Genomic DNA, 110,183 nt, shown 5'->3' on the forward strand with positions numbered 1-110,183 from the left:
CCTTGAGGGCCTGCTTGATGCCGTCGGACACGCCCACGCCTTCGGGCAGCGTCTTCAGTGCGGACAGCGATTCCTTCTCGGAGTAGCCCAGCGCAAGCAGGGCGTTCAGGATGTCGGACTGGTTGTCATGGACCACGTGCGCCGACGCGCCAATGTCGGCGCCCAGCTTGCCGCGCATTTCCAGCAGCAGCCGTTCCGCCGTTTTCTTGCCGATGCCCGGAACCCGGGTCAGGCGACCCGATTCCTGCAGGGTGATGGCCTGGGCCAGGTCCGCGACCGACAGCCCGGACAGCACGGACAGGGCCGTGCGCGCGCCGATGCCGCTGACCTTGATCAGCTCGCGGAACGCGCTGCGCTCGTTGGCCGAGGCGAAGCCATACAGGATATGGGCGTCTTCGCGCACGGTCAGGTGCGTGTAGAGCGTGACGCGGGCGCCGGTTTCCGGCAGCGCGTACAGCGTGCTCATGGGCACGTCGATGTCATAACCCAGTCCGCCGACATCCACGCAGATCGTGGGGGGCAGTTTCTCGATCAGGGTTCCGGTGATTCGTCCGATCATGGTGCAGGCCTGGCAATGGTGGGGCCGCTTAATGCGCGGCGAATGCCGGGATTCTATACGCGCGGGGGCGCATGCGGGCCGTGCCGGGGTGCGGCGGGGCCACGCGGGGCAAAAAGAAAGGGGAAGGTCAGCCGATCAGCCGGCCGTTGCGGATGCGGGTCTTGCTGCCCATGCGCAAGGCGCTGCCCAGGCGTTCCAGCTTGTCTTGCAGCGGCCCCACGTGCGCGTGGCAGATCGCGCAGGCCAGCGCGTCGGCCGAGTCGGGAGCGGGCATGCCATCCAGCGCCAGCAGGTGCTGCACCATCATCTGCACCTGTTCCTTGGCGGCGCGTCCGGTGCCCACGACGGCCTTCTTGATCTGCAGCGCGGTGTATTCGTGCACCGCGAGCGAGCTGTCGGCCAGCGCGCACAGCGCCGCGCCGCGCGCCTGACCCAGCAGCAGGGTGGACGCGGGATTGGTGTTCAGGAAGACGATTTCAAGCGCGGCCACATCGGGTTGCGTGTCGCGGGCCACCTGGCGCAGATTGTCCAGGATGACCTTCAGGCGTTCGGACAGCGTCAGCGCCGGCGGGACCACGATGGTCCCGCTGGCGACGTAGCGCAGCCGCGGGCCTTCGGCATCAATCACACCGAAGCCGGTGCGGCGCAGGCCGGGATCGATGCCGAGGACGCGCATCAGTGACGGAAGTGGCGGGTGCCGGTCAGCACCATGGCGATGCCGTGTTCGTCGGCCGCGGCGATCACTTCGTCGTCGCGCACGCTGCCGCCGGGCTGGATCACGCAGGTCGCGCCCGCCGCCACCACCACGTCCAGGCCGTCGCGGAACGGGAAGAACGCGTCCGACGCCACCGCCGAGCCCTTCAGGGTCAGGCCGGCGTTTTCCGCCTTGATGGAGGCGATGCGGGCCGAGTCGATGCGGCTCATCTGGCCGGCGCCCACGCCCAGCGTCATGCCGCCGCCGACGAACACGATGGCGTTGGACTTGACGTACTTGGCGACCTTCCAGGCGAACGACAGGTCGTTCATTTCCTGTTCGGTGGGCTGACGCTTGGTGACCACCTTCAGGGCGTCGCGCGGCACGTTGTAGGCGTCCGGGGTCTGCACCAGCCAGCCGCCGCCCACGCGCTTGATGTCGAAGGCGTTCTGGCCCGTGCCCATGGGCACTTCCAGCACGCGCACGTTCTTCTTCGCGGCCAGGATGGCCAGGGCGGCGCCGTCATAGGCGGGCGCCAGCAGCACTTCCAGGAATTGCGCGCTCACGGCTTCGGCCGTGGCGGCGTCCACCGGACGGTTGAAGGCGATGATGCCGCCGAAGGCCGACGTGGGGTCGGTCTTGAAGGCCTGCTGATACGCGCCCAGGGTGTCGGCCGCGACCGCCACGCCGCAAGGATTGGCGTGCTTGACGATGATGCAGGCGGGCGCCTCGAAGCTGCGCGCGCATTCCCAGGCGGCATCCGCGTCGGCGATATTGTTGTAGGACAGTTCCTTGCCCTGCAACTGGCGGTAGTTGCCCAGCAGGCCGGCCGGACGCTGCGCGTCCACGTAGAAGGCGGCGCTCTGGTGGGGGTTTTCGCCGTAGCGCAGAGCCTGTTCCTGCTTGACCTGCAGCGTCAGCGTGCCCGGCCATTCGTTGCGGGCCGGCGTGGCGTCCTGCGCGGGCTCGGCGTCGGCCAGGCTGGTCAGGTAGGCGGCGATGGCGCCGTCGTAGGCGGCCGTGTGGGCATAGACCTTGGAGGCCAGCGCCAGGCGCAGGCCGTACGAGGTGCTGCCGCCCTTGTCCATTTCAGCCAGGACGCGCGAGTAATCGACCGGGTCGATCACAACCGTCACGCCGCCGGCTTCGGTGCCGTGGTTCTTGGCGGCGGCGCGCAGCATGGCCGGGCCGCCGATGTCGATGTTCTCGACCGCGTCGGCGAACGTGCAGTCCGGCTTGGCGACGGTTTCACGGAACGGATACAGGTTGACCACCAGCATGTCGATGCGATCAATGCCCGCCGCCTTGATGGTGTCCATGTGCTCGGCGCTGTCGCGGCGGGCCAGCAGGCCGCCGTGGATCTTCGGGTGCAGCGTCTTGACGCGGCCGTCCAGGATCTCGGGCGAACCGGTGTGGGCGGCCACTTCGGTCACGGTCAGGCCGGAGTCGGCGAGCAGCTTGGCGGTGCCGCCGGTCGACAGCAGGCGCACGCCGCGCGCGGCCAGGGCGCGGGCAAATTCAACGATGCCGGTCTTGTCGGACACCGAAAGCAGGGCGGTTTCGATTTTCATGATGAGGGACGGGAGTGGGGCGGGGACGCCTTTCTCGTTCTGGTCGGATGGGAAATCTGGGGGAGGAGCGGCGCGATGCATGCGCCGCCCGCAGGGGAAATCTATACCTGGATATTGTGCGCCAGCAACTTCTTGCGCAGGGTGTTGCGGGTGATGCCCAGCATCTCGGACGCCCGGGACTGGTTGCCGCCCGACCGCTCCAGCGCTACTTCAAGCACCGGGCGCTCCACGCAGCGCATGACCATGTCCCACATGTCGTGGGGCTCGGATTCGCCCAAGTCTTCGAAATAGCGCTCCAGGCTGGCGCGCACGCATTCTTCCAGGACATCTTTCTTGCTCATTTGAGTACAGATATTTTTATGTTGGTGTTGAGGCGGTTATGCCGCCAGCAGGGCTTCTGCGACCGGCGCCGGGTTGTTGCTGCCGTCGCGCGAGATGATGTCGAACCAGTCCGCCACCGCCCGCCACTGGTCGCGGGTGTTGTCGATCTGGTTCATGCGGGCGCAGAACGAATCCGCACCCGGCAGGCCGTCCACATACCATCCTATGTGCTTGCGCGCCGTGCGTACGCCGGTGTGCTCGCCGTAGAACCGGTAATGGTCGTCGAGGTGTTCGAGCAGCAGCTCGCGCATTTCCCCATAGGAGGGAGGGGCCAGTGTTTCGCCCGTGCGCAGGTAGTGGTCGATTTCGCGGAAGATCCAGGGACGGCCCTGAGCCGCCCGGCCGATCATGACCGCATCGGCGCCAGTGTAATCCAGGACGTGCCTGGCTTTGGCGGGCGAGTCGATATCTCCGTTCGCGATCACGGGGATGGTCAGCTCGGCCTTGACGGCGCGGATAGTGTCATATTCCGCCTCTCCCGTATAGAGGTCAGCCCGCGTACGGCCATGCAGGGTGAGGGCGGCGATGCCGGCGTTCTGCGCCAGTTTCGCCACCCGCAGGGCATTGCGGCTGTCGCGGTCCCAGCCGGTGCGTGTTTTCAGGGTGACGGGCACGCCCAGGGGCGCGCAGGCGGCCACCACGGCGTCCAGGATCCGCGCGATCAGGTCTTCGTGGCGCAGCAACGCCGACCCGGAGGCCACGTTGCAGACCTTCTTGACCGGGCATCCCATGTTGATGTCGATGATCCGGGCGCCCTTGTTGGCGTTGAAGGCCGCGGCCTCGGCCATCATGGCGGGATCCGCCCCGGCGATCTGGACGGAAATGGGGGCGATCTCGCCGTCGTGGTTCAGGCGGCGCGAGGTCTTCACGCTGTCCCAGAGCTTGGGGTTGCTGGCGGCCATTTCGGACACGGCGTAGCCAGCCCCCAGCTTCTTGCAGAGCTGGCGGAAAGGACGGTCCGTCACGCCCGCCATGGGCGCGACCAGAACATTGTTGGGGAGGGTCCACTGACCTATGCGCATGCTCACATTTTAACCGGCTCGAACGAACCCCATTTTTATCGCGCAAGCGACCGGGGGCGAATGGGGGGCGAAAAGGCGCGGATCCGGTCCGATTTCAGGGCCGGATCCGGCGGGATTCAGGCGCGGAAACCCTGCAGCAGGTGCTGGGCCAGCGGCGCGCGCAGGGGGGAGGCCAGGTCCATTCCCAACAACGCAAGACCGCAGGCATGCTCGACCGGCGCGAGGCCCGTCGCGAAGGCGCGCGGCATCAGGTCGGTGAGGCCGGCAGTGATGAAGCGGTCAATGTGGCGCGCCTGGGCGAATTCAGCCAGGGCGGCGCCCGGATTGCCCGCCGGATGGGCAAGCCAGGGGGTCAGCGTTTGGGCCAGGCGGGCGGCGTCGCGCAGCCCCAGGTTCAGGCCCTGTCCCGCTACGGGGTGCAGCGTCTGCGCGGCGTTGCCGATGGCCGCCACGCGGCCATGCACCTGCGCCCGGCGGGCCGACAGCGCCAGCGGAAAGACGTGACGCGGGGCGTGGCTGGACAGACGGCCCAGCCGATCGCCGAAGGCCTGCGACAGCGCCTGCGAAAACGCGGCATTGTCCAGGGCGGCCAATTCGGCGGCGCGGTCCGGCGCGGCGCACCACACCACGGAATAGGCGTCCGGCGTCTGCGGATGCGGCAGGAGGGCCAGCGGCCCTTCGGAAGTAAAGCGCTCCCAGGCCCAGCCGCGGCGGGGCAGGGTGGCATGCGCGGTGGTCAGCACCGCGTGCTGGTCGTAGTCGCGCCGCACGTCGGTGGCGCCGGCGCCGTCCGACTGCACGGCCACCTGGCACAGCAGTTCGGCGTCGCCCTGCTGGATGCGCACGCCGTCGGCGTCCTGCCGGCCGATCTGGGCGGGAGGCCCGGACAGCACCGTGACGCCGGAGGCGGCCACGCATTCGTCCAGTCTGGCGTACAGCCCCGAGTAGGCGACCACGCTGCCCAGCTGAGGCACGCCGAAATCGGTGTTCTGGATCAGCGTGCGGCCCAGCCTTCCGCGCTGCGACACGTGGATGTTGCGGATGTCTGCCGATCGCTCGGGCCAGGCATGCAGCGACTCCAGCAGCACGCGGCTGCCGTGGTTCATGGCCAGCACGCGCGGATCCGCCGCCGGCACCGCTGCCGCCGGCGTGACCGGGGCGGGCGCGGCGCCCGCGAGCAGCGCGATGCGAGCCGGATCCGGCGCCACGCGCGCCAGCATCAGGGCCAATACGCGGCCCACCGGGCCGGCGCCAAGAATCGCAATGTCGAAGGCGGATGAAGTCATGCCCGGATTTTAACCGTCCACTACAATCCGGGCAGCCGGCGCGGCTTGGCGCCATGGCCCCTTAACCGGTTGAACGACATGACGCAGGCTCAGGCTTCTTCTCCGCTTTCCGCCGTATCCGCCCGCCGCCCGCGCGACAAGGTGGCCGTGGGGCTGCTGGCCTGCCTGCTCGGGGTGGTGGGGGCGCACTGGTGGTATCTGGGCCGCCGCCACGCCTGGCTGGTGACCGCATTCGCCGCGGTCAGCCTGTTCTGCGCGGTCCGCTTCTATCCGGTCTGGTACGACAACCCGGCCTTCTTTCTGCTGTTCATCCCAATGATCGACGGGTTCATCGAAAGCGCGGTGTACTCGCTGATGTCCGACGAGAAATTCGACCGGATCTGCAACCCGGGCCAGGGCAAGGTGTCCGCCACCGGCTGGGGGCCGGTGCTCGTCGCCATCCTGGCCTGCCTGGTCGGGGCCATCGTGTCCATGTTCGCCATCGCCATGGTGGTGGTCTACGTCTGGGTGGCCATGGGCTGGCTGGACGGCTACGTCCTGTAGGGGCAGCGCCGGGCCGCGCGCCCCGGGCTGCGCGCCCCGGGCTACGCGCCCCGGGCTACGCGCCCCGAACTATTCACGCATCAGCGCTTCGATCTCGCTGGCCTGCACGGGCACGCCGCGCGTGATGAGCTCGCAGCCTTCGTCGGTGACGAGCGCATCGTCCTCGGTGCGGATGCCGATATTCCAGTAGGCCTCGGGGACGTCGTCGGCGGGACGCACGTAGATCCCCGGCTCGATGGTCAGCATCATTCCGGTTTCCAGCTTGCGCCAGGCCCTTTCGGCGCCCAGGGCGGGGCCGGGCTGGCGGTAATCGCCCACGTCATGCACGTCCAGTCCCAGCCAGTGTCCGGTCCGGTGCATATAGAAGCGGCTGTAGTCGCCGGATTCCAGCACGCCGTCCAGTGAGCCCTTCAGCAGTTTCAGGTCCAGCATGCCTTGCGCCAGGACGCGCAGCGCGGCCTCGTGACCGTCATTGAAGGTCCGGCCGGGCGCGGTGGCCTGCGCCGCGGCCTCCTGGGCCGCCACGGTCAGGTCATAAAGCGCGCGCTGGGGGCCGCTGTAGCGGCCGTTCACGGGAAAGGTGCGCGTGATGTCGCTGGCGTAGCTGTCCACTTCACAGCCCGCGTCGACCAGCACCAGGTCGCCGTCGCGCAGCAGCGCTTCGCCGGCGGGGTAATGCAGCACGCAGGCGTTTGCGCCAGCGGCGACGATGCTGTTGTAGGCCACCGATTGCGCGCCGTGGCGACGGAATTCGTAGAGCAGTTCGGCCTCGATCTCGTACTCGCGCATCCCGGCCCGGGCCACGCGCATCACGCGGGTGTGCGCGCCGGCGGATATCTTCGCCGCGCGTCGCATCGCCGCGATTTCCGTGGCGTCCTTGACCAGCCGCATGTCCGCCAGCAGCGGACGGATGTCCTGCTGGCGCGCGGGCGGGGCGTGGCCGCCGCGGCTGGCTTCCCGCGCCGCGGCCAGCCAGCGGTGCAGGCGGCCGTCCGTGCGCTTGTCGCCGGCCAGCGGCGCGTACAGCGTGGGATGGTCCAGCATGAGGGCGGGCACCAGTTCGTCCAGCGCGTCGACGGGATGGGCGTCGTCAAACCCGAAGTGGGCGGCTGCAGCCTCGGGGCCGAAGCGCTTGCCTTCCCACATTTCGTGTTCCACATGGCGCGGCCGGCAGAACAGCACCGCCCGGTCGGACGCGCCGGCGATCAGCACCAGCCAGGCGCCGGGTTCGGTGAAGCCGGTCAGGTAGAAAAAATCGCTGTCGTGCCGGTAGGGATACTCGGCGTCGCGGTTGCGGACGGCTTCCGGCGCCGTCGCCAGGATGGCGATGCCGCCGCCATCCGCGCGCATGCGCTCCATCAGGCGCTGGCGCCGCGCGGCGAAAGGGGCGATATCGTCGGGAGGCAGGCTCATGGCGGGCCGGGGCGGCAAGCCCCGCAAGGGCGGAAGATGGGCTTTACTTTACCCGCCATCCCACGAATGCAACACCCCGCGCGCGATTCCGCGTCGCCGCCGCGGGATTCACTGGACGTTCAGTTTTCCGCTGCTACAATCGCCGCTCTGTCATTGGGGAGTAGCCATCCTTTGTCCCCAAAGGAGTTAGCGTCAACAGACTTGGTGGTTCAGCGCTGCGGAGCAGCGGCTAGTACCCCATGGCGCTAACGGTTTCCATGCAGGCGGCAAGCCCGCCGCGTGGATCAGCCAGGCGAGACCTTTGGCCGCGTTGCGTTCACCCTGGCCGGGCGAGCCGCAGCGTCGCGCCAATGGTTTCTGCTCGTCCGGCTGCGTTCATATGTTGCTCACCCTGTTTCTGTTCTTCCTGTCCGCGGCAGTGATCTACGTCGCGTGCGAATTTTTCGTCAACGGCGTCGAATGGGTCGGCCATCGCTTCCAGCTTGGTGCCACCGCCACCGGCACCGTGCTGGCGGCCTTCGGCACGGCGCTGCCGGAGAGCGCGGTCACCTTCATGGCCGTGGTGTTTGGCGATACCCCCGAGCAGAAGGACATCGGCGTCGGCGCCGCGATGGGCGGCCCGCTCGTGCTGGCCACGCTGGCCTATGCCGTCGTTGGCCTGGCCTTGTGGCGCGCCCGCCGCGGGCAGCCGTCCCAAGCCAACTGTATCAACGCGGACCAGCGCAGGCTGGCCCGCGACCAGGCCTGGTTCATGGGCATCTTCATTTTCAAAGTAGGGCTGGGTCTGCTGGCGTTCGCCTGGAAGCCCTGGCTGGGCTTCGTTTTCCTGGCCACCTACGGCCTCTACATCAAGCGCGAACTCAGCAACGACGAGGAATGCCTGGACGGCGAGGACCTGGAGCCGCTCAAGCTGCGTCCGCGGGACGAAAGCCCCACCATGTTCTGGGCCGCCACGCAGACGATCATGGCGCTGGTGGTGATCGCCGGCGCCTCGCACGTGTTCGTGAACCAGATCGAACTGCTGGGTGTGGCGATGGGCGCGTCGCCGCACGTGGCCGCATTGCTGCTGGCCCCGGTGGCGACCGAACTGCCCGAGATCATGAATGCGCTGATCTGGGTGCGGCAGGGCAAGGAACGCCTGGCGCTGGCAAACATCTCCGGCGCGATGATGATTCAGGCCACGATCCCCAGCGCGCTCGGCATCTTCATGACGCCGTGGCTGCTCGACGCGCCCCTGCTTGCCGCAGGCCTGTTCACGATGCTGTCCATCGGCCTGCTGTGGCTGCGCTTCCGCCGCTCGGCCATGAGCGTGCCGGCCCTGTCGGCGGTGGGCGGCCTGTACGCCATTTTTGCGGGCTATCTGGGCTGGCATTTCTACGCCTTTTGACGGGGGGCGGGCAGGCGTTGCTGCGTTTGCACGACGCCCGCCCGAGGCAGGCGACTGAAATGTGCATAACCCTTGTCCATCAGTGGAAACCCGCGTAAACTCCCGCTGTTATCCATCCCAGGAGCAGTCTTCGTGAATACCGATTCCGGCGAAAGTTGTCGATCTTGCATCGACGTCGCTGTCTGACAGGAACCACGCAGATCTCCGTCTGCCGCATCCTGTCATTCAGGTTGCGGCGTATCCCAAGCTTCAGGCACGCGCCTGGGCAATAGCGCAGGCCTCTTGCCTGCCGGGACCCTCCCCAACATAAACCGCCAGAACCGCCGCTAGTCGCAGCGCCAGCGTTCGTGCACGTTTGCCGTGCCCGCCGCCCAGGCGCCGTGCGGCTGCGCATGTGTTCGCGATCACGCTCCCCATTTTTGCAATGGAGGTCGTTATGCGTTTCTTCGACTTGTTCCTACGCCGCGCAGGCGTGGACCGCGCCACCGCCCTGGCCCGCCGCCGCGGCACCTCGCGGCTCACGGTTGTCTGTCCGCGCGGCGAACTGGGCGCATTGCGCAAGCAGATCTGCCTGGACTTCAGCGCCGCCGGCCTGGACGTCTCGCAGGTGCAGATCGACCAAGGCAAGGATCCGGATCTCGCGACCGCTTGCATCACCGTCAATTGCCCGCCGGAACTGCGGGCCGAACTGATGTCGCAAGCGCGCCGCCTGAGCGCCCACCCCGCCGTGCGCCACGTGCATTTCGGCGCGCAAGCCGCGATGGCCTGAGGCCATCCCCACGAATTCCACGGAGAAGCTCATGCCCAGCGCCTTAGACCCCGAGCCTCGATTGCGCCCAGTGCGCGGCTCCGGCATGCCTGTCTGACCTGTCTCCTCACTGCGAGCCGACCGGCCGGATAGTCATCCCGGTCCGTACGGAGTCCGCAGCCTGGAATCCCCGGCCTGGCCCGCGCCTTGCGCGCCACATTGCCCGGTTCCGATTCCCCCGCTAGCTCCCTTCCGTTTTTCGCACCCGGCGCGCCATCGACGCGATCCGGACACCGGCAACATTGCTCCGGCGACTTCGCACGCCCGTACGCGGCGGCCTGACGGCTTTCCCTGTGAAACGCCGCGGCCCGCCGCGGCCGGCGCGCGTCCGCGCCGGGCGGGTCGTCCGTGTCTCCAACAACAACACCAAAAAACGGAGCACTCCCATGTTTACGTTCCTGAAGTCCTTTTTTTCCTCCGCCGCGCGCCTGCGGCGGACCGGCAGCCATTTCCGCCGCGCACCCATTCTTGAGCAGGGCGGCGACGGGGCCGTGGCGTCGTCCGAGGCCGCGCGCCGCGCCAGCCAACGCATGGTGGAGATATCCCGCATGAGTTTCGATTCCCTGTTCGCGCTGTTCGGCAGCGGCTGGGGCGGTCTGTCCGACAGCCAGGCGCAGGCGGCGCGCGAGCGCCATGGAGCCAATGAGGTCGACCACGAAAAGCCGCTGTCGTGGCCGGTCCATCTGTGGCTGTCGTACCGCAATCCGTTCAACCTGCTGCTTACTGCGCTGGCTGTGTTGTCGTGGCTGACCGACGTGCGCATGGCGGCGTCGGAGGAGCAGTCCTGGACGGCGGTCGTGATCATCGGTTCGATGGTGGCAATCTCGACCGTGCTGCGCTTCGTGCAAGAGCGGCGTTCGAGCCGGGCCGCCGAAGCTCTCAAGGCCATGGTGCAGAACACGGCCACCGTGCTGCGCAGCGACGCCGGCATCCCAGCCGAGAGTAGCGGCAGGCGCGTGTTCGGGGCCACGCTGCACGCCACCGGTTCGCATCAGCGGGAAGTGCCGCTGGCGGAGCTGGCGCCCGGCGATGTCGTGCTGCTGTCCGCAGGCGACATGGTTCCTGCGGACTGCCGCGTCCTGAACGCCAAGGATCTGTTCGTCGCGCAGGCCGCGCTGACCGGCGAATCGCTGCCCGTGGAAAAACACATGGCGCCGCGCGTCCAGACCGGCAGCGCGCTGGAACTGGAGAACATGGCGTACATGGGCACCAACGTGGTCAGCGGCTCGGGCAGCGCGCTCGTCGTCGCCACGGGCGCGGACACGCACTTCGGCCAGCTGGCCGGCCGTGTCACGGAGACCTCGCGCGCGCCCACGCAGTTCCAGCAAGGCATCAACCGGGTAAGCTGGGTTCTGATCCGGTTCATGCTCGTCATGGCGCCCGTGGTCCTGCTGATCAACGGTTTCACCAAGGGCGACTGGCTGGAAGCCCTGTTGTTTGCGCTGGCGATCGCGGTGGGCCTGACCCCCGAGATGCTGCCCATGATCGTCACGGCCACGCTGGCCAAGGGCGCTGTGCGTATGTCCCGCCGCAAGGTCGTGGTCAAGCGCCTGGATGCGATCCAGAACCTGGGCGCGATGAATGTGCTGTGCACGGATAAGACCGGCACGCTGACACAGGACCGCATCGTGCTGGAGCGCCACACCGACGTGTACGGCGCGAGCAGCGACGACGTGCTGGCCTATGCCTACCTGAACAGTTATTACCAGACCGGCCTGAAGAACCTGCTGGACGTGGCGGTGCTGGAGCACGCCGAAGTGGAGCGCCGGCTGGACCTGGCGGGCCGCTACCGCAAGGTTGACGAGATTCCTTTCGATTTCTCGCGGCGGCGCATGTCCGTCGTGGTCAATGAAACGGAGAACGGCCGCGACCACCACGAACTGATCTGCAAGGGCGCGCTGGAGGAGATGTTGCTGGCCTGCACGCGCTTGCGGGTGGGGAACGAGGAGCATCCGCTGACCGACGCGCGCCGCGCCGACATCCGCCGTGTGACCGCCGGGCTGAACCGCGACGGGCTGCGCGTCATCGCCGTGGGTGTGAAGGAAATGCCGCCCAGCAAGCAGGCATACGGCGTGGGAGACGAATCCGACCTGGTGCTCGTGGGGTACATCGCCTTCCTGGATCCGCCCAAGGAGTCCACCGCTCCCGCGCTGTCGGCGCTGAAGGCGTCGGGCATCGAGGTCAAGGTGCTGACCGGCGATGTCGAGCTGGTGACCCGCAAGGTCTGCCGCGAAGTGGGATTCGATGTGCGGAACGTGTGCCTGGGCGCCGAGATCGACGCCATGGATGACGATCAGCTGGCGGCCGCCGTGCGCGAGGCCAACGTATTCGCCCGCCTGACGCCCGCCCACAAGGAGCGCATCGTGCGCAGCCTGCGGGCGCAGGGCGACACGGTGGGGTTCATGGGCGACGGTATCAATGACGCGCCGGCCCTGCGGGCCGCCGACGTGGGCATTTCGGTGGATTCGGCGGTGGATATCTCGAAGGAGGCGGCCGACATCATTCTTCTGGAAAAGAGCCTGATGGTGCTGGAGGATGGCGTGATCGAAGGCCGCAAGACCTTCTGCAACATGCTCAAGTACCTGAAGATGACCGCCAGCTCGAACTTCGGCAACGTCTTCTCCGTGCTGGTGGCCAGCGCCTTCCTGCCCTTCCTGCCGATGCTGCCCATCCACCTGCTGTTGCAGAATCTGATGTACGACGTCTCGCAGACCGCGATTCCGTTCGACAACGTCGACGAGGAATTGCTGAAGCAGCCCCAGCAATGGGATCCGGACGGGCTGGGCCGGTTCATGGTGTTCTTCGGCCCGATCAGTTCTCTCTTCGACATCGCCACGTATGCCCTGATGTGGTACGTGTTCCAGGCCAACTCCCCAGAGCATCAGACGCTGTTCCAGTCGGGGTGGTTCGTCGAAGGGCTGTTGTCGCAGACGCTGATCGTGCACATGATCCGCACGCGCCGGATTCCCTTCCTGCAAAGCCGCGCCTCCTGGCCCTTGATGGGAATGACGCTGATGGTCGTGATGGCGGGGCTGATGCTGCCGTTTTCGCCACTGGCCGAGTACTTCCAGCTGCAGGCGCTGCCCTGGAGCTACTTCCCCTGGCTGGCGGGCATTTTGCTCGGCTATTGCGTCCTGACACAGACGCTCAAGGGCATCTGGGTCCGCCGCTACGGCTGGCAGTAGGTTGAATCACGCGGCGGCGGGCGCTGTCCGCCGCCCTTGCGGGAGAGCATCATGAGAATTGCATTTTGCGCCGCCTTGATGGCGGGCAGCCTGGTCCACCCGCCGGTCGCAAGGGCCGCCGAAGACGGTGCCGGCCTGCGGCTTTATGGCGTGGCGGACGGAGGCCTGGCGGTAACGAAAGTGTCGGGTCAGGGCAGCCGCAGTGGCATGCTTGACGGCGGCTTGACGGATTCCCTGTGGGGGCTGCAAGGCGCCGAAGACCTGGGCAGGGGCTGGCGCGCCCGCTTCCAGCTTGAAAGCGGCTTCGATCCGTCCACCGGCAACGCGGCGGACGACGGCAGCCTGTTCAACTACGGCGCCTGGGTGGGCCTGGCGCATGCCCGCTATGGCGACCTGCGGCTGGGCCGCCAGTACACCGTCGGCCAGACCTACGGCAACACGCTGGAGATCGCGTCCTGGAAGGACCTGGGCATGGGAGCCACGTTCAAGGCATCCGACAATTACCAGTTCAGCAATATGGTGAACTACTACTCGCCCGTATGGCGCGGATTCCAGGCGGGTGCCGGATATTCGTTCGATGCCGACGCCCAGGACCGGTTTCGCACGAACCAGAACAACCGCGCACTGAGCCTGGGCCTGAAGTACGAAGATGGCCCGCTGCTGGCAGTGGCCACATGGGATCAGATGCGCCTGGCCGAGCCGCCGGCGGGCAGCAAGGGGCGTCCCCAAGCCGTGCAGGTGGGCATGTCCTACGATTTCGAGGTGATCAAGCTGTCGCTGGCCTGGTCGCGTCAGCGCAACGGCTATGCAGGGCTGGACGGCGCAGACCCCGATGGCCTGGGCCTGGGCCTGGGTCTCGGGCCGGCGGCGTTCGTGCAGGGCGGCACGGTGCATGCCTGGCTGGCGGGGATCAGCGTGCCTGTCGGGGCGGGCTCCATCCTGGCGCAATGGTCGCTGGCCAGACCGGATTGGCATTGGGCCAATGGCATGACGGCGCGCAATGCGCAGGTCGCGACCCTGGGCTATACCTACGACCTGTCCCCGCGCACGACGCTTTACGCCTTTGCCGGCTACGCGTCGAACTACACGCTGGACAACCAGTTCGACCCCGCGCACTCCCATACCACGCGCGTGGGAACGGGCGTTTCGCACCACTTCTGAACGCGCGGGCAGCCGCGGCGCGCGGGAGCGCGGAACGCCGGGGTCCACTACAATCGGCGCAGAGCGGCGCAAGGCGCCCGTCCCCGTATTTCCCGTCGTGCATCGGATGGCCCGCATGGATAGTCTTGAATGGCTCATACCCTGGGAGTTCTCTCCCACGCTGGTGGCTTCCTTCCTGGTGGCCATGGTGCTGTTCGTGCGCGGCCAGCGGGTCCACCATGTAACGCGTGCGCGCCAGGTTCTGTTCTGGACGGGGTTGGCGCTGTTGTACCTGTCGATGCATACCCGGCTGGATTACTACGCAGAGCGCATGTTCTTCATCCACCGCATCCAGCACCTGGTGTTGCACCACCTGGGGCCGCTGCTGGTCATGGCGGCCTTTCCCGGGCAGGTCATGCGTGCGGGACTGCCGATGGCCTGGCGCATCCGGCTGCGCGACTTCCTGCGAACGGGGCCCGGCCGCGCGACTGTCGCGGTGCTTACCAACAAAATTTTCGTCCCGGCGCTGTTCGTCTTCCTGGTGCTGGTCTGGCTGATCCCGTCGGTGCAGTTCTATTCCATGCTGGACTGGCGCCTGTACCGGCTCATGAACTGGTCAGTAGTGATCAGCGGCTTCATGTATTGGAACCTGATCCTGGACCGCCGCCCGGCGCCCCCCGCGGCCATGTCGCCCGGCGGCCGGGTGATTTCCCCCGTGGCGACCATGTTGCCGCAGATGGTGGCGGGCGCCGTCATCGCCTTCACGGAAAGCGATATCTACCCGCTGTTTGAATTGTGCGGCCGGGCCATCGCCATGTCCGCCCAGACCGACCAGACGATCGGCGGCCTGACCATGTGGATACCGGCCGCGCTGGTGGAAGTGATCGGGCTGATGGTGGCCCTGGGGACGCTGATGCGCCTGTCCGCCAAGGGTCGCCTGCGCAAGGCCGACCGCGATGCGCGCGCGCGCGCCAAGGCCCGCGCGGCGCTGTCGGCCTGATTTTCCTGGAACGCGCGCCGGCAATCCGGCGCGCACGGAAGCGTTATTCCGGCACCAGCCCGTGGTACTTCTTGCCCAGCGCCACGGTCGCCTGGAACATGCCCGCCTTGTTGCCGCAGTCGTAGCGCACGCCCTCGAAGCGGTGCGCAAACACGGCGCGTTCGCGCATCAGCGAGGCAATGCCGTCCGTCAACTGGATCTCGTTGCCGGCACCCATCTTGGTCGAGCGCAGGTGGTCGAAAATCGCGGCTTCCAGCACGTAGCGGCCTACGACCGCCAGGGTGGAGGGCGCAACGTCCGGTTCCGGCTTTTCGACGATGTGGGTGACGCGTTCCGTGCGCCCGTCAGCGTGGGCCTCGCCCGGGCGCGTGGCCACGATGCCGTACTTGCGGGTGTCCGCGCGGGGAACGTCCTGGACGCCCAGCACGCTGGCGTTGCTGGACACGGCAATGTCCACCAGTTGCTTCATGGCCGGCGTGTCGGCGTCGATCAGGTCGTCTGCAAGCAGCACCGCGAAGGGCTCGTCGCCCACCGCCGGTGCGGCGGACAGCACGGCGTGACCCAGCCCCAGCGGGGCGGACTGCCGGATATAGAGGCAATTCACATGCGCGGGTAGAATGCCCCGCACCATGGCCAGGAGCTCGTGCTTGCCCTTGATTTCCAGGTCCGATTCCAGCTCGGGCGCGGAGTCGAAATGGTCTTCGATGGCGCGCTTGTTGCGGCCAGTGACAAAAATCAGGTCGGTGATCCCGGCGGCGACGGCTTCTTCCACCGCGTATTGAATCAGGGGTTTGTCGACTACGGGCAGCATTTCCTTTGGCATCGCCTTGGTGGCGGGCAGGAAGCGCGTGCCCATGCCGGCGACTGGGAAAACGGCTTTACGGACGGGACGCATTGATACCTCGTTGAAGATTCGATGAAACATTTTAAGCTCATCGCTATCATAGGCTTATGAACCGCAGGAAAATGCCATCCATTTGCTCGATTGCGAAACACGGCGCGATTGCCAGTCTGTGCGCAGTCCTTGCCGTCCCTACTATTCCGGGCGTGGCCTGGGCTCAGCCCGTGGGGCTGCCGTCGATGGGCGCGGTGTCGTCGGCCGAACTTTCCCCCATGCTGGAACGCAGCCTGGGCGAAGCCATCATGTCGCAGGGCCGGCGCGATCCGACCTATGTCGATGATCCCGAACTCAGCCAGTACCTCACCACGATGGGGCGCAAGCTGGCCGGATTTGCCCCGGGCGCCGTGCCTGAGGTGGAAATGTTCGGCGTGCGCGACCCCGAGATCAACGCTTTTGCCATGCCTGGCGGCTTCATTGGCGTCAATACCGGGCTGATCGTCTCGTCGGCCAGCGAGTCCGAGCTTGCGGCGGTGCTGGCTCACGAAATCGGCCACGTCGTGCAGCGCCACATCGCGCGGGGCATGACGCAGCAGAACCAGAACAGCATGGTGATGCTGGCCAGCCTGGCGGGCGCGCTGCTGGCGGCGCTGGCGGGCGGCGGCGGCAACCTCGCCATGGGCGTGGCTGCCTTCGGGCAGGCCGCGGCCATCAACCGCCAATTGGGTTTTTCCCGCGATGCCGAACGCGAGGCCGACCGCGCGGGGCTCCAGATGCTGACCAAGGCCGGTTACGACGCTGACGGCATGGCCCAGATGTTCGCCCGCCTGATGAACGCGTCGCGGCTGAACGAAGGGGCTGGCGGCGGCTCCTGGGCAAGCACTCACCCGCTGTCGATCGAACGTATGTCCGACGTGCAGAACCGGGCGCGCTCCATGCCCGCGACTCGCCACGTGGACAGCGACGACTTCTGGTACATCCGGGCCAAGATGCGCGTGGTGCAGGGCAGGGATGCGGTCAGCCTGCGATCGGCCGGCCAGCAACTGCAGGACGAGGCTCAGGCGCTGTCGGGCGTGCGGCAATCCGCCGCCTATTACGGCCTTGCCCTGCAGGCGTACCAGCGCAACAACCTGCCCGAGGCGGAGCGTTACTGGAACCTGGCTTCGGCCGACGGCCGCAGTTCGCCTCAATTGGCCAAGCTCAGCGTCGACATCGCCATGGCGCGCAAGGACTATCCGCGCGCGCTGACCCTGGCGCAGGCGGGCATCAAGCGCTGGCCCGACTACCGCGCGCTGGCGATCGTCTACGCCCAGGCGCTGCAAGGCAACGGCCGCCACGCCGACGCCCAGGACTTCCTGCGCGCCCGGATCAAACAATGGGGCAGCGACGAACCCAGCCTGTACCAGATGCTGGCGCAAAGCGAAGAGCGCAACGGCAAGCCGGTGCAGGCGCGCCGGGATCTCGCGCGCTACTACGTCCTGACGGGCGCCTACGCGGCCGCGGAATCGCAGCTGCAGCAGGCGCGCGGCCTGTCCAGCGACTTTTACGAGCAGTCGCAGATCGACGTGCAGATCAAGGAAGTGAAGGACAAGTTGGCTGAAGAGCGCCAACTGCTGGAACGATTCAAGTCGGGCTGACGCGCCGGCCCCATCGGTTCGGAAGCCGGGCGTCCCGCGCAAGCGGGGCGCCCGCGTTTCGTCCGGCGTCTCTACAGGCCGGTTTCGAAGAAGCGTCCCAGCCGCTGGGGCAGCCAGTTCAGGTGTCCGGGAAAGCCGCCGGTGGGAAAGCCCGCGTGGCCGCCATCGGTGGGCTGGTGCAGCAGGATGCCCGGCGCGCATTCGTCGGGCTTGGGCAGCGATGCCGCGGGAATGAACGGATCGTTGCGCGCATTGAGCACCAGCGTCGGCACCGAAATCTTGGGCAGCCAGGGCTTGCTGGACGCCCGCGTCCAGTAATCCAGGGCATTGCGAAATCCGTGCATCGGCGCGGTGTAGGTGTCGTCGAATTCGCGCAGGTCATGCGCGTGCGCGATCCGCATCACGTCGATGGAGCCGGGGAAGCGATGCGCCTTCTCCAGTACCTTGTGCTTGAGCGTCTTCAGGAAATGCGCCGTGTACACGCGCCGGTTGAAGACGCCCGTCGCCAGCGTCTTGCCGCAGGCCACCAGGTCCAGCGGCACGGAAACGCCTGCGCAGGCAGTCAGCCAGGTGGTGTCTTCCTGGTGTTCGCCCAGGTACTTCAGCAGCGCGTTGCCGCCGAGCGATACGCCCACGGCATGCCAGCGCGCATGGGGTATGCGCTTGCGCACGGTGTCCAGCAGGAAGCCGACTTCGGCGGAATCGCCGGAATAGTACGCCCGCGCCAGGCGGTTGGGAACGCCCGAACAACCGCGGAAATGCGCGATCACGACGATCCAGCCGCGCGCCCGGAAGTGGTGCGCGATGGACTGCGCATAGCGGCTGTTGCTGCCGCCTTCCAGGCCGTGGAAGAGGATCAGGGCCGGCGTGTCGGGCGTCTGGGGCAGGGATTTCCAGTCCGCGTCCGTCATCCACCTGGCCGCGGCAGTCTTGCCGTTGGCGACGGGGCGTTGTCCGCTGACCGGCGCGCCGTCGGCGGCCTTGTGCGGGAACAGGCCCGGGCCCGTCCAGTCGAAATCGACGAAATCGGTATCGGGCGTGTCCACGCGGTCGCGCACGAACGCGATGCGGTGGTACTGCGCGAACAGGGCGGCGTACACCGTCTGGCTGTCGCCCCCTGGGAGCCAGGGAGGGACGGGGCAGGGCGTTGTATCAAGACGAGCAGCGGCCAACTAGGAATCCACCCGGTTCAATGAAGCATGTCGGGCACGTCGTGCAAGTCGAGCACCCCGGCTTCCGTGGGCGCCGACGAGGCATGGTGCATCACCATGCGCCAGCCGGTGGGCCCCTTGTGGTAGATGTTGGTTGCATAGCAGTTGGCGAACTGCGTGCCTTCGCGGGTGCGCACCGCCACCTGCTCGACCAGTACATGCACCGCGCACATCATGCTCAGCATGACGAGCGGGCGCAGGGGACGGACATGCAACGGTCCGTTGGACAGCACCTGTTGCCACGATTCGTGCACCGCCGAGTGGCCGACGATGCGCAGCCCCCCCGGGTGGATGCAGACGACTTCCTCGTCGTCGGCCCACACCTGCATCAGGCGGACGCAATCCGCCTGTTCCAGGGCTTCGTAGAACGCGTGCTCTGCTTCTTCGGGCGTGGCGAACATGGCTGCTGAAACGGTTAAGCGTGTTGTAGGGCGTAAGACTCAGTGCCCGTGGCCGTGCAGCACCGTGCCGGCCTTCAGGCGGTATTCGGCGCCACAGTAGGCGCATTTTGCGGAGCCGGTGCGGGCCACGTCCAGGAAGACGCGGGGGTGCATGCTCCAGAGCGGCGCCTTGGGGCCGGGACAGAACACGGGGAGGTCTTCGGCGCCAATCTCGATGACTTCGTGGGCGTGGGGGACGGCGGCCGGAGCAGCAGCGGTCATGGATATTCCTGAAAAAAAACCGATTTACGGCAGGTTGCAACAATGATGCGGCCCAGCATCGCAAGGCCGCGCGAATCAGACTTTACTTAGCCAGTGATGGTACTTCGGGTTGCGGCCATTCACCACGTCAAAAAACGCCTTCTGCAACATCTCGGTGATCGGGCCGCGCTGACCCGAGCCGATCTGGCGGTTGTCGACCTCGCGGATCGGGGTGACTTCCGCGGCGGTTCCCGTGAAAAAGGCCTCGTCGGCGATGTAGACGTCGTCGCGGGTCAGCCGCCTGGTCGCCACGCGCAGGCCGCAGTCGGCCGCCAGCGCATGGATGGTGGACCGCGTGATGCCGGTGAGCGCGGAGGCGATCTCGGGTTCGCAGAGGACGCCGTCCTTGACGAGGAACAGGTTTTCGCCGGAGCCCTCGGCCACGAAGCCGTCGGTGTCCAGCAGCAGCGCCTCGTCGTAGCCGTCCTGCAGTGCTTCGGTGTTGGCCAGGATGGAGTTGGCGTAGGTGGTGGCGACCTTGGCGCGCGGCATCGTCACGTTCACGTGCTGGCGGGCGAATGACGACACCTTGACCCGGATGCCCTGCGACAGCGCCTCTTCGCCGAGGTAGGCGCCCCAGGGCCAGGCGGCAATGGCGACGTGCACCTTGGCGCCCTTGGGCGAGACCCCCATTTTTTCGGGGCCGTAGAACACGAGCGGGCGCAGGTAGCCGGATTCAAGACCGTTTTCACGCACGACCAGCCGCTGGGCTTCGTTGATCGTCGCACGATCGAACGGCATGGGGATCTGGTAGATATGCGCTGAATTGAAGAGGCGGTTGGTGTGGTCTTCCAGGCGGAAGATCGCGGTGCCGATTTCAGAGCGGTAGGCGCGCACGCCCTCGAAGACGGACAGTCCGTAGTGCAGCGAATGCGTCAGGACATGCGTCGTCGCGTCTCGCCATGGAACGAGCTTGCCGTCATACCAGATGAAACCGTCGCGGTCAGCCATCGACATGGTCTTCTCCACACATTGCGCGCCAGACCTGCCGCAGCGCGCCAGGCCCCCAAGGGGTCAAGAATCTTGAGCCCGTTATTGTATCAAGCGGCGAGGTTACAATAGGCGCCTATTCGCGCACCGGCGTGGGGCATCCAACCCCGCGCATCGTGATTCCGGCGGGCGAACGGGCTGTCGCGTGTTTTCTTCCCATAGAGTTTCCATGTCGTCCTGTCTGAATCGCCAGGGGTCAGCCGTTGTCCTCTGAATCCGCGCTTCCTGAATCCGAAGACCCGGACCTGGTCCGCCAGGAACGCCTGACCGCCTTCCGCGCCGGCGTACACGCCATCGTGCCTGCCCTGATCGCCACCGCGACCTGGGGCCTGGTGACCGGCGTCGCCATGGTCAAGGCCGGACTGACCGAATCCATGGCGCTGGCCATGACCCTGCTGCTGTACGCGGGCTCGGCCCAATTGACGTCGTTGCCGCTGATCGCCGCGGGTGCGCCCTTGTGGCTGATCTTCGCGGCCGGATGCGTCGTCAATCTGCGCTTCATCATCTTCGGCGCGGCGCTTCAGCCGTATTTCCGCCACCTGTCCTGGCCCAAGCGGCTGGGCCTGGGCTATTTCACGACCGACATGGGATTCGTGCTGTTCATGCCGCGCTTCGGCGATTCGGTCGAGCGCGGCACCCGCGAACAGCTGTGGTTCTTCCTGGGCACCGTCGCGCCGGGCTGGCTGGTCTGGCAGTCGTCCTCGATCATCGGCATCTACCTGGGCGCCATGGTGCCCACCGGCTGGTCGCTGGATTTCGCCGCAGTGCTGGCCCTGCTGGCCATCACCGTGCCCCTGGCCAGTTCCAAGCCCATGCTGGTGTCCATGCTGGCTGCGGGCGTGGTGGCCTGGGTCGGGCAGGCGCTGCCGCTGCGCCTGGGCCTGGCGGCGGCGGTCATCGCCGGCGTGATCGGCGGCATGTGGGCCGAACGCTTTTTCAAGGCGCGCGCATGACGCTCTGGTCCACCGAAATCTACGTCTACAGCGCCATCCTGCTGCTCGCCCTGTGCAGCGTGCTCACGCGCGCCGGGTTCATGCTGTTTGGCGATTACATCCCCCTGTCCGACAACGTGCGCCGCGCCTTGCGCTATGCGCCCGCCGCAGCGCTGACGGCCATCGTCGTCCCTGATCTGTTGCCCTGGAAGGCGGGGTTGGGCCCGGTGTTCGACTACAAACTCGTGGCCGGACTGGTCGCGATCCTGGTTTTCTTGCGCACGCGCAGCGCCGTGCTGGTGATCATCGTCGGCATGCTGGTGCTTTGGGGATTGCGCTGGCTGGCGGGCTGATAGCTCGATTTTGGTCTAGAAGTGTCCATCTGGTGGACGCCTTGGCCGGGCTTTCCCCCCTTTCGCACCGGCCTTTCGGGGCCGCCGTCCTGGCCGACGGACGGCGGTTTGACCGTGTGGTAATGCGCCTGCGCTAAAATTCGGTTATCCACAGCAATCCGGGCCTGGTACTGCCCTCATAGGTATCGAATCCAGAATGCGCCGACTGGCCTGCAAGGCAGGGTGCCGATTGTCCGCGTAGCCACTGGCGAATCGCGGCGATTTACGCGCAAAGTCGCAATGCGATCTCGCGTATTCGGGTTGCCCCGATGCATATGTAGAGCGGTGCATGTAGCACTCTCGTTTTGTTCTTTTTCACTGGTCCCGGTATCTGCCAAACCCTGATGACTGAATCCACTCAATCCGTAGCACCCACCGCTGAGGCGCCCGCGCCGACGTTCGCCGATTTCGGGTTGCATCCCCTGCTGTTGCAGTCCATCGCCGAAACCGGCTACACCACCCCCACGCCCATCCAGGCGCAAGCCATTCCCGTCGTTGTGGAAGGGCGCGATGTCATGGGCGCCGCCCAGACCGGCACGGGCAAGACGGCGGCCTTCACGCTGCCCATCCTGCACCGGCTCATGCCGCTGGCCAACACCAGCGCGTCGCCCGCCCGCCATCCGGTGCGCGCGCTTATCCTGACGCCGACGCGTGAACTGGCGGACCAGGTCTACGAAAGCGTGAAGCGCTACAGCAAGCAGACGCCGTTGCGTTCCGCCGTGGTGTTCGGGGGCGTGGATATCGGCCCGCAAAAAGAAGCGCTGCGCCGCGGATGCGAAGTGCTCGTCGCCACGCCGGGCCGCCTGCTGGATCACGTCGAACAAAAGAACGTGAACCTGAGCCAGGTCGGCATCCTGGTGCTGGACGAAGCAGACCGCATGCTGGACATGGGCTTCCTGCCGGACCTGGAACGCATCATCCGTCTGCTGCCTGCGCAGCGCCAGGGCCTGCTGTTCTCGGCCACGTTCAGCAATGAAATCCGCAAGCTGGGCCGTTCGTACCTGAACCACCCGGTTGAAATCGAAGTCGCGGCGCGCAACGCCACCGCCACGACGATCACGCAGATCGCCTACAAGATGACCAGCGACGCCAAGCGCGCTGCGGTCGTCCATTTGGTGAAATCGCGCGGGCTCAAGCAGGTCATCGTTTTTTCCAACACCAAGATTGGCACGGCGCGTCTTGCGCGCGACCTGGAACGCGATGGCGTGAAGGCCGAATCTATCCACGGCGACAAGACCCAGGCGGACCGCATGAAGGCGCTCGAAGCCTTCAAGGCCGGTGAACTTGAAGTGCTGGTCGCGACCGACGTGGCCGCGCGCGGCCTGGACGTCGCCGGCGTGCCTTGCGTCATCAACTACGACCTGCCTTACAACTCCGAAGACTACGTCCACCGCATCGGCCGCACCGGCCGCGCGGGCGCATCGGGCGAGGCCATTGCGCTGTTCACCGCCGACGAAGAGCGCTACCTGCTCGACATCGAAAAACTGATCAAGCGCGAAGTGCCGCGCGGCACGCTGGACGTGCCGTCCGACCTGATCGCGCGCAGCCACCGCCGCAGCGACGGCGGTTCGCACTCGCGCGAAGGCCGCGATGGCGGCCGCGAGAGCCGCGGCGAACGCGGCCGGTCTTCGGATCGCCGTTCCAGCTATCAATCCGGCGGCTCGCGCCAGCCGGTCGACGACTTCTTCCTGAAGCCGTATGAACCCTCGGCCCCGTCGACGCCCGCCGATGACCAGCCGGCCAGGAACGCCGCGCCGACCACGGCGCCCAAGCGCCAGGTCGCGGTTCTGCTGGGTGGCAGCCGCAAGCCCTGAGCCGTTCGCCGGCCCAGCCGACAAAAAACCCGCAACGCCTTCCGGCCTTGCGGGTTTTTTGTTGAATGCGCGAAGCGCGCGGCGTCAGGCGGCAAGCATCCTGGGCAGGTCGGGCAGGGCCGTGGCGACCGGCGCGCTGTTTTCGTCCAGGCTTTCCAGCAGGCGTTCGAGGTGACCGATGTGCGGCAGCATGGGGCCGTAGAACACGACGCGCGAACCGATCTGCACCAGCAGCGTGGGAAAGTTCTCGACGTCTTCATCGCCCAGCAGTTCGGCGTGGTCTTCGATGTCGATCCAGGCGAACACGTGCTGGGGCAGGGCCTTGGCCAGGGCGAGCAGCTTGGGTTTGTATTCTTCGCAGGTATCGCACCAGGCCGCGCAGAAACAGGCGACCAGCCAGGTGTCGGGCGATGATCCCAGCCGCGCGCGCAGGGCGGCCAGATCGGTACCGGGTATAAGCAGGGACATGTGAGCAGATCAGGGCGTGTTTGACTATCATACCCGGGATGTCCACCCATTTTTCTGCAGAGCCATGACCGTCTTGCGCACCGATTCCGCCCCGCCCGAGAACGGCCGTCTTTCCGGCGCGGGCGCCGCAAGCGTCGGGCAGGCCTTCAAGCGCGCGCTGGTGTCCCAGTGCCACCCGACCATGCTGTTCGCGGTGTTGCTGCCTTTCCTGATCGCGCTGATCGGCGCCTTCCTGCTCTTGTGGCTGTTCTGGACCCCGCTGACCGATTGGCTGCGCGCCGAGGTTTCGCACTGGGACTTCGTCAACCGCGTCGACGAATGGCTGGTCGCGGTGGGACTGTTTTCGCTCAAGATCTACCTCATCCCGGTCATCGCCGCGGCTATCCTGCTGCCGGTGTCCGGGATACTCGGGCTGGCGATCGCCGCGGTGTTCGTCATGCCGCTGGTGCTGCGGCACGTCGGCCAGCGCGAATACGCCACGGTGGGCCGCCGCGGTAAATTCTCCACCGCGGTCAGCGTGTGGAATGCCGTCTGGGTCTCGGCCGCCTTCGCCGTGGGCTGGGTGCTGACCCTGCCGTTGTGGCTGGTGCCGCCAATGGCCGTCGTGCTGTCGATATTCTGGTGGGCGTTCGCGTTCTCGCGCATGATGCGCGTGGACGCCATCGTCGAACACGCCAGCCCGTCCGAACGCAAGCTGATCCTGGAACGCAACAACGGCGGCTTCTGGACCATCGGGCTGATCTGCTCGCTGCTCAACCTGCTGCCGCCCGCGTGGGTCATCCTGCCGGTGTTTTCGGCGCTGGTCTACGCGCACTACGGCCTGGAGGCGCTGAAGCGTCTGCGCCAGGACCGCGTCATCGACGTCTGAAACCCCTTCATCCTCTCACTCCCATGGAACCGGAAATGGCCGCAGAATCCGCCGCCCGCCGCATTGGCCTCATCATCGTCGGAGACGAAATCCTCTCCGGACGCCGCCAGGACAAGCACTTTTCCAAGATTGTCGAACTCCTGAGCGCGCGGGGCATGCACCTGAGCTGGGCCGAATTCCTGCCGGACGAGCGCGACGCGCTGGTCGCCGCCTACCGGCGCAGCTTCGCCACCGGCGACGTGGTGCTTTCGTGCGGCGGGATCGGCGGCACGCCGGACGACCATACCCGCCAGGCCGCCGCGGCCGCCCTGGGTCTGCCGCTGGCGCTGCACCCCGAGGCCGAGCAGGCGATCGCGCTGCGCACCCAGGAGATGGCCGCCAAGGGGCAGGGCACGGCCGACATGAGCGCGCCCGAGAACCAGCAGCGCCTGCAGATGGGTATGTTCCCGCAAGGCTGCGAGATCGTGCCCAACCCCTACAACCGGATTCCGGGTTTCTTCATCCACGATCACACTTTCGTGCCAGGCTTTCCGGTCATGGCCTGGCCCATGCTGGAATGGACGCTGGACACGCGCTATCGTGCGCTGCAGCATGTGCGGTCCCATATCGAGCATTCCTTCCTGGTGTTCAGCATGCCCGAATCCCGCATTACGCCGGCGATGGTCACCGTGGAAACCCGCTGGCCCGGGGTGCGGGCCTTCAGCCTGCCCAGCGTCGGCGAAGCCGGCGGAACGCCCCACATCGAACTCGGCGTCAAGGGCGATCCCGAGGCTGCGGCCGAGGCGCTGGACTTTCTCAGGGCGGAGGTGCTGCGCCTGGGCGGCAAGCTGGCGCCGCCCGCCGCAGCCTGAATTACAGGACCCTGAATAGGGCGGCCGAGCCGGCGGATTGATCAAAATCTGATTGCCAAACCGGCTCATAAATTTCACAATACGGGAAAGAACTTTTTGCTGCAATGCCGCAACGCGCTTTTCGGGCGGCGCGGCGCTAGCCCAATTTCTTCTATGCCCCGTCTTCCGACTCCCCGCAATCCCCTGGACGCCGAAACCGAAGGCGCCTCCGCCCATCCCATCGCCATCCAGGTCATCGAGCGCGCCATGCGGCTGCTGGATGCCCTGGCCGCGCAACCGGATCCGGTGACGCTTAAGGAACTTTCCGCCACTACCGGCCTGCACGCGTCCACCGCGCACCGCATCCTGAACGACCTGGTTGTCGGCCGTTATGTCGAGCGCGTGGACAACGGTCTGTACCAGCTTGGCATGCGCCTGCTGGAACTGGGTTCGCTGGTCAAGGGACGGCTGAACGTGCGCGAGGCGGCCATCCCGGCGATGCGCTCGCTGCACAAGCTGACCGGGCAGACCATCAACCTGTCCGTCCAGCAGGGCGACGAAATCGTCTACATCGACCGCGCCTGGAGCGAACGCTCAGGCATGCAGGTGGTGCGGGCCATCGGCGGCCGTGCGCCCCTGCACCTCACGTCCACGGGCAAGCTGTTCCTGTCCACCGGCGACACCCGCCAGGTCCGCGCGTACGCGCTGCGCACCGGGCTGGCCGGCCATACGCGCAACAGCCTGACCGATCTGGACAAGCTCGAGCGCGAATTGGCGCTGGTGCGCCGCCACGGCTACGCGCGCGACAACGAAGAACTGGAACTCGGCGTGCGCTGCATTGCGGCCGGCATTTTCGACGATACGGGCAAGCTCGTGGCCGGCCTGTCCATCTCGGCGCCCGCGGAACGCCTGCAGGACGACTGGATCAAGGCGCTTGTCGACACGGCGGCCAGCATCTCCGAGGCGCTGGGCTACGAGCCGTCGGTATCATCCGGCTTCAACGGCCTGGGCATGGCGGCGGAGACGCTGCGGTCCTAGGGATCAGTACCCGCGAAAAGCCCAAGAAAAAACGCCCCGCAAGGGGCTTTTTTCTTGGCAGTCCGGCCGCCAGGCGAAGATCCGCCCGGCGCCGCTGGTGCTGCGCTTATTGCTTGTCGATGCCGGCCTTCTTGAACAGTTCGGCCCACTGCGGAACCTGCTGCTTGACCTTGGCTTGGAGCGCGGCGGGGTTGGCTTCGGACGTCAGGACGGTGGCGCCCAGCTGCTTCATGCGTTCCTGGAACTTCGGGTCGGCCAAGCCGGCCTGCAGGCTCTTGACGAGCTTGTCCACGACGGGCTTGGGCGTACCCTTCGGCACCCACATGCCATGCCAGATACCCACTTCAAAGCCCTTGAAGCCGGACTCGTCCATGGTGGGCAGCTTGGGCAGCGTGGGAACGCGCTGCAGGCTGGTCACGGCGTACGCCTTCACCTTGCCGCCCTCGATCTGTTGGGTGGTGTTGGTGGTCTGGTCGCACATCAGGTCCACCTGCTTGCCCAGCAGGTCGTTCATGGCGGGGGCGGTGCCCTTGTAGGGAATCGTCAGCAACTGCACGCCAAGGGCTTCGACCAGCATGGTGCCGCACAGGTGGCTGGCGGCGCCGATGCCGGCGTTGGCCAGGGACACCTTGTCCTTGTTCTTTTTGACGTAGTCGGCCAGTTCCGCAATGGTGTTGGGCGGGAAATCCGAGCGCGCGACGATGGTCATCGGCACGTCGACCACCAGGCCGATGGGCTCGAAGCTGGTGAAGGGGTCATACCCCGGATTCTTGTAGAGCGAGGGCGCGGTCGAGAAGCCCGCATGCATCAGCAGGATCGAATAGCCGTCCGGCTGCGCGCGCGCAACCTGGGTGGTGCCGATGGTGCCGCCGGCGCCGCCCTTGTTTTCAACCACGACCGTCTGGCCCAGGCTGGGCCGCATGGCCTCCGCCAGCGAGCGGGCGACGTTGTCGGTCGGGCCGCCTGCTGCGAACGGCACCACCATGTTGATGGGGCGTTCCGGATATTCCGCTTGCGCGGCGCCGGCCGCGAACAGGGCGCCGGCCGCGAGCAGGGCCGAAAGCGTGCGGGGGATGAGGGTCATGAGGTCTCCGATTGCAGGGTTTTGCTTGCTGCGATTTAGTTATGAACCGCTGATATTTGGTTTGTATTTGTCTGTCATCAGCGTGAAAGCAGTGTAGAAAAGAATTGATACCGCGTCATGTCCGGTATTTCCCGAATCATGGGAAATGGTTGAGCAGGATCAATCCCGAAAGACGAGTGCACCGGAAAAGTGCAAACACTTGTTGCGCCGCACAAAAACTGCTTGACAAGTTTTTCGCCCAGTCTAGAATGTGAATTGTGCAGTGCATCAAACGGGCCGGCGGTAGCTTGTAGTACCAGTTTCCGCGCACGTTTCTATAGTTCGTCGCAGACAACCATCCTTACTTGCCGGACAGCCTCCGGCTACCCTGAGAGGAGCATCCTATGAGCGCAATCCCGCAACAAGTCCTGGACCGTCAAAAGGCCAGCATCAACACCATCGTGGCTGCCCAGACCGCCGTTTTCGCCGGCTTTGAAAAGCTGGTCGAACTGAACCTGAAGGTCGTGAAGGCCACGCTGGACGAAGTCGCCCAGAAATCGCAGCAAGCCGCTGAAGTGAAGGACCCGCAGGAAGCCGCGGCGTTCGCCTCGGGCCTGCTGCAACCGGGCGCCGAAAAGGCCCTGGCCTACACCAAGCACGTGTATGACATCGTCGCCGGCGTGCAAGGCAGCCTGGTCAAGCTGACCGAAGAACAGATCGCCGAAGGCCAGCAACAGCTGACCGAAGCCGTCGAACAGTTCTCCAAGAACGCCCCGACCGGCTCCGAAAGCGCCGTTGCCCTGATCAAGTCCTCGCTGGCCACCGCGACCAGCGCCTACGATTCGATGACCAAGGCTGCCAAGCAGGCCGCTGAAGTCGCTGAGTCGAACCTGAATGCCGCCGCCAACGCGACCTTCAAGGCTGCCACGGATGCCGCCGATGCCGCCACCAAGGTCGCCAGCCGTAGCCGTCGCAGCGCCTAAGTTTTTGGCACGCGATGCTGCGCAAATTGCAGTTATGTAGTACTGTTGAGTGACAGAGCAGAGCTGGAATTAGGGCCACCCACAGGGTGGCCCCTTTTTTTTGCCCCTGCGCCAGGCCCCCAGCGGGCCTTCGGGCAGGCGGCAGGCGCTGCGTTCAGCGGCGCGCCACGGCGCGCACGCATTCGCCCACCAGGGCCGGGCCGCGGTAGATCAGGCCCGTATACAGCTGCACCGCGTCGGCGCCGGCATCCATCTTTTCGCGGGCCTCTTGGCCCGACATCACCCCGCCCACCCCAATGATCGCCAGACTATTGCCCAGGCGTTCTTTCAGGCGGCGGATGACGGCCAGCGACAACTGGTGCACGGGCGCGCCGGACAGGCCGCCGGCCTCGTCGGCGTGCGCCTGGCCCGCCACGGCGTCGCGCGACAGCGTGGTGTTGGTGGCGATGACGCCGTCGATGCCATGGCGCGGCAGGATGTCGGCGATGGCGTCGATCTGCTCCTGGGTCAGGTCGGGCGCAATCTTCACGGCCATCGGCACGCGGCGCTGGTGCTGGTCCTCAAGCGCGCGGCGCTTGTCGGCCAGTTGCCCCAGCAGCGCGGACAGTTCATCCCCGCTTTGCAGTGCGCGCAGGTTCTTCGTGTTGGGTGACGAGATGTTCACCGTCACGTAGTCGGCATGGGGATACACGCCCTGCAGGCCGATAAGGTAGTCGTCGGCGGCGCGCTCGATGGGCGTGTCCGCGTTCTTGCCGATGTTCAGCCCCAGGATCCCGCCCTGCTTGCGCCATTCGCTGCGCTGCACGTTGGCCAGGAATGCGTCCAGCCCCTGATTATTGAAGCCCAGCCGGTTGATCAGCGCATTGGCGCGCGGCAGCCGGAACATACGCGGCTTGGGATTGCCGGGTTGGGCGCGGGGGGTGACCGTGCCTACCTCAATGAAGCCGAAGCCCAGGTTGCCCAGCGCGTCGATATAGGCGCCGTTCTTGTCCAGGCCCGCCGCCAGCCCGATCGGGTTGGCCAGCTGCATCCCCATCAGCGTGCAGGGCGCCTTGGGCTGCGCATGCATGAGCTTGCGCGTGGCGCCGCATTCATAAGCGCGCTGCAGGCCCGACAAAGTGACTTCGTGGGCGGTTTCCGCGTCCATGGCGAACAACGCCGGGCGGGCCAGGGGATAGGCGTGGAAGAGGATCGACATGGGGCGCAATTGTAGAGCGAATCGGGTCAGCCTTGCGGCGGGGCAGCAGGCAAGCCGGGCGGGCTGGGGAAGTCAGGCAGTGGGCGTGCGCGCTGCGGGTGTCGCCGCGGCGGGCGCCTCCGGCGTGTCCCGCCATTGGCCATCCACCAGGAACTGAGCGGGCCGGAAGGCCGACTTATAGGACATCTTGCGGCTGTCGGCGATCCAGTAGCCCAGATACAGCCAGGGCAGATTCAGCGCGCGGCACTGCTCCACCTGCCAGAGGATGCTGTAGGTGCCCAATCCGTCGGCAATATCGGGGTCGTAGAAGGTGTAGACGGACGACAGGCCGTCGTCCAGCACGTCGATGATGGACACCATCAACAGCACGCCTTCGGGGTTCCGGAACTCCACCAGCCGGGTGTTCACGCGGCTGGTGAGCAGGAACTGCGCATACTGGGTGCGGCTGTCTTCGTCCATGCCGCCGCCCGGGTGGCGGCCCTGTTGGTAGCGGGTGTACAGGCGGTAGTGCTCGGGCGACCAGGCCAGCTCGGCGACGAATGACTGCAGATGTTGGTGGTCCCGCCACGCGCGGCGCTGGCTGCGGTTGGGCGTGAAGCCTGCCGTGTCCACGCGCACGGGCACGCAGGCGTGGCAGTTGTCGCAATGGGGACGGTAGGTGAACAGCCCGCTGCGGCGAAAACCCTGTTCCACAAGCTGGGAATACGTGCCCGCGTTGATCAGGTGGCCGGGCGCGGCGACCTGCGACCGGGCCTGGCGACCCGGCAGGTAGCTGCAAGGGTAAGGGGCGGTCGCGTAGAACTGCAGCGTGGAGAAGGGGAGTTCTTTAAGCTGGCTCATTGGTTATCCCGAAAGACGGCGGCAAGCCCGTGACGGGAGTGGCTACATATTAACGCTTAACCCGCGTCGGGACTGGCCGGCGCGGGGTCGTCGGGATGCAGCCGTCCGCTGCTGTCGAGCGTGCCGGGGGCCCAGGCGATGCGGGGCAGCGCGGTGGTCTTGCGCACGTGTTCGAGAAACCGCGCCCGGGGCAGGGGGCGGGCGCCCATGCTGGCCAGGTGGCGCGTCTGCTGCTGGCAATCGACCCATTCCACCCCTTGCGCAGCCAGGTAGCGCACCAAGTACGCCAGCGCGATCTTGGAGGCATTGGGCGCGCGCGTGAACATGGATTCGCCGAAGAACATGCGTCCCAGGTTGATGCCATAAAGCCCGCCGGCAAGTTCGCCGTCGATCCAGGTTTCAATGCTGTGGACGTAGCCGGCCTCGTGCCATGCCCGGTAGGCCTCTTGCATGGCGGCGGTGATCCAGGTGCCTGGTTGCCCGTCGCGCGGCGCCGCGCATGCGGCCATGACCTGCGGGAAAGCTGTGTCGACGCGGATCCGCACGCGCGGGACGGCGTCGTGTTCCTGGCTTGCCACTTGCCTGAGCAGCTTGCGCAGCGAATGCGACGGCGCGAAATCCTTGATCGCCAGCACCATGCGCGGGTCCGGGCTCCACCACAGGACGGGTTCGCCTTCCGAATACCAGGGGAAGATGCCGTTTGAATAGGCCTGGATGAGCCTGTCGGGGGACAGGTCCGCCCCGGCGGCCAGCAGGCCATCAGGATCCGTCAGCGCGAATTCCGCAGGGGGAAACGGAGTGTCGGCGGCAAGCCAGGGCAGTTTCAACGGTGCGATTCTAGGGTGTAGTGGTGAGGGCCGAACGTGCCGCGCTTGCGGTCCTCGAAGAACAGCCGCAGCGTGCTGGCCACCGTGCGGAAGGCCAGGTCGTCCCAGGGAATCTCGGATTCGTCGTAGTAGCGGGCCTCGAGGCTCTCTGGACCCGGATCCAGTTCGGGGTCCAACGCCCGGGCCAGGTAGAACACGTGCACCTGCTCGATCTGCGGCACGTCGATGATGGTGTAGATGTCGCCAAGCTGAATCCGGGCGCCGGATTCTTCCAGCGTTTCGCGCGCGGCCCCTTGAGCGGTGCTTTCGCCCAATTCCATGAAGCCGGCGGGCAGCGTCCAGGTGTTGTAGCGCGGTTCGATGGCGCGGCGGCAGAGCAGCACCCGGTTTTCCCAGACGGGGACGGTGCCGACCACCAGCCGGGGATTCTGGTAATGGATTGCGCCACAGTGATCGCAGATGTCTCGCTCGCGGTTGTCGCCCTCGGGCACCCGGCGGTTGACCGGCGAGCCGCACTGGCTGCAGAAATGGGAACGGCGCGGAGCGGGGAAGTATTCGATGGGCGGTTTGGCGGTCATGGGTACGATTCTAACGGCTGCGGCGGGTCGTGGCGCGTCGGGCCGGCGCCCCGGGGGCGGGGCTGCCGAAGCGTTCTTCCAGGTGCTCGACGAAGGACCTGACCTTGGGCGACAGGAAGCGCCGGTGCGGGTAGACGGCGACCATGGATATGGGGGTGTGGGCGTAGTTGGTCAGCAGCGCGGTGAGGCGCCCCGCGCGGATGTCGTCGCCCACCAGGAACTCCGGCTGCAGGATGATGCCGTGGCCGGCCAGTGCGGCCGTGCGCAGCACGTCCCCGTTATTGGCGCGCAGCGCCGCGTTTACGCGCACCACATGCGTCACGCCGTCTTTCTCGAAATGCCATTCGTTGCCGGTGCTGGCGTAGGCGTAGTGCAGGCAGCGGTGCTGCTTGAGGTCGTCAGGCACGGCCGGCGCGCGGTGGCGCTTCAGGTAGGAGGGGGCGGCGCAGACCAGCAGCTGCTGGGGCGCCAGCGGCCGGGCCACCAGCGATGAATCCAGCAGCGGTCCAATGCGCACGGCGACGTCGTAGCCGTCTTCCACCAGGTCCACCACGCGGTCATTCAGGTCCAGGTCTATCACCACGTCCGGATAGCGCTGCAGATATTCGGCGATGGCCGGACCCAGATGCAGGATGCCGAACGACACGGGAGCGCTGACGCGCAACCGCCCGCTGGGCCGCTGGCCTTCGGCCTGCAGCGACAGTTCCAGGTCTGCGACCTCGGCCAGGATCGGCCGCACGCGCTCGTAGAACGCGCGGCCGGCGTCAGTCATGCTGAGCTTGCGGGTGGTGCGGTTGAGCAGGCGCACGCCGTACTTCTGTTCCAGGTGGGCGATCTGCCGCGTGACCACGGAACGCGCCTGGCCCATCTTGTCGGCGGCCGCCGCGAATGAGCCCAGCTCCACGACCTTGGCGTAGGTCTGCATGGCGGTATGGGTATCCAAGATTGTTTCCTATCGGGGAACAATAATTTGCAATTCTGCATGTTTATCTTTGTTTTTGGAATCGCAAGAATACGGCCCAAGAAGAATCCACCCGTTCGGGTCGATTCGTGTTCCGCTCAAGGATGAAGCAATGATTGACACCCGTACCGCACCCTATGCCGCGTTGCTCTTGCGCGTGGCGCTTGGCGTGATGTTCCTGGCCCATGGCATGACCAAGCTCCTCGTGTTCACGCTGCCCGGCACCGCGCAGTTTTTCGCCAAGATCGGCTTCGCCGGCTGGCTGGCGTACCCCGTCACGTTTTTCGAGGTGGGCGCGGGCGTCCTGCTGATCCTGGGCATCGTGCCGCGCTGGGTCGCCGCCATAGCGGTCGTGCAGCTCTTTGTCGCGTCGACCGTGCACTTCGGCAATGGCTGGGGCTTTGGCAATGCCGGCGGCGGCTGGGAATACCCGATCTTCCTGACGGTGGTGGCGGCTGCGCTCGCGCTGTTGGGCGACGGCAAATTCGCGCTGGTCAAGAGCGGCCGCGGCTGAGCGCTGCGCGCATCTCATCCTGCCCGCGCACGCGGTGTGCGGGCAGTCAGGCCGGATCGGCCTGCGGGCAGGGAATAAAGCCCAGGCGTTTCGGGACATCGCGCGCGGCAATGGAATGCAGCGGTACGGCGGCGTAGGCCCCGGGGAAGGCCGCGGCGATTGCCTGGCTAGGCGTCAGCGCGTCCAGCGCATCCAGCAAGGGGGCGCCGCCGTCCGCCGTCATTTTTTCCAGCAGCGGCGGCAGATCGCGGTCCAGCACGATGCCGCCGCCCAGCGGCGTCATCGCGTAGAGCTGCCCATCGTCATCCAGCCACCAACTGTCAACGGACGCCACCTGCGCATTGGTGTGCGTGACCAGTGCGCGGCTGTCGTCGGCAAGCCGCAGTACATAAGGCGCGGCGTCCAGGCGCACGAACACGCGTTGCGGACCGTTCTGGAAGAACCAGCGGCCCGCATCGTCGTGGCCGTAGTTGCGTCCGATGAATTCCAGGATCTGCGTATTGGTGATCGGCTCGCCCGGTCCGCCATCGGCCGCCTGGCCTTGCGGATGCAGGCGCCAGCGGCCGCGCGCGTCCAGCGACAGCCAGCCGTGTACCGCCGGCACATTCGGCCAGCGGGCCAGGGCGTCTTTCACCGATTGGTCCATGGTCAGGGGCGGATGATGATCGTGGGCGGCGTGATGACGATGCCAGGTTGCACCGGCATCACGGGAACCGCCACGGGCTGGGGCGCGTAGCCATACGCATAATCGTCGCGGCATTTGCGCTTTTCGCTGTAGTCGCCGTTGCGCTTCCATTTGCGCTCGACCTTACAGGCGCCGTCCCAGTACTTCTCTTTGTACTCGCCGCCCTTGTGGCGATGATGGTGGTGCTTGTCGCCGGCTTCGGCGGCGATGGGCGCCAGCGAAATCAGCGCGGCGGCCGACAGCGTCAGAAAAGAAGAGCGGCGGCTTGCGCGCACATGCGAACCCGGAATCTTATGCATGGAATCGTCGTTCAAATGAAAACGGCGTCACCATAGCAATCATCCGGCTGACCGGGCGTAGGGATGGGTAACGAGATGCTGGCAGGCACTGCCAAGGAAAAGATGCTGGAGGCGCAAGCCGGAATCGAACCGACGTACACGGATTTGCAATCCGCTGCATAACCACTCTGCCATTGCGCCAGCACTTGCAAGAAAAAAGGAAGCGCGGTGTGGGCCGTTGCTTCCTCTTTGTATTTGGAGCGGGAGACGAGTCTCGAACTCGCGACCTCAACCTTGGCAAGGTTGCGCTCTACCAACTGAGCTACTCCCGCTTGGGGTACTTCTTACTGCTGTTTTTGGTGCGCTTGCCTGCGATTTTCATCACGGGGGCTGTTCACCAAAGACAGCGATTGTACATGTTTTTTAGGGTCTCTGCACAGCAGACCGGAAACTTGGAGCGGGAGACGAGTCTCGAACTCGCGACCTCAACCTTGGCAAGGTTGCGCTCTACCAACTGAGCTACTCCCGCTTTTTTCTTGCCGTTTTTTTGCAAGAGGCGAGAGTATAACGACTTTTTAAAAAATTGCACGCGGCGTGATGCCGTTGTGAAGTTTTCGGATGCTGCCAATCGTTGCCGAGCCCACGCATTCATTGCTGCAGGTGTCGGTTGTGCGAGTGGTTTTGCGCAGAAATTCACGCAGAAATGAAAAAGGCCCCGTGAGGGGCCTTTTCATGATTCGCAGTGCGTGCACTGCGAATGCCAAATTTGGAGCGGGAGACGAGTCTCGAACTCGCGACCTCAACCTTGGCAAGGTTGCGCTCTACCAACTGAGCTACTCCCGCATTGGTTCCGTAAACTGCTCAGAACCCGTTTTCTTATTCACTCTGATCAACTTGGTTATCGACCAGAAGGCGCGCATTCTAGCATGATTTTTTTGACTTGTCCTGAGGCGGGCTTTTCAGTTTTGCCAGCCTTGGGCGGGCGCTTCTGAATGCTGCCTTGGAATTCAGGCCAAAACTCAATCAAGTAAACTGAGCGAAGACAGAAACTATAGCACACGTCGTAGCACCCATGTCAAATTCCTTCGCAGGCAGCACGCCCGACTCCTTGTCTCCGGTTGCCCAAGACCTTACCCGGTTCAATACGCTGGGGCTGGTTTCCCGGGCCGATGCGTTCGTCACTTTGGACGTTCCCGCGCAGTTGCCGGCGCTCTCGGCGCTGGCGAGGCAGGCGCCGTCGCTGCTCGTGCTGGGCGGAGGCAGCAACCTCGTGCTGCCCGAGCGCGTGCCGGGCCTGGTGGCTCGTGTGGCTTTCAAGGGCGTGCGCTTGCTCGAGGCCGGGCCGCAAGCCTGGCTCGTCGAGGCGGCGGGCGGCGAAAACTGGCATGGCTTTGTGTCGGAATGCGTGGCGCAGGGGTGGGACGGGCTGGAAAACCTGGCCCTGATTCCCGGCACCGTGGGCGCGGCGCCGGTGCAGAACATCGGCGCCTACGGCGTCGAATTGGAAGAGCGCTTTCACAGTCTGACGGCATGGGATGTGCGGCAGGCCCGCTATGTGGAGATGAGCGCGGCGGATTGCCGTTTTTCCTATCGCGACAGCGCCTTCAAGCATGATGAACCGGGACGTTGGATCATCGTGAGCGTGCGCTTTTCCTTGCCCCGCCCATGGCGGCCCGTGCTGGGCTATCCCGACCTGCAACGCCACGAGCGTCTGGCGGGCGGGGCTCCCAGCGCGCGCGACGTGTTCGACGCAGTCTGCGACATCCGCCGGGCCAAGCTGCCTGATCCCGCGGTCACGGGCAATGCCGGCAGCTTCTTCAAGAACCCGATCGTGCCCGCGGACCAGCGAGACGAACTGGCTGCGCGCTTTCCCGGACTGGTGTCGTATGCCCAGGCGGACGGCCGCTACAAACTGGCGGCCGGCTGGCTGATCGACCAATGCGGCTGGAAGGGGCAGGCGCTGGGCGCGGCTGGCGTGCATGACCGCCAGGCGCTGGTGCTGGTCAACCGCGGCGGAGCCACCGCTGCCGACATCATGGGCCTGGCGCGCGCCGTGCAGGATGCCGTGATCGAACGCTATGGCGTACGGCTGGAGCCGGAGCCCGTGGTCGTCTGACGGCGGCGCCAAGGTGTCAGGCGCGGCCGGCTAGGCGCGGCCGGGCTAGGCGCGGCCGGCAGCGGACGAAAAAAAAGGACCCCGCAGGGTCCTTTTTCGATGTGCGGCGGCTATCAGAGGCCCAGCACGGACTGCATGTCGTAGAGCCCGTTGGACTTGCCTTCAAGGAAGCGTGCCGCGCGCAGCGCGCCTTCCGCGTAGGTGGCGCGGCTGGACGAGCGGTGGGTGATCTCGATGCGTTCGCCGATGCCGCAGAACGAGACGGTGTGGTCGCCCACGATGTCGCCGCCGCGCAGCACGGAGAAGCCGATGGTGCCGGGCTTGCGCACGCCGGTGTCGCCGTGGCGGCTCCAGGTGGCGACGTCGGGCAGGGCGACCTCCCAGGCGGACGCGATGGTCTCGCCCATCTTCAGGGCCGTGCCCGACGGCGCGTCCACCTTGTTGCGGTGGTGCGCTTCGAAGACTTCGACGTCGTAGCCGGCGTTCAGGATGCGGGCGGCCATATCCAGCAGCTTGAGGGTAGCGTTGACGCCCACGCTCATGTTGGGCGCAAACACGATGGCGGTTTTCTGCGCCGCCACTTCGATCGCGGCGCGGCCGTTGTCGTCGAAGCCGGTGGTGCCGATGACGGCCTTCACGCCGTGCTTCACGCAGGCCTTCAGGTGATCCAGCGTGCCCTCGGGGCGGGTGAAATCAATCAGGCAGTCGGCGCCGGCCAGCGCGTCCAGGTCATCCGTGATCAGCACGCCGGTCTGCTTGCCCAACGGGGCGCCGGCATCGCGGCCCAGTGCGTCGGAGCCTTTGATGCTCAGGGCCGCGGCCAGTTGCAGGTCGTCGGATTTCAGGACGGCCTCGATCAGCATCTGACCCATGCGGCCGTTGGCGCCGGCAATAGCAATACGCATAAAAAATCCTTGTCTCAGCGCAGCGGTTCGGGCGCGTTGCCCGGCTGGCCGGGGTATTGATTGAGCGGGCTGACGGGGGCGTCGGCGTCGCGTTTCTGCTGATCCTGCTCTTCCTTCAGGCGGGCTTCGTCCTGGTTCAGGCGCTGATCAGCCTTTTCGTCGGCGACGGAATCCGGCGTGTTCATCTGATAAGGCTGCAGGTCGGGCTGCTTGTCGCCTTCCCAGCGCACCAGCCGGTCGTTTTCGAACCAGACCGTGAATTTGCGCTCTTGGGCATCGCCATAGCCGGGCTTGAAGTAGTACGGATAGTCCCAGCGGTTGGCGTGCAGGACGCTGGTCAGCGTCGGGCTGCCCAACGCGAAGCGCACCTGCTCACGGGTCATGCCGGGCTGGAGCAACGCAACCTGCTCTTGAGTGATCCAGTTGCCCTGCTGGACCGGGGCCTTGTACGGGAAACCCCATTTATTCGAGGTGCAGCCCGACAGTGCGACGGCCAAGGCGGCAATGACCAAGCCGGTCTTCAGAGAGCGGGAGGGAATACGTGCAAACATGGACACTACGCGCCCCTATTATTTGGAAGCAAGCAAAACCGTTATCATAAAGGTTTCATAAGGATAGTTCCGCGTGGCGGCATGGATTCGGTGAGCCGGCTCGCGGTGACCCTGTCCTTGCCCATGCCAACGCGGACGGAGAGCGATTACACCATGAGCGACCAAAGCGAACTGAAAAACATGGGTTTGAAGGCGACTTTTCCTCGCCTGAAGATTCTTGATATTTTCCGCAAATCGGGTGAACGCCACCTGAGCGCCGAAGACGTCTACCGCGCCCTGATCGGCGAAAACGTCGAAATCGGCCTGGCAACGGTCTACCGTGTCCTGACCCAGTTCGAGCAGGCCGGTATTCTTGCGCGCAGCCAGTTCGACAGCGGCAAGGCCGTGTTTGAGCTCAATGACGGCGATCATCACGATCACCTGATCTGCACCAATTGCGGCAAAGTCGTCGAATTCTCGGACCCCGAGATCGAAAAGCGGCAGCAGAAGATCGCCAAGGACAATTCCTTCGCGCTGGAAAGCCACGCGATGGTCCTGTACGGCATCTGCGGCAGCTGCATGAAGGGCCGCTAAGCCGCTGCGGCCGGCGGTCATGCGGTGTGGACCCGCTGGCCGCTATACCGGTGAAGTTAAAAGCCCCTTCTATTGGAAGGGGCTTTTTGCTGTCCGCCGACTTGGCGCGGCGGACGGGAGGCGGGTTAAGGCTACTGGCCTGATCAGGGCTTATGAGGCCGGCTGGCCGAAGCCTTCCAGCATTTCGCGGGCGTGCTCGCGCGTGGTGGCGGTGAGCTTCATGCCCCCCAGCATGCGGGCGATTTCCTCGACGCGGGCCGATGCGTCCAGCTCTTCGATGCTGGAGCGGGTCGTACCGCGGGATTCCGTCTTGCTAACCAGGAACTGGTTGTTGGCGCACGCCGCGACCTGGGGCAGGTGGGTGACGCACAGCACCTGATGGCGTTCGCCCAGTTCGCGCAGCAGCTTGCCGACGGCTTCGGCGATCGCGCCGCCGACGCCGCTGTCGACTTCGTCGAAGATCAGGGTGGGGACGCGCGCCGCGCGGCTGGCGATGACTGACAGCGCCAGCGAAATGCGCGACAGTTCGCCGCCCGATGCCACCTTTGCCAGGGGGCGGGGCGTGGTGCCGGCGTGGCCGGCCACCAGGAATTCGACCTGTTCGTTGCCGTGCGCAGAGGGCGCCGATTCCGCGAGCGTGGGCTCGAACCTGCCGCCCTGCATGGCCAGCGTCTGCATGGCCAGCGTGACCTGTTTGCCAAGGTCTTTGGCGATCTTGCGGCGGGCAGTCGTCAGTTTGGCGGCGGCCGCATCGTATTGCGCCTGCGCCGCGGCTGCCTGGGCGCGCAACGCGTCGATATCGCCCGCGGCCTGCAGCGCGGCCAGTTCGGCATGCAGGGATTCGCGCAGTTCGCACAGCGCATCGGGTTCGGTGCGGAATTTGCGGGCCGTCTCGAAGACCAGGCCCAGCCGCGCTTCGACGTCGGCCAGCCGCTTCGGGTCCAGGTCGACGCGGCTGACGTAGTTGTTCAGGTCCGACACGGCTTCGCTGATGGCGATGCGCGCGGATTCGAGTTCGTCGTACACGCCTTTCAGGCCCGGGTCGTGCCGCAGCATCTGCTGGATACGCTGGTTGGCGGCCGTGACGCGGTGGTGCGCCGAATCGCCTTCGCCGTCCAGCGCCTCCAGGATTTGCGAGGCCCCGTCCAGCAGCGATTGCGAATGCGACAGGCGCGTGTGCTCGGTCTGTAGCGCTTCCCATTCGTCCGGGCCCAGGCCCAGGTGATCCAGTTCCTGGACCTGCCATTGCAGGCGTTCGCGTTCGGCGGCCAGGCTTTCGGCGTCTTTTTCGGCGGACTCAAGCTGCCGGGCCAGTGCGCGCCATTGCTTCCAGGCCTGGCTGACCGCGTGGCGCAGGTCGGCGTGGCCCCCATGGGCGTCCAGGAGGTCGCGTTGCGCATCGGGCCGCATCAGGCTCTGGTGCGCGTGCTGGCCGTGGATGTCGACCAGGCTGTCGCCCAGTTCGCGCAATTGCGCCACGGTGGCAGGCGTGCCGTTGATATAGGCGCGGCTGCGGCCCTGCGCGTCGATGACGCGCCGCAGCGACAGTTCCTCTTCGGCGTCGATCTCGCGTTCGGCCAGCCAGGCGTGCAGCGACTTGGGGGTGTCGAAGACCGCGGTGATGTCGGCGCGGGCGGCGCCTTCGCGCAGCATGCTGGCGTCGCCGCGTTCGCCCAGCGTCAGCGCCAGCGCATCCACCAGGATGGATTTGCCTGCGCCGGTCTCGCCGGAAAAGACGGTGAAGCCGGGGCCGAAATGGATCTCGGTCTGTTCGACGATGACGAAGTCGCGGATGTGCAGGGTGCGCAGCATGTCGGGGCGCTTACTACTCTACGTTGTCGGAGGCTTCGGGCATCAGGTTCCAGTGCAGCTTGCGGCGCAGGGTGGAGAAGAAACTGTAGCCTTCGGGATGGACGAAGCGGATGGTGTAGGGCGCGCGCTGCACGACGATGCGGTCGCCCGGCTGCAGGTCGGACCAGGTCTGCATGTCAAAGTGCACGCTGGCGCCGACTTCGACGCGGCCCATGGCGGTGAGCGTCATGTTCAGCACGCCCGAGTCGGGAATGACGATAGGGCGGTTGGACAGCGTCTGCGGCGCTACGGGCACCAGCACCATGGCGTTCATGCCGGGGTGCAGGATGGGGCCGTTGGCCGACAGGGCATACGCGGTGGAGCCGGTGGGAGTGGCGATGATCAGGCCGTCTGCGCGCTGGGTGTACATGAAGGCGCCGTCCAGTTCGACCCGGACTTCAATCATGCCGCCGCGGCCAGCACGGTTCAGAACCACGTCGTTCAGCGCGGACGCGGAATACATTTTCTGGTCGCCGCGCCACACGCTGCCTTCCAGCAGCATGCGTTCTTCGATTTGGAAACTGCCTTCCAGCACGCGGGCCAGCGCGCCATGCGCGTCCTGCAGGGCGATGTCGGTGATGAAGCCGAGGCGGCCGTGGTTGATGCCCACCAGCGGCATGCCGTAAGGCGCCAGGTGGCGGCTGGCGCCCAGCACGGTGCCGTCGCCGCCCATCACGACCGCCAGCGAGGCGGTCTTGCCGATTTCTTCGAGCGTGGCGATGGGGTATTCGGTCACCCTGGTGTTTCGCGCCGTGTCGGCATCAATGAGCACGTGCCGGCCCGCTTGCGTCAGCGCGTGCGCAAGTGCTCTCAGCGGTGTGTCCAGGCCGGTGTCCTGGTATCTGCCGATCAGGGCAACTGTAGGAAAATGCATGGCTGCGTGCGAATAAAAAAGGCGGAACCGTGATGCCCGTCAGGCCCGGAATGGCCTGTTTAACCGATTATATGGGGCCGTATATCGGCTTGCAGGACAAAAATCGCCTTAACCGGAAAAGATTCCCTAAAATACTCGCTATGGACGACCGCGCACGCGCATTACTGAAAGCGTTGATAGAACGCTACATCGCCGATGGGCAGCCAGTCGGCTCGCGGACGCTATCGAAAGTCTTTGACTTGTCTCCGGCCACCATCCGCAATGTCATGGCGGACCTGGAAGAGCTGGGGCTGATCCATAGCCCGCATACCTCCGCCGGCCGCATACCCACGCCGCGGGGCTATCGCATGTTCGTCGATTCCCTGCTGGCGGTGCAGTCCTATCAGCTGCAGCCCCACAACATGGGGGAAATGCTCTCGGCCGCAGAGCCCACGCGCGCGGTCAACGCCGCCGCGGCGCTGCTGTCCAACCTGACCCAGTTCGCGGGCGTGGTGCTCACGCCCAAGCGCGCCCAGGTCTTCCGCCAGATCGAATTCATCCGCCTGTCCGACAAACGGGTGTTGCTGATCATCGTCACCCCCGACGGCGACGTCCAAAACCGCATTCTTTTCGTCCAGCGCGACTATTCCGAATCCGAACTGCTGGAAGCAGGCAACTTCTTCAACATGCATTTCGCCGGCAAGTCCTTCAATGCGGTCCGGCAGACGCTGTCCACCGAACTGGCCCAACTGCGCGAAGACATCTCGCGCCTGATGCAGGCTGCCGTGGAGGCCAGCGCCGAAGCCGCCGAAGACGGAGACGCCGTGGTCATTTCCGGAGAGCGCAAGCTGCTCGACGTGACGGATATCGCGTCCGACATGGACCGCCTGCGCAAGATGTTCTCGCTGTTCGAGAAAAAAACCGACCTGCTGCAATTGCTGGATGTCTCCAGCCGGGCGCAGGGCGTGCAGATCTACATCGGCGGCGACTCGCAACTGGTGCCGATGGAGGAAGTCTCCGTCATCACCGCGCCCTACGGCGTCGATGGCAAGGTAGTGGGCACGCTGGGCGTCATTGGCCCGACCCGCATGGCCTATGAGCGCGTCATTCCCATCGTGGACATCACGGCGCGGCTGCTGTCCAACGCGCTCAGCCACAATCAGTAGTTCCATTCAAAGCTACATCCTCCTTGCGGAGGAAGGGGAGTTTTTGTGTTTCTTCGCCTGTTCAAGTATCTCTGGCCTGAACGCTACCTGCCTGAACCCCAGCAAGAAGACCCCTTCAACGAAGATCCGCCGCCGCGCGCGCCCGGCAAGGTGGGCGTGCTCTTGGTGAACCTGGGCACGCCGGACACGCCTTCCCCCAAGGACATCCGCAAATACCTGGGCGAATTCCTGTCCGATCCCCGCGTCATCGAGATTCCGCGCTATCTCTGGAAGCCCATCCTGCACGGGATGGTGCTGAGGCGGCGGCCCAAGCGGCTTGAGCCGCGCTACGCCGGCGTCTGGATGCAGGAGGGTTCCCCGCTGATGGTCTACAGTCGGCGGCAGGCCGACGGTGTGCGCGCTGCGCTGCAGGCAGCCGGTCTGGATGTCGTCGTGGAGCTGGGCATGCGCTACGGCAATCCGTCCATTCCCGACGCCATCACGAAACTGCGCGCACAGGGCTGCGAACGCATCCTGACGGTGCCCCTGTACCCCCAGTACGCCGCCAGCACCACCGCCACGGTGGTGGACGCGGTGACCCGCCACGTGGGACGGCTGCGCGACCAGCCCGAGATGCGCTTCATCAAGCGCTTCCACGAAGAGCCTGCCTACCTGGACGCGCTGGCCGGGCGCATCGAGCGGTTCTGGCTGGAGCACGGCAAGCCCCAGAAGCTGGTCATGAGCTTTCACGGCCTGCCGCGCTATTCCATTGAGTTGGGCGATCCCTACTACCGCGACTGCATGGAGACCGCCCGGCTTCTGACGCAGCGGCTGTCGCTGCCCCGTGACCAGATCGAAGTGACTTTCCAGAGCCGGTTCGGCACGGCTCGCTGGCTGGAGCCCTATACCGAGCCGACCCTCAAGGCGCTGGCGGCCTCGGGCACCACCGAGGTCGATGTGGTGTGCCCGGGATTTGTGGCAGACTGTCTGGAAACCCTGGAAGAAATCAGCCTGGAATGCCGCGACGCCTTCATCGGGGCGGGCGGCAGGCAGTTCCGTTACATTCCGGCCATCAATGATGATCCGGCCTGGATCGCCGGGCTGGCCAGCCTGGTGGAACGCCACTTGCAGGGATGGACCCAGACACCACGGACTTGAAGGAGAAGGCGCATGCACCATGATCCCAAGACTGGCAAGACGGTCAAAAAGGGCAAGGTAAGCACCCCGGTCGACGAGGACCACGTCGAGCATGAGCTGGACGAAGCCCTGGCCGACACCTTTCCCGCCAGCGACCCGATCGCCATCCAGTCCGACCCCGACGCGGACGACAAGCGCGTGGACCGGGCCCTGAAAGAGAGTTTCCCGGCCAGCGATCCCGTCGCGCCGGCGCAGCCGCACAAGAAATAGGCCGGGGCGGGCGGCAGGCCCGCCGTCAGGGGGGAATATTTTGCTTACCCGGGCTTGAAATAGGGGTATTGGCCCCCATTCATGTCTGCGAAAGCCATTCTTTTTGGAGGATTCCCCATGACGGCACCCCACGAGCCTGCAGACCAGGCGCCCGAAGTCGGCCAGACCGCCGATGCGGCCCCCGCCGCCCAGGACGCCGCTCAGGCCGAGCTGAACGAGTTGCGCGCCCAGCTGGACGCCGCCCAGGCTACCGTCAACGAGCAGCACGACCAGCTTCTGCGTGTCCATGCCGAAGCCGAGAACGTGCGCCGCCGCGCCCAGGAAGAAGTGTCCAAGGCGCGCAAGTTCGGCATCGAGTCGTTTGCCGAAAGCCTGGTTCCGGTCAAGGACAGCCTGGAGGCCGCGCTGGCCCAGCCTGACCAGACCGTTGAAACCCTGCGCGAAGGCGTCGAAGTCACTCTCAAGCAGCTGGCCGCGGCCTTCGAGCGCAATCTGCTCAAGGAAATCGCCCCGGCGCAGGGCGACAAGTTCGATCCGCACCAGCACCAGGCCATTTCGTCCATTCCCAACGAACAGCCCGCCAACACCGTGGTGCAGCTGCTGCAAAAGGGCTATGCCATCGCCGACCGGACCCTGCGTCCGGCGCTCGTGGTGGTGTCGGCCGGCCAGGGCTGACCATACCGAAGGCCATGACCGATCCTCGCTTCGATCCGGCTGAGGTTTTCCAGGTGTTCGGCATGAGCCATGTCGACACCGCGGGATTCGACGCCGCCGTGGTCCAGGCGCCAGGATCGGACCTGCGTTGCGTGTTCCTGTGGGGCCAGGATTGCTATAACTGCAATCTTTTCAAGCAGGCGGCGCTGCTGCACCGGGAAACCCTGTTTGCCCTGGGCCTGACGTGGTTCGAGGCCGATGTCTACGCCGACGAACCCCTGGGCCGGCGGTTTTCGCTGCATGGCGTCCCCACTTTTGTGCTGTACCGGTCCGGCAAGCGGCTTGGCCGCATCACCGGCTGGCCCGGATTGCCCCAGTTCACGGCGGCAATCCAGCGCCAGCAGGACGCCGCGGAAATTTCCGGCCAGGCGTCTTGAAAAACCCTGCGGGCAGCCCCAGTTAGGTGGGGACAAGCAGTTTTTCCCTATTTCCATAGTTAATAGATTTAATAATCAAGGTAACCCACCATGAGCAAGATTATTGGCATTGACCTGGGCACGACCAACAGCTGCGTGGCTGTCATGGACGGCGGGCAGGTCAAAATCATCGAAAACGCGGAAGGTGCTCGCACCACCCCCTCCATCGTTGCCTACATGGATGACGGCGAGACCCTGGTGGGCGCGCCCGCCAAGCGCCAGGCCGTGACCAACCCGCGCAACACCCTGTACGCGGTGAAGCGCCTGATCGGCCGCAAGTTCGAAGAAAAGGCGGTGCAGAAGGACATCAACCTGATGCCCTACGCGATCGTCAAGGCCGACAACGGCGATGCCTGGGTTGAAGTGCGCGGCAAGAAGATGGCGCCTCCCCAAGTGTCGGCCGACGTGCTGCGCAAGATGAAGAAGACCGCCGAGGACTACCTGGGCGAAGAAGTGACCGAGGCCGTCATCACCGTGCCCGCGTACTTCAACGACAGCCAGCGCCAGGCCACCAAGGACGCCGGCCGTATCGCCGGTCTGGAAGTCAAGCGCATCATCAACGAACCCACCGCTGCGGCGCTGGCGTTCGGCCTGGACAAGACCGAAAAGGGCGACCGCAAGATCGCCGTCTATGACCTGGGCGGCGGCACGTTCGACGTGTCCATCATCGAAATCGCCGACGTTGACGGCGAAAAGCAGTTCGAAGTGCTGTCGACCAACGGCGACACCTTCCTGGGCGGCGAAGACTTCGACCAGCGCATCATCGACTACATCATCTCCGAGTTCAAGAAGGAACAAGGCGTTGATCTGTCCAAGGACGTGCTGGCCCTGCAGCGCCTGAAGGAAGCCGCCGAAAAGGCCAAGATCGAGCTGTCCTCGGCCCAGCAGACCGAAATCAACCTGCCGTACATCACGGCGGACGCCTCGGGTCCGAAGCACCTGAACCTGAAGATCACGCGCGCCAAGCTGGAAGCGCTGGTCGAGGAACTGATCGAACGCACGATCGAACCCTGCCGCGTCGCCATCAAGGACGCCGGCGTGAAGGTTTCCGACATCGACGACGTGATCCTGGTCGGCGGCATGACCCGCATGCCCAAGGTCCAGGAAAAGGTGAAGGAATTCTTCGGCAAGGATCCGCGCAAGGACGTGAACCCCGATGAAGCCGTCGCCGCTGGCGCCGCCATCCAGGGCTCCGTGCTGTCGGGCGACCGCAAGGACGTGCTGCTGCTGGACGTGACCCCCCTGTCGCTGGGTATTGAAACCCTGGGCGGCGTCATGACGAAGATGATCCAGAAGAACACCACGATCCCGACCCGGTTCTCGCAGACGTTCTCGACCGCCGACGACAACCAGCCGGCCGTGACGATCAAGGTGTTCCAGGGCGAGCGCGAAATCGCTGCGGGCAACAAGGCCCTGGGCGAGTTCAACCTTGAAGGGATCCCGCCGTCGCCGCGCGGCATGCCGCAGATCGAAGTCACGTTCGACATCGACGCCAACGGCATCCTGCACGTGTCCGCCAAGGACAAGGGCACGGGCAAGGAAAACAAGATCACCATCAAGGCCAACTCGGGTCTGTCGGAAGACGAGATCCAGCGCATGGTCAAGGATGCCGAGGCCAACGCCGAGGAAGATCACCGCGTTGCCGAACTGGCCCAGTCGCGCAACCAGGCCGACGCGCTGGTGCACGCCACCCGCAAGTCGCTGACCGAATATGGCGACAAGCTTGAAGCTGCCGAGAAGGAAAGCATCGAAGCCGCCATCAAGGACCTGGAAGACACGCTGAAGGAAGGCGACAAGGCCGCGATAGACGCCAAGGTGGAAGCCTTGTCCACGGCATCGCAAAAGCTCGGCGAAAAGATGTACGCCGACATGCAGGCGCAGCAGGCCGCTGGCCAGCAACAGGCCGCTGACAACGCGAAGCCGGTGGACGACAACGTCGTCGACGCCGACTTCAAGGAAGTCAAGCGCGACCAATAATGGCCGGGCGCTGACCTGCCTCTGCCGCCCGGTAGCCGGAGAAATCCGCCTACCGGGCGAACTCATTCTGTAGCACTGAAAAGAAGGCTCGATTTTTGAGCCCACGGATCATGGCAAAACGCGACTATTACGACGTTCTGGGCGTGGCAAAGAATGCCTCGGACGACGACCTCAAGAAGGCCTATCGAAAGCTGGCCATGAAGTATCACCCGGACCGCAATCCGGACAGCAAAGAAGCCGAAGAGAAGTTCAAGGAAGCCAAGGAAGCCTACGAGGTCCTGGGCGACGACCAGAAGCGCGCCGCGTATGACCGCTATGGCCACGCTGGCGTCGATCCCAATTCCGCCGGCATGGGCGGTGCGGGCATGGGAGGCGGATTCGCCGACGCGTTCGGCGACATCTTCGGCGAGATTTTCGGCGGCGGCGGTGGTGGCCGCCGCGGCGGCGGTCCGCAGGTGTACCGCGGCGCCGACCTGAAGTACGCGCTCGAGATCACCCTGGAGCAGGCGGCCGCCGGCTTCGATACCGAAATTCGCGTGCCCAGCTGGGAAAACTGCGACGCCTGCCACGGCTCCGGCGCCAAGGCCGGCACGTCGCCCAAGACCTGCCGCACTTGCGGCGGCTCGGGCGCCGTGCGCATGCAGCAGGGTTTCTTCAGCGTGCAGCAGACCTGCCCGACCTGCCACGGCAACGGCAAGGAAATCACCGACCCGTGCCCGTCCTGCGACGGCGTGGGCCGCATCCGCCGCAACAAGACCCTGCAGGTCAAGATCCCGGCCGGCATCGACGACGGCATGCGCATCCGCTCCAGCGGCAACGGCGAACCGGGCATCAACGGCGGCCCTCCGGGCGACCTGTATGTGGAAATCCACATCAAGCAGCACAAGATCTTCCAGCGCGACAGCGACGACCTGCACTGCGAGCTGACCATCCCGTTCACCACGGCGGCATTGGGCGGTGAACTCCAGGTCCCGACGCTGGGCGGCAAGGCCGAGATCTCGATCCCCGAAGGCACGCAGTCCGGCAAGACCTTCCGCCTGCGCGGCAAGGGCATCCGCGGCGTGCGCGGCAGCTACCCGGGCGATCTCTACTGCCACGTAGTGGTGGAAACGCCGGTGCGCCTGAGCGACGACCAGAAGAACATCCTGCGCCAGTTCGAGGCCTCGCTGAACGACGGCGGCGACCGCCACTCCCCGCAAAGCAAGTCCTGGACGGACCGCGTGAAGGAATTCTTCAGCTGAATTGCCTGAACAGCCGTCAGAAAGCCGCGACCCTGAACGTCGCGGCTTTTTTTGTTTCTGGCATCGCGACGCTGCTGCTCGATGAGCTCGCAGCCGTCGGGCCTGCGCTGGCCGTGAGGATGATCAGCAGCGGAAACTCTGTCCAGGATTTCGACTGCAGGCCACCGTCAAATTGTTCCAGCAATTTCAGACGCAACTGATTGACGGCCAATTTGATTTTCTCGACAGTCGTTGCTGTGACTTCAGACGGAGCAAATGAATGGCCGAGAAATCAAGCATCAGCATTGTGCTCTGGACAGCGCGATTGGCCGTGGCCCCATTGTTGGGGGCGCAGCCATGATTCGAATACGGGCGTCAGTAGGGCGGGGTGGGTTGAATCGAGCTGCCGACGTGCGGGTGGTGCAGAGAGCTTTGAATGTGTACAGGCGCCGGTACAGGCGCGGACGGGAAATCCCCGAATCCGGCCTGATCTCTTTCGATTCCGTCGAGACAATTCAAGATCTTCAACGCAGACTCGGCGCCAATCCAACAGGTCGGATTGAGCCGATGTCGCCTACGCTCCGGGCCCTTGGCCGCGCAGGTGGGCTGGCGGAATTCGACACTGCAATGCCGGAAGTGCTTAGAGCCGTGGCGGGCACCGTGGAAGTGTTGGTGAGCGACGGAAGGTTAGTGAGTTCGGGTTCTCAGTGGGGGCATGTTGCCGTCGACATTGGGGGTACCGTGTACTCGAGAGCTCATACCAATTACTACGTGCTGCCTCGCGCCTATTACTTGCAGCGAAACAGCTACCGCGTAACCGTGGGGCTTGTTCTTCGGATGTCTGGAGGAGAAATCGGCATCTTGCGAAGAGAGCTCCAACGCCGTGCCGCATTGCAGGCCCCATATGATCTCATCGGAAACAGCTGTTCAACGAATGTGGCCGACGTATTGGAAATGATCGGCGTGTTAGCGCACGACCCGCGATTTCAGTGGGACGCTTTGCGCAGGACTGCTGTCAGTCCGAAGGAAGTGCTGATAATTGTCTCGCGTTCGCCGCGCCTGCTCAGGCGCAACATTTATCCAAAGCTCAAATGAAGTTTCTTCTGTCAGCTGCTCTCTCGGCACTTATGTTGCTTGCCGTGGTGTACGGTTGTTCGGACGCGCCTAAAGGCCGCTGGAAAGTTACGGCGCCCGTCGATGTCTATGCGGATAATGATGACGGCGCTCCCGTTGCTTTTGTGTTGCAGCCAGGGGAAATCTGTGCCTTAGCCGATGGATGGAGCTATCAAAAAATGTTCAGGTTCAAGCGAGTCTCTTGCAGCGAACGCGATGGGTGGATATCGCTTGACTCGGATTTCGAAAAGGTACTGGGCGCGTAAAGAACCCAAATCGAACGGACAAAAAAACCGCGGCTCGCGCCGCGGTTTCACTGCTACTGCTACTGCAACTTCACTTAAATCAACTTCAACTTCAACTGCATTTACAGCAACTTCAACTGCGACCTCAACTTCAACTGCGACTTCAACTGCTACATCAACCGCCGCTGTCGCCAGAAAAAACCGGCCTCAAGCCATGATGCCGCCCGAGGCCGGCCGGGCTACAGCAAGCAGCTCACCGGGTGATCGGCGGGTATTCGAGCTCGCCGAACGTGTATTGACCGCTGGCCTTGGCTTGCGCCAGTTCAGCCTGGACTTCGGCGCGCGTCTTCGCGCTGCCGGTTGCCGCAATGACGGGCGGGTATTGCAGTTCGCCGAACGTGTACTCGCCGCTGACCTTGGCTTGTTGCAGTTGCGATTGCACTTCCTGCGAGCTCAGGCTGGTCGTCTGGGGCAGGGCGGGCGGATAGTCCAGCTCGCCGAAGGTGTACTGGCCGCTGGCCTTGGCTTGTTGCAGTTCGGTCGCGACCTGGGCGCTGCTCTTGGCTTGTTCCACGCCAGCGGCTTGCGCGCCGACGCCGGCCAGGGCCAGGGATAGAAACAGGGTAGTGGCTAGGGTTTTCATGATGAGACCTCCAATTCGAATTAATGGGGACCGAATCCGGCGGCCTTCCGTCGTGGTTCGTTTGCTGTTCCCGATGACTGAATTGTGCGCGTCATCCCACCTGGGATAAACCCGCATTTCATGAAAACATCTTTCCAAATAACCGAGTAATCAGAAAATTTCCAAAAATTAGCCACATAAATGGCATGGTTGATCCTGTGATGGCAGGAAACTCCCCTGGAATCAAAGCCTTTTATGCAAAAAAACCCCTGCCGAGGCAGGGGTTTTGTGTGGGGGCGAAAGTCCCTCAGGGCGTGGCTTTCTTCTTGAAATCGCCCGCCAGCGCCGTGCTGAACCCGTCCGGACGCAGATACTTGCGCAGGGCGGCATTGACGGCTTCCGGTGTCAGCGCGGAGATCTTCTTGTCCATCTCGGCCGACCATTCGAACGTGCGGCCGCGTTGCAGGTAGTCCAGCCAGGTGCTTGCCAGCACATCGTCCTGGGCCCGGGCCAGATTGCGGTAGTTCAGCAGGGCCGTAATGCCCTCAGAGATCTCCTTATCGGAGAAACCGTCCTTCAGGACTCGCGCCAGTTCTTCATTGATCGCTTTTTCCAGCCGCTCGCGGTTTTGCGGTGCATAGATCGCATACATGCTCCACGTTGCCGCGGGTTCGAACGACGACACCGACAGTGAACTGCGCACGTTGTAGGACAGGCCCTCAGTTTCGCGCACCCGGTTCCACAGGCGCGAGGTTTCGGACGCGCCGAAGAGGTAATTGCCCAGGTACAGCGCCGCATAATCGGCATCCGTGTCCTGCAGCTTCAGCGGCAGGCGCGACAGGAAGAACGCATTGGCCTTGTCTGGCGTCTCGATGTCGAACTGCTTGGCGGGAACATCGCGATACGGATTGGGCACGCGGGTGTATGCCGGCGCCTTCTTCCATCCGGCCAGGCCGGCGGTGATCGCCTTTTCCACGTCCTTGGGCTCGAAGTCGCCGACGGCGGCGAACTCGATATTGCCCGCCCCGTAGAACCGGGAATGGAACTTCGCCAGGGCATCGCGGTTCAGGGCGCGCACGCCGGCCAGCGATTCCTCGAACGTGGGCACATAGCGCAGATCGTCGGCGGGCCACGGATTGTCGTGGCGGGCCAGCGCCCGGCCCGCCAGCGCCGAGGGTTCGGTCATGGCGTTCTGGATCGAGGTTTCAAGCTGGCGCTGGTATTCCTCAAGCTGGTCCTGCGGGAAGCTGGCATTGCGGATGATATCGAGCGCCAAGGCGGTCAGTTCGGGCAGGTTCTCGCCTTTGGTCGACATGGCGACCTTGAGCGTGGTGCCGCCGCCGCTGAAGCCCAGCTCGGCCTGCAGCTTGTCCAGGCGGTCCTGGATGTCCTGGCGCGACAGCTTGGCCGTGCCGCGCAGCAGCAGGTCGGCGGCTGCGCTGGAACTTACGCGCTGGCCGAGCAGGTCTTTTCCGTTGCCGAACTGGATCAGCATCTGTGCCTGCACGCGGCTGCCGCGCGTGGCCTTGGGCAGCAGCGCCAGCTTGACCGGGCCATTGGGCAGATCCAGCGTCTTGCGCTGCGTGAGCTTGTCGATGTTCTCGGGCGTGGGGTCAAACGCCGAAGCGGCCTTGAAGTCCGGATCGCCCTTGTAGTCCTTGAAGATGGCGGTCAGGTCCACCCGTTGCGTCTGCGGGGCGCGGACCGGTTTTTCGGTCGGAATGTAGCGGCCCTCGATGCGGTTGCTCTGCACCAGATAGGTGGTGGCCGCCTTTTGCACCTCGGTCAGCGAGGCCTGACGGGCGCGGTCGCGCTGCAGGAAGAAGAGGCGCCAGTCGCCGGCGGCGATTGCTTCGGACAACGCCACGCCGACCTGTTCGGGATCGCTGTAGGTCTGTTCCCAGGCAGTCAGCCACTTGCTGCGCGCGCGGTCGAGTTCCTGCTGGGTGAAGGGCTTCTTGTCCAGCGATTCCAGCGTGCCCGTCAGCGCCTTCATCGCGGCGTCCAGGCTCTTGCCCGGCGTCAGTTGCGCGGCGAACATCGCCAGGCCCGGGTCCCGGTTTTCCATCGTGAAGCCGAACACGCCCGAGGCCAGCTTGGTGGGGACCAGCGCATGGTAGAGGCGGCCGGACGGCGTGTCGGCCAGTATCGTCGTGGCCAGATCGAACGGCACGAAATCGGCGCTGCCGGCGGCCGGGATGTGGTACATCGCCGCGACCAGCGGCGTGCCGCCGGTGCGGCGCAGCGTCACTGAGCGCTCGCCGTCCTGCGCGGGCTCCACCGTGTATTCAGGCGGCAGCTTGCGGTCGGGCTTGGGCAGCTTGCCCAGCGTGGCCTCGATATCCGCCAGCGTGGTCTGCGGATCGAACTTGCCCGCCACGATCAGCACGGCGTTGTCGGGCTGGTAGTACTCGTGATAGAAGGCGCGCAGCTGTCCGATGTCCACATTTTCGACGTCGGAACGCGCGCCGATGGTGTTCTTGCCGTAGCTGTGCCACTGGAAGGCCGCCGCCTGCATTTTCTGCATGAGGATGCGGAAAGGACTGTTTTCGCCGCTTTCCATCTCGTTGCGGACAACGGTCATTTCCGAATCCAGGTCTTCCTTGGCGATCAGGGAGTTGACCATGGCGTCGGCCTGCCAGCCCAGGTACCACTTCAGGGTCTCGGGATTGGCCGCGAAGCTGGCGAAGTAGTTGGTGCGGTCGCTGGAGGTCGACCCGTTGGCCTGCAGGCCGCGGCGCGAGAACTCGCCCATGGCGTTGCGGGTGGTGGACGTGCCCTTGAACAGCATGTGTTCGAGCAGGTGCGCCATGCCCGTCTGGCCGTAGTTTTCATTGCGCGAGCCCACCAGGTACGTCATGTTGACCGTGGTGGACGGCTTGGATTCGTCGGGAACCAGCAGCACTCGCAGCCCGTTGGCAAGTCGGTATTCGGTGATGCCTTCGATCGAGGCGGCCTCCGTGACGCCCGCCGGCAGGGTGGCGGCCCCGGCCTGAAAGGCCAGGAAGGAGGAAAAGAGCAGCACGCTCAGCGGGCGCGGCAGCTTCGACAGGGACAAGCGCATGGCGGACTATTCCTTTGGCATGGCAGAATCCGTTGGAGTGTATACGTTGGCAATGGTTCAGGCGCCTGTGCCGGGGACTGCGCCCGCGGCGGGCGCCAGGGCGGATGCCGCAAGCCCGAGGAAGTGGATATGTCCCTATCTGTTGAAGTCGAAACGCCGCGCCTGGTGCTGCGGCAGTGGCGGGCGGCCGACCGCGAGCCCTTCGCGGCGCTCAATGGCGATCCGCAGGTTACCGAACACCTGCTGCCGCTTACCGCCCGGGAAAGCGATGCGCTTGCCGACCGGCTGGCTGCGGGCATCGACGAGCATGGCTGGGGCTTCTGGGCGGTAGAGGCGCCGGGCGTGGCGCCCTTCATCGGCTTCGTGGGCATCAAACCGCTGGCGCCCATCCTGCCGTTCGCGCCGGGCGTGGAGATAGGCTGGCGCCTTGCCCGGGCCTACTGGGGCAGGGGGTATGCCAGCGAGGCCGCCCAGGCGGCCTTGCGCGTCGGGTTCGATCAGGTCGGACTGGACGAGATCGTGGCGTTTACGGTCGCGGCCAATCTGCGGTCCCGCGCGGTGATGGACCGGCTGGGCATGAAAGCCGATCCCGGTCTTTTCGACCATCCGGCGGTGCCCGTGGGAAGTCCCCTGCGTGCGCATGTGCTGTACCGCATAGGCCGGGACGACTGGCGCAAGCCAGGAGCCGGTGACGGAAACCTCGATGGCGCGGTGGTTGCGGCCGCATAAGGTCCGCGACGGCTTGTCGTTTCTGAATGCTGCGATGCAATATCGTGTGTGGCCATGGGCGATTTGAGGTCGGGCCGTTCGCGGGTGTAAGCTTTTGAGTACGTAGTAGCTGTTGTCGACGGGATGCGCGACAGCCGCCTACCGGCTTCCCGTCCAACGCCAGACGCCGCCCCACGCGCGGCGCCGGTGCTTGTCGTTCGCGCCTTCGCCGCCGGCATCCTGCCAGCGCATCTTACGGAGGAACGACCCATGCTGACCGAGATCGTCACGCGTGCTTTGTCCCAATTGACAGGCAGCGCCCTTAGCGGCGATGGCATCAAAGGGCAGTTTCAGTACGCTTATGCCAGTGATGACGGCCAATTCGTGGCCATACTGACCCATGACATGACCACGTATGTGGTGGACTTGAACACGCAGCGGTATTTCGCGGAGTGCGGGGGATCGCCCCGCGGATTCGCCGGCCACGTGCTTGAAATGGAGGGCGCTACTGCACGCACCCATCCGTGGCCCGCCGCCCATGATCTTTTCGACCTGGACATGGATGCGGACGAACTGTCCTGGCGCCAGTGCCCGGGGCTGCGCAACATGGCAAACAGCGCCCACCGATCTGTGGAGAGCCGCGCCGCCTGAGAGTGGCCAGAAGCGGCAACACCTCACTGAACCGGCGGCCTCGCCGGTTTTTTTTTTAGACGATGACCCCAGCCCGGCATTTCGCTACTCAACCGACGCACTCATCGAAGCCCTAAATCAGCAGCAGTCATGGCTGCTTCAAGCAGCCAGCAGCCAGAGTGTCTTCTTGATCCGCTCGGTCAGTGAGCCGGACGGAAGGCGAGGCGACGCATAGACACCCAGGGTCATGGATGGGGGCGACGGCAGCGCATGCTTCCCGTTGAGTGACACCAGGCCCGGAACCGCGCGTTTTGCGGGGGCGATGGTCAAGCCGATGCCGCTGCGCGAAGCGCCGTGCAGCAAGGCCAGCGCATCGGCTTCAAATGCCAAGATCCACTCGATGCCGGCCTTCTCAACAAGCGCAATGACTGCGTCGCGCCAGGCACATGGTTCACGCCAGAGCACGAGCGGCAACGGCCGCAAGGCCGGGTCGAAGAATGGGGCCGCTGCCCAGGTCAACGGATAGTCCCGGGTCTCCAGCGGCGCCGCCCGTGTCTGCTGTGGATCGACGAGCGCCAGATCGAAGATCCCATCCTCGATGCCTTGCGCGATCACCTGTCCGGAGGCGTGAACGATCTCCAGACTCAAACTCGGATGGATAACCTTGAGATCGTGCAGCACGGCCATGCGCTGGTGGCCCACACTTTCCTCCGACAAGCCGATACGCAACTGCGTTTTTTCGTACTGCTCTCCGAGTGCGGCCGGGATGCCGTCGGTCAGAGCGAGTATGCGCTCGGCCAGTTCCATCAAGCGTTCTCCCGACGCAGTGGGCGCAACCCCGACGTTGGTCCGAACCAGCAACGTGTGACCCAGGCGCTCTTCCAGCCGCTGGATGTGCTGACTGATGGCGGGTTGCGTCCGCCCGAGCAACTTCGCCGCACGGCTGATGTTGCCGCTGCGGATGACGGTCGCAAAGCTGCGAAGCAGGCCGAGATCGAAGTCGGCTGGCATCATAAATTTTTATATCCAGGCATAAAAATGAGGATGCTATAAATATTTAATTGTGGTGGCTATCGTACTGCTTTGCATCGGATGCATCCACGATATGCCCAATTCACGAGACATCTCTGCTCCCTTTGCCGCTATCCTGCCGTTGATGGCGGCAACCTGCACGGCGCTGCTGGCGACCGATCTGTATCTGCCCAGTATCCCGTCGTTACCCCTGTGGCTAGGGGGAACGCTCGCTCAAGCGCAACTCACGTTGCCGGCCTTTTTCGCCACTTTTGCAGTGGCCTTGCTGCTTTACGGGGCATTGGCCGAGACCTATGGACGGCTGCGTGTGCTGTTGACCGGCATGGCCGTCTTCCTGGCTGGCTGCGTGCTGGGCGGACTTGCACCGAATATCGAAACGCTGCTGATCGCTCGCGGGATGCAAGGCGCGGGCGCGGCAGCGGCGCCGGCTGTGGCGCCGGCCCTGGTGCGGGAAATCGGCGATCGGACGACCAGCATCAGGGCGTTATCCTGGCTGGCTGTCTGCCAATCCATCGTGCCCGCGCTCGGGCCATTGCTGGGCGCGGGCGTGCTTGCGCTGTGGGGGTGGCGTGCCAGTTTCATTCTGCTGGTTCTGGCGGGCGGCATCTGCTTGTGGGCATTGTTGCGCTGGCGGGTTTCATTCGCGGGGACACTCGCCACGACAAAGCCGGAGCACCACGCGGCGCAGGCGCTGTGGCGTACCTATGCGCTGGTGCTGTCGCGTACGTCCTTCCTGGGCCACGCATTGGGGTATGCCTGCGCCTATGGCGCGATGCTGACGTTCGTGGGTTCGGCGCCATTCCTGTTGCAGCGCGCCTACGGACTCGCACCCTGGTCTTTCGCAGTGGTGCAGGCGGCCATGGTGGCTTGCTTCATGGCAGGCGCCATGTCCTCGGCCCGTTTCGTCGAGAGCCGCGGCGTGCGGCGCACCATCGCGCTGTCCAATGGACTGTTTGGCGTCACCGTGGCGATTCTGTGGCTCATTGCCCTGCAAAGTATGCCGAGCACCATGTTGACCGTCACGCTGGCGATGCTGCCGTCACAGATCGGTCTCGGCCTGCGCTCCGGCGTATCCAAGCAAGCCGCAATGGACAGCGTGCCGGAGCGTCCGTCCAGCGCTTCGGCGATGACCTCCTTCCTTTGCTTCGGCTTCGCGGTGATCGGGAACGCGGTGGTTTCGATTTTTCTGGCGTTCCAGATCCTGCCTGTGGCCCTGGTATGCCTGACGTTCTTCCTGGTCGGGCTGGCAGCCAGCTTGCTGCCGTGGCGGCCTGCGCGCTCTGAGAATTCCTCTCTCGAGATTCGGAGGTGAGAGGAAAGGAATCGTTCTCCCGTGGTGGTTAAAATTCCGCCATGAATACACACCCGGAATTCCGCGCTCCGCAGGGATCCACGCTGGTCGATTGCACGCATGACCGCCATGCGGACCAGATCCTGGCCATCTTCAATGACGCCATCGCCACGTCCACCGCACTGTACGACTACAAGCCGCGGCCGCGCGAAGCGATGCAGGGATGGTTCCAGGCCAAGCTGCAGGGCGGTTTCCCGGTCGTAGGCCTGGAAAACGAAGCGGGCGAGCTCATGGCCTTTGCCAGCTACGGCACGTTCCGCGCGTGGCCGGCCTACAAGTATTCGGTTGAGCACTCTGTTTACGTGGACGCGCGTTTCCGCGGCCGCGGCCTGGGCGAGGCCCTGATGTGCGAACTGATCGGGCGGGCGCGCGCCCATGGCGTGCATGTGCTGATCGGCGGGATTGATGCCGCCAACCAGGGCAGCATTCGCCTGCACGAGAAGCTGGGCTTTCAGCATGCCGGCACGATCCGCGAGGCGGGCTTCAAGTTCGGGCGCTGGCTGGACCTGGCGTTCTATCAGCTCACGCTGGACACGCCCGACAACCCGGTCGACGGTTGATCCGGGCTGGCGTGGCGGCTGTTTTCTAAAGGCCGGCGCCGCGCCCTACTTGGACAGCATCCGCATGGCCTGCTCCAGTCCCGCAACGGTCACGGGGTACATGCGGTCCTGCATGATGTCGCGCATCAGCGCGATGGATTGGCGGTATTGCCACGAGGCGGTGGGCTCGGGATTGAGCCAGACGGACTTGGGCCAGGCGTCGAGCAGGCGGCGCATCCATTCGGCGCCGGGCTCCTTGTTGTAGTGCTCCACCGAGCCGCCCGGCTGGAGGATCTCGTAGGGGCTCATCGTGGCGTCGCCGACGATGATCAGCCGCCAGTCCGGGTTGTATTTGCGCAGCACGTCCCAGGTGTCGAAGCGTTCGCTCTGGCGGCGGCGGTTGCTCTGCCACAGGCTTTCGTAGGGGCAGTTGTGGAAGTAATAGACTTCCAGGTTGCGGAATTCGCTGCGGGCCGCCGAGAACAATTCCTCGACCCGGCCGATGTGGTCGTCCATGCTGCCGCCTACGTCCAGCAGCATCAGCACCTTGACCGTGTTGTGGCGTTCCGGAACCATGCGCAGGTCCAGGTGGCCGGCGTTGCGCGCGGTGCTGGCGATCGTGTCGTCCAGGTCCAGTTCCAGTTCGGCGCCCTGGCGCGCGAAGCGCCGCAGCCGGCGCAGCGCCACCTTGAAATTGCGCGTGCCCAGTTCGACCTGGTCGTCGTAGTCTTTGAACTGGCGCATGTCCCAGACCTTGACCGCGGTGCGGTTGCCGGCCGACGCGCCGCCTACGCGGATGCCTTCCGGATGGTAGCCGCCGTTGCCGAAGGGCGAGGTGCCGCCGGTGCCTATCCATTTGCTGCCGCCCGCGTGGCGTTCCTTCTGCTCTTCGAGGCGTTCCTTGAAGAGCTCCATGAGCTTGTCCCAGCCGTGCTTTTCGATGGCGGCCTTTTCTTCGGGAGACAGGCTTTTTTCGAACTGCTTGATCAGCCAGTCCAGCGGGATGTCCTTGCCCGCGGGCAGCGCGGCCTCGATGCCTTTGTAATAGGCGCCGAAGGCCTTGTCGTAGCGGTCGTAGAGGGATTCGTCCTTGACCAGCGTGGCGCGCGCCAGGAAGTAGAACTCGTCCAGCGTGGGCGACATCAGGTCCTGGCGCAAGGCGTCCACCAGGGTCAGGTATTCCTTCACCGAGACGGGCAGCTTGTGCGCCCGGAGGTGGTAGAAGAAGTCGATCAGCATGTGCGGGCCGCCCGTGGTTGCCGCATCAGCGGCGCTGGCCGCCGCGGGTCATGGCCGCCAGGCGTTCGAGCAGGTGCACATCCTGTTCGTTCTTGAGCAGCGCGCCGGCCATCAGCGGCACCGCCGTCGCCGTGTGCGCGTCGATCTGCGCGGCCGTGGCGTCCTCCGCCAGCAGCAGGCGCAGCCAGTCCAGCAGTTCCGAGGTGGACGGCTTTTTCTTGAGGCCGGGGGCTTCGCGCAGCGAGAAGAACGTATCGAGCGCGGCGCGCAGCACGTCCTGCTTCAGGTCGGGATAGTGGACCGCCACGATGTCGCGCATCGTCTCGCGGTCCGGAAAGCGGATGTAGTGGAAGAAGCAGCGGCGCAGGAAGGCGTCGGGCAGGTCTTTTTCGTTGTTGGACGTGATGATGACCAGCGGACGATGGCGCGCGGCGATGGTCTCGCGCGTTTCGTAGACATGGAACTCCATGCGGTCCAGTTCGCGCAGCAGGTCGTTGGGGAATTCGATGTCGGCCTTGTCGATTTCGTCGATCAGCAGGACCACCGGCTCATGCGACTGGAACGCCTGCCACAGCGTGCCCTGGACGATGTAGTTGCGGATGTCGCGGACCTTTTCGTCGCCCAGCTGCGAATCGCGCAGGCGCGACACCGCGTCGTATTCGTACAGACCCTGATGCGCCTTGGTCGTGGACTTGATGTGCCATTGCAGCAGCGGCCGGCCGAGCGCGCGGGCCACTTCTTCCGCCAGCATCGTCTTGCCGGTACCGGGTTCGCCCTTGATCAGGAGCGGGCGCTGCAAGGTCAGCGCGGCATTGACGGCGAGCTTGAGGTCATCGGTGGCGACGTAGCTGTCGGTCCCATCGAAGCGGACTGGCTTGGCGGAAGAGGCGTTCTGGGCTGCGGGCATGGTCTGATGGCTTCTGTGGTTTGATGGGGATCAACACTAACGCAAGGTATTAATCCTGAGCAATTATCGTACAATCAGGCGGTTTTGCTTTGGGTTCCACCCGCAACGTGTTTGCCGAGGGCCTTTTCGTGTGAGCAGGCCCTAGTCCTTAGCCATACCAAGAAGAGTCATTCCAATGAAGTTGCGAACCTCTCTGAAGTACACGGTTTCCGTGTTGGCCACGATGGCATCCTGTGCGATCGCCGGCCAGGTTGTTGCTGCAGACGCAGCGCCGGTCGGTAATGTCCAGAATGCCCGCGACAAGGTCTCCATGTGCATCGGCTGCCACGGCATCCCAGGCTACAAGGCGACATTTCCCGAGCTTTATCACGTTCCGATGATTGCTGGCCAGAACGCCAAATACATCGAAACTGCCCTCAACGAGTACAAGAAAGGCGCGCGCAGCCATCCCACGATGGACGCCATTGCGGGCAGCCTGTCCGACCAGGATATTGCCGACCTGGCCGCGTACTACTCGAATCTGAAATAAGGGGGCAAAACCATGAATCGCACGATGCTTGCCCTTGCGGGCGCGACCCTGGCCATTTCGGGCGCCGCCGCCCAGGCGCAGGACCTGGCGGCCGGCAAGGCCGTCTTCGACAAATTCAATTGCGCATCCTGCCATGGCGCCGACGCCAAGACGGCGGTGGATCCCGCGTATCCCACGCTGGCCGGTCAGCACGCCGATTACCTGGCCCATGCCCTGAAAGCCTACAAGCGCGGGGCCTCCGGCAGCGCGGCCACGGCCAATGTGCGCAAGAACCCCATCATGGGCGCCTTCGCCACGCAGCTGTCCGATCAGGATATCTCGAACGTGTCGGCCTGGCTGGCGTCCCTGCCCAGCGACCTGGGCGTGCGCCGGTAAGGCCGGCGAAAATCGGCGGGGCCTGATGAAAACCCTCGGATTCGAGGGTTTTTGTTTCGCTCAGAGGCTGGCGCGGCGGCGGATCAGGTCGATGTAGGTATCGCTGTCCAGCGGCGTGCCCAGGCGCTGCGCTTCCCAGACCACCTGGCCCAGGCATTCCATGATTTCATGGGCGGCGTGGTGCGCGTCCGAGCGGGCCGTCAACTGCTGGTAAGCCTGGCGGATGCCGGGCGGATGGTCGATTGACAGCTGTTCGGCGATGGCCAGGTGCATCGACAGGTGCAGGAATGGATTGGTCCGACCCTTTTCCACCGCGTATTCGGCCGTCATGGCATCGGGGCTTTCGAGGTCCGCGTGGTATTCCGGATGTTCGATGATCCAGTCCAGCGCAATGGCCTCCAACGGCGTCAGCACGTCGTTGGCGCGGTGCTTGCGCCAGGTTTCGATAAAGAATTCGCGGACTTGGTCGCGTGAGGGATTGAACATCTGGGGGGCAAAAAAACGGGCTGTGGTCGCAATATTTTACCGCCCCGTACGGACCGCCGGCTCCGCCGGGCGCTTTGCGATATAGAATTGGTTGCTATCCGCCAGCCGGTGTGCGGTTCGCTGGAGGCGGCACGGCCCGCGGAATCGGACGTTTTCCGGTGCCGGGCGCGTGCAACAGTGCGTGCAGAAAAACCACCCGGAGCAAATGGAGCATTCATGTCCTACCAACATATCAAGGTTCCCGCCGGCGGCCAGAAAATCACGGTCAATGCCGATTTCTCGCTGAATGTGCCTGAACAGCCCATCGTTCCCTTCATCGAAGGCGACGGCACGGGCGCCGACATCACCCCCGTGATGATCAAGGTTGTCGACGCAGCGGTGCAGAAAGCCTACGGCGGCAAGCGCAAGATCCACTGGATGGAAGTCTACGCCGGGGAAAAGGCCACCAAGGTCTACGGCCCGGACGTGTGGCTGCCCGATGAAACCCTGGAGGTCGTCAAGGACTACGTGGTGTCCATCAAGGGCCCGTTGACCACCCCGGTCGGCGGCGGCATCCGTTCCCTGAACGTGGCGCTGCGCCAGCAGCTCGATCTGTACGTCTGCCTGCGTCCCGTGGCGTACTTCAAGGGCGTGCCGTCCCCGGTGCGCGAGCCCGAAAAAACCAACATGGTGATCTTCCGCGAGAACTCGGAAGACATCTACGCCGGCATCGAATACATGGCGGAAAGCGAGCAGGCCAAGGAACTGATCCAGTTCCTGCAGACCAAGCTCGGCGTCAAGAAGATCCGCTTCCCGAACACCTCGTCCATCGGCATCAAGCCCGTGTCGCGCGAAGGCACCGAGCGCCTGGTGCGCAAGGCAGCCCAGTACGTCATCGACAATGACCGCACGTCGCTGACCCTGGTGCACAAGGGCAACATCATGAAGTTCACCGAAGGCGGCTTCCGCGACTGGGGCTATGAACTCCTGCAGAAGGAATTCGGCGCCCAACTGATCGACGGCGGCCCGTGGTGCAAGTTCAAGAACCCGAAGACCGGCCGCGAAGTCATCGTGAAGGACGTCATTGCCGATGCGTTCCTGCAGCAGATCCTGCTGCGTCCGGCCGAGTACGACGTCATCGCCACCCTGAACCTGAACGGCGACTACATTTCCGACGCGCTGGCCGCGCAAGTGGGCGGCATCGGCATCGCTCCGGGCGCGAACCTGTCGGATTCCGTGGCCATGTTCGAGGCCACCCACGGCACGGCGCCCAAGTACGCGGGCAAGGACTACGTCAACCCCGGTTCCGAGATCCTGTCCGCCGAAATGATGCTGCGCCACATGGGCTGGACCGAAGCTGCCGACCTGATCATCTCCAGCATGGAAAAATCCATCCTGTCCAAGAAGGTCACCTACGACTTCGCCCGTCTGCTCGAAGGCGCGACGCAGGTGTCTTGCTCGGGCTTCGGCCAGGTGATGATCGAAAACATGTAAGCCGCGGACGGGGCCCGCGCCGGGCAGTTTCCGGCGTGTTCCAGCCCTGATTCCGCCTTTCCCGCAAACCCGCCCGCCGTCAAGGCGGGCGGGTTTTGTCTAACCTAATCGGCATGATGCGCTTTGCGCGTGCTTTGTTTTTCCCAGGTTGAGTGTTGTGCCCCGAATGTATGTTTCTTTGGCCACCTGGCTGGTGCTCCTGGTTCCCGCGCTGGCTTTGACCAGCCCGGTGGGCGGCCCGGCTATCTTGTATCTGAGCGCCCTGATCGCGCTGACCGCGCTGGCGGCAAATGCGATAAAGCGCTACGAGCCGATGGATTTCGGCGCTTTGTGGCCCATGGGGCTGGCGTTGTTGGCGCCGCTGGCCTGTATGCTGATCACGTCCGCGGTCAAAGGCCTGTGGAGCAGTTCGGAACTCGAAAAGCTGCTGCGTTTCGCGCTTGCGCTGCCCGTGCTGTGGCTGCTGCTGCGTGCGCCGCAGCGGTGGCTCAAATGCGTGCAGTGGAGCATTCTTGCCGGCGCGCTGGCGGGCGCCGGGCTGCTGATCGTCACGATGATGACGGGTGGCCGTGGCGCTGTCGTGGATGTCGGGGGGCGCTACAACGCGGTGGCGTTCGCGAACATTGTGTTGCTGTTCGGCAGCATGACCCTGCTGTCGCTCGGGTGGGGCCCCAGCACGCGCTGGCCGCGCCTTGAAACCGGCGTGAAGGTGCTGGCCGTCGTGCTGGCGATATGCGCCACCTGGATGTCCGAGACCCGCAGCAGCTGGATGCTGCTGCCCATCCTGGGCGTGGTCATTCTGCTTGGTCTGCGCAACTGGCGGCGCCGCCACAAAGTGTATTGCGCGCTGGCTATCTGCGCGGTGCTGGTGGTCAGCGCGACCGCGATCTGGACGTTCAGCAGCCGCATGAAGGAGATCGCGCACGACGTCCAGGGCTTCACCACGTCGTCCAACCGCGACACGTCCTTCGGGATCCGGCTGCAGTTGTGGCACGCGTCGATCCTGATGTTCGAGAAGAGCCCGGTCGTCGGCGTTGGCCCCGGCAAGTTCCGCGAGGAACTGCGCGAATTGCAGGGCAAGGGTATCGTGACGCAAGAGGTCGTCGATGGCTTTGGCGAACCCCATAACGACCTGCTGGCGGCCTTGGCCGGCTACGGGCTGCTGGGCCTTCTCGGCATTCTCACGCTCTACCTGCTGCCCGCCGCGGTTTTCTTCCGGCGGCTTGCCAGCGACGACCGGGTCATACGCGTAGGCGCGCAGCTGGGCCTGCTGTTCTGCCTGGGCTTTTGCGCGTTCAGCCTGACTGAGATGATGTTCCGCAACATGCGCAGCGTGCCCACCTACTCGCTGATCGTGGTGACGCTGATCGCGCTGACCACCGCGCGCCCGCAGCGCGTATCGCGGCCGGCGAAATAACGCGGCACGCGGTGTCCGTCTTCAGGCTGTCTGCAGCCGGCTAGCCGAATGCTGCACCAGACCCATGGCCCGCTGCAGCCGCGCGCCGAGCTCGCGGCTGGCGGGCATCATCGGCATGCGCAGTTCGTCGGCGATGAGCCCCTGCAGGTACAGCGCGCGCTTGATCGGCGCGGGATTGGGTTCGCTGAACAGCAGCCGGGCCAGCCCGCGCAGCGGTTCGAACATCTGGCGGGCGGCCTCCGCGTGGCCGTTGCGCGCCAATTGCATGACTTCGACATAGCGTTCGGGATACACATGGGCGGCGGCCGGAATGGCGCCGCGGCCCCCTGCCAGGAAATGGTCCAGCAGCGCCAGGTCGTCGCCGCACAGCGCGTCCAGCCTGCGTCGCGCATTGAGCGCGGACAGCACCGAGGGATTGCATTCCTTCACCGCGCCGAAGTTGGGCAACGCGGCCAAAGCTTCCATGGTTTCGACCGTCATCGTCACGCCCGCGCGCTTGGGAATGTTGTAGAGGATGATGGGGCGCTGGGTGGCCCAGGCGATCTGCCGGTAATGCCACAGGATGCCGGCCTGCGAAGGACCCAGGTAGTAGGGCGGGGGCACCAGGTAGCCAGCGGGCGCGTACTTGTCCAGCCGGCGCACGGCCGCGGCTACGCCCCGGGTGTCGACGCCGCCCGCGCCGAAAACCAGCGGAAGGGCGTGCGGGTCGCTGGCGATGGCTTCGATCATGTCGATCTTCTCGGGCATGCTGACCAGGTTCCCTTCGCCGGTGGAGCCGAACAGGACCAGCCCGGCGATGCCGGCGTTGCGGTAGTAGCGGGCCAGCGCCTGCGCGGCGTCCAGGTCGATGTGGCCGCCGCGCATCGGCGTCACCATGGGCAGCCATATGCCTTCAAAAACAGTCTTGGCGGGCATGTCCATGGCTTACTGCACCGTGATGGCCGGGGCCGGACGAACCGGTCCGAATTCCGCACGCGGCAGTCCGCGCATGACGGCGTGCATCAGGGCGTCCAGTTCGTCTTGTTCGCATTGCAGCTGCAAGACGCTCTGCGCGTGGGCATGGTCCACCGACAGCAGATAGACCCCGATGCGCGCGCCCAGTTCGCGATGCAGCGCCAGGCGAACGTTCAGGGCATCCAGCGTGTCGATCCGGACCGTCAGCGCGATCATGCTGGATCGCGGCCGCGATGCGAGCGGAGCAGGGGAATGGTTCGGCGTAGGGTCGAAGCGGCGGTCCAGTCGGGGAATCATGGCGGGGGGGCGGAGGCGCCGTTCGCGGCGGTCCGGGATCCGGTTGGTTGATGACGATTCCACTATAGGAACCGCGCCGTAAATCCTGCCGATAAAAGCGGGCGGGGCGCGTAAATATGGCGTCAACGCCCGCCGCGAATCAGAACGTCTTTGTCAACGACAGCAGGCCCGTGGCGCGGCCCATGTCGCGGCCGCGCGTATTCGTGTAGACGGCGCGGTCGGCATTGGTGTCCAGGTAGGCCAGGGAGACAGACAGGCCCTGGCCGAAGTCCTTGGTCAGGCCCAGCTTCCAGTCGGTGTACGAGCCGTTGTCGACGTTGCGCACGGATTGGCGGCCAACGTGGGCGTTGAGGGTCAGCCCCCAGATGCCGGTGTCGAAATTGCCGGACAGGTCGAAATACTGGCTGTATTTGCTGTCGGCGAAACCGAACAGGTTGGTCATGGCGATCGAATACTTGAACATCACGGGGCCGTAGCCGATCCCGGCATAGAGCTCGGTGGTGTCGGGGCTGGTGTAGCCCGAGGGGTAGTCCCCCGGGTAGTAGTACTGCAGCACGCCCAGGTCCACCGGCACGCCTTCGGCGATATTGCCCTTGTATCCGCCATAGAGGTCCATTTCCACAGGGGCGGACACGTCGCCGTTGCTGTCGTTCAGCCAGCTGATGCTCGAGTTCCAGTTGCCCACATATAGACCGCTGGAGTGGGCGAGGTCGAAGCCGCCCTGGATCGCGGGCTTGTTGTTGGTCTGCATCAGGCCGCGGTAGCGGTACTGGCTGGCCAGCGTGACGTTGGCTGTCAGGGTGTATTCCGACGAGGCGGGCGTGGCCTCGGCGGGGGCGTCGGCCGCCTGGGCGGTGGCGGCAAGGGACAGCAGCGCGAGCGCGGCCAGGGTGTTGCGGGACATGGAATGCTCCTGTTGTTGGACGGGTCCGCAACAATAGGAGGATTGGCGTAAAGCGCGAGACAAGACTGGCGCGCCGTGCGTAAAGACTGCATTAATGTGCGAGGCCCGCAGGCCCCTGCCCGCGGATGCCGGGCGCCCTCAGCCCGCGAAGCGATAGCCCACGCCGATCTCGGTCAGCAGGTACACGGGCTGGGCCGGGTCCGCCTCCAGCTTCTGGCGCAGATGGCCCATGTAGATGCGCAGGTAGTGGTTGCTTTCAACGTGCGACGGGCCCCACACCTGGCGCAGGAGCTCGCGGTGCGTCATGACCTTGCCGCGATGGGCCAGCAGCGCGGCGAGCAGGCGGTATTCCATGGCGGTCAGATGCACATGCTGGCCGGCGCGTTCGACGACCCGCCGGGAGAAGTCCACGCGGACGTCGCCGAACGCGATCTCGGACGCGTTGCCCGCGCCGCCCCGGCCATGGCGCCGCAGCAGCACGCGCAGGCGGGCCAGCAGTTCGCTGACGCCGAAGGGCTTGGCCAGGTAGTCGTCGGCTCCGGCGTCCAGCGCGGCCACCTTGTCGGCCTCGGCGCTGCGCGCCGACAGCACCAGCACCGGCACTTCGGTCCAGCCGCGCAGTTCGCGGATCAGCGTCATGCCGTCCTCGTCGGGCAGACCGAGGTCCAGCACGATCGCGTCGGGCTGCCGGGTGCCGGCCTCGATGAGGCCGCGCTTGACCGTGTCGGCCTCGTGTACCGTGCAGCCCTCGCTTTCCAGGGCCTGGCGGACGAACCGCCGGATATTGGCGTCGTCTTCGATGATCAGGATGACGGGCTGGAAGTCGAACATGGGAGTGGGGAATTCAAGGGGTTTCGGGCTGGATGACGGGCGGCACGCCCAGCGGCAGGCTGAAGACGAATTGGGCGCCGGAGGCTTGCCCGGGCGCATGCTCGACCCAGATGCGGCCATGGTGGGCGGAGATGATTGCCTCGCACACCGCCAGGCCCAGGCCGACGCCGGGTGTGGCGGACTCGCGCTCGCCGCGGGTGAATTTCTCGAAGATGCGGCGTTCCGCGCCGGGCGGCACGCCGGGGCCATTGTCGCTGACCGCCACACGCATTTCGCCTTCCTGCGCGGTCGCATGCACGCGCAGGGTGCTGCCGGCCGGCGTGTACTTGACGGCGTTTTCCAGCAGGTTGCACAGCACGCGCTCGATCAGCACGCCGTCGCATTCCACCAGCGGCAGGTCCGACAGGCTGTCGACCTGGACACGGTGCTGCGCCAGGGCTTCCCGCATGGCGGCCAGCGCGGCGCCGACCAGTTCCTCGATGGACTGCCATTCCAGGCGCAGTGGCGCGTCGCGGCTCTGCAGCCGGGCCATGTCCAGCAGGTTGATGACCAGCGCATGCATGCGCTGGGCCTGGTCGCGCATCGCGCGGATGGTGTCCTGGACGCCGGGCGGCAGCCCGGAGGGCTCGCGCATCAGCGTGTCGGTCATGCCTACCAGGCTGGTGAGCGGCGTGCGCAGGTCGTGCGAAACGGCGGCCAGCAGGGAGTTGCGCAGCTTCTCCGATTCCATGCTGACCAGCGCCTGCTGCGCCACTTCCACATAGTGCAGGCGTTCCAGCGCGATGGCGATCAGGGTGGCGTAGGCCTCGATCTGGCGGCGCGAGTCCGGATGCGAAAACAGGCTGCGGCGCGGCGCGGCCAGCGCCAGGACGCCTCGCGTGCGCATCGGGGCTTTTAGCGGCAGGTACAGCAGGTCGCTGTTGGAGAGGGTGGCGGTGCCCGCGCCCGCTGGCTGGCCGTGGTCGTAGACCCACTGCGCCAGCGCGGATTCCAGTGGCGGCATGTCGCCGTCGGCGGGCGAGGCCAGCTTCAGGCGGTCGTCCAGGCCCAGGATGTAGAGCGCGCAGCGCGAGCCGAAGGTCGCATGCACGAACGAGCCGGCCAGGGTCACGATCTGCTCCGGCAGCAGCGCGGACGACAGTTCCCGCGCGAATTCGTACAGGCTGCGCGCGTCGGCTTCGCGCTTGACCGAGGCTTGGGCCTGCAGGCGCAGGCCGGCGGTCAACTGGCCGATCAGGAGCCCGACGCCCAGCAGCACGCCGAAGGTCAGCAGGTACTGCACGTCGGACACCGCGAATGACGACAGGGGCTGGACGAAGAAGAAGTCGAACAGCCCCACGCTGACGACGGACGCCAGCGCTGCGGGGCCGCGGCCATGGCGCAGCGCCACGGCCACCACCGCCAGCAGGAACAGCATGACGATGTTGGTCTGGTGCAGGGCAGGGAAGGCAAGCGCGGACAGTCCGGTGGCCGCCGCGCAGTAGCACAGGGCCCAGGCGTAGCCGGCCCAGGAGCGCACGCCGCGTTCGTCGGCGGCCAGGCGGGCGCGTTGTCCCAGCGTGAGCGGGTCGCGGCCGGCCGCCGTGCGCGCGGGCAGCGGCGGCGCGCCAAGCCGGATGATGTCGATTTCGGGGCAGCCCGCCGCCAGCATGTCGGCAAAGCTGCGGCGGCGCCAGAGCCAGCCCGGCGACATGATGGCGGTCAGCAGCGCCGACAGCGACAGGCGCAGGCGCTGCAGCCCGCCGGCGCGGGTGCGCCCCACGATCGCCTTGGTGATGTTGTGCCGGCGCACATAGCGCACCACTGCGTCGACCATGTCGCCGCCGGCCAGGGTTTCCGTACGGGCGCCCAGCGAGTCGGCCAGCGCCAGGCTGTGCTGCAACCGTTCCTGTTCGGCGGCCGGCGGGGGGGCCGCGCGCGGCGTGTCGATGGTCACGACGTGCAGGTCGCAATCGAGCTGCTGGCTGATGCGGTGGGCGCTGCGGATGACGTATTCGGCATCGGCGTCGGGGCCGATGCAGGCGACGATGGCCTCGCGCGTGCGCCAGACGGGCTCGATGGCGCGGTCGCGGCGATAGGCCTGGACGTCGTCGTCGACGTGGTCGGCGGTGCGGCGCAGCGCCAGCTCGCGCAGCGCGATCAGATTGCCCTTGCGGAAAAAGTTGCGCGTCGCGTGGCGCGCCTGCTCCGGCAGGTAGACCTTGCCTTCCTTCAAGCGGCGCAGCAGTTCGTCGGCGGACAGGTCGACCAGGATGACTTCGTCGGCTGCGTCGAAGACCTCGTCGGGCACGGTTTCCCACACGCGCACGCCGGTGATGCTGCCGACGGCCTCGTTCAAGCTGTCCAGGTGTTGCACATTCAGCGTGGTCCAGACGTCGATGCCCGCCGCCAGCAGTTCCTGGATGTCTTGCCAGCGCTTGGCGTGGCGCGATCCCGGCGCATTGGAGTGGGCCAGCTCGTCCACCAGCACCAGTTCGGGGCGCCGCTGCAATGCGCCGTCCAGGTCGAATTCCTTGAGCACGTGGCCGCGGTACGCGACGTCCTTGAGCGGCAGCACGGGCAGGCCGTCGAGCAGCGTCGCGGTTTCGCGGCGGCCGTGCGTTTCGACGATGCCGGCCAGTACGTCGGCGCCCTGCGCGGCGTGCGCGCGCGCGGCCGTCAGCATGGCGTAGGTTTTGCCCACGCCGGCCGACGAACCGAAGTACACGCGCAGCTTGCCGCGCACCGCCCGGCGTTCGGCGTCGTCCAGGGTCTTCAGTAGCGCGTCGGGATCGGGACGCTCGCCAGCAATGTCAGCCATGAACGCACAATATTGGGGTGGGAATCGCTGGCGATACTATACGCCGCGCCATCAGCGCGCCTTGCCCAGCTTGTCCAGCGCCAGATTCAGCTTGAGCACATTGACCGCGGGCTCTCCCAGCACGCCCAGCCAGGGGCGGTCGGTGTTGGCCTGGATCAGCGCATCCACCTGTTCGCGCGGCAGGTTGCGCGCGCGCGCCACGCGTTGCGCCTGGTAGGCCGCCGCCGCGGGACTGATGTGGGGATCCAGCCCGCTGCCGGACGCCGTGACGAGATCCACCGGAACGGGGACGGGGTTGTCGGGGTCGGCCGCCTTCAGCGCGGCGATGCGCGCCTGGATCGCCTCGGCCAGCGCGGGGTTGCGCGGGCCCAGGTTCGAGCCGCCGGAGGCCGCGGCGTTGTACGGCATGGGGGCGGTGGCCGACGGGCGGCCCCAGAAGTACTGCGGCGACGAGAAGGACTGGCCGATCCATTCCGAGCCGACGACCTTGTCGTCCTGCATGATGAGGGAGCCGGCGGCTTCGTGCGGGAACACCGCGGCGGCAATGCCGCTGGTCAGGAACGGATAGGCCAGGCCGGTCACGAGCGACAGTGCGGCAAAGACGGTCAGGGCGGGGCGCAGGATGCCGCCTTGACGCGGCGCGAGGGGAGCGGGTTTCATGATGGATTCCTTTCAGTTGGCGCGGTATCAGGCCCAGCCGAGCGCGGCCAGGATCATGTCCACGAGCTTGATGCCGGCGAAGGGGACGAGCAGTCCGCCCAGGCCGTAGATCAGCAGGTTGCGGCGCAGCAGCACCGAGGCGCCCAGGGGGCGGTAGCGCACACCGCGCAGCGCCAGCGGGATCAGCACGACAATGATCAGCGCGTTGAAGATCACGGCCGACAGGATGGCCGAGGCCGGCGTCGTCAGTCCCATGATGTTCAGCACATTGAGCTGCGGATAGACCGTGGCGAAGGCGGCAGGAATGATGGCGAAGTACTTGGCTACGTCGTTGGCTACGCTGAACGTCGTCAGCGCGCCGCGGGTCATCAGCATCTGCTTGCCGATTTCGACGATCTCGATGAGCTTGGTCGGGTTGGAATCCAGGTCCACCATGTTGCCGGCCTCCTTGGCCGCCTGGGTGCCCGAATTCATCGCCACGGCCACGTCGGCCTGCGCCAGCGCCGGCGCGTCGTTGGTGCCGTCGCCCGTCATCGCCACCAGCCGGCCTTGCGCCTGGTAGTCGCGGATGAGCTTGAGCTTGGCTTCCGGAGTCGCTTCCGCCAGGAAGTCGTCGACGCCGGCTTCCGCGGCGATGGACGCCGCGGTGAGCTTGTTGTCGCCCGTGATCATCACGGTCTTGATGCCCATGCGACGCAGTTCGGCGAAGCGCGACTGGATGTCCGGCTTGACGATGTCCTTGAGCTCGACGACGCCCAGCGCGCGGTTGCCGTCGCTGACCATCAGCGGCGTGCTGCCGCGTCGCGCCACGTCTTCGGCCAGGCGCAGCGCCGCGTCGGGAACGGCGGCGTCTTGCGCTGCCAGCCAGGACTGGATGGCGTCGACCGCGCCCTTGCGGATCATGCGGTCGCCCAGGTTGACGCCGCTCATGCGAGTTTGAGCCGTGAAGGGCACGAATTCGACCGCGGCGAGGTGAGCCGCGGGCGCGTGCAGGGCCCGGTCCGCCAGCGCCACGATGCTGCGGCCTTCCGGCGTCTCGTCGGCCATCGAGGCCAGCCGCGCGGCATCGGCGAGTTCGCGCGCCGATACCCCGGGCGCCGGCAGGAAGGTGGAGGCCTGGCGGTTGCCGAAGGTGATCGTGCCGGTTTTGTCCAGCAGCAGCACGTCGACGTCGCCGGCGGCTTCGACCGCGCGGCCCGATGTGGCGATCACGTTGGCGCTCATCATGCGGCTCATGCCCGCCACGCCGATGGCCGACAGCAGGCCGCCAATGGTGGTGGGAATCAGGCAGACCAGCAGGGCGACCAGCACCGTCACGGTGACGGCGGCGCCGCCGCCCGCCGCGGACACCGCGTAGATCGAGAACGGCATCAGCGTGACGACGACCAGCAGGAAGACCACGGTCAGTCCCACCAGCAGGATGGTCAGCGCCAGCTCGTTGGGCGTCTTCTGACGCTTGGCGCCTTCCACCATGGAGATCATGCGGTCCAGGAAGCTCTGGCCGGGATCGGCCGCGATGCGCACGAAGATCCAGTCGGACAGCACGCGCGTGCCGCCCGTGACGGACGAGAAATCGCCGCCGGACTCGCGGATGACGGGCGCGGATTCGCCCGTGATGGCGCTTTCGTCCACCGAGGCCACCCCGGCGACGACCTGTCCATCGCCGGGGATGGTGTCGCCGGCCTCGACCAGCACCACGTCGCCGCGGCGCAGCAGGCCGGAAGGCTGGCTGACCGCCTTTGCGCGCCATTGCGCGGGCTGCGCATGGCCGGCGTCCTCATCGCGAAAGCCCTTGAGCAGCTTCGCGTCGATGGTGGTGCGCAGGCCGCGCAGCGTGGCCGCCTGCTGCTTTCCCCGGCCCTCGGCGAGCGCCTCTGCGAAGTTGGCGAACAGCACGGTGAACCACAGCCACGCGGCGATGGCGAGGATGAAGCCGGCGGGGGCTTCGGCCTGGCCGCGCAGCGCCATGATCCACAGCGCCGTGGTGAGGATGCTGCCCACGTAGACCACGAACATGACGGGGTTCTTGATCTGCGCGGCGGGCGAGAGCTTGCGCAGGCTGTCCAGCAGGGCGGGGCCGACCAGCGCGCCCGACCACATGCCGAACGGGCGTTCGTTCGCGCCGGCCGAGGGCGCGCGGGCCGCGCCGCCGCCGGCGCTGGTAGTTGGCATTTCAATTTTGGCCATTTTCATTCTTAGCCTTTGCATCAGGGTTGCAGATGTTCCGCGACCGGGCCCAAGGCCAGCGCGGGCACGTACGTCAAAGCGCCCACCAGCAGCACGGCGCCGATCAGGAGCACGACAAAGAGGGGACCCGTCGTGGGCATGCTGCCGGGGCCGGCAGGAAGCCGGCGTTTGGCGGCTAGCGAACCGGCCATCGCCAGCACGGCGACGATGACGGCGAACCGGCCGAACCACATCGCGATGCCCAGCAGGACGTTGTAGAAGGGCGTATTGGCGGACAGGCCGGCAAAGGCGCTGCCGTTGTTATTGGCCGCCGAGGACAGCCCGTACAGGATTTCCGAGAATCCATGGATGCCGGGATTCAGCACGCCGGCCTGGCCGGCGGACACCGACACCGCAAGCGCGGTTCCGCCGAGCACCAGCAGGGGCGTGGCCAGGATGACGATGGACACCATCTTCATGTCATAGGCTTCGATCTTCTTGCCCAGGTATTCCGGCGTGCGCCCGATCATCAGTCCGGCGATGAAGACGCCCAGGATCGCGAAGGCCAGCATGCCGTACAGGCCCGAGCCCACTCCGCCGTACACGACCTCGCCAAGCTGCATCAGCAGCATCGGCGACAGGCCGCCCATCGCCGTCAACGAGTCGTGCATGCCATTGACCGCGCCGCAGGACGCGGCCGTGGTGATCGTGGCGAACAGCGAGGTGGCGGCGATGCCGAAGCGGGTTTCCTTGCCTTCCATGTTGCCGCCAGGCGAATAGGCGCTGAGCGCGCTGTCGGCGCCGGCCTGCGCAGCCATGGGATTGGGCTGCTGTTCAAACCAGGCGGTGGACAACGCGAACACGGCAAACAGCGCCGTCATCGCCGCCAGGATTGCGATGCTCTGGCGCCGGCTGCCAACCATTTCGCCGAAGGAAAAGCAGAGCGCGGCGGGGATGGACAGGATGGCCAGCATCTGCAGGAAGTTCGACAGCGGCGTGGGGTTCTCGAACGGATGCGCCGAGTTGGCGTTGAAGAAGCCGCCGCCGTTGGTGCCCAGCAGTTTGATTGCTTCCTGCGACGCCACCGGGCCCATGGCCAGGGTCTGCGTGCGTGCGACGACCGGGTCCGTGACCGCCTGGCCGGCGGCGTCCAGGACCGGTTGGCCCTGGGCGTCCAGGCGCGGCTGGTCGTAATGCACGGCCTCGACCGTCTGGACTTCCTGGTAGGGGCTGAAGTTCTGGATCACGCCCTGGCTGACAAGGGCCAGCGCCAGCACCAGGGACAGCGGCAGCAGCACGTAGAGCGTGCAGCGGACCATGTCGGCCCAGAAATTGCCCACCGTGGCCGAGCAATGCCTGGCCAGCCCGCGGATCAGCGCGAACAGCACGGCGATGCCGGTGGCGGCCGAGACGAAGTTCTGCACCGTCAGCGCAAGCATCTGCGTCAGGTAGCTCATCGTCGCCTCGCCGCCGTAGCCCTGCCAATTGGTGTTGGTGACAAAGCTGATGGCGGTGTTCAGGGCGGAATCCGGGGTCACGGCGCCCATGCCGGCCGGATTCAGGGGCAGCATGCCCTGGACGCGCTGCAGCGCGTAGACGGCGGCAATGCCGATGATGTTGAAGACAAGCACGGCCAGGGCGTAGCGCTTCCAGCCCATTTCGGCCCGGGGGTCGATCCCCGCCAGCCGGTAGATGCCGCGCTCGATCGGACGGCCCCAGGCAGTCAGCCTGGAGCTTCCGTTTTCCATGGCGATGCGGATGTAGCGCCCGAGCAGGGGCGCGATCGCAAGCAGGACTGCCAGGTACAGGACCAGCAGCCCGACGAATTCGGCGGTCATCAGAATTTCTCCGGTTTGAATAGCGCGACCAGCAGGTACACGAACAGCAAGGCGGCCGTCAGGCCGCTCAGCCAGTAAAGCCAGCTCATGACGGCTCTCCCGAAGACAGGGCTTCGCAGAATCGGAGCAGGGCGCAAGTCAGCCCTGCCATGACGGCGAAGATGGCGATATAGATGGCATCCACGTTTTTCCTCCCCGGGAGCCCGGCTCCCTTCGAACGGCTGACCCGTGCGGCGAATGCGGATGAGATCCGCGCGGGCGCAGCGACCAATCAGGACACCGGCAGGTTACGGAGCGGGGGGTAAAAACGGGGTATAGCTTGGGAGGAGGGGTGTAAACAGGATATAAAGACGCCCGCGAGCGCGGCGTTTCATGCCCGGATTCGGGCATCGGGGACTGGGCAGGCTTGCACCGGGAACGCCATCCGGCATGCTCACTAACTGAGCAGTCCTCAAGATTTAGGCCAAATGCCGGCTGGCAGGTGGAAAAAAATCCCAATATTTAGAACAACGAGCCGAAAATGCACTTATATGGTGCAGAGAATATGTAAATGAATGCTCCGTCTTAGGGCATTCCCCTAGTGTGACATTCCCGCATCTGGTGCAGAATCTCTTCCCATGCAGGTGAGGAGACAAAGCCCTGCATGGGCAAATACCGGCGGCACCGGTACATAAAAAAAGTAAAGCAGTACTCAAAAAAAGCAAACGCACAACGGCTGGCACCAGGCAGTGCCAGCCGTTGTCGCATAAAAAGCCGGCATTTCAAGCTTCAGGGCTTTTCAAGCGCTGCGTTTGGCGATATTTAGATGGGGTCCTGCTCATCCTAGCTATGCCGCAATCGCGCCTATCTACGTCCCCGTCGAGTTCCACGCCCTATTGGCGCCGCAACCTGCGGCTGATCCTGTTGCTGCTTGCCGCCTGGGCGGCGCTGACATTCATTCCCTCTTTCTTTGCGCGCAGCCTGAGTTTCGACTTCATCGGCTGGCCTTTCGCCTTCTGGATGGCCGCCTATGGCGCCCCGCTGGCCTACCTGATCATCATCGCCGTTTACGCCCGGGTCATGAATCGCGCCGATGAGCGCGCCGAAGAAACCGGGGAGCAGCGCTGATGCCGTTTTTCAGCGGAGACACTCCCCAGCAATTCCGCATCCGCCTGCGGCGCATCTATGTGCTGTACACGGCTGGCTTCGCGCTGATGATCCTGCTGATGGCGCTGGCCGAGATCCTCGGCATGCCGCGCAACTGGATCGGCTACGTGTTCCTGCTGGTCACGGTCAGCCTGTACGCCGGCATCGGCATCGTCTGCCGCACCTCCGACCAGGTGGAATACTACGTAGCCGGCCGCCGGGTGCCGGCCATTTACAACGGCATGGCCACGGCCGCCGACTGGATGTCGGTGGCGTCCTTCATCGGCGTGGCCGGCACGCTGTACCTGACCGGTTACGGCGGACTGGCCTACATCATGGGCTGGACGGGCGGCTACGTGCTGGTGGCGATGCTGCTGGCCCCCTACCTGCGGCGGTTCGGCCAGTACACCATTCCCGACTTCATGGGCGCGCGCTACGGCGGCAACCTGCCGCGCCTGGCCGGGGTGGCATGCGCCATCCTCTGTTCGTTCACCTACCTGGTGGCCCAGATCTACGGCGTGGGCATCATCACCACGCGCATGACGGGCATTTCATTCGAACTGGGCATCTTCGTGGCGCTGGGCGGCATGCTGGTCTGCTCGTTCCTGGGCGGCATGCGGGCCGTCACGTGGACGCAGGTCGGGCAGTACATCATCCTGGTCATCGCCTACCTGGTGCCGGTGATCTGGCTGTCGGTCAAGCACACCAACATGCCGCTGCCGCAACTGTCGGGCGGCGCGGTGCTGCAGCAGGTGACCGAAAAAGAGGCCTACCTGCAGAACGATCCGTCCGAGATCGAGGTGCGCCGGATCTGGCAGCAGCGCGCCGACGAGATGTCGCGGCGCCTGCAAACCCTGCCCGAGTCCTTTACGCTGGAAAAGGACAAGCTGCGCAGCCGCCTGGCCCAGTTGAACGCCGGGGACGCGCCCATGGTCGAAATCCGCTCGGCCGAGCGCGAGCTGGCGTCGTATCCGGCCACGGTCGAGGACGCGCGCGCCGCCTGGTCGCAGGCCAAGGCGACCTTCGAGGCGCGCGCCGCGCCACCCACGCCGCACGCGGAGCCGTTCCCCGCCAAGGATCCCGAGGAACAGCGCAATATGCGCATCAACTTCCTGGCGCTGGTGCTGTGCCTGATGCTGGGAACCGCCGGCATGCCGCATATCCTGATGCGCTCATACACCACACCGTCGGTCATCGAGGCGCGCAAATCGGTGTGCTGGTCGCTGATATTCATCCTGCTCCTGTATTTCATGGCGCCGGCCTTGGCGCTGCTGGTGAAGTTCGAGATCTACACGCAGGTCGTGGGGTCGAATTTCCTCAGCCTGCCCAACTGGGTGCATGCCTGGAGCGCGGTCGACGCCAATCTGCTGGACGTGACCGACATCAACCGCGACGGCGTGGTGCAGCTCAGCGAGATCAGCATGGGGGCGGACGTGGTGGTGCTGGCCATGCCAGAGATCGGCGGCCTGCCCTACGTGATTTCCGGCTTGGTGGCGGCCGGCGGGCTGGCCGCGGCCCTGTCGACCGCCGACGGCTTGCTGCTGACCCTGTCCAATTCCCTGTCGCACGACATGTGGTACCGCGTGGTCTCGCCGCGGATGTCGGCCGCGCGCCGGGTGATGGTGTCCAAGATCCTGCTGCTGGTTGTGGCCTTCGGTGCGGCCTGGGTGGCGGCGCGCAAGCCGGCTGACATCCTGTTCATGGTGTCGGCGGCGTTCTCGTTTGCTGCGTCGTCCTTCTTTCCGGCGCTGGTCATGGGCGTGTTCTGGCGGCGGGCCAACAAATGGGGCGCGACGCTGGGCATGGCGGCAGGCCTGGCCGTGACATTCGCCTATATGACGCACACGCACCCCTGGCTGCGGGAGTCGGTGCTGGGCATTTCGCGCTCGCAGCCGGTGGACCTGTGGTGGGGCATTCAGCCCATCGCGGCGGGCGTGTTCGGCGCGCCGGTGGCGTTCCTGACGATTATCGTGGTTTCCCTGCTGACGCCGCCGCCCGATCGGGCAACGCTGGGGCTGGTGGACTACCTGCGCAATCCCGACGCGCGCAGCCCGCGGGCTGAAAACCCCTAGCGGGCGGCGCCCTCAGTGCGAGACGGATTTCGAAAACACGTTCATCACCACCACGCCGGCGATGATGAGCCCGATGCCGATGAGCGCGGGCGTGTCCAGGTGCTGTTTGAACAGCACCGCGCCTACGATGGAGATCAGCACGATGCCCACGCCGGACCAGATCGCGTAGGCGATGCCAACGGGAATCTCGCGCAGGGTCAGCGACAGGAAATAGAACGAAATCAGGTAGCCGAACACGGTGACGATGGACGGCATCAGGCGGGTGAAGCCTTCAGAGCCCTTCAGCGCGCTGGTGGCGAAGATCTCGGCGATGATCGCCACCCCCAGGTAGAGCCATTTCATTTGCGTGATCCTTCGGACTGTCGCAGCAGCACCAGCAGGGCGCCCGCGCCGCCTTCGCGCTCCGGCGCCTCGGAAAACGCCATTACTTCCGCCTTCTGCACCAACCAGGTGCGCGCCTTGTCCTTCAATACCGGTTCCAGGCCCTGCGAGTTGTAGCCCTTGCCGTGCACGATGCGCACGCAGCGGATGCCGTGTTCCTGGCATTCGTCCAGGAACGACAGCAGGGCGTGGCGCGCCTGTTCGACGCGCAGCCCGTGCAGATCCAGTTCGGCGCCGGCGCGCCATTGGCCGCGGCGCAGGTTGCGCGCCGTGTCGGGCGCGGCGTCGCTGCGCACGAAGGCGGTGCCGCCTTCGGAAAGCAGGTGCGTGATTTCGCCGCCGTCGGAGACGCCGGCATCGGCCCGGGTGGGCGTTTCGCCCAGGGCGTTGGCGCGGCGCAACGCCGGCGCGGGTTCCGCCACCGGCTTGTGCTCGACGCGGGCGTCATGCTTGAGCGGCGTGACCGACTTCATCGTGCGCTGAAACGCCGCCATGTCGTCCATGGGGGCGGACTCGGGCTTTTTCTTCTGCAGCGCCGCCCGCTGCTGGGCAAGGGCGGCGCGTTCGCGTTCGGCCTGGAGATCTTTCTTCAGGCGCTTCAGGTCGGCCAGGCCGACCTTACTGCCCCGCATTCTCCAGCCACCGCTGTGCGTCCAGAGCGGCCATGCAGCCCGTGCCGGCGCTGGTGATGGCCTGGCGATAGACGTGGTCCTGCACGTCGCCGGCGGCGAACACGCCCGGCACCGAGGTCATGGTGGCCATGCCGGACAGCCCGCTCTTGGTGACGATGTAACCGTCCTTCATTTCGAGCTGGCCCTGGAAGATTTCCGTGTTGGGCTGGTGGCCGATGGCGATGAACGCGCCGGTGACGGCCATGTCTTCGGTGGCGCCGGTGTCCACGTGGCGTACGCGCACGCCGGTAACACCGCTGTCGTCGCCCAGGACTTCTTCCAGCGTGTGGAACAGCTTCAGTTCCATATTGCCGGTTTCGACTTTGCTCATGAGCTTGTCGACCAGGATGGGTTCGGCGCGGAATTTGTCACGGCGGTGGATCAGGGTGACCTTGCGGCAGATATTGGACAGGTACAGCGCTTCTTCGACGGCCGTATTGCCGCCGCCGACCACCACTACGTCCTGGTTGCGATAGAAGAAACCGTCGCAGGTGGCGCAGCCCGACACGCCGCGGCCCATGAAGGACTGCTCGGACGGCAGGCCCAGGTACTTGGCCGAGGCGCCGGTCGCGATGATGAGGGCGTCGCAGGTGTAGATCTTGCCGGTGTCGCCCGTGAGGGTGAACGGGCGCTTGGAGAGATCGACCTTGGCGATGTGGTCGAACAGCATTTCGGTGTTGAAGCGTTCGGCGTGCTTCTGGAACCGCTGCATCAGGTCCGGGCCTTGCACCCCATCCGCGTCCGCCGGCCAATTGTCGACGTCGGTGGTGGTCATGAGCTGGCCGCCTTGGGCCAGACCTGTAACAAGAACAGGGTTCAGATTGGCGCGTGCCGCATAGACGGCCGCCGTGTAACCGGCGGGGCCGGATCCGAGTATCAAAACTTTAGCGTGCGTAGGCGTGGACATGGGCGGGTATCTTTAGGTTAACGCCCAATTATAATGAGCCGCATGCCGCGTATCTCGACTGCTTCTCCGCGCGCCTCGCGCAACACCCGCAACGGACCTTCGCCCCTACAGACGCGCATTTCCGCGTTGTTGCGCGAAGCCCGCTGGATCCTGTTCGCCGCCCTGGCGGCCTGGCTCACCCTCGTGCTGGCCACCTGGAGCCCGTCCGACCCTGGCTGGTCGCATTCGGTGCCGGGCGAAGTCGTGCACAACCAGGGCGGGCGCCTGGGCGCCTATCTGGCGGACATTCTTCTCTATCTTTTCGGTTTTTCGGCGTGGTGGTGGGTAGTTTTGCTGCTGCACCGCGTGCGCGCCGGCTACCGGCGCCTGGCCGCGCAGTTGCGCGTCTCCAACAGTAAGCAGCCCGAAGTGCTGCCCCGCGTCCACTGGGAAGAGGGCATCGGCTTCTTCCTGCTGATGATCGGCTCGCTGGGCATGGAGGCCCTGCGCCTGGCCAGCCGCGGCACGCACCTGCCCGGCGCGTCCGAAACCGCCAGCGGCGCGGGCGGGGTCATCGGCCAGATGCTTTCCGACCTGATCGGCAACAGCATCGGCTTTACCGGCGCCACGCTGGCGTTCCTGGTCATGCTGGCTATCGGGCTCAGCCTGTTTTTCTCGTTTTCGTGGCTGTCGGTGGCTGAGCGCGTCGGCGCCTGGCTGGAAGGCCTGGTGCGCCGCGTGCGCGATTCCTACACCGCCCGCCAGGACCGCAAGGTCGGCGAAGTCGCCAAGGCCGTGCGCACCGAACAGGTCGTGGCCAAGCAGGAAAAGCTGGTCCACGAGCAGCCGGTCCGCATCGAACCGGCCATCACGGTGGTGCCCAAGTCAGAGCGGGTCGAAAAGGAAAAGCAGCAGTCGCTGTTTTTCGCGCCCGCGCCCGGCGCCGAGGGCGACCTGCCGGCCATCAGCCTGCTGGACCCGCCCCTGAACAACCAGGAAACCGTGTCGGCCGAGACCATCGAATTCACCTCGCGCCTGATCGAAAAGAAGCTGGCCGACTTTGGCGTGTCCGTCACCGTGGTGGCGGCGCAGGCCGGCCCGGTCATCACCCGCTACGAAATCGAACCGGCTACCGGCGTGAAGGGCAGCCAGATCGTCAATCTGGCCAAGGACCTGGCGCGCGCCCTCAGCCTCGTCAGCATCCGGGTCGTGGAAACCATTCCCGGCAAGAACCTGATGGGGCTGGAACTGCCCAATCCGCGCCGCCAGATGGTGCGCCTGTCCGAGATCCTGGGGTCGCAGACCTACCATGCCAGCCATTCCGTCGTGACCATGGCGCTGGGCAAGGACATCGCCGGCAATCCGGTGGTGGCCGACCTGGCCAAGATGCCTCACCTGCTGGTGGCGGGCACCACGGGTTCGGGCAAGTCCGTCGGGATCAACGCCATGATCCTGTCGCTGCTGTACAAAGCCGACGCCTCGCACACCCGCCTGATCCTGATTGATCCGAAGATGCTCGAAATGAGCGTCTACGAAGGCATCCCGCATCTGCTCGCGCCGGTCGTCACCGATATGCGCCAGGCCTCCAACGCGCTGAACTGGTGCGTGGGGGAAATGGAAAAGCGCTATCGCCTGATGAGCAAGATGGGCGTGCGCAACCTGGCGGGCTACAACACCAAGATCCGCGACGCGATCAAGCGCGAAGAGCCGATCCCGAATCCGTTCTCGCTGACCCCCGACCAGCCCGAGCCCCTGACGCCGCTGCCCACCATCGTGGTGGTCATCGACGAACTGGCCGACCTGATGATGGTGGTGGGCAAGAAGATCGAAGAACTCATCGCCCGCCTGGCGCAGAAGGCGCGCGCGGCCGGCATCCACCTGATTCTTGCCACGCAGCGTCCCAGCGTGGACGTGATCACGGGCCTGATCAAGGCCAACATCCCCACGCGCATCGCGTTCCAGGTGTCGTCCAAGATCGACTCGCGCACCATTCTTGACCAGATGGGCGCGGAAACCCTGCTCGGCCAAGGCGACATGCTGTACATGCCGCCGGGCACCGGCCTGCCGGTGCGCGTGCACGGGGCCTTCTGCAGCGACGACGAAGTCCATCGCGTGGTCGAAAGCCTGAAGGCGCAGGGCGAGCCGAACTACGTCGAAGGCCTGCTGGAAGGCGGCCTGGACGGCGACGGCGCCGAGGGCGCCAGCAGCGTCACCGGCATTGGCGGCGACGCGGAATCGGATCCGATGTACGACCAGGCCTGCGAAGTGGTGCTCAAGCACCGCCGCGCTTCCATTTCGCTGGTGCAGCGCCACCTGCGCATTGGTTACAACCGTGCGGCCCGGTTACTCGAGCAGATGGAGCAATCGGGTATGGTGTCGGCGATGCAGTCCAATGGCAACCGCGAGATCCTCGTTCCCGCCACTGCCGCCGCACGAGAGGAAGCATGAAGAAGACGTATCAAAGCTTGGCCGCCGTTGCGGTCCTGTGCCTGTCGCCGGCGCTGGCTTTTGCCGCCAGCGCGCAAGAGCAGTTGCGCGCTTTCGTGGCGACGGTCACCTCCGCCACCGGCTCGTTCTCGCAGTACACCGTGAACGACCAGGGCCGCACCCAGCCCGCGCAGACCGGCGTCTTTTCGTTCCAGCGTCCGGGCAAGTTCAAGTGGGCGGTGCAAAAGCCGTACGAGCAACTGGTCATCTCCGACGGCCGCCAGGTGTTCCAGTTTGATCCGGACCTGGCCCAGGTGACCGAACGCAAGGTCGACGCCGCCATCGGCACGTCGCCCGCGGCGATCCTCTTTGGCTCGGGCTCGCTGGAACAGTCCTTCGACGTGTCCGCGTTGCCGGCGAAAGACGGCGTGGATTGGCTGCGCGCCAAGCCGCGCACTGCCGACGCGGGCTTCTCGCGCGTCGACATCGGCATGAAGAACAACCTGCCTGTGCGCGTGGAATTGCTGGATTCCTTCGGCCAGACCACCCGCGTGGACCTGTCGGGCATCCAGGCCAATCCGACGCTGCCCGCCAAGGAATTCCAGTTCACCGCGCCCAAGGGCGTGGATGTGGTGAAGATGTAGTCGCCTGCGGAAGCAGCCCCCTTTGGGGCGGCTAGCCCACGTTAGTGGGCGCGGCGTGGGGGCGCTTATACGCCACACAATCCACTTCGACCTTCGCGTCCACGACCAGACTCGACTGCACGCAGGCGCGCGCCGGTGGATTCGCCCCGAAGTATTCCTTGAACACCTTGTTGAACGACGCAAAATCGCGCGCGTCGTCCAGCCATACGCCGCAGCGCACCACGTGTTCGGGGCCGTAGCCGGCTTCCTTCAGGATGGCCAGCACCTGCTGGATGGCCTTATGGCTTTGCGCCACGATGCCGCCTTCGATCACCTCGCCGTTGTCCATCGGCACCTGGCCGGACACGTACAGCCAGCCGTCGGCCGCGACTGCGCGGGCGAAGGGCATGTGCGAGCCGCCCTGGCCGGTGCCGCCGGCGACGCCGTAGCGGGTGATGCCGTTGCTGTCGGGAGTGGGGGTAGCGCTCATGGGATGTTTCTCCTGGTTCGGAAGGTATTGAATGGGGCAGGCGGCCTACGCCTAGGCGTCCGGCGCCTGGGAATAGGACGCCCGCAGGTCGCCGCTGCGCGGCAGCCAGCGGCCGGCGCGCTCGCCGGTGGCCTGGCCGCTGCGGTAGGAAAGCACGCCGTTCACCCAGACGGCCTCGATGCCTGCCGCGGTCTGGACCGGATCGGCAAAGGTGGCGCGGTCGATGACGGTGTCCGGATTGAACAGCACCAGGTCCGCGTGGTAGCCCTCGCGCACCAGGCCGCGGCCGGCCAGGCCGTAGCGGGCGGCCGACAGCCCGGTCATCTTGTGTACGGCGCGGGCCAGCGGGAACAGGCCCACGTCCCGGCTGTAGTGGCCCAGCACGCGGGGAAAAGCGCCCCACAGCCGCGGATGCGGCATGGGATCGTTCGGCAGGCCGTCGGAACCCACCATGGTGAAGGGGTGCGACAGCACGCGGCGCACGTCGTCTTCATGCATGTTGTGGTACACCGCGCCGGCCGGCTGCAGGCGTTCTGCCGCCTCCAACAGGGTGACGCCCCAGTCGGCCGCGATGGCCGCCAGCTTGCGCCGCGCCTGTTCAGGGTGGGGCTCCGACCACGTGATGTCGATGTCGAACTCGTCCGTCACCTGCTTGAGGTCCAGCGTGGACGAGCTGGCGGAATAGGGATAGCAGTCGCAGCCCACATGCTGCAGGCGGCTCGCGCCTTCCAGCTTGAACAGCACTTCCCGGGTGCGGCCCCAGTTGCCGGCGCCGGCGCACTTCAGGTGCGACACCACGACAGGCACGCGCGCGTGCAGGGCGATGTCGAAAGCCTCCTGCATGGCCTCCAGGATGGCGGCGAATTCCGAACGCAGGTGCGTGGTGTACAGCGCGCCGAACTCGTCCAGCGCCTCGGCCAGCAGCTTGACCTCTGCCGTGTCGGCTTCGAAGGCCGAGGCATAGGCCAGGCCCGTGCTCAGCCCGATGGCGCCGTGCGCCAGCGCATCGCGCAGCTGGTCGCGCATCGCCAGCACTTCTTCGCGGGTGGCGGCCCTGTCCAGCCGGTCCATGTGGTTGTTGCGCAATGCCGTGTGGCCCACCAGCGCGGCCACATTTACGGCGGGCCGCGCGGCCTCGATGGCGCGCGTGTAGTCGGCGAAGGTGGGGTAGCTGAAGTCTTCCCGCTTGCCCAGCAGATTCATCGGGTCCGGCGGATCGCCGCGCAGCGACACGGGCGAGGCGCTGATGCCGCAGTTGCCCACCACGACCGTGGTGACGCCCTGCGACAGCTTGGGCAGCATGTCCGGCGTGCGGATGACGTTGGTGTCGTCGTGGGTATGGACGTCGATGAAGCCCGGCGCCAGCGCCAGATCCGTGCCGTCGATGATCTGGCGGGCGGTTGCGCAGGGCAGGTCGCCGATGGCGGCGATGCGGCCGTCGGCCAGCGCCACGCTGGCGCGGTATTCCGGGCCGCCGGCGCCGTCCAGAATGCGCACATTGCCTATGAGGGTGTCGTACATCTTGTGTTCCAGGTTCAATCGCCCAGCGGCAGGCGGTTCGGACCGCCGCGGTGCTCGTCCAGCGCCAGCTTGATGCGGCGCAGGCGCTCGCGGTTTTCCTCTTGGTTCAGCATGGCCAGTTCCGTCGACAGCAGGTCGATGGCCAGCATCATCGCGTAGCGCGATGCCGAGGGCTTGTAGATGAAGTCGGTCTCGTGGGTGCGAATGGGCAGCACCACGTCGGCCAGTCCGGCCAGTTCGGACGATGCGTCGGTGATGGCGACGAGGCGCGCGTTGTATTGCTTCACGATGCGCGCGGCGCCGACGATCTCGGGCGTGAGGCCGGAGGCCGACAGGACCAGCACGGCGTCGCGCTCGTCCAGGGTGGCAGCGACCATGCGCAGCAGTACGGCGTCGCTGTACACGGCGATGGGATAGCCCAGGCGCACCAGGCGCGACTGGACTTCCTGCGCCAGCACGGCCGACGCGCCGCCCATGCCGAACACGTAAATCATGCGCGCGCCGTCGACGATGGACGCCGCCGCCTCGAACAGCTGCTCGGTGAACGTGGGCAGGTGCGCGCGCAGCGTGCTTTCGATGTCGGCGTAGATGCGCGCGTAGAACGTGCTTTCCTCGGCCGGCGCGCTGGGATCCAGAAATCGGCTGCCCACTGTGCTGGCCTGCGCCAGCTTCATTTTCAGGTCGCGCGTATCGTCGCAGCCCACTGTGCGCGCAAAGCGCGAGATGGTGGCGATACTGACGCCGGCCTTGGCGGCAAGCTGGTCCACCGTGGCGCTGGCGCTCCAGATGATGTCGTCCAGGATGGCGTCGGCCACCTTGCGTTCGGTCACGCTCAATGCGTCCCGCCGACTGCGTATCTGGAAGACGATGTCGCGGATGATGTTCATGTGTGGTTCCTGGATCAATTCGGGCGGGGCGCCGGCGCTAGGCCCCAAGCGCGGGATCGTCGAGGCGTATGCAGGACACGTAGTGGCCAGCGCTAACGCCCACAGCCGGCGGCACGGCCGCCGCACAGGCGTCGATGGCGTGCGGGCAGCGAGTGCGGAACACGCAGCCGGAAGGCGGGTTGACCGGGCTGGGGATGTCGCCCTTGAGCAGAATACGCGATCGCGGGGCGCGCGGGTCCGGGACGGGCGCGGCGGACAGCAGCGCGCGGGTATAGGGATGGCGGGGGCGGGCATAGACCTCGCTGGTCGGCCCGCGCTCCATGACGCGGCCCAGGTACATCACCACCACGTCGTCGCACAGGTAGTCCACCACCGCCAGGTCGTGGGCCACGAACAGCATGGTCAGCCCCAGGTCGCGCTGCAGATCCTGCAGCAGGTTCAGCACCTGCGCTTGCACCGACACGTCCAGCGCGGACACCGGCTCATCGGCCACAATGAAATCCGGTTCCACCGCCAGCGCCCGCGCGATGCCGATGCGCTGGCGCTGGCCGCCCGAGAATTCGTGCGGATAACGGCGGCTGTGGTCCGCGTTCAGACCCACGCGCTCCAGGAGTTCGCCGATGCGGGCGGAACGGCGGTCCTGCGCCAGCTTGTGCGTGTTCAGCGCCTCGCCCAGGATCTCGGCTACCGTCATGCGCGGATTGAGACTGGCGTAGGGATCCTGGAACACGATCTGCATGCGGCGGCGCCACGGCAGCATCTGCTTTTCGTTCAGCGTGGTGATGTCCTGCCCGTCGAACACGATGCGCCCGGCGGTGGGTGCGAACAGGCGCAGCAGGGCGCGGCCGGTGGTGGTTTTTCCGGAGCCGGATTCGCCCACCAGGCCCACGATGGTGTTGCGGGGCACGTCGAAACTCACGCCGTCCACGGCTCGCACGACGGGCGCATTGCGCGCCTGGGAGGTCGGGAAGTGGACCTTCAGGTCCTCGATCCGCACCAGTGGCGCATCGGCGCGGGCAGTCGGATTGCTGGTCATATCGGGTTCACCTTGATGCAGCGCGCGCGGTGTGCGGCCTGCACGGTCACGAGTTCGGGCACGCCGGCGCGGCAGTCGTCCGCGGCCAGCGGGCAGCGGGGCGCGAAGGTGCAGCCGGCCGGCAGCGACAATACGCTAGGCACATTGCCGGGAATGGCGCGCAGACGTTCACCGGAAGCCAGCAGCGCGGCCGTGGGCAGACAGGACAGCAGTCCCCGGGTATACGGATGCGTGGGCTTTTCGAACAGGCCGTAGACCCCGGCATCCTCCACCACGCGGCCGGCGTACATGACGGCCACGCGGTGCGCGATCTCGGCCACCACACCCAGGTTGTGCGTGATGAACAGGATGCTCATGTTCATCTCGGCCTGCAGGCGGCGCAGCAGGTCCAGGATCTGCGCCTGCACGGTCACGTCCAGCGCCGTGGTGGGCTCGTCGGCGATCAGCACGGCCGGGTTGCAGGCCAGGGCCAGCGCGATCATCACGCGCTGGCGCATGCCGCCCGACATCTGGTGCGGGTATTCGTTGACGCGGCGGTCGGCCGCGGGGATTTCCACGCGCTCCAGCATCTCGCGGGCGCGCTTGAGCGCCGCCGCGTACGAGCCGCCCTCGTGCTGCAGCACGGCCTCGGCGATCTGGTCGCCCACCGTGTACAGCGGGTTCAGGCTGGTCATGGGCTCCTGGAAGATCATGGCGATCTCGGCGCCGCGGATCTTCTGCAGCGTGGCGGGCGTGGCGCGCGCCAGGTCGTGCTGCGCGCCCTGGCGATCGCGGAACAGGATCCTGCCGGCCTCGATGCGGCCCGCCGGCTTGGGCAGGAGGCCCATGATGGACAGGCTGGTCACGGATTTGCCGGAACCGGACTCGCCGACGATGGCCAGCGTTTCGCCGCGGGCCAGATCGAAGGTCACGCCGTCCACGGACTTGGCGATGCCGTCGCGGCTGTGGAACCAGGTTTTCAGTCCTTCCACGGACAGCACGATGTCTCGGGTGCTTGCCGTCATGATTACAGCTCCTTGCGCAGGCGCGGATCGAGGACGTCGCGCAGGCCGTCGCCCACCAGTTGCAGCGACAGCACGGACAGCACGATGGCGATGCCGGGGAAAATCATGATCCAGTCCGCCGAGCCCATGTACTGCTGGCCGGCGTTGATCATGGTGCCCCAGGTCGGGATGTCGGGCGACACGCCCACGCCCAGGAACGACAGGCCGGCCTCGGCCAGGATTGCATAGGCGAAGATGAAGGTGCCCTGGACCAGGATGGGCGACACCAGGTTGCGCAGCACGTGCACGGTGACGATGCGCCAGGTGGGCACGCCCAGGGCGCGGGCGGCCTCCACGAAGGGCAGCTCGCGGATCACCAGGGTGGATGCCCGCACGATGCGCGCCAGGCGGGGCGTATAGACGATGCCCAACGCGATCACGACGTTGACCAGCGACGGTCCCAGCGCCGCCACCAGCGAAATGGCCAGCAGGATGTCGGGAAACGCCATCATCGCGTCGATCAGGCGCGACACGAACTTGTCGGCCGTGCGGAAGAAGCCGGCGATGAGGCCCAGCGCGATGCCCAGCACGCTGGACACGATGACGACGGAAAAGCCCACCATCAGCGACAGCCGGCCGCCGTAGATGACGCGGCTGAAAACGTCGCGCCCGAAATCGTCGGTGCCGAACCAGTGTGCGGCGCCGGGCGCTTTCAGCCGGTTCATGATGGACAGCTTGAAGGGATCGTGCGGGCTGATCCACGGCGCCAGCAGCGCGGCGGCGGCCAGCACGATGATCACGATCAGGCTGATTAGCACCGTCTTGCGCGACACCAGCAGGCGCAGCACCTGCCAGCGGTCGGCGCCGGCGGCGGTATGAGCGGTAGTTGCGATGGCCATTCTAGTAACGAACCCGTGGGTCGACGACCAGGTACAAGAGGTCGATGAACAGATTGATCAGGACGTAGATGGCCGCGATGATCAGCAGCGCGCCCTGGATGACGGGGTAGTCGCGGCGCAGCACCGCCGACACCACCAGGCTGCCCACGCCGGGCAGTCCGAATACGGTTTCGGTCACGACCGCGCCGCTGATGAGCAGCGCGGTGGTCAGGCCCAGCACCGTCAGGATGGGGATCAGCGCGTTGCGCACCGCGTGCTTCAGGATGACCTTGCGTTCGGGCAGTCCCTTGGCGCGCGCCGTGCGCACGTAGTCGTCGCGCAGCACGTCCAGCATGCTGGCGCGGATGAAGCGGGTGATCAGCGCCGAGTTCACCAGGCCCAGCACTACTGCGGGCAGGATCAGGTGCGACAGGCGGGTGGCCATTGAAGCGTCCGGCCCGCCGTAGCCGGCCACCGGCAGCCAGCCCAGCTTGACGGAGAAGACCTGCATCAGCAGCAGTCCCAGCCAGAAGCTGGGCACGCTGGACGTGAACATGGAGAACGACAGCACCGACTGGTCCAGCGTGGTGCCGCGCTTGACCGCAGACAGGATCCCGACCGGCAGCGCGATGGCGCTGGCGATCAGCAGCGACATCAGCGTCAGCAGGATCGTGGGTTCGGCCCGGTCGGCCAGCGCCGACAGCACCGGCTTGTTCATGAAGATGGACTGGCCCAGGTCGCCTTGCACAAGTTTGCCCAGCCATGACACGTACTGCACGGCCACGGGCTGGTCCAGTCCCAGCTGCGCGCGCAGCGCGGCGATGTCCTGCTGGCTGGCCTGCGGGCCCAGCATCACGGCGGCCGGATCGCCGGGCGTGACGCGGATGATCACGAACACGATGGTCGCGACGATGAACATCACGGCCACCAGCCCGACCAGCCGGTTCAAGAGATAACGCAACACGGTGGAATCCTAGTGGTCAGCGCGCGGTGGCGCGCAAGTGTCTACACCAGCGGGCGGCGGCGGCCGCCCGCTGCGCCGGCGTTTACTTGGGCGCCTTCCAGGCGTTCCAGAAGTACGGCCACGGCACGGCCCGCGTGCCTTGCAGCGACGGCGAGCGCGCGGCCTGCGCGTTGAAATCGCCGATCTTGATGAACGGCACTTCGTCGTACACCGCCTGCTGCACGTCCGCCCAGCGCTTGACGCGCTCTTCCTGCGTGCCGGCCTGGTTAAAGGCGTCCAGCACCTGGTTGCGGCGCGGCGTGTCCCACCAGCCCGGCGCGTCCTTGGAAGGGAAGTCGATCAGGGCCGGTTCGGGCAGGAACGGGCTATGCGTGATGAAAATGTCCCACACGGCGGGATCCTGCCGGCGCTGCGTCAGCGTGGCCCAGTCCACCACCTGCATGTCCACCGTGAAACCGGCGGCCTTCAGGTATTCGGCGGCCACCAGGGCCATCTTGTAGTGGAACTCGTATTGCTGGCTGGTCAGGATGCGGATCTTGCGGTCCTGCACGTTGGCGCCGTCCACCAGCTTCTTGGCGGCCGCGGCGTCGGCCTTGTTGTAGACCTTGCCGCCCAGCGATGTTGCCCACGGGTAGCCTTCCGGATACAGGTCGCCGTTGAGCTTGTAGAAGTTCTTGTCGCCGAAGGCGGCGAACAGCATGTCTTCCTCGTTCAGGGCCAGCTGCACCGCCTGGCGAACGGCCTGGTTCGACATGATGCCCTGCTTGGTGTTGAGCACCAGGCGGGGCCAGCCGAAGGGCTTGAGCATCACGGGATCGGAGCGGCCGTTCTTCAGCTTGGGCAGCGATTCCACGGGCAGCGAATCCACGTAGTCGAACTGGCCGGCCACCGCGCTTTCGACACGGGTGTTCGCGTTGCTCACGGGCACGAAGCGGATTTCGTCCAGGTATTGCTTGCGCGCGCCGCCGTAGCCGTCAGGTTCGCCTTCGCGCTGCTTGTAGCCGTCGAAGCGGACCAGCTGCACGTACTGGTCGGGCACGCGGGCCTTCAGCTGATAGGGGCCGGTGCCGACGAATTCGGTCAGGGCCGGCGCGATCTTGCCCTTGGGCATGACGACCGCGGCGCTGTTGTTCATCGCCAGCAGGGCGGTCAGCGGCGCATAGGGCTGCTTCAGGGTGATGCGGATCGTGTTCGCGTCCGGGGCTTCCAGGTTCGCGATGATCTTGGCGGCCATCTTGCCGCGCGTGGCGGTCTCGGTCCAGCGCTTCAGGGACGCCAGCACGTCGGACGAATCCATCTTGGAGCCGTCATGGAACGTGATGCCCTGGCGCAGCGGGATCGTGTAGACCAGCCCGTCGGCCGACACCTCCGGCATCTTGTCGGCCAGCAGAGGCGTCAAGTTCCACTTGGCGTCGAACGTGTAGAGCGTCTCGAAGAAATGCTGGGTCAGGATGCCCACCAGGTCCGCGGTGCTGGTCATCGGGTCGAGCGTCGGCGGCTCGCCGATGGTGGCGACAGAGATCGTGCCTCCCTTGACCGGCGTGGCACAGAGGGCGGGGGACGACAATGCGGTCAAGCCAATTGCGCCGGCCGCGAGCAGGCTCTTCAGCCCACCGCCTCGCCGGGAGGTACGGAAGTTCATGATTCTCTCTCCAGAGGGTCAGAAACAGGTTGTCGCTTGGTATGGGTCGCGCGCCGGGTTTCCTGGTGCTGCGGGCCCCCTTCGGGCCTGGCGCGGTGCCGCGGGCAGGGGGCTAGAAAAACGTTTCGGCAACGCCGGCGACGCGGTACTGCTCGTCGACCAGCAGGACCTGGCGCCATTTGTCGAACGTCAGGCAGGGATGGGAGATATCGAAGGCGATCATGTCGCCGACCTGGATGTCGTCGCCGTCGCTGATTTGCATGAAGGCGTGCTGGTCCATCATGGCCGTCAGCTTCCAGTGCGCCGGCGCGGCGCCGGGCGCGTCCTGCCCGGGCCGGTACAGCAGGGCGGGGGCGGGCAGGCCGGCGTCGAAGGCGGCGTCGCGCTTGCCCAGCGCGATGATGGCGCGGCCGGGTTCGGGCAGCGACTGCACGTAGGCCCACACCTGCAGGGCGGGCTGCAGGCCGGGTTCCATCTTGCGGGCGACCGGATTGTGCGCGTTGATGCGCTCGGCCGCTGTGCGGTAGATGCCGACATCGTGCGACAGATAGCAGCCCGGGCGCAGCACCACTTCCAGCGGCGCGCCAATGTCCAGCTGCGAGAATTCCTCGGCGACGACGTCGAACCACGCGGAGCCGGCGCCGGAGATGACGGCCGGGCCGCTCTTGCGCAGCCGGCCGGCGGCGGCAAGCCCGCGCAGCGCAGCCGTGGCGCGGCGCAGGAATGTGCGGATGGCGCTTTCCTCTTGCAGCACGCCTTCGTAGACCTCGATGCCGGCCAGCGCCAGACCGGGCCAGCGGCCGATTTCCTCAGCCACGGCCTGCAGTTGCGCGTCGTCGCGCACGCCGGTGCGTCCCCCCGTGGGACCCAATTCGATCAGCACCGGCAACACCAGGCCTTGTTCGCCGAAGTACTTGCCGAGCTGGGCGGCATTGGCCGCCGAATCGACGATGCAGAAAAAGGTGAAGGCGGGATCCCGCAGCAGGCGGGCAATGATGGCCATGTTGGCGCGGCCCACCAGCTGGTTGGCCATGAGCACCCGGCGCACGCCGTGCTGGTACGCGGCCAGCACCTGCGGCGCGGTGGCCAGCGTGATGCCCCAGGCGCCGTTGTCGATCTGGCGCTTGAACAGCGCGGGGCTCATCGTGGTCTTGCCGTGCGGGGCCAGCTTGACGTGGTAGGCCTCCATGAACTGCTGCATCCACTGCAGGTTGTGGCGCATGCGGGCCTCGTACAGCACGGCTACGGGCAGGCTCACGTCCTCGTTCAGCAGATTCCAGTTCAGCGCGGCCACGTCGCCGGTCGTACAGGATTCGGGGAAGGCGCCCAGGCCTTTGCCGTTGACGTCCAGGGGGGCTGCGGGGAAGGATGCGTTCGTCATGGCGAGGGCCCGGTTTGGAAAAGATTTACGTCAAATCTGATTTTTTTCATTATCGTGAAAGAAATTTACAACGGGCAGCTAGGAGTTTCCCGTAGTCGGCGCGCGGCCGACAATGGGAAAATAGTTCCACGTCTGGCGTGCCGCCGCTGCGCGCCCTGGCGCCCCTACAGAGGAAAAGCCATGCTGAAAGTTGCCTTGGGCCAGTTCGCCGTCAGCCGCGTCTGGGAAGAAAATGCGCAGGTCTGCGTCGACCTGATGGAACGCGCCCGAGCGGGCGGGGCCGGCCTGCTGGTGCTGCCGGAAGGCATCCTCGCACGCGACATCACGGATCCGCAGATCGTGCTCAAGGCCGCGCAACCCCTGGACGGTCCCTTCATCACCCGCCTGCTTGAGGCCAGCCGCGGCTCGGACTTGGCCACCATGATGTGCGTCCACGTTCCGACGGGCGACGGCCGGGTCTGGAATACGCTGGTCACGCTGCAAGACGGCCGGATCCTGTCGCAGTACCGCAAGCTGCATCTCTACGACGCCTTCACCATGAAGGAATCCACCAACGTCACGCCGGGCACGGAAATCCCGCCGCTGCTCGACATCGCCGGACTGCGCGTGGGCCTGATGACCTGCTACGACGTGCGTTTTCCCGAACTGGCGCGTCGGCTGGCGCTGGACGGCGCCGACCTGCTGGTGCTGCCGGCCGCCTGGGTGCGCGGTCCGCTCAAGGAAATGCACTGGGAAGTCCTGGTCACGGCGCGTGCGCTCGAAAACACCTGCTACGTGGCCGCCACCGGCGAATGCGGTGAACGCAACATCGGCTGCAGCATGGTGGTCGATCCCTTGGGCGTGGTCACGGCGCGCGCCGGCGAGGCGCCCGCGCTGGTGTTTGCCGATATCGACCCTGAACGCCTGGCGCACGCCCGCAAGGTGCTCCCGGTGCTGGCGAACCGGCGCTTCTCGTCCCCCGAACTGGCGTAGGCTTGCGGCGGGCCGCTGTCCGCGGCCCCGCAGCGGCCGGGGCGGGAATTCATGGCGTGCGGCATGGTGTAATGCTGACTTGAATTCCTTGCTGTCTTCCTTCATCTGCTGCCAATGAGCAACGATCTCTTCGCGGCCGATCCCGCCCATCGGCCCTATGTTCCGCTGGCCGAACGCCTGCGCCCGCGCACCCTTGCGGACGTCGTCGGGCAGTCGCACCTGCTGGGACCGGACAAGCCGCTGCGCGTCGCCTTCGAATCGGGCCGCCCGCATTCCATGATTTTCTGGGGGCCGCCCGGCGTGGGCAAGACCACGCTGGCGCGCCTGATGGCGGACGGCTTCGACGCCCAGTTCATCGCCATCTCGGCCGTGCTGGGCGGCGTGAAGGACATCCGCGACGCGGTCACCGTGGCGCAGGTCGCGCAAGGCCAGGGGCGGCGCACCATCCTCTTCGTCGACGAAGTCCACCGGTTCAACAAGGCCCAGCAGGACGCCTTTCTTCCCTACGTGGAAAGCGGGCTCTTCACTTTCATCGGCGCCACCACCGAGAATCCGTCGTTCGAGGTCAATTCCGCGCTGCTGTCGCGGGCGCGCGTCTATGTGCTGCAATCGCTCACCGCCGAGGAATTGCAGCAGTTGGTCGACCGCGCGGTGCAGGCGCTCAATGAAGGCCTGCAAGAGGGCGAGACCATCCGCGTCGAGCCCGATGCGCGCGAGCAGCTGGCGGCCTGGGCCGACGGCGATGCGCGCCGCCTGATCAGCGCGGTGGAAGTCGTGGCCGAATCCGCGCAGGCGGCCGGGCGCGACACGGTGGACGCCGCCTGGCTGGAAATTTCGCTGTCGCAGAACCTGCGGCGCTTCGACAAGGGCGGCGATGCTTTTTACGATCAGATCAGCGCCCTGCACAAATCGGTGCGCGGTTCCAATCCCGATGCCGCGCTGTACTGGTTCTGCCGCATGATCGACGGCGGCGCGGATCCCAAGTACCTGGCGCGCCGGCTGGTGCGGATGGCGGTGGAAGACATCGGCCTGGCCGATCCGCGCGCCACCGACCTGGCCGTCAACGGCGCCGACATCTACGAACGCCTGGGTTCGCCCGAAGGCGAACTGGCGCTGGCGCAGGCGGTGGTCTACATGGCCTGCGCGGCCAAGTCCAATGCCGTCTACAACGCGTACAACCAGGCGCGCAAGTTTGCCGCCGAACACGGCAGCGCGCCGGTGCCCATACACTTGCGCAACGCGCCCACGAAATTGATGAAACAGCTGGGCCACGGCAAGGCCTATCGCTACGCGCACGACGAGCCCCATGGCTACGCCGCGGGCGAGCAATATTTCCCCGATGGACTCAAGCCTTCCTTCTATCGGCCGACCGATCGCGGCCTGGAGGCTAAAATCCAGCAAAAGCTGGCATTCCTGCGCGAGCTGGACGCCCAGGAACGCGCCAAAAACCGGTAACGGGATACCCCGTCGCCTTTCGCAACCTCACCGACCTCACCATGCTAGACCCGATACTGCTGCGCAAAGACCTGCAAACCGTCGTAGACCGCCTCAAGACCCGTGGCGTCGACTTCGACACGGAACGGTTCAACGACCTGGAGTCTCGTCGCAAGGCCGTCCAGACCGAAACCGAGTCCCTGCAAGCCCGCCGCAACGCGCTGGCCAAGCAAATCGGCCAGCTCAAGGCCAAAGGCGAGGACGCCAGCGCCGTCATGGCGGAATCCCAGGCCGTGCCGGAACGCCTGAAGCAGCTGGAAGAAGAGCTGGCCGCGCTGCAGCAGCCGCTCAACGACCTGCTCATGTCGGTGCCGAACCTGCCGCACGCCAGCGTGCCCGTGGGCGAATCCGCCGACGACAACGTCGAGGTCCGCCGCTGGCTGCCCGGCGCCGCCGGCGCCGACGGCAATCCTCCCGCCCTGGCTTTCGAAGCGCGCGACCACGTCGCCCTTGGCGAACCGCTGGGCCTGGATTTCGACATGGCCGCCAAACTGTCGGGCGCGCGCTTTTCGTTCATGCGCGGCCCCATTGCGCGACTGCACCGCGCGCTGGCGCAGTTCATGCTTGACCTGCAGACCGGCACGCACGGCTACACCGAGTGCTACACGCCGTACATCGTCAACGCGTCTACCCTCTTCGGCACGGGCCAGTTGCCCAAGTTCAAGGACGACATGTTCGCGGTGTCCAAGGGCGGCGGCGACGACGATCCCAAGGTGGATGATCAGGGCAAGCCTTACGTGCGTGAAGATCAATACCTGATCTCCACGTCCGAAATCACGCTGACCAGCGTGGCCAGCGGCGCGATCCAGGCCGCCGCCGACCTGCCGCTCAAGCTCACCGCCCACACCCCGTGCTTCCGTTCCGAAGCCGGCAGCGGCGGCCGCGACACGCGCGGCATGATCCGCCAGCACCAGTTCGACAAGGTCGAAATGGTGCAGATCACGCAGCCGGACCAGTCGTACGATGCGCTCGAAGAAATGGTGGGCCACGCGGAACGCGTGCTGCAACTGCTGAACCTGCCGTATCGCGTGGTGCTGCTGTGCACGGGCGACATGGGCTTCGGCTCCGCCAAGACCTATGACCTGGAAGTGTGGCTGCCGGCCCAGAACACGTGGCGCGAGATTTCGTCGGTGTCCAACTGCGAAACCTTCCAGGCGCGCCGCATGCAGGCGCGCTTCCGCAACGCGCAGGGCAAGCCGGAATTCGTGCACACGCTGAATGGTTCCGGGCTGGCCGTGGGCCGCGCCCTGGTGGCCGTGCTGGAAAACCACCAGCAGGCGGACGGCAGCGTGCTGATTCCCGAGGCGCTGCAGGCCTACATGGGCGGCCTGACGGTCTTGAAGCCCTGACCGTATACCTGTCCATCGGCCATTTGGCCGATAAAAAGGCGGAGCCTGCGGGCTCCGTTTTTTTTTATTATTGCGACATATTCCTGTCGCTTTGGAACGCTATTCTGCTCGCGTGAGTGCCTGGATTTGATGTGAGCAATTGTGTATTCCGATAAAAGGGCCGGATAGTTACGGCACAATACACCAGCGTTCTACACGCTTCATTCACTTATATAACAAGGAGTTGTCCATGACTTCAAGAATGATTGGAGATTTTCGTGTGAGATGCTCTGTGGCTCAGGAAGACGAACAGGGCTACCGCGTGCAGATATGGACCCGCCGCGTAGGCGGAACCGCACCGGAAAAATGCTGGACCGTGCCGGGACAGGCGCCGTTCGCAAACTTGCACGAAGCAGAACAGGAAAGCCAACAGTTGTTCCAAGGTATCAATGGTGTACGTTTCAACGGTGAACCGGAGTTTGCACATGCGTCCGCATAATGGCTGGTGGCGAGCGTCGAGTGCGCCTCGCCGATGGATTGATCTTGTTCAGGAATCGCCGCGCTGGGCCGACAACAAGGCCAAGCAGACGGCGCAGCAGCCGGCCGTCATGGCTGCTAAACCCGTCCAGGCTCCCGCAGCCTGACAGGTAACCCGCAGGGCACCGGACATTGCCCAGGCGGACAAAAAAGGCCACTCGACAGAGTGGCCTTTATTTTGCGCCGACGCTGCGCGATCAGTCGCGGTCGCGACCGTGCCCGCGTCCGCGGTAATAGCCGTGGCCATGGCCGCGGCCGTGATAATGGCCGCGATCATAATAGCGGCCGCCGCGGTAATAGACCGGCGCCGGGTAAACCACCGGCGGGGCGACGTATACCGGAGCCGGACGGTAATAGACGGGGGGCGGTGGCGGCACGTAGACCGGCTGCGGCGCGACGTACACCGGAGCGGGATACACGATCCCCGGCAAACCGATGGAAATTCCGACGTCCACGCGAGCCAGGGCGACGCTGGAGATCAGCAAACCCGCGGCACCTGCACCTGCGATAAGCCATTTTTTCATGTTGCACCTGCCTGCCGCATGACGCAGCAAAGTTGAATATCCGTTGACGCTATTTTCGGTGCTTTGCGCCAGGTATTCGTAAGCGACAGGGGCTCAATAGCGACAATCCGCAACCGTCCCCTCGACAAAACGCACAGGCGTGCTGCACCGCGGCAGCCGGCGTGCGCTCTGGTAAACCCTTTATTGAAGTCGATTGAAATAGGTTGGAATGGGTTGAAGTTCGCGTCCGGCGTTACAGGCAGTCACCATGTGCGCGCGAAGAGTCGTAACGGTGTTGCGCCGGCGCGCCAGGCAGCCTATAGGCCGGCGTCGTCGCAGGGCGAAAAGTGGCGGTATTCCATCACCCAGACCCAGGGGTTGGCGGCCCAGGCGTGGGCGCCATAGCGTTCGCACCACATCAGCGCGAACGCGGTTTGCAGGGGCACGCCGGGCAGCAGCGCCGAGCTTTGGTACAAGGCGTGGGTGCCTTCCGCGCGGGCGTCGGCTTCAGTCAGGTTTTGCAGCCGCTGAATACGGACGCCGACCATGATGGCGCTGGCAAAGGGGGCGCCGGCCTCATCGGCCAGAACGATGGTCTCGCCCGATTTACCGAAGGGGCACCTGACCCAGCTGGAAGTCTTGCGCAATTCAGAGGGATTATCGGGCGAGGGGCCCATGGCCACCCACCTGCCCGAATCCGCGGCGTCCGCATACCAGGCCGTCGTGAATTTGGACGGCTGCGGCTTGAGGATGCGCCGGCTTTGCACTTTGGCTCCATCAAGAATGGCTTGTTTGAGCGGTTCGCTGAACTGAAGTGACTGCCGTTTCATGTGCTCGCTGTTTCCCTCGCGATCAGCGCTTGCGCGCCATTGCTGTTGCGGCCGGGTCGGCACGTGCCATTTGTATGCTTTATTCAAGCTCCTGCAAGGGAGTATGACGTGTCACGCTTCGCCTGTCAGGCGCAGCCTGAATATGTGTTGTCTTTTTGAAAACGCTGCAGGGTTATTTGTATACTCGACTCATGACTACAAACCTGCACGATCTCAAGCCCGGTTACTACTGGTACACCATGGCCAATGACCCGCTGGCCGTCATCCATATTCATGAGGACGGCGGCGCTACGCTCATGGGCACGGACTATCGCATTGGCGCCGAAGGCGTGGCCGACATGGTCCGCCAGGGCGAACGCTTCTTCTGGATCGAACCGCCGCAAGCCTGACATGGCGGATCTGCTCCTGAAGAACGTCCACGCGCCTAACGGCGATGGCGTGGACGTGCTGATTCGCGACGGCCGCATCCAACAGATCGGGTCCGGACTTGCCGCCGATCCCGCCGTTGCGGTGGAAGAGGGCGGTGGCGCCCTGCTGCTGCCCGGCCTGATCGAAGGCCATACCCACCTGGACAAGACGACCTGGGGCTCGCCCTGGTACGTGAACGAAGTGGGGCCCGCGCTCACCGATCGCATCGACAATGAACGCGCCTGGCGCGCCCGCAGCGGGCACGACGCCGCAAGTCATTCCCGCGACCTGGCCCTGGCTTTTCTGAGGGCGGGCGCCACGCGCATCCGGACGCACGTCGATATCGACACCGACGCCGGCCTGCGCCACCTGGACGGCGTGCATGCCACGCGGCATGCGCTGGCCGGCCGTGTGGAAATCCAGACCGTGGCCTTTCCGCAATCCGGGCTGCTGGCGCGCGCCGGCACGGCCGATCTGCTGGATCAGGCCCTGGCTCAAGGGGCTGACGTGCTAGGCGGGCTGGACCCGTCCGCCATCGACCGCGATCCCGTGAAGTCCCTGGACATCCTGTTTGGCCTGGCCGACAAGCATGGCAAGCCGGTGGACATCCACCTGCACGAACCCGGCGAGCTGGGCGCCTTCACGCTGGATCTGATCCTGGACCGTGTCCAGGCCCTGGGTATGACGGGCAAGGCCGTTATCAGCCATGCCTTCTGCCTGGGCGCCCTGGAAGTCCGGCGCCTGGACGGCCTGCTCAAGCGCCTGGCCGTGCTCGACGTGGCCCTGCTGACCACGGCGCCGGCATCGCGGCCCGTGCCTTCCTTGCGCGCCTGCCGCGAGGCTGGCGTGACGCTCTTTGGCGGCAACGACGGCGTGCGCGATACCTGGACCCCCTATGGCAGCCCCGACATGCTGGCGCGCGCCATGCAGATCGGCTTGCGCAACGACCTGCGCCGCGACGACGAGATCGCGTGGGCGCTGGAATGCGTGACTGGCGCGGCGGCCGGCGCTTGCGGGTTTGCGGACTACGGCCTGGCTTCGGGCGCACGCGCCGATCTGGTGCTGGCCGACGCCAGCTGTGTGGCGCAGGCCGTGGCGCAACCGGCGCCGCGCCGGCTGGTGATTTCCAACGGGGTGATCGTGGCCCGCAATGGCGAGGACGCCGCCGCCTAAGGGCCGGGCGGCCCGCCCTTTCAGCCCAGGCCGAGCTGCGACTCGGTCATTTCCGCGAACGCCTGCATCAACGCGGAGCGTACGCCGGCCCGCAGCCAGATCGCGCCGACCGTGCGCACCGGGCAGGGCGCGGGCAGCGGCCAGCGCGTGACGCGCGCCGACGGCGCTCCCGTGGTCGCCCAATCGGGCAGCAGCGCCACGCCCAGTCCTTCTGACACCAGCTTTGCGATGGAATCAATGCCATCGAGTTCAAACCTGACCTGCGGCCGCAGATTGCGCGCGCGCAGGTAGTCGTCCGCCATTTTGCCGCCCACCACGCTGCGGTCATAGCAGATGTAGGGTTCGCGCGCGATGACGGCCAGCGGATCGTCGACCTTCATGCCGGCCGGCGTGACGAGCACCAGGGGCTCGCGCCGCAAGTCGCGCCAGGCGCAGGTCTTGGGAATCGGAAAAAGCGGATGCACCAGCAACGCGCCGTCGAGTTCGCCGGACAGCACCTTGCCGTAGAGCAGGGTGGTGGGCGCCGGTTCGATATAGATCTCGATGCGCGGATGACGCGCCACCCAGGTGCGCAGCACTGGCGGCATGATGCCGGTCAGCGCGGTGGGCGTGGCGCCCAGCCGCAGGGGACCGGCGGGCAACTCCGTGTCGGAGGCGGCCGAACGCAGGTCGCGCACGTCCCGCAGGATGGCGCGCGCGCGTTCAAGGATGCGCACGCCTGCCGGCGTGGGCTTGACCGTACGGCCCGATCGGGCGATGAGTGCGCTGCCCACGTCCGACTCCAGTGCGCGCAGCCGCTGCTGCACGGTGGCGGGCGTCAGGCCCTGGTGCCTGGCGGCCTGGGCGATGGAACCCAGCTCAACGACATGCACGTACGTCTGCAGAAAGCGCGAATCCACGGCGGCTTGTCTCTTTAGAAGTTGTTTTTTCCATATTCTAAAGATGCATGAAGATAATTGTTGTTTTCTTTGGCGGCGGGAAGAATACGTTCACGGCAGCGAGACCGCGCGAGGCGCGCCGATCGGGCCAATCGAAACCATTCAGCCATCAAGGAGCCACCCGTGCCCATTATTGAATCCATAGACGTATGCGCCGCGGCGGTGCCTCTGGACAAAGTCACCTCGTTCTCCAACCGCACCGTGTCCACCCGCCACTACGGGCTGGTGAAGGTGCGTTCCACGGACGGCGTGGAAGGCATCGGCTTCTGCTATGTCGGCAGCGCCGGCGGCGCCATCTTCGAGGCGGCGGTCCAAAGCCTGCTGGCTCCGGTGTTGCTGGGCAAGGATTCTCACGCCGTGGAGGGGCTGTGGCAGGCCATGTACCAGGAAGCGCTGCTGCAGGGCCGCCAGGGCACGGTGATGCGGGCGCTGAGCGCGCTGGACATCGCGCTATGGGACCTGAACGCCAAGACGGCGAACCTGCCTTTGCACAAGTTCCTCGGCGCCGTCGAACTTGAAACCGTGCCGGCCTACGCCAGCGGCGGCTATTACCTGGACGGCAAGACGCCGCAGCACCTGGGCGAGGAAATGGCCAGCTATGTGGACAAGGGATTCCGCGCCGTCAAGATGAAGACCGGCCGCCTGTCGCCGCGCGAGGAAGAGGCGCGCCTGAAGGCCGCGCGCGAGGCCGTGGGCCCGGACGTGGAACTGATGATGGACTGCAACAACGCCTGGCAGGACGTCACCCAGGCCATGCAGTACATCCGCCGCTTTGAACAGTACGAGCCGTACTTCATCGAAGAACCCTTCGGTCCCGACGATATCGAGAGCCACGCCAAACTGGCGCGCCTGACGCATCTGCCTATCGCCACCGCGGAAATCGGCTATGGGCGCTGGTACCACAAGGAACTGCTGGACAAGGGCGCCGCCGGGATCCTGCAGACGGACGCCGCAGTGTGCGGCGGCATCACGGAATGGAAGCGCATCGCCGCTACCGCGGCCAGCTATGGCGTGGTGGTCTGCCCGCACTGGTTCCATGACGTGCATGCGCCCCTGGTTGCCGCCACGCCGAACGCGCGCTACGTCGAGTTCTTCTGGGACGACCAGGTCCTGAACTTCCGCAAGCTGGTCGACCGCCAGTTGACCCACAAGCAGGGGCGCGTGGTCCTGCACCAGGAGCCGGGGCTGGGCTTCGGTTTCGACGAACGCATGGTCGAGCGGTTCGGCAAGTGGACCCGCATCGGCCGCTGATGGCCGAAGCGGCGCCTTCGGGCAGGCGCAGTAAAGGAGTGCAGCATCCAGGCCGCGCAGACGGCCGGATGCGACAGCAACAGCCAGTAGCCACATAACCAGTTGCCGGCCTTGGGACCGGCGCGCGAGGAGACAACAATGCAACGTAGGCAATTCATGACCAGCGCGGCAGCGCTGGGGGCGGCGCTGGTCCTGCCGGCGGCGGCGCGGGCGCAGGACATGCCTTCCGGGCCGGTGAAGATCGTGGTGGGCTTTCCCGCCGGCGGCGGCACCGACGTGCTGGCGCGGCTGCTGGGCCAGAAGCTGGGCGTGATGTGGAATATCCCGGTCATCGTCGAGAACCGCGCGGGCGCGGCGGGCGTCATCGCCGCGGAGCAGGTCGCGCGCCAACCCAACGACGGCAACACCCTGTTGATGGCGCACGTGAACAGCCACGGCATTGCGCCGGGCCTGCAGCCCAAGCTGGCGTACTCGGTCGAGCGGGACTTCACGCCCATCGCTTTGGTGGGCAAGACGCCGACCATCCTGATCGGCGGCGCCAATCAGCCCGCAAAGACCTTGCCCGAACTGGTCCAGTTGTGCCGCGCGCAGCCCGGCAAGATCGTGTTTGGTTCCGCGGGCAGCGGATCGGCCCAGCACCTGGCGCTGGAAATCTTCAAGGCCCGCGCCGGGATCGACGTGCTGCACGTGCCATACAAGGGGTCCGCGCCCCTGATGAATGATCTGTTGGGCGGCCACGTGCAGTACTGCTTCGAAGGCATGACGACCGCCACCCCGCTGCTGCAGTCCGGCAAGGTCATCGCCCTGGCGCAGACGCTGCAGAAGCGGTCCGGGAGCCAGCCGAACGTGCCGACCGTCGCCGAGCAGGGCTATCCGGGGTTCGAGGCCAGCATCTGGTTCGGCATGGTGGGCCCGGGCAAAATGCCGGACGCCATGGTCCAGCGCATGAACCGCGACATCGACCAGGTCCTGGCGATGGCGGACGTGCAGGAAAAGCTGGCGCAGGTGGGCGCGGAAGACGGCGGCGGCGGCGTGCAACGCTTTGCCGACTTCATGAAGAGCGAACAACAGAAGTACGCCAAGACCATCCGGGACGCCAGGATCGTGGCTGAAGGCTGAGGCCCGCGCGGTGGGCGCGCGCCGCTAACGCGCGCCCGCTAACGCGCGCCCGCTAACGCGCGCCCGCTAACGCGCGTCCGGATCCACCCATCCCGCCGTCGCCGAGATCGAGCGGGCTTTTTCGCTGAGCAGCCGCGCCGTGTCGGACTCCAGATCGTCGTCCACGGCGCCCACGGGCCCCATCAGGGTGATGGCGGCCTTCATTTCGCCCAGCATGTCGAAGATGGGCGCCGACAGTGACGTGAAGTGCGGCAGCAGCGCGTGGCGGCAGCGGCTGATGTGGTGCTTGCGCACTTCGTCGCGGATCGCCTGCACATCCTCGTGCGTGTATGAATTGCCGGCCGTGCCGCCGTGGCTTTCGGGCATTGCCGACGCCATTTCTTCTTCCAGCAGATCCCGCGTGAGCGCGTCCGGCAGGTGCGCCAGGAAGTTGCGGCCCAACGCGGAAGACAGCAGCGGCATCACGGTGCCCACGCGCAATTCCAGCAAGGGCCGGCTGCGGCTGCCTTCTACGCGATAGACGATAGTGGGGCCCTTGTTGCCCCACACGCCCAGGAATACGGTGTGTCCGGTGGCGGCGGCCACCTCGGCCATGATGGGCCGCGCCGTGGTGAACACGTCGAACTGCTCCAGCGCCGCCAGGCCCAGCCGCAAGGCGTAGGGTCCAAGGCCATAGTGGCCCGTATCGGCGTGCTGCTGCACCACGCCCACCTTCTGGAAGCTCACCAGGTAGTAATGGACGTTGGGAACGGTCAGTTCACAGGCGTCCGCGATCTCCTTCAGGGGCATCGGGCGGCCGGTCTTGCGGATCACGTCCAGGATCCGGAAGCCCACTTCGATCGACTGGATGCCCCTGCGCGCCGTGGCCGGCGTCTGTACCGAGTTCTTCTCAACCTTGCCGGCGGGCCTTGCCATTACTGCCTCCACTGTGTCGGTGGCGGCAGTGTAGCAGCGGGCTCGCCGCCATCAGGACGTGGCCCGGACCCCGCCGCCGGGTTTTCCCTAGCTTTTTCCCCGTCCTTCTTAAGTTTGATAATAGTTAATGCATACAGCAGTATCAATCTAAAACGACAGGGGAAAGTAAGCATGGAAGCAAATGTCGCAATGCCCAGACTCGACGACGGGCCTACGCTAAGCCGGAAGGAAGAACGCCAGGTCGTCGTCGCTTCGACCTTGGGCACGCTGTTCGAGTGGTACGACTTTTTCATCTACGGAACGCTGGCCGTCTTCATGAGCCAGGTGCTGTTTCCGCAAGACAACCCCACCGTTGCGCTGCTGGCGGCGCTGGGAGCGCTGGCCGTGGGCTTCATCATCCGGCCGCTCGGCGCCGTGATGTTCGGCTACCTGGGCGACAAGCTGGGGCGCAAGTACACCTTCCTGATCACCGTGGTGATGATGGGCGGCGCGACCGTGCTGATCGGCTGCCTGCCCACCTATGAATCGGCCGGCCATCTCTCGTGGATCCTGCTGCTGACGCTGCGGGTCGTACAGGGCCTGGCCGTGGGCGGGGAATACGGCGGCGCAGTCATTTACGTCGCCGAACACTGCGAGCCCAGGCGCCGCGGACTGCTGACGGGCTGGATCCAGATCACCTCGTCGGCCGGCCTGATCCTGTCGCTGGTCGTGATTCTGTGCGTCCAGGCGTCGATGAGCGCCGAAGACTTCCGCCAGTGGGGCTGGCGTCTGCCGTTCATCCTGTCGATCGTCATGCTGGCCATTTCCATCTATGTGCGGGCCAAGCTGCACGAATCGCCGGTGTTCACGCGGATGAAGAAGCAGAACCGCCTGTCGAAGAACCCGGTCAAGGAAACGTTCGGCCAATGGCCCAGCCTGCGGCTGGTGCTGCTGGCGCTGATCGGCGTTACCGCCGGTCAGGGCGCCACCTACTTCACGGGCCAGTTCTACGTCATGATCTTCATGCAGCAGGCCGTGCAGCTGGACCAGACCACGGTCTACACGCTGATCCTGATCGGTTTCATCATCGGCGCGCCGACCTTCGTGCTGTTCGGCTGGCTGTCGGACAAGATCGGCCGCAAGTGGATCATGATGGCCGGCCTGTTCGTGGGCGCCGTGGGCTATCACGCCATGTTCGACGTCCTGCTCAACGCCGGCAATCCGGCCTTGGCGCAGGCTATGCAGACGACGCCGGTCCGCGTGCATGCCGACACCAGCGGCGGTGCGTGCGACTTCGGATTGCAGGCGGCGATGATCGGCAGTCACGCCGATCACAAGAAGGTCTGCGTGCAGGCCAAGAAATTCCTGGTCGGCAAGGGCATCAACTTTGAATACGCGGCGCCGATCCCGGGCCAGGAGATCGCGATGAGCGTGGGCGGGACCACCGTCAACGGTTTTGACCGCGCCGCCTATGCCAAGGCGCTGACTGCCGCCGGCTATCCCGAAAAGGCGGACCTCGCCAGCGTCGACCGCGCCACCATCATCCTGATCCTGGTGCTCATGACCGCCGTCGTCGCGATGGTCTATGGCCCCGTCGCGTCCTATCTGGTTGAATTGTTCCCGGCGCGCATCCGCTACACGGCGCTGTCGTTCCCGTATCACATCGGGGCCGGCATCTTCGGGGGTATCGTGCCGTTTACCGCCACCTACCTGGCGCAGGCCAGCGGCAATATTTTCGGCGGCCTGATGTATCCGGTGGCGGTGATGGTGATCGTGGGCATCATCGGCAGCCTGTTGCTGCCCAATACGCGCGCCCAAGCCATCGACGAAGACCCGGCCCACTAACAAGAGAGAAGAGACATGTCCGTGCAACAGAGTTTCAAGGCTGCCGTCATCCAGGCGGCGTCCATCCCCACCGACAGCGTGGCGTGCGCCCGGAAGGCGGCTTCGCTGATCCGCCAGGCGGCCGAGCAGGGCGCCCGCGTGCTGGTGTTTCCCGAGGCCTTTCTGGGCGGCTATCCCAAGGGCAATTCCTTTGGCGCGCCCATCGGCATGCGCAAGCCCGAGGGCCGCGACGCCTACGCCAGCTACCACCAGCAGGCCATCCGCCTGGACGGCGAAGAAGTCGCGCTGGTGGCCCAGGCCGCGGCCGACACCGACAGCTTCGTCGTGATGGGCTGCATCGAGGCGGACGGAGGCACGCTGTATTGCACCGTGCTGTATTTCAACGGCCAGGAGGGCCTGGCCGGCAAGCACCGCAAGCTGATGCCGACCGCCGGCGAACGCCTGATCTGGGGCTTTGGCGACGGCTCGACCCTGCCCGTCTTCGACACCCCGTACGGCAAGGTCGGCGCCGTGATCTGCTGGGAAAACTACATGCCCATGCTGCGCATGTACATGTACAGCCAGGGCGTGGCGCTGTATTGCGCGCCCACCGCCGACGACCGCGACACCTGGATTCCCAGCATGCGCCACATTGCGCTGGAAGGCCGCTGCTACGTGCTGACGGCCTGCCAGCACCTGCGCCGCAACGCCTACCCCGACGATTTCGACTGCGCGCTGGGCGATGCGCCGGACACCGTGCTGATGCGCGGCGGCAGCGCCATCATTGATCCGCTGGGCGAAGTGCTGGCCGGGCCGGATTTCTCCGACGAAACGATCCTGTACGCCGACATCCAACCCAACCAGATCCTGCGCGGCAAGTACGATTTCGATGTGTCCGGGCACTACGCCCGTCCCGACGTCTTCCAGCTCCAGGTCGACACACGCGAAAAGCGCCCGGTGTCGGCCGTCGGCGCAGCCGCCCCGCAGCAGGAGGCCTGATCAATGCATTTTGATTTCAGCGCCTTGCCGGCGCAGACGGTCTACAACATCCTGACCTCGACCGTCACGCCGCGTCCGATCGCCTGGGTCACCACGGTGTCGGACAAAGGCGTCGTGAACGCCGCGCCCTTTAGCTTCTTCAACGTCATGGGGCACCAGCCGCCCACGGTGGCCATCGGCCTGATGCGCCACCCGGAAGGGGATTTCAAGGACACGGGCGCCAACATCATCGAGAACGGCGAGTTCGTGGTGAATCTGGTGCCGGAGTCGCTGGTCCACGAAATGAACCAGACCTGCGCCGACTATCCCGCCGATGTGGACGAGATGGCGGCGGCCGGCCTGACCGCGCTGGCGGCGACGCACGTCCGTCCGCCCCGAATCAAGGGCAGCCCCGTTGCGCTGGAGTGTGTCAGCCAGGCAACAGTCGTGACCGGGCCGCGCCAGATCGTGGTCATCGGGCGGGTGCTGGGGGCGCATGTCGACGATGCCTGCGTGCGGGATGCTGCAAGGGGGCACGTGGACACGCCGGCCCTGGGGCTGATCGCCCGCATGCACGGCGGCGGCTGGTACGCGCGCAGTACGGATACCTTCCAATTGGCGCGGCCGACGTCGCCGCAATAGCCCGCAAGGCGGCCGGATCGGCCGCCTTTTTCTTGGGGCTTGATGGGGCTTTTTTGCAACGTTGCCGGCCGCTACGCCTAATGGGGAGAGCTTGCGCCAATAAGTTCTCCATTTCGCCGGATGGCCGCCAGATCGCCGCTGCTAGCATCCGTTCGACCGTCGCGGGAACCCTCGGAACCGACTTCCCGGGCGGCGCTCAATCGACACAACGGACACCATTATTGGGGGCGGATATCCAGGGGCTTGCGGGCATCTGGCTTGTATTGGCAGCGGCGTTTGTCCGCCGCCGAGGCATCCGCCTGAGCGCGCATTCACACTTGCCCTGGAAGTAGCCGGAGGCAGTATGAAAAACATGAAACTTGGAACCCGCCTTGCGGGTGGATACGCCATCTTGCTGGCCATGATCATGGTCATGTGCATCGTGGGCCTGGTCAGCCTGGCCGACATCAACGTATCGGTAGACACGCTGACGCACCGATCGCTGACCAAGGAACGCCTGATCAACGACTGGGCCCGCAACATCCAGGCGGGCGTCACCCGGACAACGGCGATCGCCAAGAGCGCCGACGCGAGCCTGGCGAGCTTCTTCGCCGAGGAAGCCGCGACGTCGTCCCGCAATTCGTCGGCGCTGCAGCAGAAGATCGAACCGCTGATCGAAAGCGACGAGGAAAAGACGCTGTGGCAGGGCATCGGCAAGGCCCGCGGCGAATATCTGCGCACCCGCGACGGCATCTTCAAGGCCAAACAGGAAGGCAACGTCGAGGCCGCCAACAAGATCTTCACGCAGGAATTCCTGCCCGCGACGCGCCAGTTCATCGACCACATCACGCGCCTGTCGGACCTGCAGCGCGCCGACATCGACGCCCGGGCGACGGACATCGAAAGCGCCTACGGTGCCGCCAATTTCTGGATGATCGTAATCGGCTCCGTCGCGGTCGTGGCCGGCCTGCTGCTGGCCGTGCGTCTGACGCGCAGCATCACGCGCCCGCTGTCCGAGGCCGTGCGCGTGGCGCGCACCGTGGCCGCGAACGATCTGACCAGCACGATCGTCGTGACGTCCCGCGACGAGATCGGGCAATTGCTTCGCGCGCTGGAAACCATGAACGCCAATCTGGCGGGCACCGTCGCCCGGATCCGGACCGGCGTAGACAGCATCGCGTCCGCCTCAGGCGAGATCGCGGCCGGCAACACGGACCTGTCCTCGCGCACCGAACAGCAGGCCGCGTCGCTGGAAGAGACCGCCGCGTCCATGGAGCAGCTGTCTTCCACTGTGAAGCAGAACGCCGACAGCGCCAAGCAGGCGAACCAGCTTGCGGCGGCCGCGTCCGACACCGCCTCGCGCGGCGGCGCCACCGTGTCCGAAGTCGTGAGCACCATGAACGCTATCTCGGCCAGCTCTGTGAAGATCTCCGACATCGTTTCCGTCATCGACGGCATCGCCTTCCAGACCAACATCCTGGCGCTGAACGCCGCGGTGGAGGCGGCGCGGGCAGGAGAGCAGGGCAAGGGCTTCGCCGTGGTTGCCGCCGAGGTGCGCACCCTGGCGCAACGCAGCGCCCAGGCTGCCAAGGAAATCAAGGTCCTGATCGAGGACACCGTGCAGAAGATCAGCCAGGGCTCGGGCAGCGCGGAGCGCGCCGGGACGACGATGCAGGAGATCGTCAGTTCCGTGCAGCGCGTGACCGACATCATGGGCGAGATCGCGGCGGCGTCGGCCGAGCAGGCCGACGGCATCGAACAGGTCAACCGCGCCGTGTCGCAGATGGACGAGGTGACGCAGCAGAACGCGGCGCTGGTGGAAGAAGCCGCTGCCGCGGCGGGCTCCATGCAGGATCAATCGGCGGAACTGACGCGGGCAGTGAGCGCGTTCAGGCTGCCGGGCGGGCAGGGGGGTGTTGCGGTGGCAGCGATCGAAGTGGTGGAGTCGTCCGCTGCGCTGCGGATTGCCGCCTATTGATCTGGCAAGACCTTGGCGCGCGCTGGGGGGGCGGGCAACCGGGGAATCTCCGCTGCACGCCAGCGTTCGAGCAATTGCTCCTCGCCAGCGGTGGCGTTTATGCCTGCGATGGCCTTGTCCTTTTGGTCTTCGAACAGCAGGGCCTGGTCCCTTGACGCCTGCCTGCCGCACGTGCCGCCGATGTTCAACGCCCCGCGTCTTCAATGACGCGAGGAAACCTCGGCTCGTAGCACAGCAGCAGGGACAGCCAATGACCGGTGGCGTGGATGAGGATTGCCGGCAGTATCAATATATTGATTACCACGAACACCCACAGCCCGGTGTGTCGCAGGAAGCGGGTGTCCAGGCCCCAGGCCGCCTTGAACGAAAGCCAGGGCCAGGGGAATTTGGTGAGGAGCTTTTTGGGCGCCGGCGCGGCAGCGGGGCCGTCTTCCATGTAGCGGCGGATGTACTCCCAGAATGCGAGCAATTCGCTGGCGTTGCGTGTTGGCTTGCCGACGAAGGTCACCTCGAAATTGTCTGTGCGCGTCCCCTGCAAGTCCACGCCGTCGCCTCTGTCCCAGCCCAGGATTATGAATCCGCCCGTGCCCTCCAGTTCACTCATGCTCTTGTCCAGGAGCACCTCTGTTTTGTCCCAATCCATGATTCGGATGCCGCCCAAATGCTTGGGGCGCAGCAGGTAGACCTTGCGGGTGATGCGGTTGAAGCGAACGATGATGCGTCGGGCCGTCAGGGACTCCAAACGGAAGAATCGGAATGTGTACTTCAAGAAAACCCCAAGCACCATTAGCCACAATATGGGAAATAGTGTGAGAAAGAAGTAAT

The 110,183-nt window shown here is 65.6% G+C and carries 108 protein-coding genes, 4 tRNA genes and 1 riboswitch (2 of these 113 only partly in view); of the genes, 50 read left to right on the forward strand and 62 right to left on the reverse strand.

Features of this window, described 5'->3' with window-relative positions; genetic code table 11:
• From ruvA to KYC_RS03025, 6 genes are all read right to left on the reverse strand, one after another.
• Positions 1-559, reverse strand: partial view of a Holliday junction branch migration protein RuvA gene (ruvA, locus tag KYC_RS03000; RefSeq protein ID WP_008158725.1) — the 5' portion only. 14 nt of this gene lie to the left of the window's left edge; only the first 559 of its 573 coding nucleotides appear in the window; it begins with the start codon at positions 557-559; its stop codon lies beyond the left edge, outside the window.
• A gap of 127 nt (positions 560-686) precedes the next feature.
• Positions 687-1,235, reverse strand: a complete 549-nt coding sequence (gene ruvC / locus KYC_RS03005) for a crossover junction endodeoxyribonuclease RuvC (protein ID WP_008158726.1) — start codon at positions 1,233-1,235, stop codon at positions 687-689.
• A complete protein-coding gene (gene purH, locus KYC_RS03010) occupies positions 1,235-2,824 on the reverse strand; it encodes a bifunctional phosphoribosylaminoimidazolecarboxamide formyltransferase/IMP cyclohydrolase (RefSeq protein ID WP_008158727.1) in 1,590 nt (529 codons plus the stop codon). Before purH ends, ruvC begins: the two co-directional genes overlap by 1 nt.
• Positions 2,825-2,925: 101 nt before the next feature.
• Positions 2,926-3,165: a helix-turn-helix domain-containing protein gene (locus tag KYC_RS03015; RefSeq protein WP_006217670.1), complete on the reverse strand. Its 240-nt coding sequence runs from the start codon at positions 3,163-3,165 to the stop codon at positions 2,926-2,928.
• A 36-nt stretch (positions 3,166-3,201) separates the two neighbouring features.
• Positions 3,202-4,227 (reverse strand): tRNA dihydrouridine synthase DusB, encoded by a 1,026-nt coding sequence (gene dusB / locus KYC_RS03020; RefSeq protein WP_008158729.1) that lies wholly within the window; start codon positions 4,225-4,227, stop codon positions 3,202-3,204.
• A 116-nt stretch (positions 4,228-4,343) separates the two neighbouring features.
• Positions 4,344-5,513: a UbiH/UbiF/VisC/COQ6 family ubiquinone biosynthesis hydroxylase gene (locus KYC_RS03025; protein WP_008158730.1), complete on the reverse strand. Its 1,170-nt coding sequence runs from the start codon at positions 5,511-5,513 to the stop codon at positions 4,344-4,346.
• Positions 5,514-5,591: 78 nt separating this feature from the next.
• Here KYC_RS03025 and KYC_RS03030 point away from each other — a divergent pair, with 78 nt between their 5' ends.
• Positions 5,592-6,056 carry an NINE protein gene (locus tag KYC_RS03030; protein WP_008158732.1) on the forward strand — a complete coding sequence of 155 codons (465 nt, stop codon included), beginning with the start codon at positions 5,592-5,594 and terminating at the stop codon, positions 6,054-6,056.
• A gap of 69 nt (positions 6,057-6,125) precedes the next feature.
• Here KYC_RS03030 and KYC_RS03035 read toward each other — a convergent pair whose 3' ends face one another.
• Complete coding sequence (locus KYC_RS03035) at positions 6,126-7,469, reverse strand: aminopeptidase P N-terminal domain-containing protein (protein WP_008158733.1); 1,344 nt, start codon at positions 7,467-7,469, stop codon at positions 6,126-6,128.
• Between the two features lie 142 nt (positions 7,470-7,611).
• Positions 7,612-7,743, forward strand: a riboswitch (yybP-ykoY riboswitch).
• A gap of 105 nt (positions 7,744-7,848) precedes the next feature.
• On the opposite strand from KYC_RS03035, the gene KYC_RS03040 reads away from it, so the two are divergent.
• From KYC_RS03040 to KYC_RS03060, 5 genes are all read left to right on the forward strand, one after another.
• Positions 7,849-8,856 (forward strand): sodium:calcium antiporter, encoded by a 1,008-nt coding sequence (locus KYC_RS03040; RefSeq protein ID WP_008158734.1) that lies wholly within the window; start codon positions 7,849-7,851, stop codon positions 8,854-8,856.
• A 436-nt stretch (positions 8,857-9,292) separates the two neighbouring features.
• Positions 9,293-9,625, forward strand: coding sequence for a hypothetical protein (locus KYC_RS03045; RefSeq protein ID WP_008158735.1), 333 nt, complete (start codon positions 9,293-9,295; stop codon positions 9,623-9,625).
• Between the two features lie 425 nt (positions 9,626-10,050).
• Positions 10,051-12,849 carry a magnesium-translocating P-type ATPase gene (mgtA, locus tag KYC_RS03050; protein WP_008158736.1) on the forward strand — a complete coding sequence of 933 codons (2,799 nt, stop codon included), beginning with the start codon at positions 10,051-10,053 and terminating at the stop codon, positions 12,847-12,849.
• Between the two features lie 51 nt (positions 12,850-12,900).
• Positions 12,901-14,010: a porin gene (locus KYC_RS03055; protein WP_043517389.1), complete on the forward strand. Its 1,110-nt coding sequence runs from the start codon at positions 12,901-12,903 to the stop codon at positions 14,008-14,010.
• A 106-nt stretch (positions 14,011-14,116) separates the two neighbouring features.
• Entirely contained in the window at positions 14,117-14,989 is an 873-nt protein-coding gene (locus tag KYC_RS03060; RefSeq protein WP_085945409.1) for a cytochrome c oxidase assembly protein, read from the forward strand.
• 43 nt (positions 14,990-15,032) lie between these two features.
• Here the strand turns inward: KYC_RS03060 and galU are convergent, their stop codons facing one another.
• Positions 15,033-15,884 (reverse strand): UTP--glucose-1-phosphate uridylyltransferase GalU, encoded by an 852-nt coding sequence (gene galU, locus KYC_RS03065; protein WP_008158739.1) that lies wholly within the window; start codon positions 15,882-15,884, stop codon positions 15,033-15,035.
• 56 nt (positions 15,885-15,940) lie between these two features.
• Here galU and KYC_RS03070 point away from each other — a divergent pair, with 56 nt between their 5' ends.
• Positions 15,941-17,464 carry a M48 family metalloprotease gene (locus KYC_RS03070; protein WP_050814826.1) on the forward strand — a complete coding sequence of 508 codons (1,524 nt, stop codon included), beginning with the start codon at positions 15,941-15,943 and terminating at the stop codon, positions 17,462-17,464.
• A 71-nt stretch (positions 17,465-17,535) separates the two neighbouring features.
• Here KYC_RS03070 and KYC_RS03075 read toward each other — a convergent pair whose 3' ends face one another.
• The 4 genes from KYC_RS03075 to KYC_RS03090 all read right to left on the reverse strand — a co-directional run bounded on the left by KYC_RS03075 (position 17,536) and on the right by KYC_RS03090 (position 20,333).
• Complete coding sequence (locus KYC_RS03075) at positions 17,536-18,636, reverse strand: YheT family hydrolase (RefSeq protein ID WP_008158741.1); 1,101 nt, start codon at positions 18,634-18,636, stop codon at positions 17,536-17,538.
• A gap of 17 nt (positions 18,637-18,653) precedes the next feature.
• On the reverse strand, positions 18,654-19,076 hold the full coding sequence (locus tag KYC_RS03080) for a YybH family protein (RefSeq protein WP_008158742.1): 423 nt from the start codon (positions 19,074-19,076) through the stop codon (positions 18,654-18,656).
• Between the two features lie 39 nt (positions 19,077-19,115).
• Positions 19,116-19,337 (reverse strand): zinc-finger domain-containing protein, encoded by a 222-nt coding sequence (locus tag KYC_RS03085; protein ID WP_008158743.1) that lies wholly within the window; start codon positions 19,335-19,337, stop codon positions 19,116-19,118.
• A gap of 75 nt (positions 19,338-19,412) precedes the next feature.
• Positions 19,413-20,333 carry a branched-chain amino acid transaminase gene (locus KYC_RS03090; protein WP_008158744.1) on the reverse strand — a complete coding sequence of 307 codons (921 nt, stop codon included), beginning with the start codon at positions 20,331-20,333 and terminating at the stop codon, positions 19,413-19,415.
• A 236-nt stretch (positions 20,334-20,569) separates the two neighbouring features.
• Between KYC_RS03090 and KYC_RS03095 the strand changes: the two genes are divergently transcribed.
• The 3 genes from KYC_RS03095 (at position 20,570) to KYC_RS03105 (ending at position 23,504) form a co-directional block, all read left to right on the forward strand.
• Positions 20,570-21,319, forward strand: coding sequence for an AzlC family ABC transporter permease (locus tag KYC_RS03095; protein ID WP_008158745.1), 750 nt, complete (start codon positions 20,570-20,572; stop codon positions 21,317-21,319).
• Positions 21,316-21,651 (forward strand): AzlD domain-containing protein, encoded by a 336-nt coding sequence (locus KYC_RS03100; protein ID WP_008158746.1) that lies wholly within the window; start codon positions 21,316-21,318, stop codon positions 21,649-21,651. Before KYC_RS03095 ends, KYC_RS03100 begins: the two co-directional genes overlap by 4 nt.
• 383 nt (positions 21,652-22,034) lie before the next feature.
• On the forward strand, positions 22,035-23,504 hold the full coding sequence (locus tag KYC_RS03105; RefSeq protein ID WP_085945410.1) for a DEAD/DEAH box helicase: 1,470 nt from the start codon (positions 22,035-22,037) through the stop codon (positions 23,502-23,504).
• A gap of 84 nt (positions 23,505-23,588) precedes the next feature.
• Here the strand turns inward: KYC_RS03105 and KYC_RS03110 are convergent, their stop codons facing one another.
• Positions 23,589-23,972, reverse strand: coding sequence for a thioredoxin family protein (locus KYC_RS03110; protein WP_008158748.1), 384 nt, complete (start codon positions 23,970-23,972; stop codon positions 23,589-23,591).
• 64 nt (positions 23,973-24,036) lie between these two features.
• Between KYC_RS03110 and KYC_RS03115 the strand changes: the two genes are divergently transcribed.
• The 3 genes from KYC_RS03115 to KYC_RS03125 all read left to right on the forward strand — a co-directional run bounded on the left by KYC_RS03115 (position 24,037) and on the right by KYC_RS03125 (position 26,708).
• A complete protein-coding gene (locus tag KYC_RS03115; RefSeq protein ID WP_008158749.1) occupies positions 24,037-24,840 on the forward strand; it encodes an EI24 domain-containing protein in 804 nt (267 codons plus the stop codon).
• A gap of 35 nt (positions 24,841-24,875) precedes the next feature.
• Complete coding sequence (locus KYC_RS03120; protein WP_008158750.1) at positions 24,876-25,691, forward strand: competence/damage-inducible protein A; 816 nt, start codon at positions 24,876-24,878, stop codon at positions 25,689-25,691.
• Between the two features lie 153 nt (positions 25,692-25,844).
• Entirely contained in the window at positions 25,845-26,708 is an 864-nt protein-coding gene (locus KYC_RS03125; protein WP_008158752.1) for an IclR family transcriptional regulator, read from the forward strand.
• 106 nt (positions 26,709-26,814) lie between these two features.
• Here the strand turns inward: KYC_RS03125 and KYC_RS03130 are convergent, their stop codons facing one another.
• Positions 26,815-27,792 carry a tripartite tricarboxylate transporter substrate binding protein BugD gene (locus KYC_RS03130; protein WP_008158753.1) on the reverse strand — a complete coding sequence of 326 codons (978 nt, stop codon included), beginning with the start codon at positions 27,790-27,792 and terminating at the stop codon, positions 26,815-26,817.
• Positions 27,793-28,175: 383 nt separating this feature from the next.
• On the opposite strand from KYC_RS03130, the gene phaP reads away from it, so the two are divergent.
• Entirely contained in the window at positions 28,176-28,754 is a 579-nt protein-coding gene (gene phaP / locus KYC_RS03135; RefSeq protein WP_008158755.1) for a TIGR01841 family phasin, read from the forward strand.
• A gap of 154 nt (positions 28,755-28,908) precedes the next feature.
• Here phaP and KYC_RS03140 read toward each other — a convergent pair whose 3' ends face one another.
• The 5 genes from KYC_RS03140 to KYC_RS03160 form a co-directional block, all read right to left on the reverse strand.
• Positions 28,909-29,952, reverse strand: a complete 1,044-nt coding sequence (locus KYC_RS03140) for a quinone-dependent dihydroorotate dehydrogenase (RefSeq protein WP_008158756.1) — start codon at positions 29,950-29,952, stop codon at positions 28,909-28,911.
• Between the two features lie 72 nt (positions 29,953-30,024).
• The gene (locus tag KYC_RS03145; RefSeq protein ID WP_008158758.1) at positions 30,025-30,792 is read right to left on the reverse strand and encodes an arginyltransferase; all 768 of its coding nucleotides are present in this window, start codon (positions 30,790-30,792) and stop codon (positions 30,025-30,027) included.
• 56 nt (positions 30,793-30,848) lie between these two features.
• On the reverse strand, positions 30,849-31,619 hold the full coding sequence (gene aat, locus KYC_RS03150; protein ID WP_008158760.1) for a leucyl/phenylalanyl-tRNA--protein transferase: 771 nt from the start codon (positions 31,617-31,619) through the stop codon (positions 30,849-30,851).
• Positions 31,616-32,197 (reverse strand): NUDIX hydrolase, encoded by a 582-nt coding sequence (locus tag KYC_RS03155; RefSeq protein WP_008158762.1) that lies wholly within the window; start codon positions 32,195-32,197, stop codon positions 31,616-31,618. Before KYC_RS03155 ends, aat begins: the two co-directional genes overlap by 4 nt.
• A 10-nt stretch (positions 32,198-32,207) precedes the next feature.
• A complete protein-coding gene (locus KYC_RS03160) occupies positions 32,208-33,140 on the reverse strand; it encodes a LysR family transcriptional regulator (protein WP_008158763.1) in 933 nt (310 codons plus the stop codon).
• Between the two features lie 130 nt (positions 33,141-33,270).
• Here KYC_RS03160 and KYC_RS03165 point away from each other — a divergent pair, with 130 nt between their 5' ends.
• Positions 33,271-33,672 (forward strand): DoxX family protein, encoded by a 402-nt coding sequence (locus KYC_RS03165; protein ID WP_008158765.1) that lies wholly within the window; start codon positions 33,271-33,273, stop codon positions 33,670-33,672.
• 46 nt (positions 33,673-33,718) lie between these two features.
• Here KYC_RS03165 and KYC_RS03170 read toward each other — a convergent pair whose 3' ends face one another.
• From KYC_RS03170 to KYC_RS03195, 6 genes are all read right to left on the reverse strand, one after another.
• Positions 33,719-34,318 (reverse strand): DUF2946 family protein, encoded by a 600-nt coding sequence (locus KYC_RS03170; RefSeq protein WP_008158767.1) that lies wholly within the window; start codon positions 34,316-34,318, stop codon positions 33,719-33,721.
• A gap of 2 nt (positions 34,319-34,320) precedes the next feature.
• On the reverse strand, positions 34,321-34,656 hold the full coding sequence (locus tag KYC_RS03175; protein WP_008158768.1) for a hypothetical protein: 336 nt from the start codon (positions 34,654-34,656) through the stop codon (positions 34,321-34,323).
• Positions 34,657-34,762: 106 nt separating this feature from the next.
• Positions 34,763-34,836 (reverse strand) — tRNA-Cys (locus KYC_RS03180).
• Between the two features lie 55 nt (positions 34,837-34,891).
• Positions 34,892-34,967: transfer RNA gene (locus KYC_RS03185), tRNA-Gly, on the reverse strand.
• Positions 34,968-35,088: 121 nt separating this feature from the next.
• Positions 35,089-35,164 (reverse strand) — tRNA-Gly (locus KYC_RS03190).
• Positions 35,165-35,402: 238 nt separating this feature from the next.
• Positions 35,403-35,478: transfer RNA gene (locus KYC_RS03195), tRNA-Gly, on the reverse strand.
• A 229-nt stretch (positions 35,479-35,707) separates the two neighbouring features.
• Between KYC_RS03195 and murB the strand changes: the two genes are divergently transcribed.
• Positions 35,708-36,751: a UDP-N-acetylmuramate dehydrogenase gene (murB, locus tag KYC_RS03200; protein WP_008158770.1), complete on the forward strand. Its 1,044-nt coding sequence runs from the start codon at positions 35,708-35,710 to the stop codon at positions 36,749-36,751.
• A gap of 113 nt (positions 36,752-36,864) precedes the next feature.
• Here murB and dapB read toward each other — a convergent pair whose 3' ends face one another.
• Together dapB and KYC_RS03210 are read right to left on the reverse strand one after the other, a co-directional pair.
• Positions 36,865-37,656 carry a 4-hydroxy-tetrahydrodipicolinate reductase gene (dapB, locus tag KYC_RS03205; protein ID WP_008158772.1) on the reverse strand — a complete coding sequence of 264 codons (792 nt, stop codon included), beginning with the start codon at positions 37,654-37,656 and terminating at the stop codon, positions 36,865-36,867.
• 14 nt (positions 37,657-37,670) lie between these two features.
• Positions 37,671-38,207 (reverse strand): outer membrane protein assembly factor BamE, encoded by a 537-nt coding sequence (locus KYC_RS03210; RefSeq protein WP_043517392.1) that lies wholly within the window; start codon positions 38,205-38,207, stop codon positions 37,671-37,673.
• A gap of 153 nt (positions 38,208-38,360) precedes the next feature.
• Between KYC_RS03210 and fur the strand changes: the two genes are divergently transcribed.
• Positions 38,361-38,780 (forward strand): ferric iron uptake transcriptional regulator, encoded by a 420-nt coding sequence (gene fur, locus KYC_RS03215; RefSeq protein ID WP_008158776.1) that lies wholly within the window; start codon positions 38,361-38,363, stop codon positions 38,778-38,780.
• A gap of 150 nt (positions 38,781-38,930) precedes the next feature.
• On the opposite strand, the gene recN is transcribed toward fur, so the two are convergent.
• Both recN and KYC_RS03225 read right to left on the reverse strand, forming a co-directional pair.
• Positions 38,931-40,592, reverse strand: coding sequence for a DNA repair protein RecN (gene recN, locus KYC_RS03220; RefSeq protein ID WP_008158778.1), 1,662 nt, complete (start codon positions 40,590-40,592; stop codon positions 38,931-38,933).
• 13 nt (positions 40,593-40,605) lie between these two features.
• Entirely contained in the window at positions 40,606-41,505 is a 900-nt protein-coding gene (locus KYC_RS03225; RefSeq protein ID WP_008158780.1) for an NAD kinase, read from the reverse strand.
• 140 nt (positions 41,506-41,645) lie between these two features.
• Here KYC_RS03225 and hrcA point away from each other — a divergent pair, with 140 nt between their 5' ends.
• From hrcA to dnaJ, 7 genes are all read left to right on the forward strand, one after another.
• A complete protein-coding gene (hrcA, locus tag KYC_RS03230; protein ID WP_008158782.1) occupies positions 41,646-42,650 on the forward strand; it encodes a heat-inducible transcriptional repressor HrcA in 1,005 nt (334 codons plus the stop codon).
• Positions 42,651-42,695: 45 nt separating this feature from the next.
• Positions 42,696-43,787, forward strand: a complete 1,092-nt coding sequence (gene hemH, locus KYC_RS03235) for a ferrochelatase (RefSeq protein ID WP_008158784.1) — start codon at positions 42,696-42,698, stop codon at positions 43,785-43,787.
• Between the two features lie 12 nt (positions 43,788-43,799).
• Entirely contained in the window at positions 43,800-44,036 is a 237-nt protein-coding gene (locus KYC_RS03240; RefSeq protein ID WP_008158785.1) for a hypothetical protein, read from the forward strand.
• Positions 44,037-44,153: 117 nt separating this feature from the next.
• A complete protein-coding gene (gene grpE / locus KYC_RS03245) occupies positions 44,154-44,711 on the forward strand; it encodes a nucleotide exchange factor GrpE (protein WP_008158787.1) in 558 nt (185 codons plus the stop codon).
• 14 nt (positions 44,712-44,725) lie between these two features.
• Positions 44,726-45,127 carry a thioredoxin family protein gene (locus KYC_RS03250; protein WP_008158789.1) on the forward strand — a complete coding sequence of 134 codons (402 nt, stop codon included), beginning with the start codon at positions 44,726-44,728 and terminating at the stop codon, positions 45,125-45,127.
• A gap of 90 nt (positions 45,128-45,217) precedes the next feature.
• Entirely contained in the window at positions 45,218-47,143 is a 1,926-nt protein-coding gene (gene dnaK, locus KYC_RS03255) for a molecular chaperone DnaK (RefSeq protein ID WP_008158794.1), read from the forward strand.
• 110 nt (positions 47,144-47,253) lie between these two features.
• Entirely contained in the window at positions 47,254-48,384 is a 1,131-nt protein-coding gene (gene dnaJ, locus KYC_RS03260) for a molecular chaperone DnaJ (RefSeq protein WP_008158795.1), read from the forward strand.
• Between the two features lie 16 nt (positions 48,385-48,400).
• Here the strand turns inward: dnaJ and KYC_RS03265 are convergent, their stop codons facing one another.
• Positions 48,401-48,595 carry a hypothetical protein gene (locus tag KYC_RS03265; protein ID WP_008158797.1) on the reverse strand — a complete coding sequence of 65 codons (195 nt, stop codon included), beginning with the start codon at positions 48,593-48,595 and terminating at the stop codon, positions 48,401-48,403.
• Between the two features lie 335 nt (positions 48,596-48,930).
• Here KYC_RS03265 and KYC_RS03270 point away from each other — a divergent pair, with 335 nt between their 5' ends.
• Together KYC_RS03270 and KYC_RS29415 are read left to right on the forward strand one after the other, a co-directional pair.
• Positions 48,931-49,458: a hypothetical protein gene (locus tag KYC_RS03270; RefSeq protein WP_008158798.1), complete on the forward strand. Its 528-nt coding sequence runs from the start codon at positions 48,931-48,933 to the stop codon at positions 49,456-49,458.
• Positions 49,455-49,742, forward strand: coding sequence for a hypothetical protein (locus KYC_RS29415; protein WP_139026492.1), 288 nt, complete (start codon positions 49,455-49,457; stop codon positions 49,740-49,742). Before KYC_RS03270 ends, KYC_RS29415 begins: the two co-directional genes overlap by 4 nt.
• 232 nt (positions 49,743-49,974) lie before the next feature.
• On the opposite strand, the gene KYC_RS03275 is transcribed toward KYC_RS29415, so the two are convergent.
• Positions 49,975-50,364 carry a DUF4148 domain-containing protein gene (locus KYC_RS03275; protein WP_008158799.1) on the reverse strand — a complete coding sequence of 130 codons (390 nt, stop codon included), beginning with the start codon at positions 50,362-50,364 and terminating at the stop codon, positions 49,975-49,977.
• A 286-nt stretch (positions 50,365-50,650) separates the two neighbouring features.
• On the reverse strand, positions 50,651-53,407 hold the full coding sequence (locus tag KYC_RS03280; RefSeq protein ID WP_008158800.1) for a M16 family metallopeptidase: 2,757 nt from the start codon (positions 53,405-53,407) through the stop codon (positions 50,651-50,653).
• 129 nt (positions 53,408-53,536) lie between these two features.
• Between KYC_RS03280 and KYC_RS03285 the strand changes: the two genes are divergently transcribed.
• Together KYC_RS03285 and KYC_RS03290 are read left to right on the forward strand one after the other, a co-directional pair.
• Positions 53,537-54,136, forward strand: a complete 600-nt coding sequence (locus KYC_RS03285; RefSeq protein WP_008158801.1) for a GNAT family N-acetyltransferase — start codon at positions 53,537-53,539, stop codon at positions 54,134-54,136.
• 249 nt (positions 54,137-54,385) lie between these two features.
• A complete protein-coding gene (locus KYC_RS03290; RefSeq protein WP_008158803.1) occupies positions 54,386-54,766 on the forward strand; it encodes a hypothetical protein in 381 nt (126 codons plus the stop codon).
• 138 nt (positions 54,767-54,904) lie between these two features.
• On the opposite strand, the gene KYC_RS03295 is transcribed toward KYC_RS03290, so the two are convergent.
• Positions 54,905-55,759 (reverse strand): LysR family transcriptional regulator, encoded by an 855-nt coding sequence (locus tag KYC_RS03295; protein WP_008158804.1) that lies wholly within the window; start codon positions 55,757-55,759, stop codon positions 54,905-54,907.
• 91 nt (positions 55,760-55,850) lie between these two features.
• Here KYC_RS03295 and KYC_RS03300 point away from each other — a divergent pair, with 91 nt between their 5' ends.
• Positions 55,851-57,089 carry an MFS transporter gene (locus KYC_RS03300; RefSeq protein ID WP_081477971.1) on the forward strand — a complete coding sequence of 413 codons (1,239 nt, stop codon included), beginning with the start codon at positions 55,851-55,853 and terminating at the stop codon, positions 57,087-57,089.
• Positions 57,090-57,130: 41 nt separating this feature from the next.
• Entirely contained in the window at positions 57,131-57,688 is a 558-nt protein-coding gene (locus tag KYC_RS03305; protein WP_008158808.1) for a GNAT family N-acetyltransferase, read from the forward strand.
• Positions 57,689-57,733: 45 nt separating this feature from the next.
• Here the strand turns inward: KYC_RS03305 and KYC_RS03310 are convergent, their stop codons facing one another.
• A complete protein-coding gene (locus KYC_RS03310; RefSeq protein ID WP_008158810.1) occupies positions 57,734-58,906 on the reverse strand; it encodes a vWA domain-containing protein in 1,173 nt (390 codons plus the stop codon).
• A 25-nt stretch (positions 58,907-58,931) separates the two neighbouring features.
• Complete coding sequence (locus tag KYC_RS03315; RefSeq protein ID WP_008158812.1) at positions 58,932-59,813, reverse strand: AAA family ATPase; 882 nt, start codon at positions 59,811-59,813, stop codon at positions 58,932-58,934.
• A gap of 175 nt (positions 59,814-59,988) precedes the next feature.
• Here KYC_RS03315 and KYC_RS03320 point away from each other — a divergent pair, with 175 nt between their 5' ends.
• Both KYC_RS03320 and KYC_RS03325 read left to right on the forward strand, forming a co-directional pair.
• A complete protein-coding gene (locus KYC_RS03320; protein WP_008158815.1) occupies positions 59,989-60,342 on the forward strand; it encodes a c-type cytochrome in 354 nt (117 codons plus the stop codon).
• A 12-nt stretch (positions 60,343-60,354) separates the two neighbouring features.
• The gene (locus KYC_RS03325; RefSeq protein WP_043517395.1) at positions 60,355-60,717 is read left to right on the forward strand and encodes a c-type cytochrome; all 363 of its coding nucleotides are present in this window, start codon (positions 60,355-60,357) and stop codon (positions 60,715-60,717) included.
• A gap of 60 nt (positions 60,718-60,777) precedes the next feature.
• On the opposite strand, the gene KYC_RS03330 is transcribed toward KYC_RS03325, so the two are convergent.
• Positions 60,778-61,203: a DUF1841 family protein gene (locus KYC_RS03330; protein WP_008158819.1), complete on the reverse strand. Its 426-nt coding sequence runs from the start codon at positions 61,201-61,203 to the stop codon at positions 60,778-60,780.
• A 216-nt stretch (positions 61,204-61,419) separates the two neighbouring features.
• Here KYC_RS03330 and icd point away from each other — a divergent pair, with 216 nt between their 5' ends.
• Together icd and KYC_RS03340 are read left to right on the forward strand one after the other, a co-directional pair.
• Complete coding sequence (icd, locus tag KYC_RS03335) at positions 61,420-62,676, forward strand: NADP-dependent isocitrate dehydrogenase (RefSeq protein ID WP_008158821.1); 1,257 nt, start codon at positions 61,420-61,422, stop codon at positions 62,674-62,676.
• 157 nt (positions 62,677-62,833) lie between these two features.
• Positions 62,834-64,093, forward strand: a complete 1,260-nt coding sequence (locus KYC_RS03340; RefSeq protein ID WP_043517397.1) for an O-antigen ligase family protein — start codon at positions 62,834-62,836, stop codon at positions 64,091-64,093.
• Positions 64,094-64,114: 21 nt separating this feature from the next.
• On the opposite strand, the gene KYC_RS03345 is transcribed toward KYC_RS03340, so the two are convergent.
• From KYC_RS03345 to kdpF, 9 genes are all read right to left on the reverse strand, one after another.
• Complete coding sequence (locus KYC_RS03345; RefSeq protein WP_008158825.1) at positions 64,115-65,014, reverse strand: 4-hydroxy-tetrahydrodipicolinate synthase family protein; 900 nt, start codon at positions 65,012-65,014, stop codon at positions 64,115-64,117.
• A 3-nt stretch (positions 65,015-65,017) separates the two neighbouring features.
• Entirely contained in the window at positions 65,018-65,263 is a 246-nt protein-coding gene (locus KYC_RS03350; RefSeq protein WP_008158826.1) for a hypothetical protein, read from the reverse strand.
• Between the two features lie 220 nt (positions 65,264-65,483).
• Positions 65,484-66,248, reverse strand: coding sequence for a TorF family putative porin (locus KYC_RS03355; protein ID WP_008158828.1), 765 nt, complete (start codon positions 66,246-66,248; stop codon positions 65,484-65,486).
• Positions 66,249-66,386: 138 nt separating this feature from the next.
• Entirely contained in the window at positions 66,387-67,079 is a 693-nt protein-coding gene (kdpE, locus tag KYC_RS03360; RefSeq protein ID WP_008158830.1) for a two-component system response regulator KdpE, read from the reverse strand.
• Positions 67,080-67,092: 13 nt separating this feature from the next.
• Positions 67,093-69,879: a sensor histidine kinase gene (locus KYC_RS03365; protein ID WP_008158832.1), complete on the reverse strand. Its 2,787-nt coding sequence runs from the start codon at positions 69,877-69,879 to the stop codon at positions 67,093-67,095.
• Between the two features lie 51 nt (positions 69,880-69,930).
• The gene (kdpC, locus tag KYC_RS03370) at positions 69,931-70,539 is read right to left on the reverse strand and encodes a potassium-transporting ATPase subunit KdpC (RefSeq protein ID WP_008158834.1); all 609 of its coding nucleotides are present in this window, start codon (positions 70,537-70,539) and stop codon (positions 69,931-69,933) included.
• A gap of 27 nt (positions 70,540-70,566) precedes the next feature.
• Positions 70,567-72,726 (reverse strand): potassium-transporting ATPase subunit KdpB, encoded by a 2,160-nt coding sequence (gene kdpB / locus KYC_RS03375; RefSeq protein ID WP_043517431.1) that lies wholly within the window; start codon positions 72,724-72,726, stop codon positions 70,567-70,569.
• A 20-nt stretch (positions 72,727-72,746) separates the two neighbouring features.
• Positions 72,747-74,543 carry a potassium-transporting ATPase subunit KdpA gene (gene kdpA / locus KYC_RS03380; RefSeq protein WP_008158837.1) on the reverse strand — a complete coding sequence of 599 codons (1,797 nt, stop codon included), beginning with the start codon at positions 74,541-74,543 and terminating at the stop codon, positions 72,747-72,749.
• Complete coding sequence (kdpF, locus tag KYC_RS03385) at positions 74,543-74,632, reverse strand: K(+)-transporting ATPase subunit F (protein ID WP_035183859.1); 90 nt, start codon at positions 74,630-74,632, stop codon at positions 74,543-74,545. Before kdpF ends, kdpA begins: the two co-directional genes overlap by 1 nt.
• Positions 74,633-75,371: 739 nt before the next feature.
• Here kdpF and KYC_RS03390 point away from each other — a divergent pair.
• Positions 75,372-75,650 carry a DUF4212 domain-containing protein gene (locus KYC_RS03390; RefSeq protein WP_008158840.1) on the forward strand — a complete coding sequence of 93 codons (279 nt, stop codon included), beginning with the start codon at positions 75,372-75,374 and terminating at the stop codon, positions 75,648-75,650.
• A complete protein-coding gene (locus KYC_RS03395) occupies positions 75,650-77,740 on the forward strand; it encodes a sodium:solute symporter family protein (protein WP_008158841.1) in 2,091 nt (696 codons plus the stop codon). The genes KYC_RS03390 and KYC_RS03395 overlap by 1 nt, the downstream gene beginning before the upstream one ends.
• Before the next feature lie 12 nt (positions 77,741-77,752).
• On the opposite strand, the gene KYC_RS03400 is transcribed toward KYC_RS03395, so the two are convergent.
• From KYC_RS03400 to trxB, 3 genes are read right to left on the reverse strand one after another with little or no spacing between them, the layout of a single operon-like run.
• Positions 77,753-78,082, reverse strand: a complete 330-nt coding sequence (locus KYC_RS03400; RefSeq protein ID WP_008158844.1) for a DMT family transporter — start codon at positions 78,080-78,082, stop codon at positions 77,753-77,755.
• Complete coding sequence (locus KYC_RS03405) at positions 78,079-78,753, reverse strand: Smr/MutS family protein (protein WP_008158846.1); 675 nt, start codon at positions 78,751-78,753, stop codon at positions 78,079-78,081. Before KYC_RS03405 ends, KYC_RS03400 begins: the two co-directional genes overlap by 4 nt.
• Positions 78,740-79,699, reverse strand: a complete 960-nt coding sequence (gene trxB, locus KYC_RS03410) for a thioredoxin-disulfide reductase (RefSeq protein WP_008158848.1) — start codon at positions 79,697-79,699, stop codon at positions 78,740-78,742. The genes KYC_RS03405 and trxB overlap by 14 nt, the downstream gene beginning before the upstream one ends.
• Before the next feature lie 42 nt (positions 79,700-79,741).
• On the opposite strand from trxB, the gene KYC_RS03415 reads away from it, so the two are divergent.
• Positions 79,742-82,126, forward strand: coding sequence for a DNA translocase FtsK (locus tag KYC_RS03415; protein WP_085945411.1), 2,385 nt, complete (start codon positions 79,742-79,744; stop codon positions 82,124-82,126).
• A complete protein-coding gene (lolA, locus tag KYC_RS03420) occupies positions 82,123-82,749 on the forward strand; it encodes an outer membrane lipoprotein chaperone LolA (RefSeq protein WP_008158852.1) in 627 nt (208 codons plus the stop codon). The genes KYC_RS03415 and lolA overlap by 4 nt, the downstream gene beginning before the upstream one ends.
• A gap of 31 nt (positions 82,750-82,780) precedes the next feature.
• On the opposite strand, the gene KYC_RS03425 is transcribed toward lolA, so the two are convergent.
• The 9 genes from KYC_RS03425 to KYC_RS03465 form a co-directional block, all read right to left on the reverse strand.
• The gene (locus KYC_RS03425; protein WP_008158855.1) at positions 82,781-83,218 is read right to left on the reverse strand and encodes a RidA family protein; all 438 of its coding nucleotides are present in this window, start codon (positions 83,216-83,218) and stop codon (positions 82,781-82,783) included.
• A gap of 51 nt (positions 83,219-83,269) precedes the next feature.
• On the reverse strand, positions 83,270-84,739 hold the full coding sequence (locus KYC_RS03430; protein WP_008158857.1) for an N-acyl-D-amino-acid deacylase family protein: 1,470 nt from the start codon (positions 84,737-84,739) through the stop codon (positions 83,270-83,272).
• Between the two features lie 14 nt (positions 84,740-84,753).
• Positions 84,754-85,626 (reverse strand): MurR/RpiR family transcriptional regulator, encoded by an 873-nt coding sequence (locus KYC_RS03435; RefSeq protein ID WP_008158859.1) that lies wholly within the window; start codon positions 85,624-85,626, stop codon positions 84,754-84,756.
• A 37-nt stretch (positions 85,627-85,663) separates the two neighbouring features.
• Positions 85,664-86,662, reverse strand: a complete 999-nt coding sequence (locus tag KYC_RS03440) for an ABC transporter ATP-binding protein (RefSeq protein ID WP_008158861.1) — start codon at positions 86,660-86,662, stop codon at positions 85,664-85,666.
• On the reverse strand, positions 86,659-87,666 hold the full coding sequence (locus tag KYC_RS03445) for an ABC transporter ATP-binding protein (protein ID WP_008158863.1): 1,008 nt from the start codon (positions 87,664-87,666) through the stop codon (positions 86,659-86,661). The genes KYC_RS03440 and KYC_RS03445 overlap by 4 nt, the downstream gene beginning before the upstream one ends.
• A 2-nt stretch (positions 87,667-87,668) precedes the next feature.
• On the reverse strand, positions 87,669-88,544 hold the full coding sequence (locus KYC_RS03450; protein WP_008158867.1) for an ABC transporter permease: 876 nt from the start codon (positions 88,542-88,544) through the stop codon (positions 87,669-87,671).
• 1 nt (position 88,545) lies between these two features.
• Positions 88,546-89,487, reverse strand: coding sequence for an ABC transporter permease (locus KYC_RS03455; protein ID WP_008158869.1), 942 nt, complete (start codon positions 89,485-89,487; stop codon positions 88,546-88,548).
• Positions 89,488-89,569: 82 nt separating this feature from the next.
• On the reverse strand, positions 89,570-91,129 hold the full coding sequence (locus KYC_RS03460; RefSeq protein WP_008158871.1) for an ABC transporter substrate-binding protein: 1,560 nt from the start codon (positions 91,127-91,129) through the stop codon (positions 89,570-89,572).
• Between the two features lie 112 nt (positions 91,130-91,241).
• A complete protein-coding gene (locus KYC_RS03465) occupies positions 91,242-92,510 on the reverse strand; it encodes an amino acid deaminase (protein WP_008158873.1) in 1,269 nt (422 codons plus the stop codon).
• 180 nt (positions 92,511-92,690) lie between these two features.
• Here KYC_RS03465 and KYC_RS03470 point away from each other — a divergent pair, with 180 nt between their 5' ends.
• The 4 genes from KYC_RS03470 (at position 92,691) to KYC_RS28555 (ending at position 96,803) form a co-directional block, all read left to right on the forward strand.
• Entirely contained in the window at positions 92,691-93,482 is a 792-nt protein-coding gene (locus KYC_RS03470; RefSeq protein WP_008158876.1) for a deaminated glutathione amidase, read from the forward strand.
• A gap of 114 nt (positions 93,483-93,596) precedes the next feature.
• Positions 93,597-94,937: a replication-associated recombination protein A gene (locus KYC_RS03475; protein ID WP_008158877.1), complete on the forward strand. Its 1,341-nt coding sequence runs from the start codon at positions 93,597-93,599 to the stop codon at positions 94,935-94,937.
• Between the two features lie 41 nt (positions 94,938-94,978).
• A complete protein-coding gene (serS, locus tag KYC_RS03480; protein ID WP_008158878.1) occupies positions 94,979-96,325 on the forward strand; it encodes a serine--tRNA ligase in 1,347 nt (448 codons plus the stop codon).
• 229 nt (positions 96,326-96,554) lie between these two features.
• On the forward strand, positions 96,555-96,803 hold the full coding sequence (locus KYC_RS28555; protein ID WP_081477972.1) for a hypothetical protein: 249 nt from the start codon (positions 96,555-96,557) through the stop codon (positions 96,801-96,803).
• Between the two features lie 235 nt (positions 96,804-97,038).
• Here KYC_RS28555 and KYC_RS03485 read toward each other — a convergent pair whose 3' ends face one another.
• Positions 97,039-97,365, reverse strand: coding sequence for a virulence factor (locus tag KYC_RS03485; protein ID WP_043517403.1), 327 nt, complete (start codon positions 97,363-97,365; stop codon positions 97,039-97,041).
• A gap of 296 nt (positions 97,366-97,661) precedes the next feature.
• Positions 97,662-98,174, reverse strand: a complete 513-nt coding sequence (locus KYC_RS03490; protein ID WP_008158880.1) for an ASCH domain-containing protein — start codon at positions 98,172-98,174, stop codon at positions 97,662-97,664.
• A gap of 191 nt (positions 98,175-98,365) precedes the next feature.
• Between KYC_RS03490 and KYC_RS03495 the strand changes: the two genes are divergently transcribed.
• Together KYC_RS03495 and KYC_RS03500 are read left to right on the forward strand one after the other, a co-directional pair.
• Entirely contained in the window at positions 98,366-98,563 is a 198-nt protein-coding gene (locus KYC_RS03495) for a hypothetical protein (RefSeq protein WP_008158881.1), read from the forward strand.
• 1 nt (position 98,564) lies between these two features.
• Entirely contained in the window at positions 98,565-99,755 is a 1,191-nt protein-coding gene (locus tag KYC_RS03500; RefSeq protein ID WP_008158882.1) for an amidohydrolase family protein, read from the forward strand.
• Between the two features lie 20 nt (positions 99,756-99,775).
• Here the strand turns inward: KYC_RS03500 and KYC_RS03505 are convergent, their stop codons facing one another.
• Positions 99,776-100,654, reverse strand: coding sequence for a LysR family transcriptional regulator (locus KYC_RS03505; protein ID WP_008158883.1), 879 nt, complete (start codon positions 100,652-100,654; stop codon positions 99,776-99,778).
• Between the two features lie 162 nt (positions 100,655-100,816).
• Between KYC_RS03505 and KYC_RS03510 the strand changes: the two genes are divergently transcribed.
• Complete coding sequence (locus KYC_RS03510; RefSeq protein WP_008158884.1) at positions 100,817-101,944, forward strand: mandelate racemase/muconate lactonizing enzyme family protein; 1,128 nt, start codon at positions 100,817-100,819, stop codon at positions 101,942-101,944.
• Between the two features lie 138 nt (positions 101,945-102,082).
• Positions 102,083-103,063 carry a Bug family tripartite tricarboxylate transporter substrate binding protein gene (locus KYC_RS03515; RefSeq protein ID WP_043517405.1) on the forward strand — a complete coding sequence of 327 codons (981 nt, stop codon included), beginning with the start codon at positions 102,083-102,085 and terminating at the stop codon, positions 103,061-103,063.
• Between the two features lie 66 nt (positions 103,064-103,129).
• Here KYC_RS03515 and KYC_RS03520 read toward each other — a convergent pair whose 3' ends face one another.
• A complete protein-coding gene (locus tag KYC_RS03520; protein WP_008158886.1) occupies positions 103,130-103,978 on the reverse strand; it encodes an IclR family transcriptional regulator in 849 nt (282 codons plus the stop codon).
• Positions 103,979-104,149: 171 nt separating this feature from the next.
• Between KYC_RS03520 and KYC_RS03525 the strand changes: the two genes are divergently transcribed.
• The 4 genes from KYC_RS03525 to KYC_RS03540 all read left to right on the forward strand — a co-directional run bounded on the left by KYC_RS03525 (position 104,150) and on the right by KYC_RS03540 (position 109,358).
• On the forward strand, positions 104,150-105,802 hold the full coding sequence (locus KYC_RS03525) for an MFS transporter (protein WP_050814827.1): 1,653 nt from the start codon (positions 104,150-104,152) through the stop codon (positions 105,800-105,802).
• A 15-nt stretch (positions 105,803-105,817) separates the two neighbouring features.
• The gene (locus KYC_RS03530; RefSeq protein ID WP_008158888.1) at positions 105,818-106,780 is read left to right on the forward strand and encodes a carbon-nitrogen hydrolase family protein; all 963 of its coding nucleotides are present in this window, start codon (positions 105,818-105,820) and stop codon (positions 106,778-106,780) included.
• Positions 106,781-106,783: 3 nt separating this feature from the next.
• A complete protein-coding gene (locus tag KYC_RS03535) occupies positions 106,784-107,401 on the forward strand; it encodes a flavin reductase family protein (protein WP_008158890.1) in 618 nt (205 codons plus the stop codon).
• A gap of 343 nt (positions 107,402-107,744) precedes the next feature.
• Entirely contained in the window at positions 107,745-109,358 is a 1,614-nt protein-coding gene (locus KYC_RS03540; RefSeq protein ID WP_043517407.1) for a methyl-accepting chemotaxis protein, read from the forward strand.
• Between the two features lie 184 nt (positions 109,359-109,542).
• On the opposite strand, the gene KYC_RS03550 is transcribed toward KYC_RS03540, so the two are convergent.
• Positions 109,543-110,183 carry the 3' portion of a DUF6708 domain-containing protein gene (locus tag KYC_RS03550; RefSeq protein ID WP_008158897.1) on the reverse strand. It continues 352 nt past the right edge of the window, so 641 of the gene's 993 nt are visible here — the last part of the coding sequence; the start codon falls outside the window, past its right edge; its stop codon occupies positions 109,543-109,545.

The sequence above is a fragment of the Achromobacter arsenitoxydans SY8 genome (assembly GCF_000236785.1).
Classification (GTDB): domain Bacteria; phylum Pseudomonadota; class Gammaproteobacteria; order Burkholderiales; family Burkholderiaceae_B; genus Achromobacter; species Achromobacter arsenitoxydans.

What these genes read in the sequence shown, in the direction of transcription:
- KYC_RS03345 (WP_008158825.1), bottom strand. Translation starts at nt 65,014, where the DNA reads ATGGACATGCCCGCCAAGACTGTTTTTGAAGGCATATGGCTGCCCATG.
- KYC_RS03490 (WP_008158880.1), bottom strand. Translation starts at nt 98,174, where the DNA reads ATGAAACGGCAGTCACTTCAGTTCAGCGAACCGCTCAAACAAGCCATT.
- KYC_RS03090 (WP_008158744.1), bottom strand. Translation starts at nt 20,333, where the DNA reads ATGTCGATGGCTGACCGCGACGGTTTCATCTGGTATGACGGCAAGCTC.
- trxB (WP_008158848.1), bottom strand. Translation starts at nt 79,699, where the DNA reads ATGTCCACGCCTACGCACGCTAAAGTTTTGATACTCGGATCCGGCCCC.
- ruvC (WP_008158726.1), bottom strand. Translation starts at nt 1,235, where the DNA reads ATGCGCGTCCTCGGCATCGATCCCGGCCTGCGCCGCACCGGCTTCGGT.
- serS (WP_008158878.1), top strand. Translation starts at nt 94,979, where the DNA reads ATGCTAGACCCGATACTGCTGCGCAAAGACCTGCAAACCGTCGTAGAC.
- KYC_RS03085 (WP_008158743.1), bottom strand. Translation starts at nt 19,337, where the DNA reads ATGACCGCTGCTGCTCCGGCCGCCGTCCCCCACGCCCACGAAGTCATC.
- KYC_RS03240 (WP_008158785.1), top strand. Translation starts at nt 43,800, where the DNA reads ATGCACCATGATCCCAAGACTGGCAAGACGGTCAAAAAGGGCAAGGTA.
- murB (WP_008158770.1), top strand. Translation starts at nt 35,708, where the DNA reads ATGTCAAATTCCTTCGCAGGCAGCACGCCCGACTCCTTGTCTCCGGTT.
- kdpE (WP_008158830.1), bottom strand. Translation starts at nt 67,079, where the DNA reads ATGTTCGACTTCCAGCCCGTCATCCTGATCATCGAAGACGACGCCAAT.
- KYC_RS03035 (WP_008158733.1), bottom strand. Translation starts at nt 7,469, where the DNA reads ATGAGCCTGCCTCCCGACGATATCGCCCCTTTCGCCGCGCGGCGCCAG.
- galU (WP_008158739.1), bottom strand. Translation starts at nt 15,884, where the DNA reads ATGCGTCCCGTCCGTAAAGCCGTTTTCCCAGTCGCCGGCATGGGCACG.
- KYC_RS03530 (WP_008158888.1), top strand. Translation starts at nt 105,818, where the DNA reads ATGTCCGTGCAACAGAGTTTCAAGGCTGCCGTCATCCAGGCGGCGTCC.
- KYC_RS03070 (WP_050814826.1), top strand. Translation starts at nt 15,941, where the DNA reads ATGAACCGCAGGAAAATGCCATCCATTTGCTCGATTGCGAAACACGGC.
- KYC_RS03415 (WP_085945411.1), top strand. Translation starts at nt 79,742, where the DNA reads ATGCCGCGTATCTCGACTGCTTCTCCGCGCGCCTCGCGCAACACCCGC.
- KYC_RS03535 (WP_008158890.1), top strand. Translation starts at nt 106,784, where the DNA reads ATGCATTTTGATTTCAGCGCCTTGCCGGCGCAGACGGTCTACAACATC.
- KYC_RS03100 (WP_008158746.1), top strand. Translation starts at nt 21,316, where the DNA reads ATGACGCTCTGGTCCACCGAAATCTACGTCTACAGCGCCATCCTGCTG.
- fur (WP_008158776.1), top strand. Translation starts at nt 38,361, where the DNA reads ATGAGCGACCAAAGCGAACTGAAAAACATGGGTTTGAAGGCGACTTTT.
- KYC_RS03280 (WP_008158800.1), bottom strand. Translation starts at nt 53,407, where the DNA reads ATGCGCTTGTCCCTGTCGAAGCTGCCGCGCCCGCTGAGCGTGCTGCTC.
- KYC_RS03540 (WP_043517407.1), top strand. Translation starts at nt 107,745, where the DNA reads ATGAAAAACATGAAACTTGGAACCCGCCTTGCGGGTGGATACGCCATC.
- KYC_RS03270 (WP_008158798.1), top strand. Translation starts at nt 48,931, where the DNA reads ATGTCGCCTACGCTCCGGGCCCTTGGCCGCGCAGGTGGGCTGGCGGAA.
- KYC_RS03320 (WP_008158815.1), top strand. Translation starts at nt 59,989, where the DNA reads ATGAAGTTGCGAACCTCTCTGAAGTACACGGTTTCCGTGTTGGCCACG.
- KYC_RS03165 (WP_008158765.1), top strand. Translation starts at nt 33,271, where the DNA reads ATGATTGACACCCGTACCGCACCCTATGCCGCGTTGCTCTTGCGCGTG.
- KYC_RS03055 (WP_043517389.1), top strand. Translation starts at nt 12,901, where the DNA reads ATGAGAATTGCATTTTGCGCCGCCTTGATGGCGGGCAGCCTGGTCCAC.
- KYC_RS03040 (WP_008158734.1), top strand. Translation starts at nt 7,849, where the DNA reads ATGTTGCTCACCCTGTTTCTGTTCTTCCTGTCCGCGGCAGTGATCTAC.
- phaP (WP_008158755.1), top strand. Translation starts at nt 28,176, where the DNA reads ATGAGCGCAATCCCGCAACAAGTCCTGGACCGTCAAAAGGCCAGCATC.
- KYC_RS03120 (WP_008158750.1), top strand. Translation starts at nt 24,876, where the DNA reads ATGGCCGCAGAATCCGCCGCCCGCCGCATTGGCCTCATCATCGTCGGA.
- KYC_RS03115 (WP_008158749.1), top strand. Translation starts at nt 24,037, where the DNA reads ATGACCGTCTTGCGCACCGATTCCGCCCCGCCCGAGAACGGCCGTCTT.
- KYC_RS03145 (WP_008158758.1), bottom strand. Translation starts at nt 30,792, where the DNA reads ATGAGCCAGCTTAAAGAACTCCCCTTCTCCACGCTGCAGTTCTACGCG.
- KYC_RS03025 (WP_008158730.1), bottom strand. Translation starts at nt 5,513, where the DNA reads ATGACTTCATCCGCCTTCGACATTGCGATTCTTGGCGCCGGCCCGGTG.
- KYC_RS03175 (WP_008158768.1), bottom strand. Translation starts at nt 34,656, where the DNA reads ATGCATAAGATTCCGGGTTCGCATGTGCGCGCAAGCCGCCGCTCTTCT.
- KYC_RS03105 (WP_085945410.1), top strand. Translation starts at nt 22,035, where the DNA reads ATGACTGAATCCACTCAATCCGTAGCACCCACCGCTGAGGCGCCCGCG.
- KYC_RS03045 (WP_008158735.1), top strand. Translation starts at nt 9,293, where the DNA reads ATGCGTTTCTTCGACTTGTTCCTACGCCGCGCAGGCGTGGACCGCGCC.
- KYC_RS03435 (WP_008158859.1), bottom strand. Translation starts at nt 85,626, where the DNA reads ATGAACATCATCCGCGACATCGTCTTCCAGATACGCAGTCGGCGGGAC.
- kdpC (WP_008158834.1), bottom strand. Translation starts at nt 70,539, where the DNA reads ATGAAACCCGCTCCCCTCGCGCCGCGTCAAGGCGGCATCCTGCGCCCC.
- KYC_RS03450 (WP_008158867.1), bottom strand. Translation starts at nt 88,544, where the DNA reads ATGGCCATCGCAACTACCGCTCATACCGCCGCCGGCGCCGACCGCTGG.
- KYC_RS03475 (WP_008158877.1), top strand. Translation starts at nt 93,597, where the DNA reads ATGAGCAACGATCTCTTCGCGGCCGATCCCGCCCATCGGCCCTATGTT.
- KYC_RS03405 (WP_008158846.1), bottom strand. Translation starts at nt 78,753, where the DNA reads ATGCGGGGCAGTAAGGTCGGCCTGGCCGACCTGAAGCGCCTGAAGAAA.
- KYC_RS03140 (WP_008158756.1), bottom strand. Translation starts at nt 29,952, where the DNA reads ATGTCGATCCTCTTCCACGCCTATCCCCTGGCCCGCCCGGCGTTGTTC.
- KYC_RS03465 (WP_008158873.1), bottom strand. Translation starts at nt 92,510, where the DNA reads ATGACGAACGCATCCTTCCCCGCAGCCCCCCTGGACGTCAACGGCAAA.
- KYC_RS03060 (WP_085945409.1), top strand. Translation starts at nt 14,117, where the DNA reads ATGGCCCGCATGGATAGTCTTGAATGGCTCATACCCTGGGAGTTCTCT.
- KYC_RS03015 (WP_006217670.1), bottom strand. Translation starts at nt 3,165, where the DNA reads ATGAGCAAGAAAGATGTCCTGGAAGAATGCGTGCGCGCCAGCCTGGAG.
- KYC_RS03110 (WP_008158748.1), bottom strand. Translation starts at nt 23,972, where the DNA reads ATGTCCCTGCTTATACCCGGTACCGATCTGGCCGCCCTGCGCGCGCGG.
- KYC_RS03500 (WP_008158882.1), top strand. Translation starts at nt 98,565, where the DNA reads ATGGCGGATCTGCTCCTGAAGAACGTCCACGCGCCTAACGGCGATGGC.
- KYC_RS03525 (WP_050814827.1), top strand. Translation starts at nt 104,150, where the DNA reads ATGGAAGCAAATGTCGCAATGCCCAGACTCGACGACGGGCCTACGCTA.
- KYC_RS03300 (WP_081477971.1), top strand. Translation starts at nt 55,851, where the DNA reads ATGCCCAATTCACGAGACATCTCTGCTCCCTTTGCCGCTATCCTGCCG.
- KYC_RS03470 (WP_008158876.1), top strand. Translation starts at nt 92,691, where the DNA reads ATGCTGAAAGTTGCCTTGGGCCAGTTCGCCGTCAGCCGCGTCTGGGAA.
- KYC_RS03355 (WP_008158828.1), bottom strand. Translation starts at nt 66,248, where the DNA reads ATGTCCCGCAACACCCTGGCCGCGCTCGCGCTGCTGTCCCTTGCCGCC.
- KYC_RS03130 (WP_008158753.1), bottom strand. Translation starts at nt 27,792, where the DNA reads ATGACCCTCATCCCCCGCACGCTTTCGGCCCTGCTCGCGGCCGGCGCC.
- KYC_RS03495 (WP_008158881.1), top strand. Translation starts at nt 98,366, where the DNA reads ATGACTACAAACCTGCACGATCTCAAGCCCGGTTACTACTGGTACACC.
- lolA (WP_008158852.1), top strand. Translation starts at nt 82,123, where the DNA reads ATGAAGAAGACGTATCAAAGCTTGGCCGCCGTTGCGGTCCTGTGCCTG.
- KYC_RS03365 (WP_008158832.1), bottom strand. Translation starts at nt 69,879, where the DNA reads ATGGCTGACATTGCTGGCGAGCGTCCCGATCCCGACGCGCTACTGAAG.
- KYC_RS03330 (WP_008158819.1), bottom strand. Translation starts at nt 61,203, where the DNA reads ATGTTCAATCCCTCACGCGACCAAGTCCGCGAATTCTTTATCGAAACC.
- KYC_RS03350 (WP_008158826.1), bottom strand. Translation starts at nt 65,263, where the DNA reads ATGATCGCGCTGACGGTCCGGATCGACACGCTGGATGCCCTGAACGTT.
- KYC_RS03210 (WP_043517392.1), bottom strand. Translation starts at nt 38,207, where the DNA reads ATGTTTGCACGTATTCCCTCCCGCTCTCTGAAGACCGGCTTGGTCATT.
- KYC_RS03305 (WP_008158808.1), top strand. Translation starts at nt 57,131, where the DNA reads ATGAATACACACCCGGAATTCCGCGCTCCGCAGGGATCCACGCTGGTC.
- purH (WP_008158727.1), bottom strand. Translation starts at nt 2,824, where the DNA reads ATGAAAATCGAAACCGCCCTGCTTTCGGTGTCCGACAAGACCGGCATC.
- KYC_RS03290 (WP_008158803.1), top strand. Translation starts at nt 54,386, where the DNA reads ATGCTGACCGAGATCGTCACGCGTGCTTTGTCCCAATTGACAGGCAGC.
- KYC_RS03275 (WP_008158799.1), bottom strand. Translation starts at nt 50,364, where the DNA reads ATGAAAACCCTAGCCACTACCCTGTTTCTATCCCTGGCCCTGGCCGGC.
- mgtA (WP_008158736.1), top strand. Translation starts at nt 10,051, where the DNA reads ATGTTTACGTTCCTGAAGTCCTTTTTTTCCTCCGCCGCGCGCCTGCGG.
- KYC_RS03440 (WP_008158861.1), bottom strand. Translation starts at nt 86,662, where the DNA reads ATGACCAGCAATCCGACTGCCCGCGCCGATGCGCCACTGGTGCGGATC.
- KYC_RS03390 (WP_008158840.1), top strand. Translation starts at nt 75,372, where the DNA reads ATGCCGCAATCGCGCCTATCTACGTCCCCGTCGAGTTCCACGCCCTAT.
- dnaK (WP_008158794.1), top strand. Translation starts at nt 45,218, where the DNA reads ATGAGCAAGATTATTGGCATTGACCTGGGCACGACCAACAGCTGCGTG.
- KYC_RS03425 (WP_008158855.1), bottom strand. Translation starts at nt 83,218, where the DNA reads ATGAGCGCTACCCCCACTCCCGACAGCAACGGCATCACCCGCTACGGC.
- KYC_RS03400 (WP_008158844.1), bottom strand. Translation starts at nt 78,082, where the DNA reads ATGAAATGGCTCTACCTGGGGGTGGCGATCATCGCCGAGATCTTCGCC.
- icd (WP_008158821.1), top strand. Translation starts at nt 61,420, where the DNA reads ATGTCCTACCAACATATCAAGGTTCCCGCCGGCGGCCAGAAAATCACG.
- kdpF (WP_035183859.1), bottom strand. Translation starts at nt 74,632, where the DNA reads ATGAGCTGGCTTTACTGGCTGAGCGGCCTGACGGCCGCCTTGCTGTTC.
- kdpB (WP_043517431.1), bottom strand. Translation starts at nt 72,726, where the DNA reads ATGGCCAAAATTGAAATGCCAACTACCAGCGCCGGCGGCGGCGCGGCC.
- dusB (WP_008158729.1), bottom strand. Translation starts at nt 4,227, where the DNA reads ATGCGCATAGGTCAGTGGACCCTCCCCAACAATGTTCTGGTCGCGCCC.
- KYC_RS03485 (WP_043517403.1), bottom strand. Translation starts at nt 97,365, where the DNA reads ATGAAAAAATGGCTTATCGCAGGTGCAGGTGCCGCGGGTTTGCTGATC.
- KYC_RS03325 (WP_043517395.1), top strand. Translation starts at nt 60,355, where the DNA reads ATGAATCGCACGATGCTTGCCCTTGCGGGCGCGACCCTGGCCATTTCG.
- kdpA (WP_008158837.1), bottom strand. Translation starts at nt 74,543, where the DNA reads ATGACCGCCGAATTCGTCGGGCTGCTGGTCCTGTACCTGGCAGTCCTG.
- KYC_RS03395 (WP_008158841.1), top strand. Translation starts at nt 75,650, where the DNA reads ATGCCGTTTTTCAGCGGAGACACTCCCCAGCAATTCCGCATCCGCCTG.
- KYC_RS03225 (WP_008158780.1), bottom strand. Translation starts at nt 41,505, where the DNA reads ATGCATTTTCCTACAGTTGCCCTGATCGGCAGATACCAGGACACCGGC.
- KYC_RS03315 (WP_008158812.1), bottom strand. Translation starts at nt 59,813, where the DNA reads ATGCCCGCAGCCCAGAACGCCTCTTCCGCCAAGCCAGTCCGCTTCGAT.
- KYC_RS03445 (WP_008158863.1), bottom strand. Translation starts at nt 87,666, where the DNA reads ATGACGGCAAGCACCCGAGACATCGTGCTGTCCGTGGAAGGACTGAAA.
- KYC_RS03515 (WP_043517405.1), top strand. Translation starts at nt 102,083, where the DNA reads ATGCAACGTAGGCAATTCATGACCAGCGCGGCAGCGCTGGGGGCGGCG.
- KYC_RS03155 (WP_008158762.1), bottom strand. Translation starts at nt 32,197, where the DNA reads ATGACCGCCAAACCGCCCATCGAATACTTCCCCGCTCCGCGCCGTTCC.
- KYC_RS03250 (WP_008158789.1), top strand. Translation starts at nt 44,726, where the DNA reads ATGACCGATCCTCGCTTCGATCCGGCTGAGGTTTTCCAGGTGTTCGGC.
- KYC_RS03170 (WP_008158767.1), bottom strand. Translation starts at nt 34,318, where the DNA reads ATGGACCAATCGGTGAAAGACGCCCTGGCCCGCTGGCCGAATGTGCCG.
- KYC_RS03295 (WP_008158804.1), bottom strand. Translation starts at nt 55,759, where the DNA reads ATGATGCCAGCCGACTTCGATCTCGGCCTGCTTCGCAGCTTTGCGACC.
- KYC_RS29415 (WP_139026492.1), top strand. Translation starts at nt 49,455, where the DNA reads ATGAAGTTTCTTCTGTCAGCTGCTCTCTCGGCACTTATGTTGCTTGCC.
- dapB (WP_008158772.1), bottom strand. Translation starts at nt 37,656, where the DNA reads ATGCGTATTGCTATTGCCGGCGCCAACGGCCGCATGGGTCAGATGCTG.
- dnaJ (WP_008158795.1), top strand. Translation starts at nt 47,254, where the DNA reads ATGGCAAAACGCGACTATTACGACGTTCTGGGCGTGGCAAAGAATGCC.
- KYC_RS03460 (WP_008158871.1), bottom strand. Translation starts at nt 91,129, where the DNA reads ATGAACTTCCGTACCTCCCGGCGAGGCGGTGGGCTGAAGAGCCTGCTC.
- KYC_RS03430 (WP_008158857.1), bottom strand. Translation starts at nt 84,739, where the DNA reads ATGTACGACACCCTCATAGGCAATGTGCGCATTCTGGACGGCGCCGGC.
- KYC_RS03080 (WP_008158742.1), bottom strand. Translation starts at nt 19,076, where the DNA reads ATGTTCGCCACGCCCGAAGAAGCAGAGCACGCGTTCTACGAAGCCCTG.
- KYC_RS28555 (WP_081477972.1), top strand. Translation starts at nt 96,555, where the DNA reads ATGACTTCAAGAATGATTGGAGATTTTCGTGTGAGATGCTCTGTGGCT.
- KYC_RS03125 (WP_008158752.1), top strand. Translation starts at nt 25,845, where the DNA reads ATGCCCCGTCTTCCGACTCCCCGCAATCCCCTGGACGCCGAAACCGAA.
- hrcA (WP_008158782.1), top strand. Translation starts at nt 41,646, where the DNA reads ATGGACGACCGCGCACGCGCATTACTGAAAGCGTTGATAGAACGCTAC.
- recN (WP_008158778.1), bottom strand. Translation starts at nt 40,592, where the DNA reads ATGCTGCGCACCCTGCACATCCGCGACTTCGTCATCGTCGAACAGACC.
- KYC_RS03310 (WP_008158810.1), bottom strand. Translation starts at nt 58,906, where the DNA reads ATGCTGATCGACTTCTTCTACCACCTCCGGGCGCACAAGCTGCCCGTC.
- KYC_RS03285 (WP_008158801.1), top strand. Translation starts at nt 53,537, where the DNA reads ATGTCCCTATCTGTTGAAGTCGAAACGCCGCGCCTGGTGCTGCGGCAG.
- grpE (WP_008158787.1), top strand. Translation starts at nt 44,154, where the DNA reads ATGACGGCACCCCACGAGCCTGCAGACCAGGCGCCCGAAGTCGGCCAG.
- KYC_RS03030 (WP_008158732.1), top strand. Translation starts at nt 5,592, where the DNA reads ATGACGCAGGCTCAGGCTTCTTCTCCGCTTTCCGCCGTATCCGCCCGC.
- KYC_RS03520 (WP_008158886.1), bottom strand. Translation starts at nt 103,978, where the DNA reads ATGGCAAGGCCCGCCGGCAAGGTTGAGAAGAACTCGGTACAGACGCCG.